A 114,639-nucleotide genomic window follows, 5' to 3' on the forward strand; every position below is an offset into this window, starting at 1 on the left:
CATTTTGGGATAGTCGATTTTCTGTACTTCGACCTTGCCGTTGCCGAGATACACGACACCACGATTGCCAGACATGCTTTCACCTCGCTGTTGTTTTTATGGAACTGCGTTGCCCTGTTAGGTGGGCAGCGCGTTTAAGTGCTCGGGTTACAGATGCTGTTTTTGCGTTGTTTTTGAGGGCCTCATCGGGGGCTTGCTCCCGATGGCGTCAGTCAAAGCACCACAGTTCTATTGGCGTTCAAAAACACCCGCCGCTCGATGTGATACCCCACCGCCCGCGCCAACGTGAGCCCTTCAATATCGCGCCCTTTGGCAATCAAATCCTCGGGATAGTGGCTGTGATCCACCACCTCCACACCCTGGGCGATGATCGGGCCTTCATCCAGATCGTTGTTGATGTAATGCGCCGTGGCGCCGACCAGTTTCACGCCCTTGTTGTACGCCTGGTGATAGGGCTTGGCGCCTTTGAAGCCCGGCAGCAACGAGTGGTGGATGTTGATCGCCTTGCCGTCCAGCTTGCGGCACAGTTCCGGCGACAGCACCTGCATGTAGCGCGCAAGAATCACCAACTCGGCGCCGGTGTCTTCCACCACTTGCCACACCTGGCGCTCCTGGGACGGCTTGTCGTTGGGGTCCAGCGGGAAATGGAAGTAGGGAATCTGGTGCCAGTCGGCCAAGGGTTTCAGATCGGGGTGGTTGGACACCACCGCGACCACGTCCATCGACAATTGGCCGATGCGCTGGCGATACAGCAGGTCATTCAGGCAGTGGTCCGCCTTGGAGACCATGATCACCACTTTGGGCCGGTAGTTCGGCGCCGTCAGCTCGAAGATCATGCCAAAGGCTTCGCCGCGCGTGGCCAGGCCGTCGCGAAAGGCTTGCTCGTCAAAACCGTCCGGCTGGCGGAATTCCACACGGATGAAAAACCGGCCCGAGAGGCGGTCATCGAACGAGTGGTGCTCGGTGACGTAGCAGCCCTGCTCGAACAGGTAGCGGGTGACCGCGTCCACCGTGCCGAGCACGCTGGGGCAGTCGGCGGTCAAAATCCATGTATCGGGTGCGCGGCTCATTACGGTTGACTCCTTGATCGTTCCCACGCTCTGCGTGGGAATGCCGCCATGGACGCTCTGCGTCCGCTCTTGGGACGCGGAGCGTCCCGGGATGCGTTCCCACGCGGAGCGTGGGAACGATCAGGCTTGAACGCTCAGGCCAAACTCGGCCGAGGCGTCCTGCAGCCACAACCACCAGTAATCCGAGAAGCTGCGACGGATCAGCAGTTCCCAGGTGTCTTCTGCGGTATGACGGATCACCAGTTGCGACTTGGCGAACACCGTGCCCACCGCCTTGCCCACCGGGAAATTGTTGGGGTGCACGTCGTAGCTGGTGGACTTCATCAGCACATCGCGCACGTTCGGACCGCTGAGTTCAAGAATTTGCTGGCCGCCGCTGACGTTGACGATCTGGATATGCAGGTCGCCCAACGCCGCGCGCAGGTTTTGTTCGGCAGCGAACTCTTCGCCGCCTGGTACGATCAACAGCCATTCGTCCGGGCCGAGCCATTGCAGGCTGGTTTCACCGTTGACGATGACCTGCAGGGCGCCAGGCAGTTCGATGCCCAGGGCCTTGTGCACGCCGCTGGCGAATGCGGCATCGTGGCCGTCGCCGCGGAGGGTCAGGTGGCCCAGAAGTTTCTTTTCACGCACGGTCACGCCGGCATTCTTGCGGCCCTTGCCGACCAGGCTGGCGAGGTCGGCATGGTGCAGCGACGACTCGGCCTTGGCACCGGTGGTGGGGCGTTGTTGGTATACGTTGGCTGCTGTCATAAAGCACCTTGTCTTAAATTGATCGTTCCCACGCTCTGCGTGGGAATGCCGCCCGGGGATGCATTCCCACGCGGAGCGTGGGAACGATCAGGTATCAGATGTTCTGCCGCTCACCTTTCGGATCAAAGAACACCGAAGACACAATCTCCGCCTCGATCACGCTGCCATCGGCCTGGGGCGAAAACACCCGTTCGCCGATGCGCTTCAAGCCGCCCTTCACCACGCCCATGGCAAACGAATAGCCCAGGGAGTTGTGCGCATAGCTTGAGGTGACGTGGCCGACCATCTTCATCGGGATCGTCTGCTTCGGATCGAACACCAACTGCGCGCCTTCCGGCAGCCATACCGTCGGGTCAATCGGTTTGAGCCCGACAAGCTGCTTGCGCTCTTCACGCACGCAGTCTTCGCGGTTCATCCCGCGCCAGCCGATCCACGAGAACGGTTTGGTACGGCCTACGCACCAGCCCATGTTCAGGTCGTCCGGGGTCATCGAGCCGTCGGTGTCCTGGCCGACGATGATGAAGCCCTTCTCGGCGCGCAGTACGTGCATGGTTTCGGTGCCGTACGGCGTCAGGTTGTACTTTTTGCCGGCCTCGACGATCTGTTCCAGCACGCCCATGGCGTAGTCGGCCTGCACGTTGACTTCATACGACAGCTCGCCGGTAAACGAGATACGGAACACCCGCGCCGGTACGCCGCCCACCAGGCCTTCTTTCCAGGTCATGAACGGGAAGCCGTCCTTGTCCAGGTCGATGTCGGTGACTTCACTCAGCAGTTTGCGGCTATTGGGGCCAGACAGGGTCATGGTCGCCCAATGGTCGGTGACCGAGGTGAAGTACACCTTGAGGTCCGGCCATTCGGTCTGTTGGTAGATTTCCAGCCACTGCAGAACACGCGCGGCGCCGCCGGTGGTGGTGGTCATCAGGAAGTGGTTGTCGGCCAGACAGGCGGTGACGCCGTCGTCGAAGACCATGCCATCTTCCTTGCACATCAGGCCGTAGCGCGCCTTGCCCACGTCGAGCTTGGTCCAGGCGTTGCTGTAGATACGGTTGAGGAACTCACGGGCATCCGGGCCCTGGATATCGATCTTGCCGAGGGTGGACGCATCCAGCAGGCCGACGCTGTCGCGCACGGCCAGGCATTCGCGCTTGACCGCAGCGTGCAGGTCTTCGCCGTTGCGCGGGAAATACCACGGGCGTTTCCACTGGCCTACGTCTTCAAATTCGGCGCCGTTCTTCACGTGCCAGGCTTGCAGCGCGGTGTAGCGCACCGGTTCGAAGATGTGCCCACAGTGACGGCCCGCTATCGCACCGAATGTCACGGGTGTGTAGTTGGGACGGAACATGGTGGTGCCCATCTGCGGGATGGTCACGTTCAGCGAGCGGGCGGCAATGGCCAGGCCGTTGACGTTACCCAGCTTGCCCTGGTCGGTACCGAAGCCCAGCGCGGTGTAGCGCTTGACGTGCTCGACCGATTCGAAACCTTCGCGGGTAGCCAGTTCGATGGCGGCGGCGGTCACGTCGTTCTGCAGGTCGACGAATTGCTTCGGCGCCCGTGCGGTAACTTTTTCGTGCGGTACCTGGAACAGCGCCAGGGTCGGCTCTTCCAGACGGCTCAAGGCTTTAGGCAACACGCCTTCAACCGGGGCGAACCCGGCTTCGCTGGCCGCACGTACGCCGCCTTCGAACCCATCGGCCAGGGAATCGCCCAGGCCGTAGACGCCGTTGATACCGCCGACGCACACGCGTTTCTGCGGCGCTTCGCCCGGCACGAAACCGAGGATGTCTTCACGCCAGGTCGGCTTGCCGCCCAGGTGCGAGGCCAAGTGGACCACCGGGCTGTAGCCGCCGGAGCTGGCCACCAGGTCGCAGTCCAGCCACTCGCCGGGGCTGGTGACCTTGTGTGCTTTCACATCGATCGCAGCCACTCGGGCAGCGCTCACGCGCTTGGTGCCACGCGCTTCGACTACGGCGCTGCCGGTGAGGATACGAATGCCCTTGGCGCGGGCTTCTTCAACCAGCGCGCCGCGTGGGTTGTGGCGTACATCGGCCACCGCGACCACTTGCAGGCCCGCATCGAGCCAGTCCAGTGCAACGCGGTAGGCGTGGTCGTTGTTGGTCGACAGCACCAGCTTTTTGCCCGGTGCCACGCCGTAGCGGCGCACGTAAGTAGAGACGGCTCCGGCGAGCATGTTGCCCGGCACGTCGTTGTTGCCGTACACCAGCGGACGCTCGCACGCACCGGTGGCCAGCACCACGCGCTTGGCACGCACGCGGTGGATACGCTGGCGCACCACGCCAATCGGCGCGCGGTCGCCAAGGTGGTCGGTGAGGCGCTCGTGAATGGTCAGGAAGTTATGGTCGTGGTAGCCGTTGACGGTGGCGCGGGGCAGCAGCACCACGTCCGGCAGGGCTTTCAACTCGGCAATCACGCTGGCAACCCATTCGGTCGCCGGCTTGCCGTCAAGGCTCTCGCGCGAATCCAGCAGCGAACCACCGAACTCTTCCTGCTCATCGGCAATGATCACCCGCGCACCGCTGCGCGCAGCCGCCAGTGCAGCGGCGAGGCCAGCCGGGCCCGCGCCGACCACCAGCACATCGCAGTGACGGTTGAAGTTGTCGTAGGTGTCCGGATCGTTTTCGGTCGGCGAACGGCCAAGGCCGGCCGCCTTGCGGATGTACTTCTCGTAGGTCATCCAGAACGATTGCGGGTACATGAAGGTTTTGTAGTAGAAACCCGGCGGCATCAGCTTGCCGCCGACCTTGCCGAGGATGCCCATCATGTCGTTGTTCACGCTCGGCCAGCCGTTGGTGCTGGTGGCAACCAAACCCTGGTACAGCGCTTGTTGCGTGGCGCGCACGTTGGGAATCTGGGTGGCTTCGGTGGCGCCGATCTGCAGCACCGCGTTCGGCTCTTCGGCGCCGGCGGCGAAGATGCCGCGAGGGCGCGAGTACTTGAAGCTGCGGCCGATGATGTCGACGCCGTTGGCCAGCAGTGCAGCGGCCAGGGTGTCGCCTTCAAAGCCCTTGTAGCTCTGCCCGTTGAAGGTAAAGGTGAGGACTTTGTTACGGTCGATCCGACCACCGTTGGACAGGCGATTGATCTGGCTCATACCTTCTCTCCAGCGGCCTTGGCGGTGAATTGCGGCTTCTCGCCGATCTTGTAGGTTTCAAGAATTTCGTAAGTCAGGGTGTCGCGCGTTGCGTTGAAGTACTGGCGGCAACCGGCGGCGTGAATCCACAGTTCGTGGTGCAGGCCACGGGGGTTGTCGCGAAAGAACATGTAGTCGCCCCACTCGGCGTCGGTGCAGGCATTCGGGTCCAGCGGGCGCGGGATGTGCGCTTGGCCGGACGCGTGGAATTCCTCTTCGGAGCGCAGTTCGCCACAGTGAGGACAGAAGATATGCAACATAGGAAATTTCTCCTGTTAGTGGGCGACGGCCGCAGCGCCGTGTTCGTCGATCAGCGCACCGTTGTGGAAACGGTCGATGGAGAAAGGAGCGGCCAACGGGTGCATTTCACCCTTGGCCAGGCTCGCGGCAAACACGTTGCCTGAGCCCGGCGTAGCCTTGAAGCCACCGGTACCCCACCCGCAGTTGAAGAACATGTTCGGCACCGGGGTCTTGGAGATGATCGGGCAGGCGTCCGGCGTGGTGTCGACGATGCCGCCCCACTGGCGGTTCATGCGCACCCTGGACAATACCGGGAACATCTCGACGATGGCCTGGATGGTGTGTTCGATCACCGGGTACGAACCACGCTGGCCGTAGCCGTTGTAGCCGTCGATACCGGCGCCGATCACCAGGTCGCCCTTGTCGGACTGGCTGATGTAGCCGTGCACGGCGTTGGACATGATCACGCTGTCGATAATCGGCTTGATCGGCTCCGACACCAACGCTTGCAGCGGGTGGGATTCGATCGGCAAACGGAACCCGGCGAGTGACGCCATGTGCCCGGAGTTACCGGCCGTGACCACACCGACGCGCTTGGCGCCGATAAAGCCCTTGTTGGTTTCCACGCCGATGCACACGCCGTTTTCCTTGCGAAAGCCGATCACCTCGGTCTGCTGGATCAAATCCACACCGAGAGCGTCAGCGGCGCGGGCGAAACCCCAGGCCACGGCATCGTGGCGGGCCACGCCGCCGCGCCGTTGCACGGTGGCGCCGAGGACCGGGTAACGGGTGTTTTTCGAGCAGTCGAGGTACGGGATCTCGTCCGCTACCTGTTTGGCGTTGAGCAGTTCGCCGTCCACGCCGTTGAGGCGGTTGGCGCTGACGCGACGCTCGGAATCGCGGATGTCCTGCAGGGTGTGGCACAGGTTGTAGACACCGCGCTGGGAGAACATCACGTTGTAGTTCAGGTCCTGGGACAAACCTTCCCAGAGTTTCATCGCGTGTTCATACAGGTGCGCCGACTCATCCCACAGGTAGTTGGAACGCACGATGGTGGTGTTGCGCGCCGTGTTGCCGCCGCCCAGCCAGCCTTTCTCGACCACGGCCACGTTGGTGATGCCGTGCTCTTTGGCCAGGTAGTAAGCGGTCGCCAGACCATGCCCGCCGCCGCCGACGATCACCACGTCGTAGACCTTTTTCGGGGTCGGCGTGCGCCACATCTTCTGCCAGTTTTCGTGATGGCTGAGGGAGTGCTTGAAGAGGCCGAAGCCAGAGTAGCGTTGCATAGTCATTACTCCAAAACCGCGCTCAGCGATAAACCGGGAAATCAGCGCACAGGGCAGACACGTGCTTGGCCACGTTGGCCTCGACATCGGCGTCGCCGAGGTTGTCGAGGATGTCGCAGATCCAGCCGGCCAGTTCGATGCACTGCGGCACTTTGAAGCCACGGGTGGTCACCGCCGGGGTGCCGATGCGCAGGCCCGAGGTCACGAACGGCGACTGCGGGTCATTCGGCACAGCGTTCTTGTTGACGGTGATGTGGGCGCGGCCGAGGGCCGCGTCCGCGTCTTTGCCGGTGAGGCCCTGACGGATCAGGCTGACCAGGAACAAGTGGTTGTCGGTGCCACCGGAGACCACATCGTAGCCGCGCTTGATGAACACTTCGGCCATGGCCTGGGCGTTGTCGATCACCTGTTGCTGATACGCCTTGAAGCCTGGCTCTGCTGCTTCCTTGAAGCACACCGCCTTGCCGGCGATCACATGCATCAGCGGGCCGCCCTGGGCGCCGGGGAAGACAGCCGCGTTGAGTTTCTTTTCGATGGCTTCGTTGGCCTTGGCCAGGATCAGGCCACCGCGTGGACCGCGCAGGGTCTTGTGAGTAGTGGTGGTGACCACGTCCGCGTAGGGCAGCGGGTTCGGGTACAGACCGGCGGCCACCAGGCCGGCGACGTGGGCCATGTCGACGAACAGCAGCGCGCCCACCTTGTCGGCGATCGCACGGAAGCGAGGGAAATCCAGGGTCTTGGAGTAGGCAGAGAAACCAGCCACGACCATTTTCGGCTGGTGCTCCACGGCCAGGCGCTCGACTTCGTCGTAGTCGATCAGCCCGGTATCGGTGTTGATGCCGTACTGCACCGCGTTGTACAGCTTGCCCGAGGACGACACTTTGGCGCCGTGGGTCAGGTGACCGCCGTGGGCCAGGCTCATGCCGAGAATGGTGTCGCCGGCATTGATCAGCGCCAGGTACACCGCACTGTTGGCGGACGAACCTGAGTGCGGCTGCACGTTGGCGTAATCGGCGCCGAACAGCTGCTTGGCGCGCTCGATGGCCAGGGCCTCGACCTTGTCCACATGCTCGCAGCCACCGTAGTAGCGCTTGCCCGGGTAGCCTTCGGCGTATTTGTTGGTGAGGCCGCTGCCTTGAGCTTCCATCACACGCTTGCTGGTGTAGTTCTCCGACGCGATCAGCTCGATATGATCTTCCTGACGCTGCTCCTCGGCATTCATCGCCGCCAGCAGTGCGTCGTCATATCCCTGGATCTGGTCTTGTTTGCTGAACATCGCGTCTCTCCCAGCCTTTCGTATTGTTGAGGCCCGTGCAGGGCCCTTTGATGCGATGGTAGGGCTGGCGCGTGCAGGTCAAATGCCTGCGCACGCCACGCAAAGGTGCGTTTACGACATTGCTCAAACAACACAGAAATAAATGTGGGAGGGGGCTTGCTCCCGATAGCGGTGCATCAGTTTGCACATAGGCTGGCTGACACACCGCAATCGGGGGCAAGTCGAATCGTCGCACCGCCCCTCCCACAAGGGTTAAGCGATGATCTGGCGGATGAGTAGCAGCAGGAGGAAATGCGCGGGGTACAGAGCGTACGCCCAGCGACGCATGGCTGGCGGGGAGGCGCTTTTGGCATGTCGCAACAAGACCAATCCGGCCAATGGCGCGATCAGGCACGCGGCCAACCCGATCAGCGCAACGATCGAGCCGCTGTTGAGCAAAATCTGCCATTGGTTGGCGGCTACGCAAACCAAACCCGGTAACACGCTGAAATACCATGGCCGGCTGAATACCAGCAGCATCGCCAGTGGCAGCAATACACCAAAAAAACCGAACATCAGTTGCGTGGAAAAGACAGCGCCTGCTGCGAGCGCCAGCAGCGCCAATCCTCGATCAACAAGGGCTTTGTGCTGCCATCCCCTGGCAACCAGCACGCCCAGTGCCAGGGTCGGCAGCACATTCAACGTATCGGCATCCTCGATGAACAGCCGGTAGGGCACTTCGCTGATCACACTGAACAACAGCAGCCAGCCCAGGTAGCGCCACTGGCCGCTCATCGGCGCATTGCGCGCGCGATGCAGGTTCGCCGCGATCGCCAGGCAAAACCACGGGAACGCCAGGCGCCCCGGCACGTACAGCACATCCAGGCTCAACCCCACATAGCGCAGGTGGTCCAGCACCATGCTCAGCAGTGCCAGCCACTTGAGCAGATCCAAAGCGCCATCGCGGATACGTCCGACAGGAATCGTTTCAGTACCGTGCATAATTCCCCAACGACTTTGCATTTACAGTGCGTGCGCCCCCCTCCCAATCTTGGTTAAAGTGCGCACCAACATCGACCACAGGAATGGGCCATGACCGACAAGAGCCAACAATTCGCCAGCGACAACTATTCCGGCATCTGCCCGGAAGCCTGGGCCGCCATGGAACAAGCCAACCAGGGCCATCAACGCGCTTACGGTGATGATGAGTGGACCCACCGCGCCGCCGACGGTTTCCGCAATCTGTTCGAAACCGACTGCGAAGTGTTCTTCGCCTTCAACGGTACCGCCGCCAACTCCCTGGCGCTGTCTTCGCTGTGCCAGAGCTACCATAGCGTGATTTGCTCGGAAACCGCCCACGTCGAGACCGACGAATGCGGCGCGCCGGAGTTTTTCTCCAACGGCTCCAAGCTGCTCACCGCCCGCACCGAAAACGGCAAGCTGACCCCGGAATCGATCCGCGAAATCGCCCTCAAGCGCCAGGATATCCACTACCCGAAACCGCGCGTCGTCACGCTGACCCAGGCCACCGAGGTCGGCAGCGTCTACACCCCAGAGGAAATCCGCGCCATCAGCGCCACCTGCAAGGAGCTGGGCCTGAACCTGCACATGGATGGCGCACGCTTCTCCAACGCCTGCGCCTTCCTCGGCTGCTCGCCGGCCGATCTGACCTGGAAGGCCGGTGTAGACGTGCTGTGCTTTGGCGGCACCAAGAACGGCATGGCGGTGGGTGAAGCCATCCTGTTCTTCAACCACAAGCTGGCCGAAGACTTCGACTACCGCTGCAAACAGGCCGGCCAACTGGCGTCGAAGATGCGCTTTTTGTCGGCACCGTGGGTGGGCCTGCTGGAAAACGACGCCTGGCTCAAGCATGCGCGCCACGCCAACCACTGCGCGCAACTGCTCAGCAGCCTGGTGGCGGATATTCCCGGCGTTGAGCTGATGTTCCCGGTGCAAGCCAACGGCGTGTTCCTGCAACTCTCGGAACCGGCCATCGCAGCGCTGACCGCCAAGGGCTGGCGTTTCTACACCTTTATCGGCAAAGGCGGCGCACGTTTCATGTGTGCGTGGGATACCGAGGAAGAGCGTGTAAGAGAATTGGCGGCCGATATCAGGGAAGTGATGAACGCTTGAAGTAGAAATCAGCCCAGTCCGTGCTGGCCGATTGCCGAGTCTGTTTTTTGATATTTCTGACAGCAGCGCAATGTGATTTCGTTGTCTAGCCTCTTGGAACCCGGAAGGAAACGCAGCGATACCTGCCACCTTTCGGGTCTATTACCTGCCGAATGATCGGCCGGAAATACCTATCCAATGGAGAGCTTAATCATGGAATATCAAAACAACATCAATACCCTGCAAAGCAACGGCACCGACAGCACCACCGTCATCGACTGGGACGAGTTCAGGAAGCACGCAAAAGTCGGCGATACCATCCGCGAGCCATCCAGAACGCTCAGGATCTATGACAAAGTCTACGAAATGACAGCCTCAGGCCAACACTTCGTCATCCACATCTACGCCCAGTAACCCTCCCCACTGATCGTTCCCACGCTCTGCGTGGGAATGCCTCCTCCCCTGGACGCTCCGCGTCCCACCCCAACTCAAGGATGAGCACGTGGGTAGAAGCCGCTACGTCATCACCGAGCCCGAAAAGCCGCACTTTCTAACCTGTACGGTCATGGAGTGGCTGCCACTCTTCACCCGCAGTTACTTGGTGGACCATCTTTTAGATTGCTGGCGATATCAACAAAGTAACCATGCGTTAAACCTGTTTGGCTACGTCGTGCTGGAAAACCACCTGCACTTCGTTGCCCAAGCGCCCGACTTGGGAAAATGCGTCAGCCAATTCAAATCCTTCACTGCCCGCACCATCATCGACGACCTGCAGAGCAAAGGTGCGGAGCGCGTGTTACAGCGCCTGCGTTTCAGCAAACGTGCGCACAAGGCAGATCGTGTTTATCAACTCTGGCAGGAAGGCTCCCATGCAGAACTGGTCTACAGCGAGGCCGTCATGCGTCAGAAGCTTGATTACATCCATCACAACCCCGTGAAACGAGGCTATGTGGACCGCGCAGAACACTGGCGGTACTCCAGCGCTCGCAACTATGCAGGGATGGAAGGGCTGATCAACATCCAGCCTTGGTTCTAAAGAGAGGCGGGACGCGGAGCGTCCCAGGAGGCGTTCCCACGCAGAGCGTGGGAACGATCAGCGTGGTCAAGATCGATCGTTCCCACGCTCTGCGTGGGAATGCCTCCCCTGGACGCTGCGCGTCACCAGCGCTCGGGTCAGAACTCGATGCGCACATCGCCCTTCGGCACACTGCAGCATGACAGGATGTAACCCTCGGCTTCGTCCTCTTCGGTAATCCCGCCGTTGTGCTCCATCTCCACCTCGCCGCCCAGCTTCATTACCTTGCATGTGCCGCAGATACCCATGCCGCACGCTTTCGGGATCAACAGGCCAAGCTTGGCCGCCGCCGCATGCACGGTTTCGCCCGGCGCCACGCGGATGCTCTTGCCGGACGCAATGAATTCCACCTGATGCAGGTCCGCCAGGTCGACTTCAGGGGCATCAGCGGCTTGTTCGGCCTGCTCCACCGCGTCGGCCCGTGCTTCCGGCGGCGTCGCGCCGAAGGATTCTTCGTGATAGCGCGTCATGTCGAAACCGGCGGCTTCCAGCAGGCGTTTTACCGCGCTCATGTACGGCGTCGGGCCGCAGCAGAACACTTCGCGCTCGAGGAAGTCCGGCACCATCAGTTCCAGCATCTTGTGGTTCAGATAGCCGCGGTACCCGGCCCAGGGTTCTCCAAGCCCGTGCTTCTCACAAATCAGGTGCAGGCTGAAGTTGTCGATCCGCGACGCCATGTGTTCCAGCTCGCGGTGGTAGATGATGTCTTTGGGTGAACGGGCGCTGTGCACGAAGACCATGTCGACATTGGCGTTGGTGTCGTAAAACCAGCGCGCCATAGACATCACCGGGGTGATACCGACGCCGCCGCTCAGGTACAACACTTTCGGATTGGTGTAGTCGATCGCGTTGAACAGCCCCACCGGCCCGTGCACCGCCAGCTCCTGTCCTTCATGCAGCGTGTCGTGCAGCCAGTTGGAAACTTTGCCGCCCGGTACGCGCTTGATGGTCACCGAAAAGCTGTAGGGCACCGAGGGCGAACTGGAAATGGTGTAGGAGCGCATGATCGGCTGGCCTTCGATTTCCAGCTCCAGGGTGACGAACTGCCCGGGCTTGAAAAAGAACAGGATCGGTTGATCGGCCATAAAGCAGAAGGTGCGCACGTCCCAGGTTTCCTGGATGACTTTGACGCAACGGACGATGTGCCGACCATTGGCCCAGGTCTGGGTGGTTACCGGATTCAGGAAGCTGTTGGACATACTGTTCTCCACCGCCGAGGCTCGGCCTTATGGTGGCGATTCTGCGTAACGCGAGAATCCGCCATTTACCTATCTGCGACATTCACATACTTACCGCGACCAGCCCCCAACGACAGGGGGTTGCGCGTCGGGATCAGATTGGGCCATGTCGCCCATGGATAAGGTTCGACGCAACGCCGGGCCCACACTCGCTCCCAACGAAAGACACTTTCTTTACGCCTTGCACAGCACCAACCGTAGCCACTATTCGCCGGCCACACAGAATGGCCATGAGGACATACACGATGGACGTCACCGCAACCTTAAGCTTGGGCGATCCGCTGGAACCCGCACGCAAGGCCACCGCGCAGATGCTGCAAGAGCGCGAGCGCACCTTTTCGCTGCCACAGCCGTTTTACTCTGATGAGCGACTGTTCGATATCGACATGCAGGAGATCTTCCAGAAAGAGTGGTTGATTGCCGGCATGACCTGCGAAATCCCCACCAAGGGCAACTACCTGACCCTGCAAGTGGGCAAGAACCCGATCATCGTGATCCGTGGCGCCGACGGTGTGGTGCACGCCTTCCACAACGTATGCCGCCACCGTGGCTCGCGCTTGTGCACCAGCGAAAAGGGCAAGGTCGCCAAGCTCGTTTGCCACTACCACCAGTGGACCTACGAGCTGGACGGTCGCCTGTTGTTCGCCGGCACCGAGATGGGTGCTGACTTCGACATGAAGCAGTACGGCCTCAAACCGGTGAACGTGAAGACCGCCGGCGGCTACATTTTCATCAGCCTGGCGGAAAACCCACCGGCCATCGATGACTTCCTGTCGACCCTGAACCATTACATGGAACCGTACGACATGGAGAACACCAAGGTGGCGATCCAGACCACCTTGTTTGAAAAAGCCAACTGGAAGCTGGTGCTGGAAAACAACCGCGAGTGCTACCACTGCAACGCGTCGCACCCGGAACTGCTGAAAACCTTGCTGGAATGGGACGACGTCACCGACCCGCGCGCCGACCAGGCGTTCAAGGACCACGTCGCCGCTTCCGCCGCCGCCTGGGATGCCGAGAAGATTCCTTATGCCCACGCCAGTTTTGGCCTGCGCAACCGTATCGTGCGCATGCCACTGCTCAAGGGCACCGTGTCGATGACCCTGGACGGCAAGCAGGGCTGCGCAAAACTGATGGGCCGGATCAAGAACCCCGACCTGGGCTCGATGCGCATCCTGCACCTGCCCCACTCGTGGAACCACTGCATGGGCGATCACATCATCGTGTTCACTGTGTGGCCGATCAGTGCCCAGGAAACCATGGTCACCACCAAGTGGATCGTGCACAAGGACGCGGTGGAAGGCGTGGACTACGACGTGGAGCGCATGCGCCAAGTGTGGGATGCCACCAACGACCAGGACCGTCGCCTGGCCGAAGAGAACCAGCGCGGGATCAACTCCACCGCCTACCAGCCAGGCCCGTACTCCAAGACCTATGAGTTCGGCGTGGTGAATTTTGTCGATTGGTACAGCGAACGCATGCTGAACAACCTCGGTGCCGCGCCCGCGCCCTACCTCAAAGGCGTTGCCGCCCACGAATAACTGACACACCGTGGATCAAAATGTGGGAGGGGGCTTGCTCCCCGATAGCGGAGTATCAGCCAATGCATGTGCAAGCTGATCCATCCCTATCGGGAGCAAGCCCCCTCCCACACTTGTACCAGGCGCTGAACAATATTTGATCAACTCTCGCGCGGACCGCTAAAAGCCTGCCCTACAGCCTTCGCCCAACAACTTATCCACAAAGACACCCACAGCAATTGTGGGCAACTGTCTTTTTCTCTGGAAATAAATCAAGAAAATCCGTGACTTATTTATAGACAGGGGTTTTATCCCGCTTTGATCATTTTTTGATCTAAAGCCTGTAAGCCACGGTAATCAAGGGCTACAGAGGAACGCGAACACCTTATCCACAGAAGCACCAACAGACTTTGGGGGCAACTTTGCTCACGCTGTGGAAAACCACGCCAAACCTGCATATATCGGGGGGTTCAGCACTTTCAGGGCTGTAAAAACGACCTTTGATCAGATTTTGAGCAGATTGAGGATAGCCTTTGTTTATAAGGCCTGTAACCGACAGCGAACATCTTATCCACAGGCGGATCAACAGCGATTGTGGGTAAACCGCAGGTCCAATGTGGGAGGGGGCTTGCCCCCACCCACAGGGGTTCAGCGTACGACGCCTTCTTCTATGAGCAATTTGAGTATGGCTTGCGCGCCCTCTTCAGGGCTCACGCCCTTGAGCACCTGCCCACCGCCCCCGCTGGCCTTGGCCGTTGCTGCCTTCATACGGTCGGCGCCGCTCTTGGCCTTGATCACCTTGAGGCGCTTGGGCCGGGGCTTGGCCGGCTGCAGCAGCGCGTCTGTGAATAACTCGTCCTGTTCAATCTCGACTTCGTGGGCGGCAAGCTCGCCACGTTGCGCCGGGCCGTACGCACTCTGCCGAGGCTTGGGCGCGGCGTTATCCACAGTGGCGAGAAAAGGCAGGCGTACCTTCAAGCGCCGCCGCTGGCCACGGGGCAAGGCTTGCAGCACGTGGGCCACGCCGCTTTCGATGGACTCCACCTGGGCCAGGCCGACAATCAGCGGCCAACCCAATTGTTCGGCCAGCAGAAACGGCAGCATGCCCGACCCCTCGCCGGTTTCCGCCTGGCTGCCGGTGAGCACCACCTGGGCGCCAGCGTCGCGTAGATAGTCACTCAGCACCGGCAACGCATCGGCGCCCGCCGGCTGTTCCAGTACATGCAGTTGCGGCAGGCCCATGCCCAGGTAGCTGCGTAAGGTCGGCTCGCTGATGTCTCCCGCGTGCAGCACCTGCAACTTATCCCCAGCCATCTGCAGCCCTAGCTCGACCGCACGCGCATCTTGTTCGGCACGGCGCGGGCGTCCGGAAGTGGGGTGGGCGCCGACGGATACCAGGCTGATTACATTGGTTGTCATGGTCATATCCCTAGGCTGCATCGCGCTTGGCGCCGTTGCGGTAGGCCTCGACCGCAGCGATCAAGGCTTGCAGAATCGCGGCGCTTTCGCCGATCACCGACAGGTCGGCACGCTTGATCATGTCGCAACCCGGGTCGAGGTTGATCGCCACCACCTTGTCGCAGGCACCGATGCCTTGCAGGTGCTGGATCGCCCCGGAAATGCCCACGGCCACGTACACCCGTGCCGTGACCCAGGTGCCGCTGGCGCCGACCTGGCGATCACGCGCCATATAGCCATCGTCCACCGCAACCCGCGACGCGCCCTCGGTGGCGCCCAGGGCTGCGGCGGTCTGGTGGAACAGCGCCCAGTCCTTCACGCCGTTGCCGCCAGAAAAAATGAATTCCGCTTCGGCCATGGGAATCGCCGCCGGGTCTACCGCCACTGCGCCGAGGTCTTCGATACGTGGCAGGCTGCGCGCCAGGGTTGTGGATAACTCCACGGGCAAGACTTCATGGCGCGTCTCGCTGACCGGATCGGCACATTCGGCGGCCGCGAGGATCAGGCGCGGCAATGGCCGGGCCAGATCTTCCTGGCCCGCACCGGCGCGGCCGATGCACGCTTGGCCTTTGATCTGCCACACCCGCGTGGCCGGGCGCTCCTTGAGGCTGGCGGCAAAACGCCGACCCAGCTCGCCGCCGCCGCTGCGGCTGTCCGGCAGCAACCAGTGACGCGGGTTGAACTGGTTATCCACAGCCCGCAGGCCCTGGACGCGCTGCTCCGGTGAATAACCGTCGAACTCGTGACCGTCCAGCACCAGCAGGCGGTCTACACCCGCTGTAGCGAACGCGCTTTCCTTGTGTTCACCAAACACCACCGCCAGTACCGCGCCGTCACTGCCGGCCAGTTGCCGGGCCAGGCCGAGCAAATCGCGGTCGTGGCTGCTCAAGCGGCCACCGACCATATCCGGCACCACGTTGATGTAGAACGCCGGCATTGGCACCTGGTGCAGCGGCAACAGCACCTCGACCGCCGCCGTACGCTTGGCTGCACCGCCCTGCTGGGCGCCGCTGCGGTCGATACGCTTGATCCCGTTGGGGCCGATAAAACCAACACCATGCACGTTCTTGCGGATCACACCGTTGGGCCCCATCCAGCTCTGTTGCACGGGTTGCATCGCCGCGTGCAAAGGATGAAGACGGTTACGGGCGATCCATTCGGCACGGGGATCGCGGCGGATAATGTCGCTCATCAATGCACCTCCGCAGGTTCACGCTTGTTGGGCGCCTTGGCCGGTGCCGCATCTTCAAGCAAGGCGTCGGCCACCAATTCGGCAATGTCTTTGATCAACGGGCGCGGCTCGACCACACCCTCGAGCATCGCCGTGCACTGCGGGCAACCCACAGCTACCAGTTCGGCGCCGGTCTCGCGGATGTCGTCCATGCGCATGTCGGGTATGCGTTGCTTGCCGGGGATGTCGGTGATCGGCGCGCCGCCACCGCCGCCGCAGCAGCGTGAACGAAAGCCCGAGCGCTGCATCTCCTTGACCTCGATACCCAGGGCCCGCAGCACTTGGCGCGGCGCCTCGTATTCGCCGTTGTAGCGGCCCAGATAGCAGGGGTCGTGATAGGTCACGCTGGTGCCTTTGTGCTGGCCCAGGTTCAGCGCGCCCTCGCCGATCAGCTCGGCCATGAAGGTGCTGTGGTGCTGCACCAGATAGTTGCCGTTGAAGGCGCCGTACTCGTTTTTCAGCACATGAAAACTGTGCGGATCGCAGGTGACGATGCGTTTAAAGCTGTACTTGGCCAGGGTCTGGATATTGCGCGAAGCCAGCAACTGAAAGGTCGCTTCATCGCCCAGGCGCCGCGCCACGTCGCCGCTGTCGCGTTCTTCCAGGCCAAGCACAGCGAAGTCGACCTTGGCTGCCTTGAGCACTTTGACGAACGCGCGCAGGGTGCGTTGGTTGCGCATGTCGAAGGCACCGTCGCCGACCCAGAACAGCACCTCGCAGCTGCCTTTCTCGCTGAGCAGCGGCAGGTTCAAATCCGCCGCCCAGTTCAGCCGGCCGCCGGGTGCGAAGCCGCCAGGGTTGTCGGTGGCGATCAGGTTTTCCAGGACTTCGGCGCCTTTGTTCGGCGTAGCGCCCTTTTCCAGGGTGAGGTAGCGGCGCATGTCGACGATGGCGTCCACGTGCTCGATCATCATCGGGCACTCTTCCACGCAGGCGCGGCAGGTGGTGCAGGACCACAGGGTCTCGGCGTCCACCAGGCCGTTGACGATCGGCTGGTGCGGGTTGCCGCTGTGTTCGCCTATCGGTTTACCTGGATAGGGGCTGCCGGCGAATTTGGCATCGGTGCCGCCGGCCAGGCCGACCACCATGTCCTGGATGAGTTTTTTCGGGTTCAGCGGCTGGCCGGCGGCAAACGCTGGGCAGGCGGCTTCGCACTTGCCGCACTGCACGCAGGCGTCGAAACCGAGCAATTGGTTCCAGGTAAAATCCTTGGGTTTTTCCACGCCCAACGGCGCGGTCTTGTCACTGAGGTCCAGCGGTTTCAAACCGGTGGAACGGCCACCGCCGAAGCGCTCGGCGCGGCGGTGCCAGGCCAGGTGCAAGGCACCGGCGAAGGCGTGCTTCATCGGGCCGCCCCAGGTCATGCCGAAGAACATTTCAGACACGCCCCACAACACGCCCACGCTCAACAACGCGGCCAGCAGCCAGCCGCCGAAGTCAGCGGGCAAGATGCCGGCCACCGGCAAGGTCACCAGGAAAAAGCTGACCGAGAATGCCATCAGGCTTTTCGGCAAGCGCATCCACGGGCCCTTGGACAGACGCGCGGGGGGGTTGCGCCGACGCAGGTACATGAAGATGGCGCCGACAAACATCAAGGTCGAGGCCAAAAGCAGCGCGTAGCCGAGGATGCGGTTGTGCAGGCCGAAACCGTGCACAAGGATCGCCAGCAGCGCCGACAGCACAAAGCCCAGCGCAGTAGCGACGTGGGTATTGGCGATGTATTTGTCGCGGGCGACCACATGGTGCAGGTCGACCATGTAGCGCTTGGGCATGGCCAAAAGGCCACCGAGCAGGTCGACCTTGGAGGCGCGGCCACGGCGCCACATGTTCACCCGGCGCAGGGCGCCGAGGACGGCAAGGCCCAGGGCGGCAAACAAAAGAATAGGCAGCAAGGTGTTCAACATGGTGAAGCTCCCACAGACCACACAGGTCTACTGTGAAACTGGCCTTGAAATGTGGGAGGGGGCTTGCTCCCGATGGCGGAGTGTCAGTTGATATAGCTGTAGCTGACCCACCGCTATCGGGAGCAAGCCCCCTCCCACATTTGGACCGAGTCCACTTTGGCTCGGTGTCGGCTTAGAAATCCTTGCAGAGGCGCAGGGCGTCATAAATGGCAGCGTGGGTATTGCGCTGGGCCACACAGTCACCGATGCGGAACAACAAGTACCCCTCACCCGGTTCGCTCAGGCACGGCTGCGGCTTGATCGCGAACAGGGCTTCGACGTCAATCTGGCCCTTGTTGCGCGAACCTTCCTTGAGCCCGTAATAAATCGCCTCGTCCGGGCGCACGCCGTTCTCCACCACCACCTGGTCGACCACCCGCTCTTCCTTGGCCCCGGTGTATTCGTTCTCCAGCACCGCCACCAGCTTGTCGCCTTCGCGGTAGACCTTTTCCAGCATCATGTCGCCGGTCATGATCACTTCCTTGGGGTACATGCTGCGGTAGTAAGTCGGGAACGACGTACCGCCGATGGCCACGCCCGGCTTGATATCGTCGGTGACGATCTCGACCTGGCAGCCTTTGTCCGCAAGGAAATCCGCCACCGACATGCCGGTGAATTCGCAGATGGTGTCGTACACCAGCACGTTCTTGCCCGGTGCGACTTTGCCGTCGAGCACATCCCAACTGCTCACCACCAGGCCTTCGGCAGCACCCCAGTGTTCGTTCTGTTCAATGAACGGATGCCCACCGACGGCCAGCACCACCACGTCCGGGCGCATGTCGAGGATAGTTTCGGCATCAGCCGCCACGCCCAAGCGCAGATCGACTTTCAAACGTGCCAGCTCCAACTGGAACCAGCGGGTGATACCGGCAATCTGGTCACGCTGCGGCGCTTTCGATGCGGTGGTGATTTGCCCGCCGATAAATTCTTTCTTCTCCAGCAGGGTTACGTCGTGGCCACGTTCGGCGGCGACGCGCGCCGCTTCCATCCCCGCAGGGCCGGCACCGACCACCACGACTTTGCGTTTAGGCCCGGTGGACTTCTCGATAATGTGCGGCACGCCCATGTATTCACGGGAGGTCGCGGCGTTCTGGATGCACAGCACATCCAGGCCCTGGTACTGGCGGTCGATGCAATAGTTGGCGCCGACGCACTGTTTGATCTGGTCGATCTGGCCCATCTTGATCTTGGCGATCAGGTGCGGGTCGGCAATATGCGCGCGGGTCATGCCGACCATGTCCACATAGCCGCCTTCCAGAATGCGCGTGGCCTGGTTCGGGTCCTTGATGTTTTGCGCGTGCAGCACCGGGACCTTCACCACTTCCTTGATACCGGCCGCCAGGTGCAGGAACGGCTCCGGCGGGTAACTCATGTTCGGGATCACGTTGGCCAGGGTGTTGTGCGTATCGCACCCCGAGCCGACCACGCCGATGAAGTCGAGCATGCCGGTGTCGTCGTAATACTTGGCGATCTGCTTCATGTCCTCGTGGGACAGGCCGTCCGGGTGGAACTCGTCGCCGCACAAGCGCATGCCCACGCAGAAATCGTCACCGACTTCGGCGCGCACGGCCTTCAACACTTCCAGGCCGAACTTCATGCGGCCTTCGAAGGTACCGCCCCATTCATCGGTGCGCTTGTTGACCCGCGGGCTCCAGAACTGGTCGATCATGTGCTGGTGCACGGCGGACAATTCCACCCCATCCAGGCCACCGGCCTTGGCGCGCTTGGCGGCGCTGGCATAGTTGCCGATCACGCGCCAGATCTCTTCCGGCTCGATGGTCTTGCAGGTGGCACGGTGCACCGGCTCACGCACGCCGGACGGCGACATCAGGGTAGGCCAGTTGAAGCCGTCCCAACGCGAGCGACGGCCCATGTGGGTAATCTGGATCATGATCTTGGCGCCATGCTTGTGCATGGCGTCGGCCAGGTTCTGGAAGTGCGGGATGATGCGGTCGGTGGACAGGTTCACCGAACTCCACCATTCCTGCGGGCTGTCGATGGCCACCACCGAGGAGCCGCCGCAGATCGCCAGGCCGATACCGCCCTTGGCCTTCTCTTCGTAGTACTTCACATAGCGGTCGGTGGTCATGCCGCCGTCGGTGGCATACACCTCGGCGTGGGCGGTACTGAGCACGCGGTTGCGGATGGTCAGTTTGCCGATCTGGATCGGTTGGAACATTGCTTCGAAAGCCATGGCACGGTCCTCGGCTTACAACGGCTTGACGGTGAACAAACCATCATCGTGGCCCTCTTCGGAGCCTCCGTAGACTTGTTCGGCCACAGTGCGCAGGGTGCTGCCACGCGCTTGAAGGATCTGGTCCATCGCGCCGGCAAACCAGCCGGTGAACATGTAGTCCACTTTGCGCCCGACCTTGCCGTACACGTAGACGAAGGCCGAATGTTCCAACTTGACGCTGGCGGTGCCTTTATCGAGGTCGATGTCCTGGATCTTGAACAGGCCCCAGCCGCGTTGCGACAGGCGCTTCATGTAGTGCTCGAATACCGCGACGCCTTCCAGGCCGTGGCATTCGGCTTCCTTTTCACACCAGTGCCAGGCGGACTTGTAGCCGGCCTTGTAGAGGATCTCGGCGTAGGCGTCGGCACCCAGCACTTCTTCGATGCCCATGTGGTTGTTGACGAAGAAATGGCGCGGCACGTACAGCATCGGCAGGGCGTCGGAGGTCCAGACACCGGTTTCGCTGTCGACTTCGATTGGCAATTGCGGGGCGATCTTGGCCATGGAAACTTAACTCCAGAAAAATTCGTAGTGGTGTTGCCGGTGGGTGTCTGGCTTATTCGCCCCAGACGTCTTTCAAGACATTGACCCAGTTCTCGCCCATGATCTTGCGCACCACGCGTTCAGGATGGCCGCGCTTGAGCAGGGTTTCAGTGAGGTTGGGAAACTCGCCCACGGTGCGGATGCCCAGCGGGTTGATGATCTTGCCGAAGCTGGTCAGGCGGCGGGCGTAGCCTTTGTCATGGGTCAGCATTTCAAAGAAATCCTGGCCATGGCCCTGGGTGAAGTCGGTGCCGATGCCGATGGCGTCTTCGCCGACGATGTTCATGGTGTATTCGATGGCTTCGGCGTAATCGTCGATGGTCGAATCGATGCCCTTGGCCAGGAACGGCGCGAACATGGTCACGCCGACAAACCCGCCGTGGTCGGCGATGAACTTGAGTTCTTCATCGGATTTGTTGCGCGGGTGCTCCTTGAGGCCCGAGGGCAGGCAGTGGGAATAGCACACCGGCTTTTTCGATTCGAGGATGACTTCTTCGCTGGTCTTGGAACCGACGTGGGACAGGTCGCACATGATGCCGACGCGGTTCATCTCGGCGACAATCTCACGCCCGAAACCCGACAGGCCGCCGTCGCGCTCGTAGCAGCCGGTGCCCACCAGGTTCTGGGTGTTGTAGCACATCTGCACCACACCGACGCCGAGCTGCTTGAAGATCTCGACATAGCCGAGCTGGTCTTCAAATGCGTGGGCATTCTGGAAGCCGAAGATGATGCCGGTCTTGCCCTGCTCCTTGGCGCGACGGATATCGGCGGTGGTTTTCACCGGGATCACCAGGTCGCTGTTTTCGCGGATCAGGGTCTGGCTGGCGACGATGTTATTGATCGTGGCCTGGAAGCCTTCCCACACCGACACCGTGCAGTTGGCAGCCGTCAGGCCACCTTTGCGCATGTCTTCGAACAGGTCGCGGTTCCACTTGGCAATAATCAGACCGTCGATAACGATGCTGTCGGCGTGCAACTCGGCTGGGCTCATCAGGCGTCCCCTTATTGGCAATTCATGCGCCGAATCGTCTGCCGGCGCTTTGGGGCCAGCATATGCCCAGGGGCCGACGGAGCCGGGTGCAAAAACGACAGGGGAATTGCCGAAAGCGTCAATCCGCGACAAAGCCTGTGTAGACATGCCTGACTGGCGGCTGTTCTTTGTCTTACGCTTGAGCCAGAATTCCGCATCACCTGATATGAGACGGCGCAATGAAATCGATTTTCCTGGCTTTGGCACTCATCGCAACCGGCGTCCACGCCGCCGAAGACACCGACAGCACGCCGTGCGACGGCATCGAGAACGACCAGCAAACCCTGGAATGCGCCACCTACAACAAAACCACCGCCGAGCAATTGTTGAAAGACAACTATCAGGGCCTGCTGGAGCGCATGGGTTCCACCTACGGCAGCGACAAGACCAAGCTCGCCGACATTACCGCTCGTCTGAAGGATGCCCAGCAGAAGTGGGAAAAGCTGCGCGATGCCGATTGCGCGGTGGACACCTTCCCGGCGGCGACCGGGACCAAGGCGTATGCGATTGCGCTGAATGATTGCCTGGCGCGGATGAGTGACGAGCGGTCGGAGTTTTTGGAGTCGATTGGGCAGGAATAAGCGACAATCCTGCGACTTTCCTTTTGAACCAGGGCTTTTCATGACTCTCTGCGGTATCGAAATCAAAGGCAGCGAAGCCATCATCGCCGTCGCTTCCCTGAACAACCAGGCGCTGAACCACGTCGCCCTGGCCACCAAGAAAATCGCCCTCGAAGACGACGACGAAGCCGCCAACGTCAAAGCCTTCGCCGCCCAGGTGAAGGCGTTCGTGCAAGCAAATGCCATCACCCGTATCGCGATCAAGAAGCGCAGCAAGAAAGGCGAATTCGCCGGTGGCCCGACCACGTTCAAGATTGAAGGGGTGTTTCAGTTGCTGGAGGGGGTGGAGGTGACCTTGCTGTCGCCGCAGACCATTAACGCGCAGAACAAGAAGCACACCTTTGAACTGTCGGCGACGCTGAACAAGTATCAGCATGAGGCCTACAAAACAGCGTGTTCAGCCCTGCTGAAAAAATAAGCCACACCGAAATCTACTGTGGGAGGGGGCTTGCTCCCGATGGCGGTGTGTCAGTCACCTATGTGCTGCTGACCCACCGCTATCGGGGGCAAGCCCCCTCCCACATTTGGCCGCTTTTATACCTAATTATGGAAACGACTATAAATTATAGCCGCCACTATAATTGACTAAAAAACGGTCAAACCACCTCCCGTCGCCGATCCTCCCTCGGACACTTGGCAAACCTCGCCCGATAACTGCGAGTGAAATAAGACGGCGACTCAAACCCGCACGCAAGGCTCACTTCCAGCACGCTCATATCGCTCTGGCGCAGCAGTTGCCGGGCTTTTTCCAGGCGCAGGCCAAGGTAGAAGTTGCTTGGCGTGTCATTCAGGTGCAGGCGAAACAGCCGTTCCAGTTGGCGCCGGGTAACCTTGATCGCGTCGGCCAGGGCCAAGGTACTCAGGGGTGGTTCGGTGTGTTGCTCCATCTCGCCGATCACCTGCACCAGTTTTTTGTTGTTGATGCCGTAGCGGGTGGCGATCTGCATGCGCTGGTGGTCTTTGCGCGGGCGGATGCGGCCCAGCACAAACTGTTCGGACACCTGAATCGCCAGGTCCGGGCCGTGGGCCTGGGCGATCAGGTCGAGCATCAGGTCGATGGATGCGGTGCCGCCGGCACAGGTGATGCGACGGCGGTCGATCTCGAACAGTTCCTGGGTGACGCTCAGGTGCGGATACGATTCCTTGAACGCATCGATGGCTTCCCAGTGCAAGGTCAGGCGGTGGCCGTCGAGCAGGCCCGCTTCGGCCAGCACGCAGGCGCCGGTGTCGATGGCGCCGAGGGTCACGCCGTCGTGGTCGAGACGGCGCAGCCAGTGATCCAGCGTCGGCGTGGCAAACTGCAGCGGTTCGAAGCCGGCCACCACCAACAGCGTCGCACCCTTTTTCAGCGGTTCCAGTGCGGCGTCGGCATTGACCGACATGCCGTTGCTCGCCAGTACCGCACCGCCGTCGGCGCTCAGTATGTGCCAGCGGTACAAATCGCCACGAAAGCGGTTGGCCACACGCAACGGCTCAAGGGCGGAGATAAAGCCGATGGCCGAGAACCCCGGCATCAGCAAAAAATAAAAATCCTGGGACATGATGGCGCTCTCGTAGGACGACCAGCGTGGCACTGTGATACTCCCGTTCAAGGGCGGATTCAAGCGCGCAGGTCGCTGCAGTGCAAGAGCCGGTCGCCGCTGTGCGTTTCGGCGCTGCTCAAGGTACGTAACTTGGCTGCACGGCGCGCAAAGACGCCGGACCCCACAATAACGACCTGCCGAGGGATTCACCATGAACCGACTGATCAGCCGCAGCGTGCTTGCACTCAGCGTCAGCGCTATTTTGAGCACCCCCGTCATGGCAGCGGATGCCGCTTCCTGCCAGAACGTGCGCCTGGGCGTGGTGAACTGGACCGACGTGATCGCCACCAGCGCCATGACCCAAGTGCTGCTCGACGGCCTCGGCTACAAGACCAAACAAACCAGCGCGTCCCAGCAGATCATCTTTGCCGGCATTCGCGACCAGCGCCTGGATCTGTTCCTGGGCTACTGGAACCCGTTGATGACCCAGACCATCACGCCGTTCGTCGACGCCAAGCAAGTCAAAGTGCTCGACAAACCGAGCCTGGAAGACGCCCGCGCCACCCTCGCCGTGCCGACTTACCTGGCGGACAAGGGCCTGAAAACCTTTGCCGACATCGCCCGCTTCGAAAAAGAGTTGGGCGGCAAGATCTACGGCATCGAGCCGGGTTCGGGCGCCAATACCCAGATCAAGGCCATGATCGCCAAGAACCAGTTCGGCCTGGGCAAGTTCCAACTGGTCGAATCCAGCGAAGCCGCCATGCTCTCTGCAGTCGACCGCGCGGTACGACGCAAGGAGCCTGTGGTGTTCTTCGGCTGGGCGCCGCACCCGATGAACGTCAACGTGGCGATGACTTACCTCACCGGCAGCGACGACGCCCTGGGCCCGAATGAAGGCAGGGCAACCGTGTGGACCGTCACCTCACCGACCTATGCCGAGCAGTGCCCCAACGTACACAAGCTGCTGACCAACCTGACCTTCACCGCCGCCGATGAGAGCCGGATGATGCAGCCCTTGCTGGACCACAAGGACCCCATCGAGTCGGCCAAGCAGTGGCTCAAGGATCACCCGCAAGACCAGGCGCGCTGGCTGGAAGGTGTGACCACCTTCGATGGCAAGCCGGCTGCGGCCAACCTCCAACTGACCGTTAAATAACCTTTTCCAGACACCGCTTCGCAGCCCCGACCGGCTGCGAACGGCACCCCCACGCCTGTAAGGAACCGCCTCATGAACCACGACGTCATCATCACCTGCGCACTCACCGGTGCTGGCGACACGACCGCCAGAAGCCCGCACGTGCCGGTCACCCCAAAACAAATCGCGGCCGCCGCCGTGGAAGCCGCCAAGGCCGGCGCGACCGTGGTGCACTGCCATGTGCGTGACCCGCACACCGGCAAGTTCAGCCGCGACGTGGCGCTGTACCGCGAAGTGATGGAGCGCATCCGCGAGGCCGACATCGACATCATCGTCAATCTCACCGCCGGCATGGGCGGCGACCTGGAGATCGGCAGTGGCGAGCACCCCATGGAGTTCGGTCCCAACACCGACCTGGTCGGCCCACTGACGCGCCTGGCCCATGTCGAGCAATTGCTGCCGGAAATCTGCACCCTTGATTGCGGCACCCTGAACTTCGGCGATGGCGACACCATTTACGTGTCCACTCCGGCGCAATTGCGCGCCGGCGCCAAGCGTATCCAGGCGTTGGGCGTTAAAGCCGAGCTGGAGATTTTCGACACCGGCCACCTGTGGTTCGCCAAGCAGATGATCAAGGAAGGCCTGCTCGACAACCCGCTGTTTCAACTGTGCCTGGGCATCCCGTGGGGCGCGCCGGCCGACACCACCACCATGAAAGCCATGGTCGACAACTTGCCCGCCGACGCCGTGTGGGCCGGCTTCGGCATCGGCCGCATGCAGATGCCGATGGCGGCGCAGGCGGTGCTGCTGGGCGGCAATGTGCGGGTCGGCCTGGAAGACAACCTGTGGCTGGACAAAGGCGTGCTTGCCACCAATGGGCAGTTGGTGGAGCGCGCCGGTGAAATCCTCAGCCGCCTGGGGGCGCGGGTCATGACCCCGGCGGAAGGCCGCATCAAGATGGGCCTGGCCAAACGCGGCTAGTCCCTGCCAAAACCGAATCAAAAATGTGGGAGGGGGCTTGCTCCCGATAGCGGTGGATCAGCCTAAAGATGCATGACTGAAACACCGTCATCGGGAGCAAGCCCCCTCCCACAAGGGATCACCGAACGCTTTAGGAATGTGCCAATGAGCTTTATCACCGAAATCAAAACCTTCGCTGCCCTCGGCAGCGGCGTTATCGGCAGCGGCTGGGTGTCCCGCGCCCTCGCCCACGGCCTGGACGTCGTGGCCTGGGACCCGGCGCCCGGCGCCGAAGCGGCCCTGCGCAAACGTGTCGCCAACGCCTGGGGCGCCCTGGAGCAACAAGGCCTGGCGCCGGGAGCATCCCAGGCGCGCCTGCGCTTTGTTGCCACCATTGAGGAATGCGTAAGGGACGCCGACTTCATCCAGGAAAGCGCTCCGGAACGCCTGGAGCTGAAACTGGATTTGCACCGCAAGATCAGCGCCGCAGCCAAGCCGAATGCGTTGATCGGCTCGAGCACGTCCGGGCTATTGCCAAGTGAATTTTATGAGGGTTCGACCCACCCGGAGCGTTGCGTGGTTGGCCACCCGTTCAACCCGGTTTACCTGCTGCCGTTAGTGGAAGTGGTCGGCGGCAAGCACACCGCACCGGAGGCGATCCAGGCCGCGATCAAGGTCTATGAATCCCTCGGCATGCGCCCACTGCACGTGCGCAAGGAAGTGCCGGGGTTTATTGCTGACCGCCTGCTGGAAGCGCTGTGGCGCGAGGCGCTGCACCTGGTCAACGATGGCGTGGCGACCACCGGCGAAATCGACGACGCGATTCGCTTTGGCGCCGGGCTGCGCTGGTCGTTCATGGGCACCTTCCTCACCTACACCCTGGCCGGTGGCGATGCGGGCATGCGCCACTTCATGGCGCAGTTCGGCCCGGCATTGCAGTTGCCGTGGACCTATTTGCCGGCGCCGGAGCTCACTGACAAATTGATCGACGATGTGGTCGATGGCACCCGCGACCAGTTAGGCAAACACAGCATTGCGGCGCTGGAGCGCTATCGTGATGATTGCCTGCTGGCGGTATTGGAGGCAGTCAAAGTGACTAAAGCCAAACACGGCATGAGCTTCGCCGAATAACCCACATTCTTGACCGAGTCTGGATCCATGCCCGCATTGAAAACCTACACCACTCAAATCCTGCCTGAATGGGTCGACTACAACGGCCACCTGCGCGATGCGTTCTACCTGCTGATCTTCAGCTACGCCACCGACGCACTGATGGATGTACTGGGCCTGGACAGTGACAACCGCGAAGCCAGCGGACACTCGCTGTTCACTCTCGAGTTGCATCTGAACTACCTGCACGAAGTGAAGCTGGGTACCAAGGTGCAGGTGCGCACCCAACTGATCGCCCACGACGCCAAGCGCCTGCATCTCTATCACAGTCTGCACCCGGTGGACGATGACAAGGAACTGGCCGGCAACGAACAGATGCTGCTGCATGTCGACCTGGCAGGGCCGCATGCCACGCCGTTCACCGAGGCCGCGCTGGAAAGGCTGACGGCTATCAGCGCCGCACAGGCCGAGCTGCCAATGCCCGCCCTGCTTGGCCGTGTCATTGGCTTGCCGGCAAAAAAAGCCCCGAGCCAGCCGTGACTGGATCGGGGCAGAGTGCCTTGTGTGAGCCGTGCATCCGGAGGGTGACCAAACCATCAAGCTGCGTGCCTGGGACCAGTGTGCCGGTAAGTGCACCTGGCGCATGGCCCGAAAACGACACCCTCATAGCCATCTGAGGCATTCACGCATTCTGCCCTTGCCGACCGCCTGGGCGGCTACCAGAATCGAGGTCGAACCCCGCTCCCCTCACCAGGATAAACGTCATGATGCATGCGGATTTGATTGACCAGGATGACCTGCTGGGCCAACTGCGCTCGTTGGGTTTCGAAGTGTCCAGCGGTGCCAGCGCCGAGCAGGCTTGCGAGTGCGCGGTACGCGGTTTGAGCGAGGCACGGGCCAAGGCGCTCAAGGGTATGGTTGAGCAGATGTACAGCGGCAGCGCGACGATTCTGCCGGCGGTGCGTCAGGCGATCGATAAGCAGTTGTTGCCGGCCTTGGTGCAGTTCAAGCAGAACCGCGGCGCCTGACAGCCACCTTCCCTGTAGGAGCGAGCTTGCTCGCGAAGATCGTCAACGATGACGCGGGGCCCCAGTTACCCCGCGTCGCTCTTGCTTTTTTCGCGAGCAAGCTCGCTCCTACAGTTAGAGCCTTACACTCGCGAAAGTCGACTCATTCCTGGCCTGGCTCAACGCCGACATCGGCCCCGACAACGGTGACAACACCAGCGCCTGCGGAATCGGCAGCATCGCCACCTGCTGGGTGGTGTTGGAGCCTACACGCTCATCGCGCGGCGGAATGCCGAAGTATTCGCGGTAGCACTTGGAGAAGTGCGGGGTGGACACAAACCCGCACACCGACGCCACTTCGATGATCGACATCGGCGTTTGCTTGAGCAACTGCCGCGCACGGATCAGGCGCAACTTGAGGTAGTAGCGCGACGGCGAACAGTGCAGGTATTTCTGGAACAACCTTTCCAGCTGGCGACGCGACACGGCGACATAGACCGCCAGCTCGTCCAGGTCGATGGGCTCTTCCAGGTTGGCTTCCATCAGCGCCACGATTTCCTGCAGCTTCGGCTGGTTGGTGCCGAGCATGTGCTTGAGCGGCACACGCTGGTGATCCTGTTCGTTGCGGATGCGTTCGTACACGAACATCTCGGAGATGGCGGCCGACAGCTCACGGCCGTGGTCGCGGCTGATCAGGTGCAGCATCATGTCCAACGGCGCGGTGCCGCCGGAGCTGGTGAAACGGTTGCGATCGAGGGTGAACAGGCGTGTGCTCATGGCCACGCGGGGAAACGCTTCCTGCATCGACGCCAGGCATTCCCAATGCACGCTGCAATCGAAACCGTCGAGCAGGCCCGCGCAGGCCAGGGCCCAGCTGCCGGTGCAGACCGCACCGAGACGACGGGATTGACGCGCCTGGCTTTGCAGCCACGACACGTGTTCGCGGGTGACGGTGCGCTGGATGCCCACGCCACCGCACACGATCACCGTGTCCAGGGCCGGGGCCTTGTGCATGGCGGCATCGGGGGTGATCTGCAGGCCGTCACTGGCCCATACTTGGTTGCCGTCGACACTCAGGGTGGTCCAGCGATACAACTCGCGGCCGGACAGCTGGTTGGCCATGCGCAGAGGTTCCACGGCCGACGCCAGGGAAATCAGCGTGAAATTGTCCAGCAGCAAAAAGCCGATGGATTGAGGCGCACGGTTCTGGGGTTGAGCCCCTGAGTTGAACGACGTCATCGCGGTATCTCCTCACACAAAGCGGGTGATGGCCTCAGGCGAGGCTCTTGTTATTGCGCTCATCTCCTGAGAGGGAGAGAGGCTTTGAATTGATAGAGCAAATGCCATGCCTGAAATTGAATGGCCATTCAACAAATCCTGAAAACGACCTGTTGATGCGTCTATATAAGCCCGCCGATTAAACGCGGGATATGACGCACGAGGCCGAAGGCCAGAGGGCCGTGAGCAGATCGGTAGCACTTGTGGGAAGGCGCTTTGCGGGCGTAGGAGAAGTCTGTCACCCAACGCACGGGAGACGGGTGGTCGAGGGAGAAATCGTTCGCGAGCTACTTATCTATTTGCGACGCGCTAAAAGGTGGCGCTTTGGGCTCGGGTGTTCACTTTATGAGCAGTGCTGGCTGCACTGGCGCTATCGGGGGCAAGTCTCCACCCACCGTTGAAATGTATTCACAGGTCAAAATGTGGGAGGGAGCAACCCCTTCCCACATTGGTCTTGCGTGTTACTCGTGATATTGCGCCGACAGCTCGTGCACCGCGCGCAGGAACGCGCCGGCATGCTCCGGGTTCACTTCCGGGGTGATGCCATGACCCAGGTTGAACACGTGTCCGGTGCCTTTGCCGTAGCTGGCGAGGATGCGCCCGACTTCGGTGCGGATCGCTTCCGGCTTGGCATACAGCACGGTCGGGTCCATGTTGCCTTGCAGCGCGACCTGGTTACCAACGCGGCGGCGGGCTTCGCCGATATCGCAGGTCCAGTCCAGGCCCAGGGCATCGGCACCGGCGTCGGCGATGCTTTCCAGCCACAGGCCACCACCCTTGGTGAACAGGATGACCGGCACCTTGCGGCCTTCGTGTTCGCGGATCAGGCCGCTGACGATCTTGCGCATGTAGGCCAGGGAGAATTCCTGGTACGCCGCCGCCGACAGGTTGCCGCCCCAGGTATCGAAAATCTGCACCGCTTGCGCGCCGGCCATGATCTGGCCATTGAGGTACGAGGTGACCGACTGCGCCAGCTTGTCCAGCAGCAGGTGCATGGCGTGCGGGTTGTCGTAGAGCATGGCCTTGGTCTTGCGGAAGTCTTTCGACGAGCCGCCTTCGACCATGTAGGTGGCCAGGGTCCATGGGCTGCCGGAGAAACCGATCAGTGGCACGCGGCCGTTGAGCTCGCGGCGGATGGTGCTGACGGCATCCATCACGTAGCCGAGGTCTTTGTGCGGATCAGGGATCGGCAAGGCTTCGATATCAGCCAGGGTACTGACGACTTTCCTGAAACGCGGGCCTTCGCCGGTCTCGAAGTACAGGCCTTGGCCCATGGCGTCCGGGATGGTGAGGATATCGGAGAAGAGGATGGCCGCGTCCAGTTGCGGGTAGCGGTCCAGCGGCTGCATCGTGACTTCGCAGGCGAACGTAGGGTTCATGCACAGGCTCATGAAGTCGCCGGCATTGGCGCGACTGGCGCGGTATTCCGGCAGGTAGCGACCGGCTTGACGCATCATCCACACGGGCGTGACGTCTACGGGCTGCTTGAGCAGGGCACGAAGGAAACGGTCGTTCTTGAGGGCAGTCATGTCGGCATCCGCAAAAAAAGTGCGGGCATTTTCTCAGAGCGCGACGCAAAAGGCACGGAATGCGCCGTGCCTTTTGTCTATCGGGTTGATTTGCAGCAATATCTTGAACCTACGCAAATCAAATGTGGGAGGGGGCTTGCCCCCGATAGCGGTGGTTCAGTGGCAGATACTGAGACTGACACACCGCTATCGGGAGCAAGCCCCCTCCCACATTTTGATCCCATTTCAAGCGGGGATCAGGGTCAGACTTGCAGGTAGTCCAGGATGCCTTCGGCGGCATTGCGGCCTTCGAAGATCGCGGTTACCACCAGGTCAGAGCCGCGCACCATGTCGCCACCGGCGAAGATTTTCGGGTTGCTGGTCTGGTGCTTGTACTGGCCTTGCTCCGGGGCCACAACACGGCCCTGGCTGTCGGTCTGGATCTCGAACTGCTCGAACCACGGCGCCGGGCTTGGGCGGAAACCGAAGGCAATGACCACGGCGTCGGCCGGGATGATTTCTTCGGAACCCGGGATCGGCTCGGGGCTGCGACGGCCACGGGCGTCCGGTTCGCCGAGACGGGTCTCGACCACCTTCACGCCTTCGACGCGGTCTTCACCTACAATCGCGATCGGCTGGCGGTTGTAGAGGAATTTCACGCCTTCTTCCTTGGCGTTCTTCACCTCTTTGCGCGAACCGGGCATGTTGGCTTCGTCACGACGATACGCACAGGTCACCGACTTGGCGCCCTGGCGGATCGAGGTACGGTTGCAGTCCATCGCGGTGTCGCCACCGCCGAGCACCACGACCTTCTTGCCTTTCATGTCGACGAAATCTTCCGGCGACTTTTCAAAGCCCAGGTTGCGGTTGACGTTGGCGATCAGGAAGTCGAGCGCGTCGTACACGCCCGGCAGGTCTTCACCGGCAAAGCCGCCCTTCATGTAGGTGTAGGTGCCCATGCCCATGAATACCGCATCGTATTCGGCGAGCAGTTGCTCCATGGTGATGTCTTTGCCGATCTCGGTGTTCAGGCGGAACTCGATGCCCATGCCGGTGAACACTTCGCGACGGTTGCTCAGTACGGTCTTTTCCAGCTTGAACTCGGGGATGCCGAAGGTCAGCAGGCCGCCGATTTCCGGGTTCTTGTCGAACACCACCGGGGTCACGCCGCCACGCACCAGCACGTCGGCACAGCCCAGGCCGGCAGGGCCGGCGCCGATGATCGCGACGCGCTTGCCGGTCGGCTTGACCTTGGACATGTCCGGGCGCCAGCCCATGGCGAACGCGGTGTCGGTGATGTATTTCTCTACCGAACCGATGGTCACCGCACCGAAGCCGTCGTTGAGGGTGCAGGCACCCTCGCACAGACGGTCCTGCGGGCACACCCGGCCGCAGACTTCCGGCAGGGTGTTGGTCTGGTGCGACAGCTCGGCGGCGGCGAGGATGTTGCCCTCGGCCACCAGCTTGAGCCAGTTGGGAATGAAGTTGTGCACCGGGCACTTCCATTCGCAGTACGGGTTACCGCACCCCAGGCAGCGGTGGGCCTGGTCGGCCGAGTGCTGGGGTTTGAAGGGTTCGTAGATTTCCACGAACTCTTTCTTGCGTTGACGCAACAGTTTCTTCTTCGGATCTTTGCGCCCGACATCGATGAACTGGAAGTCGTTATTCAGACGTTCAGCCATGTTAAAACCTCATCAAACTGTTCAGGCGCATATCACTGCGGGTTGGCACGGATGCTGGAAAGCAACGATTTCAGGTTGGCAGCCTTGGGCTTGACCAGCCAGAAACGACGCAGGTAATCATCGAGGTTTTCGGCGAGGTTACGCCCCCATTCGCTGCCGGTTTCCTCGACGTACTCGTCCAGCACGTGCTGCAAGTGGTTACGGTAGGACTCCATGGCTTCGCCGCTGATCCGCTGGATCTCGACCAACTCGTGGTTGACCTTGTCGACGAAGGTGTTGTCCTGGTCGAGCACGTAGGCGAAACCGCCGGTCATGCCCGAACCGAAGTTGTAACCGGTCTTGCCCAGTACCGCGACAAAGCCCCCGGTCATGTACTCGCAGCAGTGATCGCCGGTGCCTTCCACCACGGTGTGGGCACCGGAGTTACGCACGGCGAAACGCTCACCGGCGGTACCGGCGGCAAACAGCTTGCCACCGGTGGCGCCGTACAAGCAGGTGTTGCCGATGATGGCACTGTCCTGCGACTTGTAGACGCTGCCGAGCGGCGGAACGATCACCAGCTTGCCACCGGTCATGCCCTTGCCCACATAGTCGTTGGCGTCGCCTTCCAGGTACATATGCAGGCCGCCGGCGTTCCACACGCCGAAGCTCTGGCCCGCAGTGCCCTTGAAGCGGAAGGTGATCGGCGCTTTCGCCATGCCCTGGTTGCCGTGCTTGCGCGCGATTTCGCCGGAAACACGAGCGCCGATTGAGCGGTCGCAGTTGCAGATATCCAGGGCAAATTCGCCACCGCTGGCATCGTTGATCGAGGAACCGGCCAAGTCGACCATCTTCTCGGCCAGCAGGCCCTTGTCGAACGGTGGGTTGCGGTCTACCTGGCAGAATTGTGGCTTGTCTGCCGGGATGTGATCGCTGCCCAACAGCGGCGTCAGGTCCAGGTGCTGTTGCTTGGCGGTCTGGCCTTCGAGGATATCCAGCAGATCGGTACGACCGATCAGCTCTTCCAGCGAGCGCACGCCCAGCTTGGCCAGCCACTCACGGGTCTCTTCGGCGACGTAGGTGAAGAAATTCACCACCATGTCGACGGTGCCGATGTAGTGATCCTTGCGCAGCTTCTCGTTCTGCGTCGCAACGCCGGTAGCGCAGTTGTTCAGGTGGCAGATGCGCAGGTATTTGCAGCCCAGGGCGATCATTGGCGCGGTGCCGAAGCCGAAGCTCTCGGCGCCGAGGATCGCGGCCTTGATCACGTCGAGGCCGGTTTTCAGGCCACCGTCGGTCTGTACCCGGACTTTGCCGCGCAGGTCGTTGCCGCGCAGGGTCTGGTGGGTTTCGGCCAGGCCGAGTTCCCATGGCGCACCGGCGTATTTGATCGAGGTCAGCGGCGATGCGCCGGTACCGCCGTCGTAGCCGGAGATGGTGATCAGGTCGGCATAGGCCTTGGCCACGCCAGCGGCGATGGTGCCCACGCCCGCTTCTGCTACCAGTTTCACCGAGACCAGCGCCTGCGGATTGACTTGTTTGAGGTCGAAAATCAGCTGCGACAAATCTTCAATCGAATAGATGTCGTGGTGCGGCGGCGGCGAAATCAGGGTCACGCCGGGTACCGCATAGCGCAATTTGGCGATCAGGCCGTTGACCTTGCCGCCGGGCAGTTGGCCGCCTTCACCGGGCTTGGCGCCCTGCGCAACTTTGATCTGCAGCACTTCGGCGTTGACCAGGTATTCCGGGGTCACCCCGAAACGGCCGGTGGCAACCTGCTTGATTTTCGAGCTTTTGATAGTGCCGTAACGCGCCGGGTCTTCACCGCCTTCGCCGGAGTTGGAACGCGCACCCAGGCGGTTCATGGCTTCGGCCAGGGCTTCGTGAGCCTCGGGCGACAAGGCGCCCAGGGAAATACCGGCGGAGTCGAAGCGCTTGAGGATCGATTCCAGCGGTTCGATTTCGCTGATGGCCAGCGGCGTGTCCAGGGTCTTGACCTTGAACAGGTCGCGGATCATCGACACCGGGCGGTTATCCACCAGGCTCGTGTACAGCTTGAACTTGGCGTAGTCGCCCTGCTGCACGGCGGCTTGCAGGGTGCTGACCACGTCCGGGTTATAAGCATGGTATTCGCCACCGTGCACAAACTTGAGCAGGCCGCCCTGCTGGATTGGCTTGCGCGCGCTCCAGGCTTCGGCCGCCAGGGCTTTCTGCTCGGCTTCGATGTCGACGAAACGCGCACCCTTGATGCGGCTCGGCACGCCACGAAAGCTCAGCTCGCAGACTTCTTCGGACAAGCCGATGGCTTCGAACAGTTGCGCGCCACGGTAGGAGGTGACGGTGGAGATGCCCATCTTCGACAGGATCTTCAGCAAGCCTTTGGTGATGCCCTTACGGTAGTTCTTGAACACTTCGTAGAGGTCGCCCAGCACCTCACCGGTACGAATCAGATCGCCGAGCACTTCGTACGCAAGGAACGGATACACAGCCGAGGCGCCGAAACCGATCAACACGGCGAAGTGATGGGGGTCGCGGGCAGTGGCGGTTTCCACAAGGATGTTGGAGTCGCAGCGCAGGCCCTTTTCAGTCAGGCGGTGGTGCACCGCGCCCGTTGCCAGGGCGGCATGGATCGGCAGCTTGCCTGGGGCGATATGACGGTCGGTCAACACAATCTGGGTACGACCGGCGCGCACGGCTTCTTCGGCCTGGTCGGCGACGTTGCGCACAGCGGCTTCAAGGCCGAGGCTCTCGTCGTAGTTCAGGTCAATGATCTGGCGGTCGAAGCCCGGCCGCTCCAGGGTCATCAAGGAGCGCCACTTGGCCGGGGAAACGACCGGCGAGCTGAGGATCACGCGGGACGCGTGCTCCGGCGATTCCTGGAAAATATTGCGCTCGGCACCCAGACACACTTCCAGGGACATCACGATGGCTTCGCGCAGCGGATCGATCGGTGGGTTGGTCACCTGGGCGAATTGCTGGCGGAAATAGTCGTACGGCGTGCGCACACGCTGGGACAGCACGGCCATCGGCGTGTCGTCGCCCATGGAGCCGACCGCCTCGTAGCCTTGCTCGCCGAGCGGACGCAGCACCTGGTCGCGCTCTTCGAACGTGACCTGGTACATCTTCATGTATTGCTTGAGCTGGTCGACGTCGTAGAAAGCCGAACCGTGGTCGTTGTCTTCCATGGTCGCCTGGATGCGCAGGGCGTTCTTGCGCAGCCATTGCTTGTACGGGTGACGGGACTTCAAACGGTTGTCGATGGCGTCGGTATCGAGGATCTGCCCGGTTTCGGTGTCCACGGCGAGGATCTGGCCAGGGCCTACGCGGCCTTTGGCGATCACATCTTCAGGCTTGTAGTCCCACACGCCGATTTCCGACGCCAGGGTGATAAAGCCGTTGGTGGTGGTGACCCAACGCGCCGGGCGCAGGCCGTTGCGGTCGAGCAGGCACACCGCGTAGCGACCATCGGTCATGACCACGCCGGCCGGGCCGTCCCACGGTTCCATGTGCATCGAGTTGTACTCATAGAACGCCCGCAGGTCGGGGTCCATGGTCTCGACGTTCTGCCACGCTGGCGGAATGATCATGCGCACGCCACGGAACAGGTCGATGCCGCCGGTGACCATCAGCTCGAGCATGTTGTCCATGCTGGAGGAGTCGGAACCCACGCGATTGACCAGCGGGCCGAGCTCTTCCAGGTCCATCAAATCATTGGCGAACTTGGTGCGACGGGCCACGGCCCAGTTGCGGTTGCCGGTAATAGTATTGATCTCGCCGTTGTGGGCGAGGAAGCGGAATGGCTGGGCCAGCGGCCATTTCGGCAGGGTGTTGGTGGAGAAGCGCTGGTGAAACACGCAGATTGCGGTTTGCAGGCGCTCATCGCTCAGGTCCGGATAAAAGGCGGTGAGGTCCGCCGGCATCATCAGGCCTTTATAAATGATGGTCTTGTGGGAAAAGCTGCAGATGTAGTGGTCGGTATCGGCGGCGTTGGCCACCGACGAACGACGGCGGGACGTGAACAGCTTGATCGCCATGTCCTGGTCGCTCAGGCCGTCGCCTGCGATGAACACTTGTTCGATCTGCGGCAGGCGCTCCAGGGCCAGGCGGCCGAGTACGCTGGTGTCGATCGGCACTTTGCGCCAGCCGACGAGTTGCAGGCCGGCAGCAACGATCTCGCGGTTCATGTTTTCGCGAGCGGCTTCGGCTTTGACCGGGTCCTGGTTGAAGAACACCATGCCCACGGCGTACTGCTTGGGCAGTTCGACGGCGAAGTGCTCTTTGGCGACCGCGCGCAGGAACTGGTCGGGCTTTTGAATCAGCAAGCCGCAACCGTCACCGGTCTTGCCGTCGGCGTTGATCCCACCGCGGTGGGTCATGCAGGTCAGGGCCTCGATGGCCGTTTGCAAAAGGGTATGACTGGGCTCGCCCTGCATGTGGGCTATCAGGCCGAAACCGCAGTTATCCTTGAATTCATCGGGTTGGTACAGACCTGCTTTCATAGACACTTTCTCACCAGGCTGCCTCTTATATCGAGGCAAATTTCTTTTCAATTCAACCGGTTACCTTCCACGCCGAACGTACGCCGGCTTAGCGGGGGCAAAAGGGAGGTCATTGTACACACCGTCACAGACGCTCACAAATTTAGCGACGAAATGTCGCAAATCTATGTCGCATTTATGAAAGGTTTAAAGCGATATGCTGTGCTAGTCAAAACTTTTTTAATTCTGACCGCTACGACTCAAAAGCTACCGTGACGCAGACACCACAAAGCGCGCGGCCTTCAGGGCTGCACGCTGTTGTAGTTTTTTGAGGTGCCGGGAGGGCGGCCTGGGTAAGGCCGCCGGATCTTCAGCGAGTTGTTGCCAGTTCTTGTTGAACGCTGGCAACAGTGCGAGGCCAAGGTTTACCAGCCTGAACCTTCGCTGGCAAGGCCTTGATGGCGGAATCGGCTGCGGCGCGGCTTGGGAAGCTGCCGTAGGTGATCACATACAGCGGCTTGCCGTTGAGCACTTTCTTGAAATAACGGTACTGGCCGCCCTGCTCTTTGACGAACGCCTGGGCGTTGGCCTCGGAGCTGGTGCCGAGTATCTGCACCACGAAGTTGCCGGTGGGCTGGCTGCTGTACCAGCTGCTGCCGGCAGCGCCGGCCTTGGCAACGGTGGCCGCCGGTTTTTCCGCAGGCTTGGCCGCTGGAGCAGGCGTTGGCGCGGGCTTGGTCACCGGCGCAGGCTTGGCTGTGGCAATCGTCGGCGCCGGGGTCGGCTTGGCAGCTGGCGCAACCGGTGCAACCGGCGTCGCTGGCGTACCGGCAGGCACGCCCGCAGGTGGCGCGGTGGTGGTCACGGTTGGCGGTGTCGCGCTGGAGCCTTCCACCGGCACGCCGTCGTCGCCTTCAGAGATGCCACCGGCTTCTTCGGCCAACGGGCCGCGCATCACAGGTTGGCCGACCATCGGCAGGTTGGTCGGCTGGCCGGAATTGGCGAATTCGACGTTCGGCGTGGGCTTGCCCAGTGGCAACTGCGCCTGTTCGGTTGGCGCGCCAGCGGTTGCCGGCGCCTTGCTGCGGCCCGGGATCAACCAGGCGGCGGCAACAGCGACCACGACAACGGCAGAAATAGCCAATACGTGCTTCTTAGGCATAGTGAACCCCATCTTTGGACGCTTGACCGCAGAGCGGCTGGCAATCATGGCTTCGATCATTGCATCGCGGGCAACCTGATTGATGTTGCCAGGCCAGCCATCGGAGCTTTCGTGAATATCAGAGATCTGCGCAGCGGAGAAAAGTTCGATACCCGCCCCCGCGCCCTCGAGGCGCTGAGCCAGGTATTCGCGGGTCTCTTCTTCTTCGTATGGCTGCAATTCGATGACATGGAACAGCTCTTGTTCACCGCTGATCTGCTCCAGATCGGCGATCAGCGACGACTCACCAAACAGGAACACATGGGGACGCCCTTCCGGGGTACCCGCCGCCAGCGCCAACAGGGCTTCCAGGGCAGATTCGTCGAGCTGCTCGGCGTCATCCACCAACAGATAGACTTCCTGGCCGGTCAGGCCCAGTTGCACCACCTGCTTGAGAATCGCATTCGGCTCAGGGTTGGCTACGTCCAACGCCTGCGCCACCTGGCGCAACACGCCGGCCGCGTCACCGGCACCACGGGCCGAGACGACGACGCTCTGCACCGATTGCTTGTTGGTGCTGGCAACCAGCGCCTGGCGCAGCAAGGTCTTGCCGCTGCCCAACGGCCCCGTCACCACCAGCAGCAACTGGCTGTAGCGCGCGAGATGGTGCAATTGCCCCAGTACCGGCTTGCGCTGGGCAGGGAAGAATTTGAAGCCAGGCACCCGAGGCGCGAAAGGGTCGTGGCTCAGGTGGTAGTGGCCGAGGAACGCCTCGTCGGCATGCAAACTAGTCATCGGGATCTTATTAACCTTTAAGCTGGGCCAGGGCGCGGTAATCCGCTCCCAGCGTGGCCTGTAAAATCTCTTTCGGATAATCGTCGGTCACCACCGCTTCGCCCATGTGGCGCAACAGCACCAGTCGCAGTCGACCGTCGATCACTTTCTTGTCTATCGCCATGTGTTCCAGGAAATCCGCCTCGGTCATTTCAGACGGCGGAATCACCGGCAAACCGGCGCGCTGGAACAGACGGATACCGCGATCACGCTCCTGGACGCTGATCCAGCCCAGGCGCTGCGACATCTCCAATGCCATCACGGTGCCAGCCGCTACGGCTTCCCCATGCAGCCACACACCATAGCCCATGTGCGTTTCGATCGCATGGCCGAAGGTGTGGCCCAGGTTCAGGGTAGCCCGTACACCGGACTCCCGTTCGTCGGCATTCACCACCAACGCCTTGGCCGCACAGGAGCGGGAAATCGCTTCGGTGAGTGCCACCTGGTCGAGGGCGCGCAAGGCATCCATGTGCTCTTCCAGCCAGGTCAGGAAGGGCTCGTCGCAGATCAGCCCGTACTTGATGACTTCCGCCAGGCCCGCCGACAGCTCGCGGGGTGGCAGGGTGTTGAGGGTCGCGGTGTCGATCAGCACGGCCTGCGGCTGATAGAACGCGCCGACCATGTTCTTGCCCAGCGGATGGTTGATACCGGTCTTGCCGCCCACCGACGAATCGACCTGGGACAGCAGCGTGGTCGGCACCTGGATAAAGTCCACGCCACGCTGGTAGCAGGCGGCCGCGAAGCCGGCCATGTCGCCGATCACACCGCCGCCCAGGGCGACCACGGTGGTACGGCGGTCATGCCGTGCGCTCAGCAGGCCATCGAAAATCAGTTGCAGGGTTTCCCAGTTCTTGTGGGCTTCGCCGTCGGGCAGGATCACCGAGATCACCGAGTACGCCGCCAGGCTGCGGCTCAGACGCTCAAGATACAGCGGCGCCACCGTTTCGTTGGAGATGATCGCCACTTGCCGACCGGCAATATGCGGTGCGAGCAGCTCGGGCTGGTCCAGCAGACCTTCGCCAATATGGATCGGGTAGCTGCGCTCGCCTAGATCGACCTTAAGTGTCTGCATGTGTCCCCGCGTTGAAGATATTTTGACGACCGGTAACGCCTGGATCAGACGCTGCCTGATGGCTCTACGCCACACCCCGCGAGGTCATGGCGCGCCGCCGAGAATAGCGCATTTGCGGCCAGGCTTTAACGGGGTGGTAGCCGTTGCAGGCGCTCAAGAATGTCGAGCACCACCATTCGCGGCGGCCGTTCATCGGTTTGCACCACCAGATCGGCGATTTCCCGATACAGCGGATCGCGCAGCGCCAGCAGGTCTCGCAGGGTTTTTTCCGGGTTGGCCGTGCGCAGCAACGGGCGATTGCGATCACGGGCGGTGCGGCCCACCTGCTGCTCCACCGAGGCATGCAGGTAAACCACGCGACCACCGGCGTGCAGGGCGCGGCGATTTTCATCGCGCATCACCGCGCCACCGCCGGTGGCCAATACCACGCCATCGCAGCCGCACAGTTCGGCAATCATTGCCTGCTCGCGGTCGCGAAAGCCCAGCTCGCCTTCCTTATCGAAGATCCATGGGATATTGGCACCCGTGCGCAATTCAATTTCCTTATCGGAATCTTTGAATGGCAGGCGCAGCTCTTTGGCCAGCAAACGGCCGATGGTGCTTTTTCCAGCCCCCATCGGCCCTACAAGAATCAAATTTCGCACAGAATCAACGACTCACAGCAATCGCCTGGTTATTCATGATACGCGGAGTCAGGAATACCAGCAGCTCGGATTTTTTCTCCGCCCGCACATCGCGCCGGAAAAGGCGGCCAAGATACGGCACATCGCCTAAAAATGGCACTTTATCTACCACTTTGCTTTGGGTATTGGAGAAAACCCCGCCGATGACAATGGTCTCGCCATCCTTGACCAGGACCTTGGCATTGACCTCGTTTTTCTTGATCGGCGGAACGTCGTTGAGTTTGTTCAGATAGTCGGGCTCGTCCTTGGTGACCTTGACCACCATGATCACATGATCGTCGGGGGTGATTTGCGGCGTGACCTCCAACGACAGCGAGGCTTCCTTGAACGACACCGAGGTTGCGCCCTGGGACGTGGATTCCTGGTAGGGGATCTCGGTGCCCTTGAGGATGCGCGCGGTTTCCTTGTCCGAGGTGACCACCTTGGGCTGTGAGACGATTTCGCCGTTGCCGGACTTTTCCATGGCGGTCAGCTCAAGGTCCAGCAGCAGGTTGTCGGTGATAAAGGCCAGTCCCAGGCCCGAGGTGCCGGTCAGCGAACCCAGGTCCACGAAGGGTGAGCTGGGCGGGTTCTCTGGTGGCTGCGCGCCGTCCGCCTGGGGCTTGGGGATACCGCCGGCGCTCCAATTGCCGCGATTGAGCCGCCCACCCCAGCGTGCGCCCAGGCCTTTGTCGTAATCGACATTGGCCTCGACGATGCGCGCCTCGATCATCACTTGGCGCACCGGCACGTCCAACTGCGCCACGATCCGCCGCAGTTCTTCCAGCCGCTCTCCAGTCTGGTAGGCGATGATATTGTTGGTGCGGTCGTCGACCGCCACCGAGCCGCGCTCGTCGGTCGCGCCTTCAAAGCCGGTCACTGACTGGAACAGCTTGGCCAGGTCCGCTGCCTTGGCATAATTGACCTGCAGCAGCTCCCGGCGTAACGGTGCCAGCTCAGCCATCTGCTTGCGCGCCTCCAGCGTCAGCAGTTCGCGAGCGGCCAATTCGTCAGCCGGCGCCACCAGCAATACGCCGGCCTTCACCCGTTTGTCCAACCCCTTGGCTTGCAGCACCAGGTCCAGCGCCTGGTCCCAGGGCACCTCCTTGAGCCGCAGGGTGATCGAACCTTGTACCTCGTCACCGGCCACCAGGTTAAGGCCTGCAACATCGGCGATTTGCTGCAGCGCTGCGCGCAAATCGATGTTCTGGAAATTGAGATTCAGCTTGTCGCCGGTGTAGCCGACCGAAGATGCGCTTTCGGGCGGCGGCAATTGGATCAGGTCGAGGCGATTGGGTACAGCAGCGGCCTTCGGCGCCGTGAACGCTATCCATAGCGCCACACCGAAGCACGAGAAAATCCTTTTCATGGTTTGATTCCGTTATGAGTTGACGTTCAGTACCAGGGTTCGCGGGCGCTCCAGCCAGAGGCCCTGTTCATCGGGAAAGCGCTCGATCAGCTCGACATGACTGTCCTGGATGGACATGACCTGACCATGATCGGGCCCGAGGTAGTCACCGACCGCCAGCCGGTGCACTGTCGGTCCGGCACGCAATAGCGCGTAGGTCCGTCCACCGCCCGACAGCGTACCGACCATGGCGAACTGCTCGATTGCGATGCCCTCGAGCGGCCCGCGAGGCCGAGTGAGGTCTGGAGCAAGGGCCGCTCGCCCAGGCGTGTGCTCCGCTTGCAAGGCGGGGCGTTGAAACGGGTCGCGCAGGGATGATGAGTCATAAACAAAGCGCGGAGCCGGGACGACCGCCTGGGCGCTGCCGCCTGGGGACGCACTTCGATAAGCCTTGGCCAGCAGGTCAAGACGTAACAATGCCCCTTCAGGCCGCACCGCCACGTCATGCACCGTGACGATGCGCTGCAATCCGCCCAGGGCGCTGACGAACGCGGCCAAGTCGTGATAGGCCCCGGTAGCGGCAATCTTCAAGGGCTGCTCGACATGGAACGGCAGCGACGCCTCATCCAGTACCGCGACGCCCTCGATCCAGACGCCTTTGGCAACCGCCAGCCGGGCGATGTCTTCCAGCAAGCCCGGCACTGCGGACTCACCGGGCAACTGCCCCTGAAGGCCCGCGACAGTCTCTTCCATCCCCCTGACTTGTTCGGTGTACGCCTCAAGCTCGGCGGCCAAGCCGGTTTTTTCTTCGAGCTGCGCTTGCAGCGCCTGTTCCCGCGCCTCGAGGCCGTGCAGTCGCTCCCGCGAGGCCCCCAGGTAAACCCCCTCTCCAAGCAACAGCACCAGACCGGCCAGCGCACAGCCAAGCAGGGCCTTCCCAGGCCAGGGCCATTTTGCAGCGTTGTAGGAGAGCGCGGAAAAATCGAGCCTGGGCAGGCTCATGGTTGCGCCTCGATGGTTTCCCCCTGACGCACCATCAGCTGAAACTCGTGATCGCCGCGCTCGCCCTCTGCGCGCACCCGCTCGAGCCGCGCGGAGTGGCCGCCCTGTGACGCCTCCAACCGACGCATCAACTGGGCGATATCCTGATTGCTGTCGGCACTGCCACGGATGCTGATCGTATCGCCACTCGCGACCACTTCATGCAGATGAACGCCATCGGGCATTGCACGAGCCAACTGATCGAACAGCCGAGCACCGGAAGAGCGCGCATCGTGCAGGTCCTGCACGACCTTCATGCGCTGCGCCAATTGCTGGCTTCGCTCCTGCAGGTCGTCGATGGTCTTGATGCGTGAGTCCTGCACGGCGACATCCCCGTTCAGGCGCACATTGCGGGTGACCTGCCGGTCTATCGCCCGGTCTATCACCTGATCAGCCAACCACACCGCCGCGAGCGCCAGGCAGGCAAATACCAGCAACAGTGCCAGGAAATATTTGCGGCGCCGCTCCGCCAGTGCTCGGCGCCAGGGCAAAAGATTGATTCGTGTCATCCAGCGAAACTCCTCAGGGCTAACCCGCAAGCCACTCCCATCCCCTGGGCATCGACGGCCCATTGTGCGCCATCGACTCGATGACCCGGCGTGAAGCTGGCAAAATCCTGACGGCAAGCGCGCTCCAATGCAAACGCTTCGACATCCACTACCTGTGTCACCAGCCCGGCCAGGGCCAGGGCCGCCTCGCGGGCCTCGACCTGCTCACGCAGGCACGCCACCAGCAACACCTCGACCCGCCCCGCCTCCTGGGGCGACGGCCCGCGCACCTGAAAATCGATGGCGACCTCGTCCAGAGGATAAGGAATGTACTGGTCGGCCTCCATCTGTATCTGCCAGGCCATCTCTTCGTCGCCCAGGTCCGTGTCCATTTCGATCACCCGCGTAATGACCGAAGGGCCCGCCACCGCGACGGCCGCGTGCCTGGTGCCACTGTGCAAGCGGGATAATGCCTGGTGCAGCGCCCGCCCTACGCCGTTGAGGTCAAGCAATGTGCCATCGACCACCGCATGTGCAGGCAATACCTGCGTGACATACCCCTGAATGCTGAAACCCTGCGCCGAACGGCCCAGCTCGACCAGCTTGATACCCTGGTCATTGATGTCGACGCCGAGGACGACGTCGAGTTTTCGCCTGAAAAATCCCTTTCCCATAAAACTCCCTAAAGCTTTGCCTGTCTTACCGCCTGATTGCCGCCGGGCAGCGTGCATTCGGTCGACTTGTTTGAGCCGCGCGAATGACGCCCGAAGGCGAAAATGCTTTAATGCCCAGCGTTTTTTCCCGCTTTTTATCTGCTGCCCGGGTCGATCCATTGTTTGCCATGCATGCCCCGACGCGTAACTCTTTCATTTCTCTGGAAATCCAAAAGCCTTGATTCGTCTGCTGAAGTTTTTCGGGTACTCCATTGTCGCGATCGTCTGCGGGCTGCTGCTCGTACTCAGCGGGGCCTACCTCTACCTTAGTCCGGGTTTGCCGTCCGTAGAGGCTCTCAGAAGTATCCAGTTGCAGATTCCTTTGCGGGTCTACAGCAGCGATGAAAAACTGATCGCGGAGTTCGGCGAAATGCGCCGCACCCCGATCCGTTTCGCCGACATTCCACCCAATTTCATCAGCGCGTTGCTGTCGGCTGAAGACGATAATTTCGCCAACCACTACGGCGTCGACCCCAGTAGCCTGGTACGCGCAGCCACGCAGTTGGTAAAAAGCGGACACATTCAATCGGGGGGCAGCACCATCACCATGCAGGTGGCGAAGAACTTCTTCCTCACCAGCGAGCGCAGTTTTTCGCGCAAGGCCACCGAGATCCTGCTGGCGCTGCAGATCGAACGTCAGCTGACCAAGGATGAAATTCTCGAGCTGTACGTCAACAAGATTTACCTGGGCAACCGCGCCTACGGCATCGAGGCGGCTTCCCAGGTGTACTACGGCAAGTCGATTCGTGATGCCAGCCTGGCGCAGATGGCGATGATTGCCGGCCTGCCCAAGGCGCCGTCGCGCTTCAACCCCTTGGCCAACCCGGCGCGCAGCAAGGAGCGGCGCGACTGGATCCTGGGGCGCATGTACAAGCTCGGCAAGATCGACCAGGCCGCCTACGAAAGCGCGGTGGCCGAACCGTTGAACGCCAGCTATCACGTGCCGACGCCGGAAGTGAATGCGCCGTATATCGCCGAAATGGCGCGTGCCGAGATGGTCGGCCGGTATGGCAGCGAGGCCTACACCGAAGGTTTCCGTGTCACTACCACCGTTCCAAGCAACTTGCAGGAAATTGCCAACCATTCGCTGCACGAAGGCCTGATCACCTATGACCAGCGCCACGGCTACCGCGGCCCTGAATCGCGCCTGCCGGGCAAGACCCTGAGCGCCTGGACCACCGAACTGGGCAAACAGCGCTCCATCAGTGGCCTGGAGCCGGCCATCGTCACCCAGGTGAAGAAAGACGGCGTGCAAGTGCTGACCCGCACCGGCGAAGCGCATGTGGCGTGGGACAGCATGAAATGGGCGCGCCCGTTCCTGAATACCAACAGCATGGGCCCGATGCCCAAGCAGCCGTCCGACGTGGCGCAGGTGGGTGATTTGATCCGCGTGCAGCGCCAGGCGGATGACAGCCTTAAATTCAGCCAGGTCCCGGTCGCCCAAGGCGCCCTGGTGTCACTTGACCCGCAAAACGGTGCGATCCGCTCCCTGGTCGGCGGCTTCGCCTTCGAGCAGAGCAACTACAACCGCGCCACCCAGGCCAAGCGCCAGCCGGGCTCGAGCTTCAAGCCATTCGTCTACAGTGCCGCGCTGGATAACGGCTATACCGCCGCCAGCCTGGTCAACGACGCGCCGATCGTGTTTGTCGATGAGTACCTGGACAAAGTCTGGCGCCCAAAGAACGACACCAACACCTTCCTCGGCCCGATCCGCATTCGCGAGGCGTTGTACAAGTCGCGCAACCTGGTGTCGATCCGCCTGCTGCAGGCAATGGGCGTGGGCAAGACCATCGACTACATGACCCGATTTGGCTTCGCCAAGTCTGACCTGCCGCCGAACCTGTCCCTGGCCCTGGGTACCGCCACTCTCACGCCGATGGAAATCGCCACTGGCTGGAGCACTTTTGCCAACGGCGGTTACAAAATCTCGCCGTACCTGATCGACAAGATCGAAAGCCGCAATGGCGACACTCTGTTCACTGCCAACCCGCCACGGGTGCCCGGCGATGTGGTCAATGGTGTGGCGGCGACCGATGGTCTTGCCGCACCGAGCAACGGCGGCATCACCATCGAGCCGACCCCAGGCGCGACGCCTGCCGCAAACACCCCCGCGCCGGCCGAGCCGCAAGCACCGGCAGTGGCTGAGCGCATCGTGGACGGCCGCACCACCTATATCCTCAACAGCATCCTGCAAGACGTGATCAAGAAGGGTACCGGCCGGCGCGCATTGGCCCTCGGCCGCGCGGACATCGCCGGCAAGACCGGTACCACCAACGAATCCAAGGATGCCTGGTTCTCCGGCTACAACGGCGACTATGTGACCACCGTATGGACCGGTTACGACCAGCCGGAAAGCCTGGGCCGTCGCGAATTCGGCGGTACAGTCGCGCTACCGATCTGGATGAGTTACATGGGCGCGGCACTGAAAGACAAGCCACTGCACACCCAGCCGGAACCGGAAGGCATCCTCAGCCTGCGCATCGACCCGGTAAGCGGCCGCGCAGCCTCGCCGAGCACGCCGAACGCCTACTTCGAACTGTTCAAGAGCGAAGACACGCCACCGTCGGTCAACGAACTGGGCAACGGGGTTGCACCGGGCAGCCCGCTGCCGGCAGATGAAGGTGCGCCGATCGATCTGTTCTGATGACGTTCGTTCCCACGCTCCGCGTGGGAACGCCGCTTTGGACGCTCTGCGTCCAGGGTGCGCGCACGGCTTTGTGGTCAAGCACATGTGACGCGGAGCGTCACGGGGTGCATTCCCACGCGGAGCGTGGGAACGATCAGCCACAAAAAAGCCCCGACTCGCGAGAGCCGGGGCTTTTTTGTTGGTGCGCTACAACGGCTTAGCCGTTGAACACATCATCCACGCTTTTGAGCGGGTAGTTCTTCGGATACGGCAGGGTTGCTACACCGGTCTCGATGGCAGCCTTGGCCACGGCATCGGAGATCAGGGTGATCAGGCGCTTATCCATTGGTTTGGGAATGATGTACTCACGCCCGAATTCCAGCTTGGCGCCACCGTAGGCGTCGCATACATCCTGCGGCACCGGCAGCTTGGCCAGTTCACGCAGGGCGTTGGCGGCCGCTACCTTCATCTCTTCGTTGATGCGCTTGGCGCGAACGTCCAGGGCACCACGGAAGATGAACGGGAAGCCCAACACGTTGTTGACCTGGTTCGGGTAGTCCGAACGGCCGGTGGCCATGATCACGTCGCTGCGGGTGGCGTGCGCCAGTTCCGGGGAGATTTCCGGGTCCGGGTTGGAGCAGGCGAACACGATCGGGTTCGGCGCCATCGACTTCAGGCCTTCGGCGCTCAGCAGGTTCGGGCCGGACAGGCCGACGAACACGTCGGCACCGTCGAGGGCATCCGCCAGGGTGCGCTTGGAGGACGGGTGGGCGAACATTGCCTTGTACTGGTTCAGGTCGGTACGCTCGGACTGGATCACGCCCTTGCTGTCGACCATGTAGATGTTTTCCAGCTTGGCGCCCATGCTGATGATCAGCTTCATGCAGGAAATGGCCGCAGCACCGGCGCCCAGGCAGACGATTTTCGCCTCGCTCAGGGTTTTGCCGGCGATTTCCAGGGCATTGATCATGCCGGCCGCAGTAACGATCGCGGTGCCGTGCTGGTCATCGTGGAATACCGGGATGTCGCACTGTTCGATCAGGGCCTTTTCGATCTCGAAGCACTCGGGTGCCTTGATGTCTTCCAGGTTGATGCCACCGAAGGTGATGGAAATGCGCTTGACGGTGTCGATGAAGGCCTGCGGGCTTTCAGAGTCGACTTCGATGTCGAAAACGTCAATGCCGGCAAAGCGCTTGAACAGCACGCCCTTACCTTCCATGACCGGCTTGGAAGCCAGTGGGCCGAGGTTACCCAGGCCCAGGATCGCGGTGCCATCAGAAATCACTGCAACCAGGTTGCCCTTGCCGGTGTACTTGTACGCCAGCTCGGGGTCGCGGGCGATTTCACGTACGGGCTCGGCAACGCCAGGGCTGTAGGCCAGCGACAGGTCGCGGGCGGTGGCAGTGGCTTTGGTGAGCTCTACACTCAGCTTTCCTGGACGAGGATTGGCATGATATTCGAGAGCGGCAGTTTTCAAATCAGACATATCGGCATTCCGCTTTTACTGTTGGTCGACGGACCGCCGAGGATACGCGTGTCGTAAAGCCCCTACAAGACTGGTCGGTCACAGGTGTCAAGGCCCCGCGATGGCGTACTTTAGTCTAAAGCCACGGGATACAAGGGCTTGACTGTTCACAATCGACTTAAAAAATGTCTACAATTTTTATCATTGCGTCAATTTGAGCATGCTGGGGTCGGTGATCGGCAGCAGCCAACGTGCCTGGTCATTTTTGTGCCCACCCCGCCGAGAGCGATCCTGCACCCAGCCACGCGCCTCGATTGTCTTGCCTTGCAGACCACCGAGCATGGCAGTGTCGAATTGATGGGCCAGATCGGGCGCAACGCGTAATACCAGTGAACCCTGCAATTCGATCCAGATTCCGCCGCGATTGCGTTCGATCTTGCTGACCCGGCCACTGACCAGAGCGAAGCCGGACTGCTTGAGCCGGGCCGCCCCTTGCACTGGCGATTGCCGCCACAAGCCCAGCCCTGCCTGCCGCGCCGTGTGCTCGGCCGCCTGCTGACAGGCAACGAGGTCGACGTTGGGCGCGACACCCACCTGAAAACCCAGGCCCTCGGCCAGTAATTGGGCTTCCAGGTTCTTGCCGTCGGCGCTGTAAAGGTGCGCCAGGGTTCGCCCATAGCGATCCTTGGCCTCGCGACCCGGCACCAGGCCGACTCGTCCTCCACTGGCGCTCACCAAGGCTTGCAAGCGCTGGCGGGCGGCGATGGCAAAGGGCTCGTCAGCGCGGCCCTTCTTGCCGGTTTCCGGGGCGTTGAGGCCGATCATCCGCACGCTGCGGCCATCCTTGAGGCGCACGGTGTCGCCGTCCACCACGCGCTGTACTTCTACACGCGCCACGGAGGCCGGCGCCGGGCAAAACACCTGGGCCTGGGCCGCGCCGAACCAAATCCCAGGCACAAAAAAGGCGCCCACAAGGGACGCCTTTTTCAACAGCTGGCAAAAGCCCATAAGGCCTTTGAGCCTTACTCTGCTGGAGTAGCAGCAGGCTTCTTGCCGAAAGCACCAAAGCGATCTGCGAAGCGCTGTACACGGCCGCCGGTGTCCAGAGTTTTCTGCTTACCGGTGTAGAACGGGTGGCACTCGTTGCATACGTCAGTACCCAGTGGCTTGCACAGGTTCGAACGAGTCTCGAACTTGTTGCCGCAGCTGCAGGTGACTTCGATGGTTTCGTACGCTGGATGGATATCGGCTTTCATGGCACTTCCTCGGGCTAGCGTGCCGCCACTCGACACTATTGTCGAATACCGCACGTAATTAGGCCGCGAATTCTAACAGACCTTTTCAATCGCGCAAGCGGCGGTGACTGCCGAGCACGCCCTTTCATCAGAAAATCCCGGCGCCTGCGCAAGTCTCTCCTTCCTGCAGCAGAGACGGGACACCTCCACCGTCGGTCTGCTAGGCTCCCGCCCCTGCGCCACCGCCTGCCTTTATAGATGAGACTTCTCGCGTGCCCGACGCCATTTTGCGCCTAGCCCTTCCCTCGCCCCTGCGCCGCCTGTTCGATTATCGGGCCCCGGCCGGCGTGCCGCGTGCGCAGCTGGAGCCAGGCATGCGCGTGCGCGTGCCGTTCGGGCGCAGGGAGATGATCGGCATCCTGGTGGAAGTCGCCGACCACAGCGAAGTGCCCGCCGAAAAACTCAAGCCGGCCGTCGCCATCCTCGACGCCACACCGCCGCTGCCGCCCGCGCTGTTCAAGTTGTGCCTGTGGACCGCACAGTATTACCAGCACAGCCTGGGCGATACCTTGAGCTGGGCGCTGCCGGTGCTGCTGCGCCAGGGCGAACTGGCCGAAGCGCGCCAGGAGCGATTCTGGTCGATGACGCCCGGCGCCCGCCTGGATGACCCGCGCATCGCCCGCGCCCCGCGCCAGCGTGAAGCCCTGGCCACCCTGGCCCAGCACCCGCATGGCGTCGCCCATCAGCTCTTGAGCAAGCTGATGCTGAGCAAAGACAGCCTCGACCTGTTGCTCGCCAAAGGCCTGGTGCAGGTGGAAATCCGCAAGCATGCCCCCGACCCGCGCCACGAACACTGGCTGGCGCAACCGGAGCTGCCGCTGAACCCCGAACAACGCGCCGCCTATGAAGCGATCCGCGCCGGGTTCGACAGCTTCCACGCGTTCCTGCTGGCCGGCGTTACCGGCAGCGGCAAGACCGAAGTCTATTTGCAGTTGATCCGCGAAACCCTGCAAGCCGGTAAACAGGCGCTGGTGCTGATCCCCGAGATCAACCTCGGCCCGCAAACCCTGGCGCGTTTCGAACAGCGTTTCAACGCCCGCATCGCCCTGGTGCACTCGGCGGTCAACGACCGTGAGCGCCTGGAGTCGTGGCTGGCGGCGCGGGACGGCGAAGCCGACATCATCATCGGCACCCGCTCGGCGCTGTTTACCCCGATGAAAAATCCGGGGCTGATCATCATCGATGAAGAACACGACGGTTCCTATAAACAGCAGGAAGGCCTGCGTTACCACGCCCGCGACCTGGCGCTGGTACGCGCACGCCAGGAAGACATCCCGATTGTGCTCGGCTCGGCCACGCCTTCCCTGGAAAGCCTGCATAACGCCTACACCGGCCGGTATGGCCTGCTACGCCTGAATGAGCGCGCAGGTGGCGCCAAGCAACCGCGTTTCCTGCGCCTGGATGTAAAAAGCCGTCCGCTGGACAGCGGTATTTCCGGCCCGATGCAGCAAGCCATCGGCCAGACCCTCGCCGCCGGCCAGCAAGTGTTGGTGTTCCTCAATCGCCGTGGCTTTGCGCCGACGCTGTTGTGCCATGACTGTGGCTGGATGTCCGAATGCGAACGCTGCGATGCACGCATGACCGTGCACCAGCGCTACGGTGAACTGCGCTGCCATCACTGCGGCCATGTCGAGCCGGTGCCGCGCCACTGCCCGCAATGCGGCAAGGTCGACCTGCGCCCGGTCGGCGCGGGCACCGAGCGCGCCGAAGAGCGCCTGGGCATTCTGTTCCCGGATTACCCGGTGCTGCGGGTGGACCGCGACAGCACCTCGCGCAAAGACGCGATGAACCAATTGTTCGCCACCATCCAGAAAGGCCAGCCGTGCATTCTGGTTGGCACGCAAATGCTCGCCAAAGGGCATCACTTCCCACGGGTGACCCTGGTGTCGATCCTGGATGCCGACGGTGGTTTATTCTCCGGCGACTTCCGCGCCAGCGAGCGCATGGCGCAGTTGATCGTGCAGGTCGCCGGCCGCGCCGGGCGCGCCGAAGAACCGGGCCGGGTGATTATCCAGACACACCTGGCCGACCACCCGCTGCTGATTCAACTGACCGAGCAAGGTTACTTTGCCTTCGCCGAGCAGGCATTGAGCGAACGCCGCGCAGCCGGGCTACCGCCGTTTTCGCACCTGGCATTGCTGCGCGCCGAGGCGCATAAACCGGGCCAGGCCGAAGGCTTTCTCGACGAAGCCTGCAGCGCCGCCGAACGTTTGCTCGCCGAACTGGGTCTGAGCGGCATCGAACTGCTCGGCCCGGTGCCGGCACCGATGGAGCGCCGCGCCGGGCGCTATCGGGCGCAGTTACTCTTGCAGGCAACGTCCCGTGCACCGCTGCATCGGCTATTAAGTAGCTGGTTGCTTGCCCTGGAGCAAATGCCCAGCGGCCGGCAAGTGCGATGGTCGCTGGATGTAGACCCGGTAGATTTGTATTAAGCCGTCCCCTGTAGGAGCGCGCTTGCTCGCGAAAAACGTTAACGATAACGCGGTATCCTGATTTCACGCAGCGCCCTCGGTTTTTTCGCGAGCGAGCTCGCTCCTACAGGGGCACAACGCCCTTAAACAGCTCCACAGGTCTGGAACGGTTGGCAAGCCCGCCCTCGCCACGGATAATGCCCAGTTTTTCCACCTGCGCATCGCGCGCCGCCGCTTGCGGTCGAAAGAGAACACCATGAAAGACACCATTCGCCAGCTGATCCAGCAAGCCCTCACCCAACTCGTCAACGAAGGTGTGTTGCCTGAAGGCCTGTCGCCGGCGATCCAAGTGGAGAACACTCGCGACAAGACCCACGGCGACTTCGCCAGCAACATCGCGATGATGCTGTCCAAACCCGCGGGCATGAAGCCGCGCGACCTGGCGGAAAAAATCATCGCGGCGCTGCCGGCCGACGCCAGTGTCACCAAGGCCGAAATCGCCGGCCCAGGCTTTATCAACTTCTTCCAGAACACCCAGGCCCTGGCGTCGCGCCTGGATGCCGCCCTGGCCGATGCCAGCATCGGCGCACGCAAAGCCGGCGCCAGCCAGCGCGTGGTCATCGACCTGTCGGCACCGAACCTGGCCAAGGAAATGCACGTTGGCCACCTGCGCTCGACCATCATTGGCGACGGCGTGGCGCGGGTACTGGAGTTTCTCGGCGACACCGTGATCCGCCAGAACCACGTAGGCGACTGGGGCACCCAGTTCGGCATGCTGATGGCGTACCTGCAGGAAAACCCGATCACCAGCAACGAACTGGCCGACCTGGAAAACTTCTACCGCGCCGCCAAGAAGCGCTTCGACGAATCCGCAGAGTTCGCCGACCGCGCGCGCAGCCTGGTGGTCAAGCTGCAAGCGGGCGACAAGGAATGCCTGGAACTGTGGGGTCGTTTCCGCGATATCTCGCTGTCCCACTGCCAGGAAATCTACGAACTGCTCAACGTCAAGCTGACCATGGCCGACGTGATGGGCGAAAGCGCCTACAACGATGACCTGATCAACGTGGTCAACGACCTCAAGGCCGCAGGCCTGCTGGTCGAGAGCAACGGCGCGCAGTGCGTGTTCCTTGAAGAATTCAAGACCGCCGAGGGCGAACCGCTGCCGGTGATCATCGTCAAGGCCGATGGCGGCTATCTCTATGCCACCACCGACCTGGCCGCCGTTCGCTACCGCAGCGGCGTGCTCAAGGCCGACCGCGCGCTGTATTTCGTCGACCAGCGTCAGGCCCTGCATTTCCAGCAGGTGTTCGAAGTGGCGCGCCGCGCCGGCTTCGTCACTCACCCGATGCACATGGAACACATGGGCTTCGGCACTATGAACGGCGCCGATGGCCGCCCGTTCAAGACCCGTGACGGCGGCACCGTGAAGCTGATCGACCTGCTGACCGAAGCCCAGGAACGCGCCTACAGCCTGGTGAAGGAAAAGAACCCTGAGCTGTCCGAGGCCGACCTGCGCAACATCGCCCGCGTGGTAGGCATTGGCGCGGTGAAATACGCCGACCTGTCCAAGCATCGCACCAGCGACTACAGCTTCAACTTCGACCTGATGCTCAACTTCGAAGGCAATACCGCACCGTACCTGCTGTACGCCTACACCCGCGTGGCCGGTGTGTTCCGCAAACTGGGCAAGGACTTCAGCGAAGTCCAAGGCCAGATCGTGCTGGACGCGCCCCAGGAGCAGGAACTGGCCGCCAAGCTCGCGCAGTTCGGCGAAGTGCTCAACAGCGTCGGCGAGAAAGGTACGCCGCATATCCTCTGCACCTACCTGTACGAAGTGGCCGGCCTGTTCTCCAGCTTCTACGAGAACTGCCCGATCCTCAGCGCCGACGATGAAGCCCAGAAGCACAGTCGCCTGCGCCTCGCCGCACTGGCTGGACGGACCCTCAAGCAAGGCCTGGAGCTGTTGGGCCTGGAAACTCTGGAGCGCATGTAAGTTGGCCGCCAAGAAAAAACCTGCACCCAAGCGCGGCGCCAGCCGCTACCAGGCCCCGGCCAAGCAGCCGATTCCGGGCTGGCTGTGGATGGCCATCGGCCTCACGGTCGGCGCATTCGTGGTATTTCTGATGAAGCTGGAGCCCGGCCAGGGCGATGACGTCAAGCGCGTCAAACAGGAGCAGCAGAAAGCCACGAAGATCGCCGAGGCCAACAAGACCGCGCCGAGCCCGACGGCACCAGTGAAGCCCAAGTACGACTTCTACACACTGCTGCCGGAATCGGAAGTGATCGTGCCGCCCGACGCCGTGCCGGAGAAAACCCTGCCGACGCCGCAAGTGCCGACCACGCCGGTGACGCCTGCGGAAGCGGCGAAAATCGACACGGCGCGCGCCCAGGCGGCATTGGCAGGTATCACCCCGCCGCCGGCACCTCCAGTGGCAGAGACCAAGGCCGCACCGGTGACCAAGTTCTTCCTGCAAGCGGGCTCATTCCCGAAACAGGCGGATGCCGATCGTGTGCGAGCGCAGATCATTCTGTTGGGTCAGGCGGTGACGGTGGAATCCGGCACGGTGAAGGACGCGACCTGGTATCGCGTGCTGGTAGGCCCGTTCAGCAACCGCGAGCAGTTGACCGTGGCGCAGAAACAATTGGCCGGCGCAGGGTTTAGCAACCTGTTGTTACAACAGCGCCAGAGCCGCTGATCATCCCTCATGATCGTTCCCACGCTCCGCGTGGGAATGCAGCCGTGACGCTCCGCGTCACAAGAGAAGACGCAGAGCGTCAATTGCGGCATTACCACGCAGAGCGTGGGAACGATCAGTCCACCACTCGTCCGCGCTGCCGTCCTACGGTTGAAATCCCCTCCACCACCCCCATATCAGTTTCCATCAGGGCATTTTCGCCCCGCTGCGTGGAGACTCTCCCCTTGACCACCATCGTTTCAGTACGTCGCCACGGCAAAGTCGTCATGGGCGGCGACGGCCAGGTTTCCCTGGGTAATACCGTGATGAAAGGCAACGCCAAGAAAGTGCGTCGCCTGTACCACGGCCAGGTGCTCGCCGGGTTCGCAGGCGCGACCGCCGACGCCTTCACCCTGTTCGAGCGTTTCGAAGGCCAGCTTGAAAAGCACCAGGGCCACCTGGTGCGTGCCGCCGTCGAACTCGCCAAGGAATGGCGCACCGACCGCTCCCTCAGCCGTCTTGAAGCCATGCTGGCGGTCGCCAACAAAGACGCGTCCTTGATCATCACCGGCAACGGCGATGTGGTTGAACCTGAACACGGCCTGATCGCCATGGGTTCGGGCGGCGGCTATGCACAAGCCGCGGCCAGCGCGCTGTTGAAAAAAACCGATCTGTCGGCCCGTGAAATCGTCGAGACCGCGCTGGGTATCGCCGCCGATATTTGCGTGTTCACCAACCACAATCAGACCATTGAGGAGCAGGACCTCGCCGAGTAAGCCGTAGGCTTATTCCCGCTTGAGGCCGCCAAACACTATGTCCATGACTCCCCGCGAAATCGTCCATGAACTCAATCGCCATATCATCGGCCAGGACGATGCCAAGCGCGCCGTTGCCATTGCGCTGCGTAACCGCTGGCGCCGGATGCAACTGCCCGAAGAGTTGCGCGTTGAAGTAACGCCAAAGAATATCCTGATGATCGGCCCGACCGGTGTTGGTAAAACCGAGATCGCCCGGCGTCTGGCCAAGTTGGCCAATGCGCCGTTCATCAAGGTCGAAGCCACCAAGTTCACCGAAGTGGGCTATGTGGGCCGCGACGTCGAATCGATCATTCGCGACCTGGCCGACGCCGCCTTGAAAATGCTGCGCGAGCAGGAAGTGACCAAGGTCAGCCACCGCGCCGAAGATGCCGCCGAAGAACGCATCCTCGATGCCTTGCTGCCACCGGCACGCATGGGTTTCAACGAAGACGCCGCGCCGTCGTCGGACTCCAACACCCGTCAGCTGTTTCGCAAGCGCCTGCGTGAAGGCCAGCTGGACGACAAGGAAATCGAGATCGAAGTGGCCGAGGTGTCCGGCGTCGATATTTCCGCGCCACCTGGCATGGAAGAAATGACCAGTCAGTTGCAGAACCTGTTCGCCAATATGGGCAAGGGCAAGAAGAAAAGCCGCAAGCTCAAGGTGAAGGAAGCGCTGAAACTGGTGCGCGACGAAGAAGCCGGGCGCCTGGTGAATGAAGAAGAACTCAAGGCCAAGGCCCTGGAAGCGGTCGAGCAACACGGCATTGTGTTTATCGATGAGATCGACAAAGTCGCCAAGCGCGGCAACTCCGGTGGTGTCGATGTGTCTCGCGAAGGCGTACAGCGCGACCTGTTGCCGCTGATCGAAGGCTGCACGGTGAACACCAAGCTGGGCATGGTCAAGACCGACCACATCCTGTTTATCGCCTCCGGTGCGTTCCACCTGAGCAAGCCAAGCGACCTGGTGCCGGAGCTGCAAGGTCGCCTGCCGATCCGCGTGGAACTCAAGGCGCTCACTCCGGGCGACTTCGAGCGCATCCTCAGCGAGCCGCATGCGTCGTTGACCGAGCAGTACCGTGAGCTGCTGAAAACCGAGGGCCTGGGGATCGAATTCCAGGCCGACGGTATCAAGCGCCTGGCGGAGATTGCCTGGCAGGTCAACGAGAAGACCGAGAATATCGGTGCCCGTCGTCTGCACACGCTGCTTGAGCGCCTGCTTGAAGAAGTGTCGTTCAGCGCCGGGGACATGGCAGGTTTGCAGAATGGCGTGGCGATCAAGATCGACGCGGATTACGTCAACAGCCACCTGGGCGAATTGGCGCAGAACGAAGACTTGTCGCGGTATATCCTGTAAGCCTCACACAGAACTGCTTTGCTTCAAATGTGGGAGGGGGCTTGCCCCCGATTGCAGTGGGTCAGCTACAGATAAGCTGACTGATCCACCGCTATCGGGAGCAAGCCCCCTCCCACATTGTTAAGCCGGTTTATTCAGGAGTACCTCATATGGCCAAGTTTCCTACTGCTGTAAACCTGCACAAAACCTCCAACACCCTCGGCCTCACCTACGGCCCCGACGAGGTTTACCAGTTACCCGCCGAATTCCTGCGCGTGCACTCACCCTCCGCCGAGGTCCAGGGCCACGGCAAGCCCATCCTGCAATTCGGCAAGCTCAACGTTAAGTTGATCAAGCTGGAACCGGCCGGCCAGTACGCACTGAAATTGACCTTCGACGACGGCCATGACAGCGGGCTGTTCACCTGGGACTACCTGTATCAACTGGCCGTGCGTCAGGACGCGCTGTGGGCGGATTACCTGGCCGAACTGAAAGCTGCCGGAAAAACCCGCGACCCGAGTCAGTCGGTCGTGCGCCTGATGCTCTAGCCCAGGCTTCTTGCTCTTTAGAGGGCATTTTCTAATTTCATCTGCTTGAATGCCCTGTCTGGCGGCCAACGATTGGCCCGCTTGCGAAAAAAATTAAACTCGGGTAACCAATGGAACTGGCAAGTTCCCTGCATTTGACGATGCGGTATCAACGGTCACCCGAGTCGCAGTACCAGGCTGGTGTCGTGTATCGAAATGGGTGCGCAGCAATCGCCGGTACTCGTCTTTCGGACAATGGAGCGTCGTAGATGAGTAACAAGAATAACGATGACTTGAAACGCCAGGCCTCGGAAAACACCCTGGGGTTGAACCCGATCATCGCGTTACGCAAAAAGGATCTATTGGCCTCGGCGAAGATGGTGCTGACCCAAGCCATCAAGCAACCGTTACACAGCGTCAAACATGTCGCCCATTTTGGGGTGGAGCTCAAGAACGTGATGTTCGGCAAATCGGCGCTGGTGCCGGAAAGCGACGACCGCCGCTTCCACGACCCGGCCTGGAGCCAGAACCCGCTCTACAAGCGCTACCTGCAGACTTACCTGGCGTGGCGCAAGGAACTGCACGACTGGATCGGCGACAGCAATCTGTCGGAACAGGACATCAGCCGTGGCCACTTCGTGATCAACCTGATGACCGAAGCCATGGCCCCCACCAACAGCGCAGCCAACCCGGCGGCGGTCAAACGCTTCTTTGAAACCGGTGGCAAAAGCCTGCTCGACGGCCTGTCCCACCTGGCAAAGGACATGGTGCACAACGGCGGCATGCCGAGCCAGGTCAACATGGGCGCCTTCGAAGTGGGCAAGACGCTCGGCATCACCGACGGCGCAGTGGTATTTCGCAATGATGTGCTGGAACTGATCCAGTACAAGCCGACCACCGAGCAGGTGCACGAACGCCCGCTGCTGGTGGTGCCGCCGCAGATCAACAAATTCTATGTATTCGACCTGAGCCCGGAGAAGAGCCTGGCGCGTTTCTGCCTGCGCAATGGGCAGCAGACCTTTATCGTCAGTTGGCGCAACCCGACCAAGGCCCAGCGCGAATGGGGCCTGTCGACCTATATCGAGGCGCTCAAGGAAGCGGTGGATGTGATCAGGGCGATTACCGGCAGCGAGGACGTGAACATGCTGGGCGCCTGCTCCGGCGGCATCACCTGCACCGCGCTGCTGGGCCACTACGCGGCGCTGGGCGAGAAGAAGGTCAACGCCCTGACCCTGCTGGTGAGTGTGCTGGACACCACGCTGGACACCCAGGTGGCGCTGTTCGTCGATGAACAGACGCTGGAAGCGGCAAAGCGCCATTCCTATCAGGCCGGCGTGCTTGAAGGCCGCGACATGGCCAAGGTATTCGCGTGGATGCGGCCCAACGACTTGATCTGGAACTACTGGGTCAACAATTACCTGCTCGGCAACGAGCCGCCGGTGTTCGACATTCTGTTCTGGAACAATGACACCACGCGCCTGCCGGCCGCCTTCCATGGCGACCTGATCGAGCTGTTCAAGAACAACCCGCTGGTGCGCGCCAACGCCCTGGAAGTGTGCGGTACGCCCATCGACCTCAAGCAAGTCACGGCCGATATCTATTCACTGGCCGGCACCAATGACCACATCACGCCCTGGCAGTCCTGCTACAAGTCGGCGCAATTGTTTGGCGGCAAGGTGGAGTTCGTGCTGTCCAGCAGCGGGCATATCCAGAGCATCCTCAACCCGCCGGGCAACCCCAAGTCGCGCTACCAGACCAGCGAGGGGTTGGCGGGTACAGCGTTGGAGTGGCAGGAAAACGCGACCAAGCATACTGATTCGTGGTGGCTGCACTGGCAGGTGTGGCAGGCGGAGCGGGCGGGCAAGTTGAAAAAAGCGCCTACGACATTAGGCAGTAAGACCTATGCTGCCGCCGAAGCGGCGCCAGGCACCTATGTACATGAGCGGTAGATTGGAATGAGATCCAAATGTGGGAGGGGGCTTGCTCCCGATAGAGATGGATCAGTGTCAGGTGTGCTGACTGACACACCGCCATCGGGAGCAAGCCCCCTCCCACATTTTGACCCCATTTCTCCTGTAATACTTCACAGGGCTTGAGCATGCCGCAACCGTTCATCTTCCGCACTATCGACCTGGATGGCCAAGCCATCCGCACGGCGGTACGACCGGGCAAGCCGCACTTGACGCCGCTGCTGATCTTCAACGGCATCGGCGCCAACCTGGAGTTGGTGTTTCCGTTCGTGCAGGCCCTGGACCCGGACCTGGAGGTGATCGCCTTCGACGTGCCGGGCGTGGGCGGTTCCTCCACGCCCAACCGGCCCTATCGCTTCCCCGGCTTGGCCAAGCTGACGGCGCGCATGCTCGATTACCTGGACTATGGCCAGGTGAACGCGGTGGGCGTGTCGTGGGGCGGAGCGCTGGCGCAGCAATTTGCCTATGACTACCCGGAACGTTGCAAAAAACTGATCCTGGCGGCCACGGCGGCGGGCGCGGTGATGGTGCCGGGCAAGCCGAAAGTGTTGTGGCTGATGGCCAGCCCCAGGCGTTATATCCAGCCGTCCCATGTGGTGCGTATTGCGCCGATGATTTATGGCGGCTCGTTTCGCCGCGACGCCAAGCTGGCCGCCGAACATGCCAGCAAAGTGCGCTCGGCCGGCAAGCTGGGCTACTACTGGCAACTGTTCGCCGGGCTGGGCTGGACCAGCATTCACTGGCTGCACAAGATCCGCCAGCCCACCCTGGTATTGGCCGGGGACGACGACCCGCTGATCCCGCTGATCAACATGCGCCTGCTCGCCTGGCGCATCCCCAATGCGCAGTTGCACATCATCGATGACGGCCATTTATTCCTGATCACCCGGGCGGAAGCCGTGGCGCCGATCATCATGAAGTTTCTCGAGGAGGAGCGCCTGCGCGCCGTGATACATCCGCGCCCGGCGGTGTGAAGGATCGCACCACCGCGCAACTTGCCAGGAACCGACTATGGTTCTGAATTGGCGTGCCTCTTGATGGCTTGACGAAGGAGTGTTGGCTCATGCGAGAAAGACCCGTGACGAACCCGGCGCCTACCCCCGCTGCGTTCATCAACGCGCAAAATGCGATCACCGGTTTGCGCGGCCAGGATCTGCTGTCGACCCTGCGCACCGTCGCGGCACATGGCCTGCGCAACCCGATGCACACCGCACGCCACGCCCTGGCCCTGGGCAGCCAACTGGGCCGGGTGTTGCTGGGTGAAACGGTGCATGAACCCAACCCCAACGACAACCGCTTCAGCGACCCCACCTGGAAGCTCAACCCCCTGTACCGGCGCAGCCTGCAGGCCTACTTGAGCTGGCAAAAACAGACGCGCAACTGGATTGATGACAGCGCCCTCAGCGCGGATGACCGCATTCGCGCGCAGTTCGCCCTCACCCTGCTCAACGATGCCGTCTCCCCGTCCAACACCCTGCTCAACCCGCTGGCGATCAAGGAACTGCTCAATTCCGGCGGCAACAGTGTGGTGCGCGGCGTGAGCCACTTGTTCGAAGACCTGCTGCACAACAACGGGCTGCCGCGCCAGGTCAGCAAGCATGCCTTCGAAGTGGGCAAGACTGTTGCCACCACCCCGGGTTCAGTGGTGTTTCGCAACGAACTGCTGGAGCTGATCCAGTACAAGCCCATGAGCGAAAAACAATACGCCAAGCCCTTGCTGGTGGTGCCGCCGCAAATCAACAAGTACTACATCTTCGACCTCAGCCCGGCCAACAGCTTCGTGCAATACGCCCTGAAAAACGGCCTGCAAACCTTCATGGTCAGTTGGCGTAACCCGGATGTGCGCCATCGCGAATGGGGCCTGTCCACCTACGTTGCCGCGCTGGAGGAAGCGCTCAACGTCTGCCGCGCGATCACCGGCGCGCGCGAGGTCAACCTGATGGGCGCCTGCGCGGGTGGCCTGACCATTGCGGCTCTGCAAGGCCACCTGCAAGCCAAGCGCCAGCTGCGGCGGGTCGCCAGCGCCAGTTATCTGGTGAGTTTGCTGGACAGTCAGATCGACAGCCCAGCCACGTTGTTCGCCGATGAGCAAACCCTTGAAGCCGCCAAGCGTCGCTCCTACCAGAAAGGCGTGCTGGACGGCCGCGACATGGCCAAGGTGTTCGCCTGGATGCGCCCCAATGACCTGATCTGGAACTATTGGGTCAACAACTACTTGCTGGGCAAAGAACCGCCGGCCTTCGACATCCTGTACTGGAACAACGACAACACGCGCCTGCCCGCTGCGTTGCATGGCGACCTGCTGGATTTCTTCAAGCACAACCCGCTGAGCCATCCAGGGGGCCTGGAGGTGTGCGGAACCCCGGTCGACCTGCAGAAGGTCACGGTAGACAGCTTCAGCGTGGCCGGCATCAACGATCACATCACGCCATGGGACGCCGTGTATCGCTCCACCCAACTGCTGGGCGGTGAGCGGCGTTTCGTGCTGTCCAACAGCGGGCATATCCAGAGCATCCTCAACCCGCCCGGCAACCCCAAGGCCAATTACGTCGAGAACCCCAAGCTGAGCAGCGACCCGCGCGCCTGGTACTACGACGCCCATCACGTCGAAGGCAGTTGGTGGCCGCAGTGGCTGGAGTGGGTCCAGCAACGTTCGGGCGTGCAACGCGAAACCCTCACTGCCCTGGGCAACCAGAATTACCCACCGATGGAAGCGGCGCCAGGCACCTACGTGCGCGTGCGCTGAGCTCAACGATCCCACTTAAGAAGGCTGGATGAAGACCCGCAACCGTATCCTTGAATGTGCCCTGCTGCTGTTCAATCGCAAGGGCGAGCCGAACGTGTCGACCATGGAAGTGGCCAATGAAATGGGGATCAGCCCCGGCAACCTTTATTACCACTTCCACGGCAAAGAGCCTTTGGTGCTTGGGTTGTTCGAGCGCTTTCAGGCTGAGCTGGCGCCCTTGCTCGATCCGCCCGCCGACGCGCAACTTGTGCCCGAGGATTACTGGTTGTTCCTGCACCTGATCGTGGAGCGCATGGCCCACTACCGGTTCCTGTTCCAGGACCTGTCGAACCTGGCCGGGCGTTTGCCGAAGCTGGCGAAAGGCATTCGTAGCCTGCTCACGGCGCTCAAGCGCACCCTGGCCTCCTTGCTGGCACGGTTGAAGGCGGCGGGGCAACTGGTCAGCAACACCCAGGCGCTGGGGCAACTGGTGGAGCAGATCACCCTGACCTTGCTGTTTTCCCTGGATTACCAACGGATTCTCGACCGTGATGGCGAGGTGCAGGTGGTGATTTACCAGATCATGATGCTGGTGGCCCCGCATCTGCTGCCGACGGCGCGGCAGGCGACCGAGCGATTTGCGCTCAAATACCTGGATAACACTGACTGAACAGATCGTTCCCACGCGGGAGCGTGGGATGATCGTTCCCACGCTCCGCGTGGGAATGCCTCTTGGGACGCTCCGCGTCCGCCAACCGCGCGCACAGGTGACGCAGAGCGTCACGGCCGCATTCCCACGCGGGAGCGTGGGAATGATCTTTAAAATGCAGCGCCATAAAAAATGCCCGACCTCTGCAGGCCGGGCATTTTTTGTGTCCTGGAAAAACTCAGGACTGACTGGATGGCGTCGGCGTCGACGTAGCAGTCGGGCCACAGCAGCAGGGGTCGGTGCGGACACTGAGTTGGCTGTGGAAGCGGTTGCCGCAGCAGGCTTGGCTGCCGCTGGTTTTTTCGCTACCGCTGGCTTCTTAGCAGCGGGTTTTGCCGCAGGCTTGGCGGCGGCAGGTTTGGCTGCGGCTTTTGCAGCTGCAGGCTTAGCGGCGGGTTTCGCGACGGCCTTGGCTGCGGGTTTGGCGGCAGCTTTGGCGGCTACGGGTTTTGCGGCTGGCTTGGCGACCGGCTTGGCAGCGGCAGTTTTCGCCGCAGGCTTGGCGGCCGATTTTGCAGCCGCTTTGGCTGGAGCCTTCACCGCAGGTTTGGCGGCAGCTTTAACCAAGGGCTTGGCCGCGGCTTTCGCAGCGGGTTTGGCCGCAGCGGTTTTAGCGGCAGGCTTGGCCACAGGGTTTGCAGCAGTTGCCTTCACGGGAGTCGCTTTCGCGCCGGTGAGTTTTTCGATTTGCTTGGTCAGGGTGTCGACCTTGCTGTGCAGCGTTTTCAGTTCAGCCTTGCTCGGCACGCCCAGTCGCGAAATAGCACTGTTGAGACGCTTGTCGAAGGTTTCTTCCAACTTGCTCCAGGTGTCGGAAATGCTCGACTTGGCAGAACCTGCGCTGGCCTTGGCCGCATCAACTTTTTTACCAACGGTGCTCTTGGTCAACTTCTCGGCTTTTTCACCGTCCTTGACCAGCGTCTCGAAGTATTTGCCACCGTCACTGCTAACCTTCGAGTACACGCCTAAACCAGCAAGCCAGATCTTTCGGGAATATTTTTCAACTTCCCCGACCCACGAGCTGCTTTCTTTCTGAGTAGTTTTTTTAACAGCCATCCCGATGTCTCCTTAGTGTTTACGCGCGACACGTTCGAGCAATGCCGTCAGCTCTTCGAGCTTAGCAGAGAGTGTCTCCACGTCATGTTTAGACGCAATGCCGATTCGATTCAAGGCACTTGCAACACGTGTGTCAAAAGCTTTTTCAACTTTATCCAGTTGCACTTCAACCCGGCGGCTGATGCTGGAGACGTTACTCGTTACTTGGTCAATCTGACTGTTGGCAGCATCAAGTTGTTCAACCACAACTTTTTTGCTTTTACTTTCAACATGTTGACCGCTCTTAACGAGCTCTTTGAAGTATTCGCCACCCTCGCTGCCGACCTTGGCGTAGGCACCAAGACCCGCCAGCCAGATCTTGCGGACATAGCCTTTGACCTCACTCAGGGCAGTGGTCTGACTGTCGATTTTTTTCTTCAAAATAACTTTGGCCATGGTGCACCTCACGCAAAATTGGGTGGAGGAACCGCCCGCAGGAGTTGAGGGCTTGGGCACAAAGTAAGGTGAAAAATTAGAATCGGCACCCTAAGCTTCATCACATCAGGCCAAGGCCTTATCCACGGCTTTTTCGATTTCGGTCTTGAGGGTACCGCTCATGGCCGACATCAACAGGCCCAGTTCCACCTCTATACGCAATGAATCATCGGCGACCAGAACGGTGCCTTTAACGCCTGACCGCTTGAGGTTCAAGGTATCGCCAGACCATGACGACTCCAGGCCATATTTATCCTTGAGTTTCTGCGCCAGCAGGTCGGCCTTGGCCCGGGCGCCTTCTTTACCCAGGGTATGCTCACGCTCAACGGTAATACGGGCCATTGCAATGACTCCTCTCTATAAGTGCCTGGAAACCTTCGATGCGGCAAAAGGTCTCGATAAGCACCTATCTTACCTTCAGCCTTGCCAAGACAAAGCAGGCCCTGGGGATTATCATGTCCCGCATTCTCTTTTGGTGACAGCGATATGACTGATCAGCGCAAAGGCAGCGATGCCGAACCCACCACTCACTTCGGCTTCAAGAACGTCCCGGAAAGCCAGAAAGCGGAAAAAGTCGCTGAGGTGTTCCACTCCGTAGCCGCCAAGTACGACTTGATGAACGACGTGCTCTCCGGCGGCATGCACCGCCTGTGGAAGCGTTTCACCATCGAACTGTCGGGCGTACGCACCGGCAATCGCGTGCTGGACATCGCCGGCGGTACGGGTGACCTGGCGGCCAAGTTTTCCAAGCTTGTGGGGCCGACCGGCCAGGTGGTATTGGCCGATATCAACGGCTCGATGCTCAAGGTTGGGCGTGACCGCCTGCTCGACAAGGGCGTGGCCGGCAATATCGAGTTCGTCCAGGCCGACGCCGAAAAGCTGCCGTTCCCCGACAACCACTTCGACTGCGTGACCATTGCCTTCGGCCTGCGCAACGTCACTCACAAGGAAGACGCGATCCGCTCGATGCTGCGCGTGCTCAAGCCGGGTGGCCGCCTGTTGGTGCTGGAGTTCTCCAAGCCGACCAACGCGCTGATGTCCAAGGTGTACGACACCTACTCGTTCGCCTTCATGCCGTTGATGGGCAAGCTGATCACCAATGACGCCGAGAGCTACCGCTACCTGGCCGAATCGATCCGCATGCACCCCGACCAGGAAACCCTGAAGTCGATGATGGTGGAAGCCGGTTTCGACCGCGTGACCTACCACAACATGACCTCGGGCATCGTCGCCCTGCACCGCGGTATCAAGCCCTGATGTTGCTCGCAGGTCTTCTGGCAAGCGTCGAACACGGCCTCAACCGTGTCTTGCGCCTGGACAGCACGGCCCTGGCGCGGCTTGCGCACCTGACCGGCAAAGTCATCGCCGTCGATTGCCGCAGCCCCGCCGTGCAGCTGTTTATCCTGCCCAGCGATGAAGGCCTGCTGCTCGCAACGCAATGGGCCGCCGAGGCCGACTGCACCCTGCGTGCGCCAGCCTCCAGCCTGTTGCACCTGGCGCTGAGCCGCAACAAGACCGCTATCCTGCACAGCCCCGAAGTGGCGCTGGAAGGTGACAGCGCGGTGCTGATGGACCTGGCCGCCGTGCTGCAAGACCTGGAGCTGGACTGGGAATACGAACTGTCACGCTGGATCGGCCCCGTCGCCACCCAGTTGATCAGCGGTCACCTGCGCAGCCGTTCGCGCTGGTACCAGCAAGGGTTTGCCAGCCTCAACCAGAACCTCGCCGAATACCTGAGCGAAGAATCGCGCACCCTGGTCGGGCAACGGGAAGCGCAAGCGCGCTTTCGTGAGCTCGACAAGGCCAAAATCGACCTGGAACGCCTCGAGGCCCGCTTCGAGCGCCTGAGCCGTTCCCTTGATCCAAGCGATAACGCATGAAGCTGCTCGCCGTCCGCCGTTTGTTTCGTATCCAGCGCGTCGTAATCCGCTACCGCCTCGATGACCTGCTGTTTGCCCTGCCCCTGCCATGGTTCCTGCTGGCGGTGCGCTATGTGCTGCCGTGGCGCTGGTTGCCGCGTAAAAAGCTGGAGTTGAGCCGAGGCGCATGCCTGCGCCTGGCATTGCAGGACCTGGGGCCGATCTTCATCAAGTTCGGGCAGATCCTATCGACGCGCCGCGACCTGTTGCCCGAAGACATCGCCGATGAATTGATGCTGCTGCAGGACCGCGTACCGCCGTTCGATTCGCAGGTGTCGATGAAGCTGATCGAAGAGCAGCTGGGCAAGAAGATCACCGAGGTGTTCAGCCGCTTCGATGTCGAGCCGCTGGCATCAGCCTCGGTCGCGCAGGTGCATGCCGCGCAGCTCAAGAGCGGCGAAGAAGTGGTGGTGAAGGTGATCCGCCCGGGCCTCAAGCCGATCATCGGCCAGGACCTGGCGTGGCTGTTCATTCTCGCCCGCGCCGCCGAGCGTTTTTCTGCCGATGCGCGCCTGCTGCATCCGGTGGATGTAGTAGCCGATTACGAAAAAACCATCTACGACGAACTTGACCTGCTGCGCGAGGCCGCCAACGCCAGCCAGCTGCGCCGCAATTTCGAAGGTTCGCAACTGCTGTACGTGCCGCAAGTGTATTGGGACTGGTGCCGTCCCAAAGTGCTGGTGATGGAGCGCATCTACGGTGTGCAGGTCACCGACCTCGCCACCCTGGCCGACCAGCGTACCGACATGAAGATGCTGGCCGAACGCGGCGTGGAGATTTTCTTCACCCAGGTGTTCCGCGACAGTTTCTTCCACGCCGACATGCACCCCGGCAATATCTTCGTCAGCACCGTCAACCCGTGGAGCCCGCAATACATAGCGATCGACTGCGGCATCGTCGGCAGTCTCACGCCGGAAGACCAGGACTACCTGGCGCGCAACCTGTTCGCCTTTTTCAAGCGTGACTACCGCCGCGTGGCGCAGTTGCACATCGACTCGGGCTGGGTGCCGGCGGAAACCAAGCTCAATGAATTCGAAGCGGCGATCCGCACCGTGTGCGAGCCAATCTTTGAAAAACCGTTAAAAGATATTTCCTTCGGTCAGGTGCTGATGCGTCTGTTCCAGACCGCGCGGCGCTTCAATATGGAAGTGCAGCCGCAGTTGGTGCTGCTGCAGAAAACCTTGCTCAACATCGAAGGGCTGGGCCGCCAGCTGTACCCGGACCTCGACCTGTGGAACACCGCGCAGCCGTTCCTGGAACGCTGGATGCGTGAGCGGATGAGCCCGAAAACCATGCTGGGCAACCTGCACAGCCAGATGGAACAGCTGCCGCACCTGGCCAACATGACCCGCGACTTGCTGGAGCGCATGTCCCAGCCGCACGCCAAGGATCCCGAGCCGCCATGGCGCAAGCGCAAGGACGACTGGTTCCTGCGCCTGCTCGGTGCCGCGCATCTGGTGGGTGGGGTCATGCTGGCGATTGGTGGCCCGTTGAATCAACTGGGCCAGTGGCCGGCCGGCATCATGGTGGCCGTGGGCGTTTATCTGATCGTGCGTCGATAACCCATCCGGTTATACACTGTCGCAAATTGCCGGAGCCGAACATGAAAGACTGGCTGGACGAGATCAAGTGGGACAGTGACGGCCTGGTGCCGGCCATTGCCCAGGACTACAAGACCGGGCGCGTGCTGATGATGGCCTGGATGAACCGCGAGGCCCTGAGCCTCACCGCCGCTGAGCAGCGCGCCATCTACTGGTCACGTTCGCGTGGCAAACTGTGGCGCAAGGGCGAAGAGTCCGGGCATGTGCAAACACTGCATGAGTTGCGCCTGGACTGCGATGCCGACGTGGTGATCCTCAAGGTCGAACAGGTCGGCGGCATCGCCTGCCATACCGGCCGTCACAGTTGCTTCTATCGCGTGCTCGAGAACGGCGAATGGAAGGTGGTGGAACCGGTACTCAAAGACCCGCACGCCATCTATTCGGCAGGACATTGAACATGAGCGATACCCTGAACCGTGTGGCCCAGGTGCTGGAAGAGCGCAAAGGCGCGGATGCCGACAGCTCCTACGTCGCCAGCCTGTATCACAAGGGTCTGAACAAGATCCTGGAAAAGCTCGGCGAAGAATCCGTCGAGACGATTATTGCCGCCAAGGATGCGCAGATCAGCGGCGATTGCAGCGATGTCATCTATGAGACCGCCGACTTGTGGTTCCATAGCCTGGTCATGCTCGCCCAACTGGGGCAGCATCCACAGGCCGTGCTGGATGAACTGGACCGTCGCTTCGGCCTGTCCGGGCACGCCGAGAAGGCCTCGCGCCCGTCCGCCTGAATAACTTTTATCGAGGATTTGCAGCATGGGTATTTTCGACTGGAAACACTGGATCGTCATTCTGGTGGTAGTGGTCCTGGTGTTCGGCACCAAGAAGCTGAAAAACCTCGGCACCGACGTGGGTGAGTCGATCAAGGGCTTTCGCAAGGCCATGAACGATGACGAAAAACCTGCCGACCCGGTGGTGAATCCGGTTCCGCCGGCCCAGCCTGTACACCCTCAGGCCGCCCAGCCGATCACCGAACGTCGTACCTTCGACGTGCAGGCTGAAAAAGTCGAAGAGCCGACCCGCAAAGACTCGTGAGCACTGACTAATGTTTGGTATCAGCTTCTCTGAACTGCTGCTCGTCGGCCTCGTGGCCCTGCTGGTATTGGGGCCGGAGCGCCTGCCCGGTGCAGCACGCACGGCCGGCCTGTGGATCGGGCGCCTGAAACGCAGTTTCAACGCGATCAAACAGGAAGTTGAGCGGGAAATCGGTGCCGACGAGATCCGCCGGCAGCTGCACAACGAACATATCCTGTCGTTGGAGCAGGAAACGCGCAAGATTCTGTCGCCCGTGCAGGAGCCCGCCAAACCTGCGGAACCTGTGGTTGAAAACAGCATCGCGCCAGCAGCCGCAACCGCCCCGACAGAGCCTGCGCCGACGCCCGTTGCGTCGCCCGCGCCCCATGACCCTACATTGCCGCCGCGAGCCCCATGAGCGCTGATAAACCGGAAAACGACCAGCACATGCCGCTGGTCTCGCACCTCACCGAGCTGCGTACCCGCCTGCTGCGTTGCGTAGCGGCCATCTTCATCATCTTTGCCGGGCTGTTCGCCTTTACCCAGCAGATCTATACCTTCGTCTCCACGCCACTGCGCCAGTATTTGCCGGCGGGCGCGACGATGATCGCCACCGACGTGTCGTCGCCGTTCCTGACGCCGTTGAAGCTGACCATGATGGTCTCGCTGTTCCTGGCGATCCCGGTGATCCTGCATCAGATCTGGGGCTTCATCGCGCCAGGGCTGTACAAGCATGAGAAACGCATCGCCGTGCCGTTGCTGGTGTCGAGCATCCTGCTGTTCTACACCGGCATGGCGTTCGCCTACTTCCTGGTGTTTCCGCTGATCTTCAAATTCTTCGCCGCCGCCACCCCGGCCGGCGTGGAGATGATGACCGACATCACCAGCTACCTCGACTTCGTGATGACGCTGTTCTTCGCCTTTGGCGTGGCCTTCGAAATCCCGGTGGCGGTGGTGTTGCTGGTGTGGATTGGCGTGGTCAATGTGAAGTACCTGAAGAAGATCCGCCCGTACGTGATCATCGGCTGCTTCGTGGTCGGCATGATCCTTACCCCGCCGGACATCTTCTCCCAGACCCTGCTGGCCGTGCCGATGTGGATGTTGTTCGAAATCGGCATCCTGTTCAGCGGCTTGATCAGCAAGCGTGGCGAACACCCGGATGATCAGGCTGCCGACGACGACCAGCCGCCAGCGACCCAGCCGTGAACCTGCTGCTGCTCGAAGAGGCCGATTTTATTGCGGCCGACCGGGTGATCCTGCGTGATCGGCGCCTGGTGCATATGCAGCAAGTGCATCGCGCAGAAGTGGGTGACAACCTGCGGGTCGGGCGTATTGGCGGGGCGATGGGCAATGCGCAGTTGCTGCGCCTGCAAGACAGCGAGGCCGAGCTGCAGGTCAGCTTCGACCAACCGCCGCCAAGCAAACTGCCGCTGACCCTGCTGCTGGCGCTGCCACGCCCGAAGATGCTGCGCCGGGTGCTGCAAACCGTTGCGGCCATGGGCGTGCCGAAGGTGGTGCTGGTCAACAGTTATCGGGTGGAAAAAAGCTTTTGGCAAACGCCGTTCCTCGAACCGCAGGCGGTCCGCGAGCAACTGATCCTGGGCCTGGAACAGGCGCGGGACACGGTACTGCCCGAGATCATTATCGAGAAACGTTTCAAGCCGTTCGTTGAAGACCGCCTGCCGGCCATGGCCGAGGGCACGCTTGGCCTGATCGGCCACCCCGGCGACTACCCGCCCTGCCCCCGAGGCTTGGAGGAACCGGTGACCTTGGCGATTGGGCCGGAAGGCGGCTGGATTCCCTATGAAGTCGAGCTGCTGACCAAGGCCGGCCTGCAACCGGTGCAGCTTGGCGCACGTATCCTGCGGGTGGAAACCGCCGTGACCGCCCTGCTTGCCCGGTTGTTCTAACCCAATAACCTATGCACAGCGCAGTCAAGCCAGCGCACACAAGGTATGTGCGCTAACCGTCAGATCGAGACAAAGAAGAAACTCGCGATCAACGCCATCCCCACGGCCCACACCAGCGAACGCAACAGCGCCCAGTCCGCCAGGTAGCAAATGATGTACAGCAGGCGGCTGGTGATGAACAGCACCGCCAGCACGTTGATCGTCACCAGCTCGGCCGTGCCGGCCAGGTGGGCGATGATCACCGCCGCCGCAAAGGCCGGGGTGACTTCAAAGCTGTTGAGTTGCGCATTGTGGGCACGCTTGGCAACGCCTTCGACCGTGTCCAGGAACGCGCGCGGGTCGTGGTTATGCCGTGGCCCGAACTTGCCGCCGCTGAACTTGGCCACACCGGTACACAGGTACGGCAGAAAGATTGCGATCAACACACACCAGAAAGCCACTGTCATCAGTCATTCCCTTTTTTGGTTTTATCAAGGCAGTCAGAGCGTCATCACTCACAGGCCGATCGGCGCCGACGTTCAAGCTATGAGCCATGATCGGCCGAAAGGTTCTTTCCTGTAAGGGCACCTGTTTATACTAAACAACGTCCCGACGCACGCTGTGCACCTACATTTCCCCGTCCCAAGGACCCCGGATGCTTGAACTTGTCGCCGCCTTCATTTGCCTCACCACCCTGCTCACCTATGTGAACTTTCGTTTTATCGGCCTGCCGCCGACCATCGGCGTAATGGTCACCGCGCTGCTGTTTTCGCTGATCCTGCAAGGCCTCAGTTTCATCGGCTACCCCGGCCTGGAAGAGCGCATCCAGCAACTGATCGGCCAGATCGACTTCGGCGATTTGCTGATGAACTGGATGCTCTCGTTCCTGCTGTTCGCCGGCGCGTTGCACGTCAACTTGAGCGACCTGCGCAGCTACCGCTGGCCCATCGGCCTGTTGGCGACCTTTGGCGTATTGATCGCTACCCTGGTGATCGGCAGCCTGGCGTACTACATCTTCGCCCTGTTCGGCTGGCACGTGAGTTTCCTGTATTGCCTGCTGTTCGGCGCGCTGATCTCGCCGACCGACCCGATTGCGGTACTGGGCGTGCTGCGTACCGCCAACGCCTCGAAACCACTGAAAACCACGATCGTCGGCGAATCGCTGTTCAACGACGGCACCGCAGTGGTGGTGTTCACCGTCCTGCTGGGCATCGCGCAGCTCGGTGAAACACCGACCGTCGGCGCCACGGCCATGCTGTTCGCCCATGAGGCGATTGGCGGTGTGGTGTTCGGTGGGCTGATCGGTTACCTCGTGTACCTGATGATCAAGAGCATCGAGCAGCACCAGATTGAAGTCATGCTGACCCTGGCGCTGGTGATCGGCGGCTCGGCGCTGGCCACTGAACTGCACGTCTCGGCACCGATTGCGATGGTGGTGGCCGGGCTGATCATCGGCAACCTGGGCCGCAAGCTGGCGATGAACGACATGACTCGGCGCTATCTGGATGGTTTCTGGGAGTTGCTCGACGACATGCTCAACGCCCTGCTGTTTGCATTGATCGGCATGGAACTGCTGCTGTTGCCGTTCAACTGGCTGCACGTATTGGCGGCCAGTTTGCTCGCTGTGGCGATCCTGCTGTCACGCCTGCTGACCGTAGCCCCGGCGATCCTCCTGCTGCGCCGCTGGCGCACGGTACCGCGCGGCACCATCCGCATCCTGACCTGGGGCGGTTTGCGCGGCGGCGTCTCGGTAGCACTGGCCCTGGCATTGCCGCTGGGCCCGGAACGCGACTTGTTGCTGAGCATCACCTATATCGTGGTGCTGTCGTCGATCTTGTTGCAAGGCTTGACCATTGGCCGGGTCGTAAAGCGCGTAGCCGAGTCGCAGTGAGCCCCTGAGCATTTACATTTCTACACCACAAGTTTGCCTACGGGCGCTCTGCACAGATGTTCAAGCAGGTGCCGCATCGCCAGTGGGCGGCGCGGCATCGAGCTGTGCATGACAACCAGATCCCGCGAATAGCGCGACGCGTCGTCGACCGGCAAGACACATAGGCCACGGCTCGACATCCCCGACCACTGCGGTACCAGTGATACACCCATGCCTTGGGCGACCAGCATGACGATGGTTTCCAAGGCATCCAGCTCACACAATACCTGCGGAGCAAAGGACTGTTCATCCAGAAAACGCTGGGCAATCTGCCCACCCCACGAACGGGCGTCATAGCGAATGAATGGCCGCTCGCGCAGCAATGCTTCGAAGGTCTGCGCGTCACACTCAGCGGGAGCAATCAGAATCAGGGGTTCGGCCCGCAGCAAGGTGGTCGCTAACGCCTTGGGCGGCTCAAACGGCGGTCTGACAAGAATCGCCGCGTCCAACTCGCGGGCAAGCAATCTCTCATAGAGGCTTCTGGAGTCACCCGGTGTGATCTTCAGCTTCAGCTCCGGTGCTGAAAGTGCCAGTCGCTCGATCGTTCTTGGCAAGACGCCGGTCAATGCCGTTGAAATAGCGCCGATCTTGATCTCTCCCGATAAGCCATCCTGACTCAGGTCCTCCTGCAACTCGCGCGCCTGCTCGATGACTGCCTGAATTTTTGGTAACAGCAGCAGGCACTGGTCCGACGGCCACGCGGCATGCGCCGTGCGCATAAGCAGCGTGCACCCCAGCGTCCGCTCAAGCGCCTTGACCCGTTGGCTGATCGCCGCTGCGGTACGGTTTTCGCGTCGCGCCGCCGCAGCAATGGAGCCGGTTTCAATGACTGCGACCAGGCTTCTCAGGAATCGAATATCCATAAATTTTCCTTTCGCTCAGACCAACGCGAACCCGTTTTACGCGGATGCGCAGCCTGTTTAATTTGAGGATCCCCCTACAGAGATTCCGCTCATGAACAGACCCTTCCACGCTGCATACCATGTTTATGACTTAAACAAGGCGCGCATTTTTTATCGAGATGTTTTGGGCTGCGCAGAAGGCCGCAGCAGCGAGACCTGGATCGACTTCGATTTTTTCGGCAACCAGCTTTCACTGCACCTGGGCACGCCCTTCCCCACGACGCGTACCGGCCTGGTGGGGGAGCATCATGTGCTGATGCCGCACCTCGGTGTGGTGTTACCGCTGGAGGAGTGGCTGGTGTTGGCCGAGCGTCTCACTCAAATGAGCATGCCCTTCGAGATCCCGCCGGTGGTTCGTTTCGCCGGCGAACCGGGCGAACAGCGCACGATGTTTTTTCTCGACCCCAGCGGCAATCCCATCGAAGTGAAAGGCTTCAAGGACTTCGCTGGACTGTTCGCTCAATAAACCCCTGACAACTACAACAATAAGGGTCACCTGCATGAACACCAAAAAACCAACCAGCCTCGTCACCCGGATTATGATCGGCCTGGCAGCCGGAATAATCGTCGGTATCCTTCTTAACCAGTTTCCCGAACATAAGTCCTGGTTCATTGACAACCTGCTGCAACCGGCAGGCGACCTGTTTATCAAGCTGATGAAGATGATCGTCGTGCCGCTGGTCTTCGCCTGCATGACGGTCGGCATTGCCGGCATGGGAAATCCCGCCGCCTTGGGACGTGTCGGCGTGAAGACCCTCGTTTATTTCTTCACGATCACCAGTATTGCAATCGTCTTCGGCCTGATTGTGGGTAATGTCGTCGCGCCCGGCTCGGGCGCGGAATTCGGCAGCACTTTGCCAACACCCGTAACAGGGCTGGCTGCCAACAGCACAACGCAGAATCTGGGCCAGACGCTATTGGCGATCGTGCCGGATAACATCGTGTTGGCCATGTCGCAGGGCAAGCTACTGTCGGTGCTGTTTTTCGCCATCCTGTTCGGCTGCGCCTTGTCTATGTTGCCTGAGCAGCGCAAGGCTCCTCTGATCAGTGTGATGCAGGGCGTCTCAGACACCATGTTCAAAGTCACCCATCTGGTAATGCACTACTCGCCGATAGGCATTTTCGGGCTGATAGCGGTCACCGTCGCCAGCTTTGGCCTCAGTGCCCTGCTGCCGTTGGCCAAGCTGATCGGCACGACTTATGTCGCAGTGCTGTTATTTGCCCTGTGCATATTGGGTGCAGTCGCTCGATTGGTGGGTGTCGGTTTTTTCCATTTGGTGCGAGAAATACGCAGTGAATTGCTGCTGGCCTATAGCAGTGCCGCCTCAGCGACGGTGATGCCTCAATTGATCGAGAAGATGGAGCGCTACGGCGCGCCACGCCCTATTACCAGCATGGTGATCCCGTTGGGCTACTCGTTCAACCTGGATGGCGCATCGCTGTTCGCTGCACTGGGCACGTTGTTCATCGCCCAAGCGTATGGCATCGACTTGAGCCTGGCCGATCAGGGGATGCTGATATTGATCATGGTGTTGACGTCGAAGGGCGCAGCGGGCGTGCCAGGCTTCATGTTTATCATCCTTACCGCGACGTTGACTGCAGCGGGACTTCCCGTAGAGGGCGTGGCGATCATTGCCGGCGTTTATCGCCTGATGGATATGCCAGTCACGGCATTGAATGTGCTGGGCAACGCGTTGGCGCCGCTGGTAATTGCTCGGTGGGAAGACCAATTGAAGGCACCTGACAGCACGCCTGCGGCCAATCTCGCCGACGTACCGGACCAAGGCCTGAAGGTTCCCGGAACGCCCCGCAAAGCTCGCATTTGAGCCTTGTGCGGGGCTGCATCATTGCTTTTCCTTGCTTTGAGGACGCTGCTCCGCTGCGCCGACGTGAGCCCCGGAAAGCACCTTGCCTTCGCTACGAATCTGCGCATGGCTGATCAGCGCAAAGATGAAGCTGCCACCGATGATATTGCCGGCCAGGGTCGGGCCGGCAAATATCAGCCAGAAGTCATGCCAGGACAGTTCGCCGGCAAACACCAGGTAGGACACTTCCGCCGAACCCACTACGATGTGGGTAAAGTCCCCCAGCGCCATGAGGTAGGTGATCACAATAATGATGAACATCTTGGCGCTTTCCATCGACGGGATCATCCACACCATGGTGGCGATCATCCAGCCGGAGACGATGCCCTTGGCGAACATCTGGCCGCTGTCATTCTCCATGACCTTGCGCCCGATTTCGAGGAAGGCCAGGTCGGTCTTTGCATCGAAGATCGGCAGGTGCAACATCACATAAGCCACCAGCAAGGTCCCGCACAGGTTGCCCACCAGCACCACCGTCCAGAGCCGCAACAGGCGCCCGGCATTGGCCAGGGTCGGTTTGCTCATCACCGGCAACACGGCAGTGAGGGTGTTTTCGGTAAACAGTTGCTGGCGCGCGAGGATCACCGCCAGGAACCCCGCGCAATAACCAAAGCTGGCGATGACCTTGAACGCTTCGCCGTCCGGCAAGCGCGAGTTGAGCAAGCCCATGGCCATCAGCGACAGCCCCATGGTCAACCCGGCAGCCAAGGCAGACCACCACAACGCCGCGACGTTGCGCTCCAGCTCCTGGTCGCCCTGGGTACGGATGATTTCATGCAGCACCGCGGCGCGGGGCGGCTGGTTCTTGTCTACGTCCTGCTGCTCTTCGTGGGACAGGTTGGGGGTTTTGCCTGCTTCGTCGGTGGCCATGATGTTCCGGTGTCCAAGGGGGGCGTGTAGCTACGACACGCCGCCACGGTGGCTGTTCAGTGGCCAGGCAACTAAAGCGCAATCCTCCAGGCCTTGACCCAACTCCATCGGATTCTTGAAGACAGTATTTACACCGCCACGCTGTTACTCGGAAAGACTGTCGCCCTCAAACTGATCCTTCACGTACTTGATTTCGGTGCGGCCGTGAGGCGCTGGCAGCCCGTCTTCACCGAGGTTGACGAAGACCATTTTCTCCACGGTCAGGATGCTTTTGCGCGTGATTTTGTTACGCACTTCACAGGTCAGGGTGATGGAGGTGCGGCCGAACTCGGTTGCGGTGATGCCCAGTTCGATGATGTCACCCTGGCGCGAGGCGCTGACGAAGTTGATTTCGGAGATGTACTTGGTCACCACGCGCTGGTTACCCAGTTGCACGATCGCATAGATCGCCGCTTCTTCGTCGATCCAGCGCAGCAGGCTGCCGCCGAACAGGGTGCCGTTGGGGTTGAGGTCTTCGGGTTTTACCCATTTGCGGGTGTGGAAGTTCATGGTCACTCCAAAGCGTGTTGCCCAATGATGGCCAATATCATGGCAGAGCCCGGGCCCAAGCTCTATGAGCCATTGCCTATCAACCCCATGAGCGATCTTCATGTCGCCGACAGAAAGGCTTGGGAAGTGCCGCGTACACGGCTATAATCGCCTCCGCTTCAAAACGGTCATCTTCAGTTGATACCGTTCTCCCGCCACCTGTCCGAGGGGCGCTGCAGCAGGTTCAACCTGTCAGGCTCGGATGGGGCGTTGTCTGGCCTGGCTCACCTGGCTTGATACTAAACGCACAACGGCGCCCATTCGCACACTACGAATGGAGGCTCTTCATGAGCGCTGTAATTACGCCTGCAGAATTCAACGACTACAAAGTCGCCGACATGTCCCTCGCCGCCTGGGGCCGTCGCGAAACCTTTATCGCCGAATCCGAAATGCCAGCCTTGATGGGCCTGCGTCGCAAGTACGCCGCTGAGCAGCCACTCAAGGGTGCGAAGATTCTCGGCTGCATCCACATGACCATCCAGACTGCCGTGCTGATCGAAACCCTGGTTGCCCTGGGTGCCGAAGTACGTTGGTCGTCCTGCAATATTTTCTCGACTCAAGACCAGGCCGCTGCCGCTATCGCCGCCGCCGGTATTCCGGTGTTCGCCTGGAAAGGCGAAACCGAGGCCGAGTACGAGTGGTGCCTGGAGCAAACCATCCTCAAGGATGGCGCGCCATGGGATGCCAACATGATCCTCGACGACGGCGGCGACCTGACCGAGCTGCTGCACAAGAAATACCCGCAGATCCTCGACCGCGTCCACGGCGTGACCGAAGAAACCACCACCGGCGTACACCGCCTGTTGGACATGCTGGCCAAGGGCGAGCTGAAAATTCCGGCCATCAACGTCAACGACTCGGTGACCAAGAGCAAGAACGACAACAAGTACGGCTGCCGTCACAGCCTCAACGACGCCATCAAGCGCGGCACCGACCACCTGCTGTCGGGCAAGCAAGCCCTGGTGATCGGTTACGGCGACGTGGGCAAGGGTTCGTCCCAGTCCCTGCGTCAGGAAGGCATGATCGTCAAGGTCTCCGAAGTTGACCCGATCTGCGCCATGCAAGCCTGCATGGACGGTTTCGAAGTGGTTTCGCCGTTCATCGACGGCATCAACGACGGCACCGAAGCGAGCATCGACAAGGCGCTGCTGGGCAAGATCGACCTGATCGTGACCACCACTGGTAACGTGAATGTCTGCGACGCGAACATGCTCAAGGCGCTGAAGAAACGCGCAGTGGTCTGCAACATCGGCCACTTCGATAACGAGATCGACACCGCTTTCATGCGCAAGAACTGGGCATGGGAAGAAGTGAAGCCACAGGTGCACAAGGTTCACCGTACCGGCTCGGGCGATTTCGACCCGCAGAACGACGACTACCTGATCCTGCTGGCCGAAGGCCGTCTGGTGAACCTGGGTAACGCGACCGGCCACCCAAGCCGCATCATGGACGGCTCGTTCGCCAACCAGGTACTGGCGCAGATCTTCCTGTTCCAACAGAAGTACGCCGACCTGTCGCCTGCCCAGAAAGCCGAGCGCCTGACCGTGGAAGTACTGCCGAAGAAACTCGACGAAGAAGTGGCCCTGGAAATGGTCCGCGGCTTCGGCGGCGTGGTGACCCAACTGACCAAGACCCAGGCCGACTACATCGGCGTGACCGTTGAAGGTCCGTTCAAGCCGCACGCTTACCGCTACTGATATGCCTGCTGCCTGCTCTCCCTGTGGGGGAGCGGGCTTTAATGTGGGAGGGGGCTTGCTCCCGATGGCGGTGGGTCAGTCGATATATTTACTCACTGACACTCCGCTATCGGGGGCAAGCCCCCTCCCACATTGACCGTGTACATCTCCCGGTTTTATGAGTTTCCAAGGGTATGACCATGTCCCAAGACCGTCGCTACAGCTTCGAGTTCTTCCCGACCAAGACCGATGCTGGGCATGAAAAACTGATGGCCACTGCCAAACAGTTGGCCAGCTACCAGCCCGACTTCTTTTCCTGCACCTACGGCGCCGGCGGTTCGACCCGTGACCGCACGATCAACACCGTGCTGCAGCTCGAAAGTGAAGTCAAAGTTCCTGCCGCTCCGCACTTGTCGTGCGTGGGCGATAGCAAAGCCGACCTGCGCGGCCTGCTGACCCAATACAAAGCCGCCGGCATCAAGCGCATCGTCGCCCTGCGTGGCGACCTGCCCTCCGGCATGGGCATGGCCAGCGGTGAGCTGCGCTACGCCAATGACCTGGTGAGCTTCATCCGCGAAGAAAGCGGCGATCACTTTCACATCGAAGTAGCCGCTTATCCGGAGATGCACCCCCAGGCGCGCAATTTCGAAGACGATCTCAAGAACTTCGTACGCAAGGCCAACGCTGGCGCCAATAGCGCGATCACCCAGTACTTCTTCAACGCCGACAGCTACTTCTACTTCGTCGAGCGTGTACGCGCCATGGGTGTGAACATCCCGATCGTGCCGGGCATCATGCCGATCACCAACTACAGCAAGCTGGCGCGCTTCTCCGACGCCTGCGGTGCCGAGATCCCACGCTGGGTGCGCAAGCAACTGGAAGCCTATGGCGACGACGTCAAAAGCATCCAGGCATTCGGCGAGCAGGTCATCACCGAGATGTGTGAGCAATTGTTGCAAGGTGGTGCGCCAGGGTTGCACTTCTATACCCTGAACCAGGCTGAACCCAGCCTTGCCATCTGGAACAACCTCAAGCTGCCACGCTAAGGCTTGCCCGGTTGTGCCAAGGCCCTCGTTCACGAGGGCCTTTGTCGCTTCACATTTGTCGTTTTAAGTGCTCAGGAACCCCGCAGTCCATGAATACAGTGCCTTCCTCTTCCCGTCCGCAGCTGGTCTACCTCGTCTTCGGCGCCGAGACCTACCACCAGGAAGCGGTATTCAGCATTGCCAGCGCATTGGCTTTCCTGCAGGACACCCCTGATGCGGCCGTGGATATCCAGGTCTTCAGCGACAACCCCGAACCCTATCGCCTGCTGCCGGTGCGTGTACGCCCGCTGGACGAGGCGACCCGCAAGCGCTGGAGTGAACCCCACGGTTATCACTTTCGCACCAAGCACGTTGTGCTGCGCCAGGTGTTGCAAGAGTCGCCGGTAGCGTTGCTGATCGACACCGACACGTTTTTCCACCGTTCCCCCCTGACGCTGTTCGAGCGTGTGCAGCCGGGCACCTTGCTGTGTAACGCCTTCTACACCAAGTACGGCGATAACCACGAAAGCATCCTCTACACCGCCCTGCGCCAGCGCCTGTTGGAGATGGGTGTGGCCGACGATGACATGATGACCCTCAACTCCGGCGTGATGGGCCTGACCCAGCAGGACGCGCATATCCTCGACCGTTCGATCGAGTTGATGGACGAACTGTTTCCCCATGCCCAGGGTGCCTACACACTGGAAGAGTTCTGCCTGTCCATCGCCGCCTACCGCACCGTCAACGTGCGCGAGTGCCCGGACCTGATCCACCATTACTGGAGCCGCAAGCAGCTGTTCCGGGCCAAGGTCAAGGCCTGGATCGCCAAGCACGCCGCTGCGCCCACCAGTGCGCTGGCCCTGGCCGACACACGTCAAGTGTCCGCCCACTTGCCGCGCCCGCCGCGTTTGCAGCGCACGCTGTACAAGCTGATTACCCTGTTGCTGCCCAAGCACCAGCAGCAGTTCATCCGTGAAATCCTCTACGGTTGCTATGAACACGAAAACGAGTTCGACCAGGCCTGCGGCCCCGTTTGGTGGGACAAGGCCCGACAGAACCAGGAAGAGCGCCAGCAACGCCCGATTGACGCGCACCAGCTCGAACGCTGGTTCGCCAACCCGGTGGTGCGCCTGATCCTCGGCGAGCGGCGTGCCGCGATCCACGCTCACCTGATGGACGCGCCAGTAAACTGAGACTCGGCGCCAACGCGCGTGCCAGAGCTTCTCTTTATCTTGGTAGCGTCGTAACCTCAGGGAATGCCCGTCATTTTCAAGTTGTTGATCGCTGCGCTTTTCACTTGCCTGAGCCTGGCCGCTTATGGCGAGAAACTGCGCATTGTCACCGAACCATGGGCGCCCTACGTCTACGACGACAACGGCAGCATGCGTGGCCTGGACTACGAAACCACGGTGATCGTGTTCCAGCGCCTCGGCGTGGATGTGCAATGGCAGTTCCTGCCTTGGAAACGTTGCCTGGCGATGCTCGACCAAGGCCACGCTGACGGCGCGCTGGATATTTTCCACAGCCACGAGCGCGACGCCTTGCTGCTCTACCCCAGCGAACCCTTGTCGACGGTCGAATTCGTGCTGTTCTACGCCAATGAGCGTCCGCACCCCGCCGAAACCCTCGACGATCTGCGCGGCCTGAGCGTGGGCATCTCTCCCGGTTACCTGTATGGCGAAGCCTTCGGCGCGTCCGCCACCTTTGCCCGTGAACCCGCCCCCAGCCATGAGGCCAACTTCGGCAAGCTGATGCTGGGGCGCATCGATATGGTGGTCACTGACCGTCGCGTGGGGCAGCACGTGATCAAGCAATTGGGCCTGGAAGACAAGGTCAGCCAGGCGCCGCTGGTGGTCAGCCGCCAGCAGCAGTTTCTCGCCGTACGCCGTGGCGCGGGCATGGATTTGCTGGTCCAGCGCTTTGCCGCTGAGCTCAGGCGCTTCAAGCAAGAGCCGGCCTACGCCGCCTTGAGCGCCAAATATGGCGGTATCCAGGCGCAAACGGCGCCCATCAGCGCCTCCGAATACACCGTTGAGCAGCAGGAAAGCAGCGCGCAGTGATTGCTCTGTTATACTCCGGCCTTTCCGCCAGGCTTACGCCCGGCCGCTGAGGTCTTGAAAAAGGCACCCAACCCCGCTACAGCGCAGCTTTGCAGCCCGCGCGAGCCGGTGGAGTGCCCGCCAGACGCAGCAGGACCGGACGGGATTACGCTCCCCTAAGCGCCATTCACGCCCGGCAAGATTATCCCTCTGGGCCAAGCCCTAACTAAAACAGGATTACTCATGTCCTTTGCTTCCCTCGGTCTCTCCGAGGCTTTAGTCCGCGCCATCGAGGCAGCGGGCTATACCGAGCCTACTCCGGTGCAACAGCGGGCCATTCCCGCCGTGTTGCAAGGTCGCGACCTGATGGTTGCGGCGCAGACAGGTACCGGTAAAACCGGTGGTTTCGCCCTCCCGATTCTGGAGCGGTTGTTCCCCAACGGTCACCCGGACAAATCCCAGCGTCACGGCCCGCGCCAACCGCGCGTACTGGTCCTGACCCCTACCCGCGAACTCGCCGCCCAGGTGCACGACAGCTTCAAGCTGTACGCCCGCGACCTGAAGTTCGTCAGCGCCTGTATCTTCGGCGGCGTCGGCATGAACCCCCAGGTTCAGGCCATGTCCCGTGGTGTTGACGTGCTGGTGGCCTGCCCGGGTCGTTTGCTCGACCTGTGCGGCCAAGGCAGCGTCGACTTGTCTCACGTGGAAATCCTCGTGCTGGACGAAGCCGACCGCATGCTCGACATGGGCTTTGTCCATGACGTGAAGAAGGTCCTCGCCCGCCTGCCGGCCAAACGTCAGAACCTGCTGTTCTCGGCAACGTTCTCCCAGGACATCACCGCCCTGGCCGGCAAGTTGCTGCACAACCCGGAACGCATCGAAGTCACGCCGCCCAACACCACGGTCGAGCGTATCGAGCAACGCGTGTTCCGCCTGGCCGCCAGCCACAAGCGCTCGCTGCTCGCGCACCTGATTACCCACGGTGCCTGGGAACAGGTGCTGGTGTTTACCCGCACCAAGCACGGCGCCAACCGCCTGGCCGAGTACTTGGACAAGCACGGCCTCACCGCCGTCGCCATCCACGGTAACAAGAGCCAGAACGCGCGCACCAAAGCCCTGGCCGACTTCAAGGCCGGCAGTGTGCGCATCCTGGTCGCCACCGATATCGCCGCGCGCGGCCTGGATATCGACCAGTTGCCCCATGTGGTCAACTTCGAGCTGCCGAACGTCGACGAAGACTACGTGCACCGTATCGGCCGTACCGGGCGTGCCGGTCGTTCGGGCGAGGCCATTTCCCTGGTCGCACCGGACGAAGAGAAGCTGCTGAAAAGCATCGAGCGCATGACCAAGCAGAAAATCGCCGACGGCGACCTGATGGGCTTCGATTCCAGCGCCGTGGAGGCCGAAAAGCCTGAAGCGCGCGAGCGTCCGGACGTGCGCAACCCCCGCAACCCACGCGGTCCGAAGGGCGATGGCCCGAACGGTGGCGGTGGCGGTGGTGGCCGTCGCGACAAGGGCAAGGACAAGGGCAAGGAAAAAACTGCGACCAGCAGCCGTGGCGAACGCCCGGCCCGCGAGCAGAAGCCCCGTGAAGGTACCCCGGCCCGCGAACAGCGCCAGCCGAGCCAGCCTCCACGCGCCGCATCCGACCGTGCCCCGGACGAATTCCTCGACGACGATGTGGATAACTTCGGTAACCGCGTTGACTACGTGCCACAAGCCAAGCCGGCCCAAGGTCGTGGCCGTCGCCCAGGTGCCCCGGCACAAGGCGCAGGCGCAGCCGCTCCACGGGGTGGTCAGCCACAGGGCGCGCGCCAGAACGGTCCGCGCAACAGCAGCGGCGGCACCACCGGCACCCCACCGGCCAAACGCAGCGGCCCGCGCAACGGCGCACCGCGTGACGGCCAGGCGCGCCGCGAAGACTCGCGCAGCAACAACCGCCGCCCAGCCCGTGACGAGCAGCCGCTGTCCGAGCCAGCCGTGCAAAACCCGCGCGGTGGCCCGGCACCGAAGATCATCCACAAGGAGTCGAAAGCGGATCGCTTCCCGACACCCGAGCAGTTGGATCAACTGCCTGGCCGTCCTCGTGGTGAAAAACCAGCGCTGCTGACCCGCAACCGCTAGTTTTAAAAAAAAAGCCCCGCTTCGAAAGATGCGGGGCTTTTTTTGCTTTAAAACTGTAGGAGCGAGCTTGCTCGCGAAGAACGTTAACGATAACGCGTGCATTCTGAATGCACGCGGCGCTTATGCGTTTTTCGCGAGCAAGCTCGCTCCTACATACGAAGCATTACTTCGCTTTCACACCTTCAAACGTGATGTAAAGCTGAACGTTGTCGGACTGTGGACCTACGTCCATGCCGTCCTTGTTGAACTCCTTGCGGCTGATGTTGGTAGTGCCTTCAAAGCCGGCACGGTAGCCGCCCCATGGGTCCTTACCTTCGCCGAGGAAAGTGGCCTTGACCAGGATAGGCTTGGTCACGCCGTGGAACGTCAGGTCCCCGGTCACATCGGCAGTCAGCTTGCCATCAGCATTTTTGCCGGTTGGCTTGACGCTGGTGGAGACGAACTTGGCGTCCGGGAATTTGCCCGACTCCAAGAAGTCCTTGGTATTGACGTGTTTGTCACGTTCGGCGTGATTGGAGAATACGCTGGCGGTACGCACGTTAACTTCGATCTTGGCGTCTTCAGGCTTGGCTGCGTCAAAGCTGAACTTTCCGTCCAAGTCCTTGAACGTACCGGTGATGTAGCTATAGCCCAGGTGGCTGATCTTGAAATCGACGAAGGCGTGCTGGCCTTCCTTGTCGATCACATAGTCAGCAGCCATCACCTGACCTGCAGACAGCAGGGCGGTACCGATAGCCAGAGCGGCGAGAGTCTTTTTCAACATGTTTTCTATTCCTTGTGAGTCGAGGTTGAACATCAGGCTTTGCGCCCCAGCATTCGCTTAAGGGTCACATCACGATCGATAAAGTGGTGTTTCAGCGCAGCCACGCCATGCAAGCCGGCGAAGACCACCAACACCCAGGCGAGGTACAGGTGCACCACGCCGGCGGTGTCTGCCTGGTCCGGTAGCCCGGAAACCACGGCAGGAATCTCAAACAGGCCAAACACCGGGATACCGACACCGTCTGCGGTGGAAATCAGGTAACCGGCAATCATCACGGCAAACAGCCCCACATACAGGAACGCGTGACCAAACGCGGCGCCGAGGCGGGTCAGCCGGCTGTAGCTGGCCAGCGGTGCGGGCGGCGGGCTGACCAGGCGCCAGACGATACGTACCAGCATGATGGCGAAGAGCGTGATGCCAATGCTCTTGTGCAGGTCCGGCGCGTCTTTGCGCCAGGCACTGTAGTAATCGAGACCGACCATCCACAGGCCCAGGGCGAACAATCCAAATACCACCAAGGCCACGCCCCAGTGCAAAACCATGCTGACCCAGCCATAGCGGGCCGATGAATTGCGTAACTGCATGAACTTAATCCCGTAAGAACTGTGCCCAAGACTAGCGCTTTACCTATCGAATTAAAGCGAAAAATTTCGCTTTGAAATATCGAGAAATGCGATCTGAAGGCTATGCATCATAAATTAACAAGGGATTAAGACTATTCCCAAGAAACGTGACAGACCGTCCTGCATTTACCGCGAATTTCCCACAATGGCTTGTGACCCACGCCACCATTGCATAGGCTTGCGCGATTGTTTCGCCCGCGCAGGTTGCGGGACCGCTTCGAGGAGATCACCGATGGGCTTGAACAACCAGTGGATGCAACGCGACCTCGCGGTGCTGTGGCATCCCTGCACCCAGATGAAAGACCACCAGCAACTGCCACTGGTCCCGATCAAGCGCGGTGAAGGCGTATGGCTGGAAGACTTCGAAGGCAAGCGCTACCTCGATGCCGTCAGTTCCTGGTGGGTCAACGTGTTCGGCCACGCCAACCCGCGCATCAACCAGCGCATCAAGGATCAGGTCGACCAGTTGGAACACGTGATCCTCGCCGGCTTCAGCCATCAGCCGGTGATCGAGCTGTCCGAGCGCCTGGTGGCGATGACCCCCGAAGGCCTGACGCGCTGCTTCTACGCCGATAACGGCTCATCGTGTATCGAAGTCGCGCTGAAAATGAGCTTTCACTACTGGCTCAACCGTGGTCTGCCGAACAAGAAGCGCTTCGTCACCCTGACCAACAGCTACCACGGTGAAACCATCGCGGCGATGTCGGTGGGCGACGTGCCGCTGTTTACCGAGACCTACAAGGCATTGTTGCTCGACACCCTCAAAGTGCCGAGCCCGGACTGCTACCTGCGCCCCGAGGGCGTGAGCTGGGAAGAGCATTCGCGCACGATGTTCCAGGCCATGGAACAGACCCTGGCCGAGCACCACGACAGCGTTGCCGCCGTGATCGTCGAACCGCTGATCCAGGGCGCCGGTGGCATGCGCATGTATCACCCGGTGTACCTCAAGCTGCTGCGCGAAGCCTGTGACCGTTATGGCGTGCACCTGATCCACGACGAAATCGCCGTGGGCTTTGGCCGCACCGGCAGCATGTTCGCCTGTGAACAGGCCGGCATCCGCCCGGACTTCCTGTGCCTGTCCAAGGCCCTGACCGGCGGCTACCTGCCGCTGGCCGCCGTGGTCACCACCGACGACGTGTACGACGCCTTCTACGACGACTACCCGACCCTGCGCGCCTTCCTGCACTCCCACAGCTACACCGGCAACCCGCTGGCCTGCGCGGCGGCCCTGGCCACCCTGGATATTTTCGAAGAAGACAACGTCATCGAAAACAACAAGGCCTTGGCCCAGCGCATGGCCACGGCCACGGCGCATCTGGTCGACCATCCGCATGTGTCTGAAGTGCGCCAGACCGGCATGGTCCTGGCCATCGAGATGGTGCAGGACAAAGCTACCAAGACCGCCTACCCCTGGCAGGAACGCCGTGGCCTGAAGGTGTTCGAGCACGCCCTGGAACGCGGCGCGCTGTTGCGACCGTTGGGCAGCGTGGTGTACTTCCTGCCGCCGTATGTGATTACCCCGGAGCAGATCGATTTCCTTGCCGAAGTCGCCAGTGAAGGCATCGATATCGCCACCAACAGCAAGGTCAGCGTTGCCGTGCCGAAGGATTTTCACCCAGGCTTTCGCGACCCAGGTTAACCATGATCGTTCCCACGCTCCGCGTGGGAATGCAGCCCTGGACGCTCCGCGTCCGCTCTGCACACCCTTTTCCAGAGAACACACATGAGACTGTCCCGCTTTTTCACCGACACCCCGCTGAGCCTCGGCGATCACGAATTGCCTGAAGCCCAGGCGCATTACATCAGCCGCGTGCTGCGCATGAGCGAAGGCGACGCCGTGCAACTGTTCGACGGCTCCGGCCAGGAGTTTCTCGGCAACTTGCTGGAAGTCGGTAAAAAACGCGTCAGCGTGCAACTCACGGAAAGCTTCAAAGGCCAGGCCGAATCGCCGCTGCATATCCACCTCGGCCAAGGTCTGTCCAGGGGCGAGCGCATGGACTGGGCGATCCAGAAAGCCACCGAACTGGGCGTCAGCGCCATCACCCCGATTTTCAGCGAGCGCTGCGAAGTGCGCCTCAAGGACGAACGCGCCGACAAGCGCCTGCTGCACTGGCGCCAGGTGGCGATCAGCGCGTGCGAGCAATGCGGGCGCTCGACGGTGCCGGTGATTCACCCGCCGCTGTTGCTGGCGGACTGGTTGAAGCAAACCGAGGCGGATTTGAAGCTGGTGCTGCACCCGGTGGCCGAGCCGATGGTCAGCCACGCCAAGCCTTCGAGCCTGGCCTTCCTGATCGGGCCTGAAGGTGGACTGACCGACAGCGAAGTCGACACAGCCCAAGGCGCCGGCTTCCACGCCGCCCGCCTCGGCCCTCGGGTGTTGCGCACCGAGACTGCACCGGTGGTCGCCTTGGCCGTCGCCCAACAACTCTGGGGCGACTTCTAACCCCCTTGGCAAACCCAATCAAAACTGTGGGAGGGGGCTTGCTCCCGATAGCGGTCGATCAGCCAGCACCTGTATCGACTGACACACCGCTATCGGGGGCAAGCCCCCTCCCACATTTGGATTGGGTTACCACTTTTTACTCAACCGGGTCGCTGACTGGCTTGGCGATAATCTGCTTTAACTCCGTAGTCATCGGGAACTCCAGATTCAAACCCTTCGGCGGAATCGGTTGTTCAAACCAGCGCTGGTAAATCCCGTTGATCTCCCCCGAGCGGTACAGGTCGCCCAGCGTCTCATTGACCACCGCAAGAAACTGCGGATCGTCCTTGCGCACCATGCAGCTGTAGATCTCCCGCGACTGCTCCTCGCCCACCACCACCCAGTTGTGCGGGTCCCGGGCCTTGGCGCGTTCGCCGTAGAGCAGCGCGTCATCCATGTAGAACGCTACCGCACGGCCGGTCTCGAGCATCTTGAACGCCTCACCATGGTCCTTGGCGCTGATGACAAACATATTGGCCTTGCGTTCGGCGTTGTAGCTTTTGAGGAATCGTTCGTTGGTGGTACCGGCGGTGGTGACCACGTTCTTGCCGTCAAGGTCGGCAAAGCCCTTGATGCCGCTGTCCTTCGCCGTCAGTAATTGCCCCTTCACGTAAATAAACCCGTAGGAAAATGCTACCTGCTTCTGCCGGTCAGCCGTCACCCCGGTAGAGCCGCATTCCAGGTCGACGGTGCCGTTCTGCACCAGCGGAATCCGGGTCTGTGAGGTCACCAGGGTGTACTTGACGTTGAGGTTGGCCACCCCGGTTTTCTGCTGGATACGCTCGACGATCTTGCTTGCCAGGTCCACTGAATAGCCCATGGGTTTGCCAGTGTTATCACCCACGTAGGAAAACGGCACCGACGCATCGCGGTATCCCAGGGTGATGGACTTGGTGTTGGCGATCTTGCCCAGGGTGCCCTCCAGCGGCGCTTGGGCCCCATGGGCCTGTGCGCCGAACAAAAGTCCCAGGGTGCAGCCGGTCAACAGGATTCTTTTCATTGTTATGCTCCGTTGGTCTTTGAATTATTTACGTACAGCAATCACGCTGATTTCCACCAGCACATTCGGCCGCGCCAGCTCCACTTGCAGGGTGGTGCGTGTAGGCGCCATCCCCGGCGACAGCCACGCGGACCACACCTCGTTCATCGGCGCAAAACCGCTGCCGATGTCCTTCAGGTAAATCGTCGCGTTCAGCAGGTGATCCTTGTCGCTGCCCGCCTCGGCCAACAGTGCATCGATTTTGGCCAGCACTTCGCGGGTTTGCGTCATCACGTCCTGCCCTTCGCCCGGCACCTGGCCCGAAAGGAACACCAAGTCCTTGAAAGTGACTGCGCCACTGAGACGCTCGTTGCTGCTGATTCGGTTGATGGTCATGGGGCATCCTCAAGCGGCGCGGGGCGTCAGGCCCTGCATGTCAATGGAAGGAACCTGTTGGTTGATCAGTTCAGCCAACAGTTGGGCGCTGCCGCTGGCCAAGGTAAAACCAAGGGCGCCGTGACCGAGGTTCAGCCACAGGTTGCGATAGACACTGGCACCAATCAGCGGTACCCCAGTCGGCGTGGCCGGGCGCATACCGGCCCATTCAACCGCGTGGGCGTAGTCGCCGGCATTGGGAAATGTCTCCAGGGCCTGGCGTTTCATCAAAGCCAGGCGCTTGGGCTCAAGACCCGCGTCGAAGCCGACAATGTCCACCATGGCCGCGACCCGCAGTTGCTCACCGATGCGCGCGTAGACGATCTTGCGATCGTAGTCCGTGATGCTCACATTCGGCGCCCGGTGCTGCGCGCCAATCGGCACGCTCAGGCTATAGCCCTTGAGCGGATACAGCGGCAGCGACAACCCCGGCAAGCCCAGTTCAGCGCTGCGATGCCCTGCCGCCAGCACCAGTTGCTCGACCGGCATCACCTCATCATCCAATTGGAGGGCGTGCACCACACCGTCGGTATGACGAATCCGGGTAACCTTGCGCCCCAACAAAAATGTGCAACGCCCCGATGCTTCCAGCCGCGCCGCCAATTGCTGGCAAAAGGCATGACAATCCGCTACTTCCTCGTTGGGCGTGTAGATCCCGCCGACAAAACCATCACCGGCCAGCGCCGGCTCCAGGTGCGCGCAATCGGTAGCGGACAACACCTGCTGTTGCAGGACATTGGTCACTTTACTGCGGGCATGTTCAAAGGTATTGGCGTTGCGAAACGTCACCAGCTTGCCATTGCGTCGCCAATCGAAGTCGTCCAGGCGGTCCTCCTCGCGCCATTGCTGCAAGGTGTCCTGGCTCAGGGATGCCAGGCGCAGCAAGTGAGCGGCATTGCGCTGGTTCACCGAACTACGACAGGCGCCGATAAAGGCGGCCATCCAGCGCCATTGCTGGGGATCGAGACGCGGGCGCAGCTTCAACGGCGAGTCACCGCGCAGTAACCAGCCAATCGCTTGCAGCGGCACCCCGGCGTCGGCCAGCGGCGCAACATAGCGGTAGGACAACTGCCCGCCATTGGCGTAACTGGTTTCACTGCCCAGGCTGTCGCGCGCCTCGATCAGCGTCACGCTATGGCCGGCACGCACCAACGCATAAGCGCTCGCCAGGCCGATAACCCCACCGCCAATAATGCAAACCTGCCTGGCCATCCCCGCCTCCCGCCGTTAATTGACAGCGCTCAGCGTAGAGCCAGGTGACAGGCCACCGACAATGAATAAAGATGGCTCACCTATAAACAAAGGTTATGGGACTCGCCATGCGCTTGCGTCATATCGAAATCTTCCAGGCCATCCGCCAGACCGGCTCTATCAGTGCCGCCGCGCAGTTGTTGCACGTCTCGCAACCGGCGGTGACCAAAGTGTTGCAGCACGCCGAACTGCAACTGGGCTTTGCGTTGTTCCTGCGGGTACGCGGCAAATTGCAGCCCACGCCGGAAGCCCTGGCGCTGGAAAGCGAAGTCGAAAAAGTCAGCGCAAGCCTGCAAGGTGTGCGGCGCCTGGCCAAGAGCTTGCGGCGCGAACCGGGGCAAAGCATCCGCATCGGTGCGATCCCGGCGTTGGCGCTGTCGCTGCTGCCGCCGTCAATCTTGGAATGGAAGCGTGATTACCCGGACATCGCCTGTGAGCTGTCCAGCGACCATAGCGGCGAGCTGGTGCAGAAGCTGTTGATGCGCGAGATCGATCTGGCGTTGACGCTCACGTTCTCCGGCCATCCGGGGCTCACCACCCAGGTGCTGGCCAACGGTGTACTGGTGGCGTTGGCGTCAAAAGGCTATTGGTCGGACGCTGAACGGCACATGCCCTTGCGGCTGGCCGAACTGGCCGGCGCGCCTTTGATTGGCCTGTCCAGCGCCGACCCGCTGGCGGCGAAGCTGGGCAGCTACCTGGAAAATGTCGACCCGCCGCCACGGGTGACGATCTCGGTGCAAACCTATTCCCTGGCCCGCGCGATGGTCGAATCCGGCGCCGGCCTCACCGTGATCGATCCGTTCACCGCGCTGGGTGCCTCAACGGCCACCACCCACATCCGCACGCTCACCCCGCCGCTGCCGATCACCCTCTACGCGCTGACCCGCGCCAACGAGCCACCGCCGCATATGCTGGCCAGGCTGCTGGAGATTTTTGGCAGTCGCGCCTGTGAGCTGCTGGAACGTCTCCAGTGACGCCGAAGATTCAATGTGGGAGGGGGCTTGCTCCCGATGACGGCAGGTCAGTCCCTACAAGTGCTGGCCACATTCAAAGCACGTAGCGCATGATCGCCACAAAATGCAGCAGGCTGCCGCCGATCACGAACAAATGCCAGATGCCATGGGAATGGCGCAGGCGATCCTCCAAAGCAAAAAAGATAATGCCGACGGTGTACAACACCCCGCCCGACGCCAGCCAGGTAAACCCTGCCGTACCCAGTGCGGCGAGCAGCGGCTTGACCGCCACCAGCACGATCCAGCCCATCACCGCATAGATCACGATCGACAGGATGCGTTTCTCCGAGCGTGGCTTGATCTCTTGCAGGATGCCGATCACCGCCAGCCCCCACACAATCCCGAACAGCGTCCAGCCCCACGGCCCGCGCAGCGTCACCAGGCAAAACGGGGTGTAGCTGCCGGCGATCAACAGGTAGATCGAAAAGTGATCGACCTTCTGCATGATCTCTTTTCGCCGCCCGCGCACGCTGTGGTACACCGTCGAGGCGCTGTACAGCACCATCAGCGTAAAGCCATAAATCGCCACACTGACAATTTTCCAGGGGCTGCCGTCCAGACTCGCCACCACCAACATCCACACGACGCCAATACACGCCGCGACGGCACCGAGCAAATGGCTCCAGGCGTTGAATCGTTCCCCGTGGTACATCTGCAACCGACCTCCCGTGACCAATAAGGGTTGGCTGGCAAGCCTCCAGCCTTCGCCATAAGAGTGCAAGCGCCTTATGACGTTCCGAGGACGCCGAGCGCATTTGCGGGCACAATCGAGAGCATTCGAACAAGAGCCACGGCCATGTTGATCGACGAAGAATTCACCCTCAAAAAGCTGGAAATCTTCCTGGCATTCATGCGCACCGGCAACCTGGCCCGCGCTGCCGCCGAGCTGCAAACCAGCAACGTCAGCGTGCACCGCGCCATTCATTCGCTGGAAAACGCCCTGCGCTGCCCGTTGTTCAAGCACGAAGGGCGCAATCTCACGCCGCTGGAAAGCGCCTATGTACTCGAAGAGCGCGCCCAGAAACTGGTGGCCGATGTGGTCGACAGCGTACGCCTGACCCGCGAAGCCGCCGGCTTTTCCGCCGAACGATTCAAGCTGGGTTCGCTGTATTCATTGACGGTCAAGACCGTGCCGCAACTGATCATGGGCCTGAAAATCAGGCGCAGCGAACTGAATATCGACCTGATCCTGGGCTCCAATTTCGACCTGCTCTACAAGCTCAAGAACATGGAAGTGGACGCGATCCTCATCGCCCTCGACGACCATGCGAACGACCCGGACTGCGCGCAGATTGCGCTGTTCAGCGACGACATCTTCCTCGCCACCCCGGCCGACTCGCCCTTCGACCGTGAACAGCAGATCGACCTGGCCGACGTGCGCGACGCAACCTTCATCACCCTCACCCAAGGCTTTGCCACCCACCAGGACGGCAACCGCGTGTTCAAGCAGGCCGGGTTCGAGCCGAAAGTGGCGATGCAGGTCAACGACATCTTTACGCTGCTGAGCATGGTCAGCTCGGGCGTGGGTTATGCGCTGCTGCCGGGCAGGATTGCAGCGGTGTATGAGAACCGCGTGAAGCTGATACCGCTGCAGCCCAGGTATCGGCTGCAGCAGCATATCGGCGTGGTGTTCTTGAAGGCCAAGGAGCGCGACCCGAACTTGCTGGCGCTGTTGGCGGAGTGCCGGATGTATGCCAATCGCCAGGTTTGAGATGATCGTTCCCACGCTCCGCGTGGGACACGCCTCCTGGGACGCTCCGCGTCCCGACTTCAAGAGCGGACGCGGAGCGTCCAGGGCTGCATTCCCACGCGGAGCGTGGGAACGATCACTCAGCCCACCAACCCCCGCACAATGAAATACAGCAGCGAAGGCCCGAGCAAACACCCAAGCCCGGTATGAAACGTCGCCGTCAGCGCGCCATACGGCACCAACCGCCGATCCGTCGCCGCCAGCCCCGCCGTCACTCCGCTCACGGTGCCGGCCAAGCCACCAAACACCATCGCCGAACGCGGATTATCCAGGCCCATCCAGCGCGCCGCCACCGGTGTGCCGACCATCACCAGAATCGCCTTGATCAACCCGGTGGCAATCGACAGCGCCATCACATCCGAGGTCGCGCCAATCGCCGCACCGGTCACCGGGCCGACAATGTAGGTCACCGCGCCCGCGCCAATGGTGGTCATGCTGATCGCATCGCGATAACCGAAAGCCCAGGCCATGCTCGCGCCGACGATGAAGGGCAGGATCGTGCCCAGCAGCAGCGCAATCACACCGATCATGCCGGCTTTGCGCGCCTCGGTGGCCTGCACTTCAAACGCCGTGGCAACGATGGCGAAATCGCGCAACATCGCGCCGCCCATCAGGCCGATACCAGAGAACAGGGCCAGGTCCGCCAGGCCCTTCTGCCCACCCGTGAGCGTGCCGCCGACCCAGGCCAGCACGAGGCCGATGACGATGGCAATCGCCGAGCCGTGGATGCGCCCGAACGTGAGGCGCTTGGACAGCACCACGGAAATCCACATCACCACGCCCACAAAGGCAAACGCAGTGATCAGGCCGTTATGCTCCAAGCCTTTCTCGATGAGGTCCCACATCTCAGCGACCTCCCGCAGGAACGATCAGCGGCTCTTCGGCGGGCAGAGGCTCGCCCCTGTGCGTGCGGCTGATCAAGGCGATGGTGCAACCACAGACCACCACCGAACCAATCGCCGCCAGCACCGCGACCGGGCCGCCGTGCAGGGCGGTCACGACGTTTTGTTGCGCCGCCATCGCCACCACCACGGGAATGTACATGGCGCCCCAGAAGCCCACGCCCATCTCGCACTCCTTGGTCATGCCGCCGCGCTTTTGCATCCACAACCGTGCGCAGATCAGCAGGATCATGGCGATGCCCACGCCGCCCACGTTGGATTTGACGCCCAGTAAAACGCCGAGCATGTCGCCCATGATCACGCCTGCAAGCGTGCAGATCGCCAGCAATGCCACACCGTAGATAATCATCGTTGTTGTCCTCAAAGTGCTCGATCGAAATTGTTGTTGTTGTGCTTCGAAAGCCTTGGGTAGTGCTTTATCGGTGGCGGCGCTCCTCCTCTTCCAGCAGGGCCTGCAAGGTGTCCAGGCGCGCGCCTTCGCAGGCGATCACCGTGCCTTGTTCGAACACGCGGCGTGACAGGCCGGTGAGCACGGCGCCGGGGGGCAGTTCGATTTGCAGGCGCACACCGCGCTCATAGGCGCTTTGCACGGTGCCGCGCCAGTCGACGACACGGCACATGTTGAAAGCCAGGTCGTCGCAAAGCTGTTCAGGGTTGTGGATCGGCCGCGCGCGGGTGCTGCTCAGGTAGGTGATGCGCGGCGTCTTGAGCGGAACGAAGGCCTGGGCAAGGACCTTGGCGGGCGCGTCCAGCAACGCACAGTGGGACGGTACGCTGACGGCCAGGCGCCGGGCGATGCCGTTGCCTTTGATGCGCGCCGCCACCTGTTTCATCGCCTCGTCGCTGCCGGCGATCACGGTCTGGTTATCGGCGTTGATATTGGCCAGGTACACCGGGGTTTCGGCGCGGTGGATCTCGGCAAGGATTTTTTCGACGGTGGATAACTCGGGGCCTATCAGCGCGGTCATGCCGTAGCCCTGTGGATAAGCCTGCTGCATCAACTCACCGCGCAGGCTGACCAGCCTGACGGCGTCGGCGAAATCCAGCGCGCCGGCGATGACAGCGGCGGGATAGGCGCCGATGGACAAGCCCGCCACGTAATCCGGGGTGCGCTCCAACAGACGGGCGTGGGCGGTGCCGGCGATCAACAGGCACAGTTGCACGGCGCGGGTACTGGCCAGGGCTTGCTCCGAATCGAGCAGGCGTACGTCTTCGCCCAGCACATCGCTGGCTTCTTCCAGCACCGCTTCGGGCAGCGACTGGAGCATGCCTGGTCGCTGGGCACCCTGCCCCGGAAACACCAGCAGGCTGCTCATGCCACGGCCTGCCAGGGGTCGAGCACCAGGTGTGCGCCGCTGGCGGTTTTCAGCAGCACGCGAGGTGAACCGCTGGCCCATTCGCGCAAGGCGACGGCGCCGAACGGGGTTTGCAGTTGCAGGTCGACGGCGCACTCTGCCCTGTCCAGCATTGCCAGGAGGTCTTCAGCGTCATTGCGGGCCAAAGGTTCGGGCGTGCGCAGGAGCAAATCCAGGTCACTCTGGGCATGCAGCGCTTCAATCCCGCTGGCCAACTCGAAACCCGCGCTGCCTGTGACGCCCCACGTCTGCTGCGCCAGCACCGGCCGCAGTTGGTCGAGCGCACGCAACGCCGGTAAATCCCTCGGCGAAATCACCCCGCGCAACGCTTCCGGTGTCACCCGCCGCTGCACCGCCGCCAGCGGCATCCACCCGGCAAAACGTTGCTCGCGCGAACGCCCGCGCACGCCGACCGCCACATAACCCGCTTCGGCGATGGCGCGGCGCACCACCACCGGGTGGCCGGCACCGAGCGTCTCCCGCACCCAGGCCGGTGCGTCGGCGGGCACATGTGCCGGGGTCATGCCCCAGAGCAAGTCGTGGGCGTTCACCATTGCTCCCGCAGCAGTTGGCGAACGTGGCTGGAGGCTGCGCGATTAGTCGCGCCGAGGCGTCCGCTCAAATCGGTGCTGCCGACATCCTTGATCGCATTCATCAGGCAATCGCTGACTCGCGCCACATCGTCCGCCGTGGGCTGTTCAATCTGGCTGACCGACAAGGTTTCCCAGAGCAAGCCGAGGCTGGCATAGCTGTCGATGTCGTAGGCCATGGGCGGTACGCTGGCGGCCAGGGCTTCCAGCTCTTCGACGCTGCGCAGAGTCACCCGCGCCGCCGAAGCCTTGCCCATGGCGTGCACCATCACGCCGGGGTCACGCAGGGCGATCAGTCGGTTGGCCTGGTAACCGTGGGCCAGGAACGCACCGGACATGGCCTTGCCCACCAGCAGCGCAATCACCGGATGCCCGGCGAGACGGGCACGCGCGTAGCTGTCGGCAGCAGCGGCCAGGGCCTGATGGATGCCGAGCGCTTCTTCGCGACGGCCATAGGCTTGGCTAGGCACATCGACGATGGCGATGATGGGGCGCTTGTCGCCCCTCGCGACGGCCTCATCGACGGCCTTGGCCAGGCCCCAGCCTTCGAGCAGGCCGACTTCGCCATTGCGAGCCCGGGGGAAGCGGTTTTGCGCGTCCGTGACCACGGCGACAAAGCGCACCTTTTGCTCACCCAAGACCGCGTCGGCAACCCGGAGCGACGCCGGCAAACCTGCTACAGGCGCAGCGCCGGCGCTCAATGCGTTGAACCACTGCAAGCCTCTCATGAGCGTTCTCCTTGATACAGCTCGCGCACCGTCGCTGGGTCGATTTGCGGTACGGCGTCCAATTCGGCCAAGCGTGTGAGGTAATAATCGGCCTGGCGACTGCGTTGTTGCGCGGGCAAGCCTTGCTGCAACAACGCACTGACCGTCTGCTGGATCTGCGCCACATCATCGGCCACGTAACGGTCGGCCAGGCCGCTGTTGAAACGCTGTTCGCCGCCGGTGAGGCTCCAGATAAAGGGCCGGTCGCGCGAATCGTATTCTTCCAGCCCGGCTTCCTGTTCGATCACTTGCGGACCATTGAGGCCCAAGCGCGCTTCACGGGTGAGGACGAGGTAGCTGCACAGCCCGGCCGCGATGGACATGCCACCGAAACACCCCACGCTGCCCGCCACCACCCCGACCACTGGCTGGTACTGGCGCAGGTCGACAATCGCCGCGTGTATGTCGGCAATCGCGGCCAGGCCCAAGTTCGCTTCCTGCAGCCGCACACCCCCGGTTTCCAATAGCAGCACGGCGCGCGTCGGGATGCCGTTGCGGTTGTCTTCAGCCGCCAGTTCCAGGGCGCCGGCGATTTTTGCGCCGCCCACTTCACCGAGGCTGCCACCCTGGAAGTTGCCTTCAATGGCTGCAATCACCACAGGCAAACCGCCGATGCTGCCCTTGGCGATCACCACGCCGTCATCGGCCTGGGGCACCACACCTTGGCGGCTGAGCCAGGGCGACATGACGCGCTGGAAGGGGTCGATCAGTTCGCGAAAGGTGCCGGCATCCAACAAGGCCTTGGCCCGCTGCCGCGCACCCAGTTCGACAAAGCTGTGTTTGGCGAGCAAGTCAGTCATGGCCGATCTCCTCGAAGCCTTGCTCCAGGCGCAAGCGCACCACGCCGGGGGTGGCGCCGAAATCGTGGATATCAATGTTCAGGGCCGGTGGTGTCTGCTCCTGGAAGATGCGTTCGAACAGGTGCTGCCAGCGTTGTTCGGCGCCATTCACCGAGGTCTGTACCTGGATGGTCAACGTGCCGGCAGTGCCCGGTTCCAGCAGCGCCTCAAGGTCGCCGGAGCCGACGCACCCCACCAGCGCGCGGCCTTTTGCTGGCTGCCCGGCGGGGAATTCAAAGGATAAGGTTTCCATCACAACGCTCCGTCGAGGCGGTCGATAAACAGGCAGGCGGCCAACAGGTCGGCAGCGCCGCCGGGAGAGGCATTCAGGGCCAGCAGTTGTTGGTCCAGCGCGTGCAGTTGGCGGCGACCGGCAAGGGTCGCGCTGCCGCCGGCGTCGAGCACGGCCTGGGCGCCGCGCTGCATGGCCTGCAGGCCTTCCAGGCCGGCGCGGTAGAGCACGCAGGTGTCGGCCAGGTCGGTCATGATCGCGAGCAAGGCGTCCAGGCGCGCGTTCTGTTCACCGGCGTGTTGCTGGCGGCTTTTGTGCAATTGCGGCAGGCCGCGTTGCAGCACTGACGGGAAGCCCAGTTGCGCTTCTTCACGGGCGCCGCGTGCGCCGTAGCGCTGGGCGACCAGCGCGCCGTGGCTCAGGGGTTGCGGGGCGTAGCGGTCGTTGAGCAGGGCCAGCCTGGCGGCGGTCAGCGGTATGGCGCGGGGTTGCAGCGCTGCCGCCGCAGTCAGCAGGCCGAGGGCCCAGATCGCGCCGCGATGGGTATTCACGCCGCCCGTGGTAGCGAGCATCGCCTGCTCACCCTCGCGACCGATTCGCCCGAGGGCTTCACGCAGGGGCAAACCGACTTCACCGAACTCAAGCGCAGCCTCGGCCATTTCCTTGAACATCGGCCACAGCGACAGCGCCGACGCGTGCATCAGCCCCAGGTGCAAATCACTGTGGGCGCCGTTGCCGCGACGGTCCACCAGGGCCGGTTTAGGCGACAGGTCGGCTTCATCGATCAGCGCATCGACAGCCATATCCGCCAGGCGATCGGCCAGGCTCACTTCATGCAGTTTGAGCGCGCGCATTTACCAGCTCCTGAATTTGGCGGGCGGGTTGTACAGGCCACCGGACCACTCCACCAAGTCGGCCACGCTCTTGGCGGCCAGCAGTTCACGGGTGGCGTCGGTGCGGCGGATACCCAAGTCTTCGGGCAAGGCAATCAAGCCTTCACGGCGCATGCGCGCGGTGTCCTTGGGGTTATGGCGCAGGCCGATGGCGGTCACCCCGGCGACGGCGGCGATCATCGCCTGGCGTTCTTCCAGGGACCGGGCCTTGTAGAGGTAGGCGATGCCTTCTTCGGTGAGCAGGTGGGTGACGTCGTCGCCGTAGATCATGATCGGCGCCAGGGACATGCCGCTTTTGCGCGCCACTTCCACCGCATCGAGGGTCTCGACGAAGGTGGGCTTGCCGCCTTCCTGGAAGGTCTCGACCATTTGCACCACGAGCTTTCTGCCGCGCTCGAGCAGTGCGACCGGCGCATCGTCGTGGCGCATATCCAGCCAGGCCGGCGTGCCATGGCGGCGGCCGCGTGGGTCGTGGCCCATGTTCGGCGCGCCGCCAAAACCAGCGAGGCGGCCACGGGTCACAGTGCTGGAATGGCCGTCGCCGTCGACTTGCAGGGTGGCGCCGATAAACAGGTCCACCGCGTATTGGCCAGCCAATTGGCAGAACATGCGGTTGGAGCGCATCGAGCCGTCGCGGCCGGTGAAGAACACATCCGGGCGGGCGGCGATGTAGTTTTCCATACCCAGTTCGGTGCCGAAGCAATGCACGCTTTGCACCCAGCCGCTTTCAATCGCGGGGATCAGCGTAGGGTGCGGGTTGAGGGTCCAGTTGCGGCAGATCTTGCCTTTGAGGCCGAGGGATTCGCCGTAGGTGGGCAGGATCAATTCAATGGCGGCGGTGTTGAAACCGATGCCATGGTTGAGCGACTGCACATTGTGTTTTTCGTAGATGCCACGGATCGCCATCATCGCCATCAGCACATGCACCGGCTTGATATGGCGGGGGTCGCGGGTGAACAGCGGCTCGATGTAGAACGGCTTGTCAGCCACCACCACAAAGTCCACCCAGCTTGCCGGGATGTCGACGCGGGGCAAGTCGGTGACGTCGTCCACCAACTGGTTGACCTGCACGATAACGATGCCATCGCTGAACGCGGCCGGCTCGATCAGCGCCGGCGTGTCTTCGGTGCTGGCGCCGGTGTAGATGTTGCCGGCACGGTCGGCCATGAAACCGGCGGAGAGCACCACGTTGGGGATCAGGTCCACCACCAGCCGTGCGTAGAGTTCGATGTAGGTATGGATCGCACCGATTTCCAGCAGGCCGTCTTCGAGCAACTGGCTGATGCGCAGGGATTGGGTGCCGGCAAAGGAAAAGTCGAGCTTGCGCGCGATGCCCTTTTCAAACAGGTCCAGGTGCTCGGAGCGCCCGACGCTGGGCATGATCATGTGCAAATCGTGGAGCTTGGCCGGGTCAGCCTTGGCCAGGGAGCGCGAGAGGAAATCGGCCTGTTTCTGGTTGTTGCCCTCCAGCACCACGCGGTCGCCGGGGAGGATCAATGCCTCAAGCGCCTCGACGATCCGGTCACTGGGCAACACTGCCCCGTCTGCAAACGGTTTAACCAGCCCGAGCCGCCGCTGCTTCTCGTCGCGCCGCCGCGTCCAGCGCGAGTCGGGGTTTATTGTGGTTGTCATGGTCGCTCCACGGGGTTTGCTGTCGTGGGCTGTACCTTAGGAGTGATCCAGGGGGGCATCAATCAAGCTCAGCAGCAAACCGTTACGCCTGGAGTAACGAAGATCAACATGTGGGAGGGGGCAAGCCCCCTCCCACATTTGCTAGCTGGTGTCTATTAGATAACGGCCCCAAAAAGGGAACGATCGGTCCCTGTTTGGGACCTTTGCGCAGAAGGGCTGACCTGCTCCAGCGCTTGATCCACCAACAACTGCCCCAGCTCGGCCATTTGCTGGATCCCGAGCATGATTGCGCGCTGGGAGGTGTCCAGGTCGAATGCCAGGTTGCAGGTGAGTGCGTTCAGGGAGGACAGGGTTTCGCTGGCGTTGACCAGCAGGGTTTCGGTGTCTTGGTGAGGGGTTACGGTGAAGAGGGGTGGATTGGGGGTAGGTTTGATCATGATGAAACTCCTAAACAGTAAGTAAGGAGCGCCACTATTCGCTTGCACGCGAATGAGGGTGGCGACCGTGCGCAGGTGTGCAAGACCGGGCCTGTTTAGGACACCCAGCAGGTCCGAAGACCTCCTGCGCGCAGCCGCCATAAAGCAGCGAGCACAAAAAACGCCCGTTGGTTGGCAGGGCGTTTGTACGCCTAAACAGTTTCGTCGGACTTGCACGTCCGTGTCACCGTTTTTTGCGATGACGGGACGAAGACTAGGCGCGCGGGCTGCATGGGACAAGTTCATGCACGGCCCAAAATCTTGCGGGAAAAATCCGAAGTCCCGCCTATCTGATCGTTCCCACGCTCCGCGTGGGAATGCCGCCGGGGACGCTCCGCGTCCCGCCAGCCCGCGCAACACTAAAGCCCTTCGCAAGGGTGACGCGAAGCGTCACGGGATGCATTCCCACGCAGAGCGTGGGGACGATCACCGACAGTTGCTGAGACTGGCACCGCCATCGGGGGCAAGCCCCCTCCCACATTTGCTCAGCGGTGTCTGTGCGAGGCAGGGTCTGTTCAGGGCGCCCGGCAACCGCCATAAATCCCGAATTCGTTGGTGCTACAACTTCATGTCTATATTCACCGCGCCCAGACCTTCAAGCGAATAGCTGTTGTATTCATAAACCTGCCCACTAACCGAAAGATGAAGCACGCCTTCATGTTCGGCCACTTGGACGTCAGGCTCTCTGGTCTTCAGAAATGGACGTTTCGCCACCAACGCTGTCAGTATTTCCTCATCAGTGGTCATGGCGGCATTGACGTAATACCGATAGGAATACCCCACAGTCGCGCCCCCTCGCCCATCGCGCACCCCGTAGATCGAACCGCCGTTCTTCAAGGAGTACTTGAGCACCACCTGATCCAGCTCCGGCGCTCCGGGGCTCGTCAACCAGCCCGCCCCCAGGTACCCGAGACACACGACCAACAACACATTGCACGCACCTTGTACGGCCCATTTAATACCCTTGAGCTTTGGCATATTCGATGCCCTCCTTGATCCAGTGCTGGTCGCTATGGTCATCACCATAAGGCGCATCCCCCCACCAGTCGCCGAACTCTGCCCGAGACGTACCCGCTGCTTTTTGCGCTGCACCGGCGGCCCGCAACAGTACGCCTTCCGGTATCCCTAACACTGTCCCGGTAACGCCGTAGTTGAAGTTACCGAATGCCTCGTAGTCGCGACTTTTCTGTTTGTAATCCCAGGGGCCGCGCCCTCTGACCTGTGAGTAAAACCATGAGTAGCTGAACGCCGAGCCGGGCTTCAAATGCAGTCTGCGGTTGTTGGCCAAGGCGATATTGTCTTGCAGCGAAACGCCCGGAGGCATGGGAGGGACAGCCATTTGCGAATCCTTGCTGATGGGGTGGAACGCTAAAAACTAGCACTCAAAAATCAGCAAATATTCGTAGGCGATACGTATAGAAATTTCAGACGTTATATAAATCCCAACCCTACGTTGTAGCAGGGTGAGCATCGTACGCAGCCAGTGATCGAGCGGTTTGCGCGGATTGATTGAGGTCTGCAGACGAGCACAATCAGTGTGGGAGGGGGCTTGCTCCCGATAGCGGTGGTTCAGTGACAGTTGCTGAGACTGGCATACCGCCATCGGGGGCAAGCCCTAATGCCAGTCAGTTAAGGCGACACCGAACCTGTGGCGAGGGAGCTTGCTCCCGCTGGACTGCGCAGCAGTCCCATTGTTTGGGGCCGCTTCGCGCCCCAGCGGGAGCAAGCTCCCTCGCCACAAGTTAGTTCTCGCTCCTGCTACCTCTTAACTGACTGGCATTAGGGCAAGCCCCCTCCCACATTGGATCTGCGTAGGGCTCAGGCCAGTCCGGACTCGGCCAATAACGCTTCAAGCCCCATCAAGTCCGGCACCTTCGCCACATGTTCGCCCACCTGTACCGCTGCCAGCTCCAGCGGGCACAGCGGGACGTCCACGTAGCTCAGTTCGCTGTCGAGCTTGTACGAGCGCGGGATTCCCTGGATCACCAGCGCAATGAATTTCAAGGTCGGCCGCCCACCCAGCGCATTCAACACGACGATGCGTGAACGCTCGCCGGTCATGCTGGCTTCGCCGCACACGGCTTCGAAGCTGATCAAGGGGATTTGCCGATCGCGCCAGGTCACCTGGCGCAGGTACCACGGCGGTGCATCGCTGGCCGGTTCGCCGCGTTGGAAGTCGATCAATTCGGCTACCGCAACGTTGGGCACTATCAGGTGACGGTCAGCCAGCGGCAGCAACAGCCCGGTGAGTTGGCTTGCGCGATGGTCAAGCATGGGACTTGCTCCAATAAGCGATGCTTTCCAGCAGCACCGACTCCTGGTACGGCTTGCCGAGGTAGTCGTTGACGCCGATGGCCATGGCGCGGTCGCGGTGTTTCTGGCCGGTGCGCGAGGTGATCATGATGATCGGCAGGCGCATCAGGCGTGGATCGTTGCGCACTTGAATCGCCACTTCAAAGCCGTCCATGCGCGGCATTTCGATGTCGAGCAGCATCAGGTCCGGGGTGTGTTCCTCGAGCACGGCGAGGGCGTCGATGCCGTCCTTGGCGGTCAGCACGTTCATGCCATTGCGCTCCAGCAGGCGGCTGGTGACCTTGCGCACGGTGACCGAGTCGTCCACCACCAGCACCAACAGCGGGCGCTTTTTCAGCGGGTCGTTGAGGATCAGCGGCGCATCCACCGACTGCGCCGGCAACGCCGGTTGCCGCGCGCGGATATGCGCCAGCAGGTCGATGATCAACACCACCCGGCCATCGCCCAGGATCGTCGCCCCGGACAAGCCCTGCACGCCGGCAAATTGCGGCCCCAGGCCCTTGACCACAATCTCGCGGGTGCCGGCCATGGCATCCACATGTACCGCCACGTGCCGCTCATTGCACTGCATCAGCAACACCGGCACCGGCTGGTACTGGCCGAGCAGTTTGGGGCGGCTGACGGTGTGCAGCAGGTCGCCGAGGTAGAACAGTTCGTAGCCTTGGCCGGCATATTCATAGCGCGGCGGATCTTGCTGGTAGTGCCCCGCCAATTCATGGGGCGGCACGCGCACCAGGCCGTCGATGGTATTGAGCGGGATCGCATACTGATCGTCCGCGCACTGCACCATCAGCGCACGGTTGACCGACACGGTAAACGGCAGGCGAATCCTGAAGTGCACACCCACGCCCGGGATCGAGTCGATCACCATCGAACCGCCAAGCTGGCGCACTTCTTCGTGCACCACGTCCATGCCCACACCGCGTCCGGAAATCTGGGTGATTTTTTCGGCGGTGGAAAACCCCGGTTGCAGGATGAACTGCAGCACGTCGCGGTCGCTGATCTCTTGATTGGGGTCGAGCAGGCCGCGTTTGATCGCCTTGCGGCGCACAGCTTCGAGGGGCACACCGGCGCCGTCGTCGCGCATGTCGAAGACGATGTCGCCGCCTTCGTGGGTCAGGTCCAGGGTGATGCGCCCCTTCTCCGGCTTGCCGGCCTGCAGGCGCACCTCGCGAGACTCCAGGCCATGGTCGACGGCGTTGCGCAGCATGTGTTCCAGCGGCGCCGCCATGCGTTCCAGGACGTTGCGGTCCATTTCGCCCTCGGCATTGCCGACCACGAACTCGACGTCCTTGCCCAGCTCGCCGGCGACCTGGCGCACGATGCGCTTGAGGCGCGGCAGCATGCGTTCGAACGGCACCATGCGCGTGCGCATCAGGCCTTCCTGCAACTGGGTGTTGATACGCGCCTGTTGCTGCAACAGGTCATGGGCGTCCTGGTTGCGGCGCTCGAGGGTTTCCTTGAGGTCGAGCAAATCCGAGGCCGATTCGGACAACGCGCGGGCCAATTGCTGTAATTGCGAATGGCGATCCATTTCCAGCGGGTCGAATTCTTCGTAGCCCAGGCGTTCGGCCTCGGCCTGCTGGCGGCTAAAAAGCCGGCTCTGGGTTTCGGTGTCGAGGCGGCGCAGTTGGTCGCGCATGCGCTCGATGGTGGTTTCCACTTCCGTGAGCGCAGTGCGTGCGTCGTTGACTTGTTGCTCGATACGGCCGCGGAAGATCGACGTTTCGCCGGCCAGGTTGACCAGGTCGTCGAGCAGTTCGGCGGATATCTTCACCATGTCGGCGGCCGGATCAACCGCCGCTTCCGCCTTACCCACCGGCAATGCCACCGGCACTACCGGCTCATCGCTGGGGTGCACCAGGCTTCTGATGCGCTCGATCAGCTTGTCCACCGAGCCCACCGGCAAGCCGTCCGCCACCGCATCGATCATCTGCGCCAGCCGGTCGTGGCAACCTTGCAACAGCGCGAACAGTTCGGGCGACGGCGCGAGCAGCCCTGCGGACAGCCCCTCGTAGAGAAACTCCAGCTCGTGGGCCAGGTCGCCAATCGGGCCGATCTCGACCATGCGCGCGCCGCCCTTGAGGGTGTGCAGGTCACGCAGCAGGGTTTCCACTTCCTGGCGGTTGCCGGGTTCGGCTTGCCAGCGCAACAACGCGCTGCCGGAGCTGTCGAGAATATCGGCAGCTTCCTCGAGGAAAATATCCAGCAGTTCGGGGTCGGCACCCGGGGCTTCCGGTGATGCAACCGGGGCCGCCGAAAGGCTGCTGTGGCGCAGTTCGCGCAACCTCGCGACCAGCTCGGCGCTGTCGCTCAGGGGCTGGTGCTGATGCAATTCCTCCAACTGCAAGGCCAGGCGTTCGTGGCTAGCCATCAGCAGCTGGGACAGCTCGGTCGAGTAGCTGTAGCGGCGGTCTACCAGCCCCTCGTAGACACATTCCAGCTCCTGGGCCAAGTCGCCCACCGGGCCGATTTCGGCCATGCGCGCACCGCCCTTGAGGGTGTGCAGGTCTCGCTGTAACGAGGACAACGGCGCCAGGCCATCGGGCTCCAGCAACCAGCGCTTGAGGGACTGCCCGGCGCTGTCGAGGATATCCACCGCCTCTTCAAGGAAAATGTCGACGATCTCATCGTCCATCGCCGTGTGCCGGCTCAGCTCCTCGGTCGCGGCACCCAGCTCGGCGACACTCAGGCCACGGCTGCCGTCACGTTTGATCAGGCCGGTGGCGGAGGGATCGAGGGCGTCATCCAGCAACGCTCGCAGGGCCTGTACCCGTGCCGGCGCCGGGCTGATTTCCTGCCCGGCCGCCAGTTGGTCGAGCATATTGATCAGCGCTTCATGGGCCTGCTCGGCCTCCTGGAAGAACCGCTCGCTGACCGCCAGGCTGCTTTCTTCCACCGCGCCATACAGGTCGAGCAAGGCTTCGCACAATTGATCGATAGGGTGCAGGTCGGCGATGTGCGCGCCCTCGCCCAGGGTGGTCAGTTCGTCCAGCAGCGCGGTCAGTTCCTGGCGCTCGCCGGGGTGTTGCTGCCAGCGGCGCAGCAGGCTTTCGGCGTCGAGCAGGATGTCCATGCCCTGGGCCAGGAAGTTGCTGATCAACTGCGGGTCGCGCTTGACGCGCAGGCCGGTGCCGGGGGCGTTGAGCAGGTTTTCAAGCTGTTGGTCCAACAGGCCTTGGGTGCGCGTGATCAAGTCCGCGGCGCCCTTGATCGGCGCCAGGGGATCGCCGTTCAGATCACGCAATCCCTTTTGCAACAGGCCCTCGGCTTCCAGCAACAACTCGATTTCGTCCAAGTCCAGCGGCACACGGTGCGCCTTGTATTCGCGGGTCAGGTGGTCGAGCGGACGTACCAGTTCGGCAATCGGCAACACGCCGGCCATGTAGGCGCTGCCCTTGAGGGTATGCAGGGCGCGTTGCAATTCATCACTGACCTGCAGCGGCAGGTGTTCGGCGGCCTGTTGCAGGAACTGGTCGAGGCTGTCCAGATGGCTCTGGGCTTCATTGCGGAAGATCTCCAGCAACATCGGATCGTGGGGCTCGGCAACCGGTACCTGGGCGCCGCTGGCCAACCCGTGGGCGCGGGCAGCGAGGGCGTCGACCTCATCGCGCTGGCGCTGGTCGTCGGTGGCGAAGTCGGCGATCAACTCCGGCAGCAGCGCCACCGCGTCATCCAGCACCTGCTGCACTTCAGGGCCCATGGCCACGTTGCGCTCAAGCACGCGGTTGAGCAGGTTTTCCACAGCCCAGGCCAGTTCCGCCATCACCAGGGCGCGGACCATACGGCCGCTGCCTTTCAGGGTGTGGAAGGCACGGCGCATTTCGCCCTGAGCGGTTTTTTCCGTGCTGTCGGGCAGGTAACGGTACAGCACGTCGAGGACTTCATCGGCTTCCTCGAGGAAGACTTCGCGCAACTCATCGTCAATCGGCGCTTCGTCGGGTGGGGGCGGCTGCAAGCTCCCCGGGCGCTGCAGGGCCGGAGGGTTGAGGCGCGAGGTGGGACTGGCCAGCGCATCGAATTGGGACTGGCTTGGCGCGCTATCGCCGGACAGGGCACCGTCGGGGGCAACCAGTGCCTGGCGCCAGGGTTTTTCCACCGGCAGGTAGCCCAGCGCGCTCAGGCCCTGGGTGGCCAGTTCCAGCACCTTTTCCCCAGCGGCGTCGGGGTCCTGGAGCATGCGTTCCAGGTAGTACTCCAGGCTGCTGATCACCTCGGCGAAATGCGCCAACGGCGCTTGGCCGGGCGCGGTATCGTTGACCATCAACTGCTCATCGACGTAATCGGTACAGCCGCGCATCAAGCTTGCCGCGCGAGGCAGTGGAATCATCGCCAGGGCGCCGCGCACCTGGCTCAGCAGTTCCGGCAGGGATTCCAGGCGTTGGCGGTCCCAATCGGCCTCGATGCAATCGATCACCAATTCTTTGGCCTGGCGCAGGCACTGGCAGGATTCGCGGATCACCAATTGGTGGATCTGGGTCAGGTCGGTGGTCGGCAGACGGCTCTCTTCGCGGCTCTCCGGCTCCACCGTGCCGACCATCCCGGCCAACGTGGCTTCGACGTAGAGCAACGCTCCGGCAACGTCCATCAGTACGGCGTCACTGGGTTCGCGCTGGCCCTGCACCAGGCTCAATACCACGGCGAGTTGGTCGATGATCACTTTGCGCGGCTGGCCGAAACCGAGCACCGCCAGGGTGTCGGCGATCTGGCGCAGCGGTGCCAGCAGCGGGTCAAGGTCCTGGGTGTGCTGGCGGTCGCTGCGCACGAACAGATCGAGGCGTTCCTTGACCCGCACCAGTTCTTCGCACAAGGCGCCGAGCACCGAGCCCATGGCGTTGCGGTCCGGCCCGGCCAGGCGCGCCCGCTCGGCATCCACCACGGCACTGTCGGGCAAGGCCTCGTCCAGGCCGTAGCGCTCCTTCAAACTTTGCATGCGCGGCGTCGGCCGGGTGACTTTGGCGACGTAGAACAGCAGGCTCTTGAGCAACTCATCCGGCGCCGGCTGGTTGATCCCGACAATGCCCTGGGCCAGCAGGCGCTTGAGTTGCTTGCCGCTGGCCTTGAGCAGGCTGCGCAGTGCCGGGCTGTTGGCGATCACCCCGGTGAGCATGCCTTCGACCAACGCCGAGGTGACCTGCCACAACGGCAACAGCGGCGCGCCCTGGCACAAAGCTTCGAGGCGCGCGAACACCCGCGCCATGTCTTCCAGGTTGCTCGGGCCGTGGTCCTGGCGCAGCAACCCGGCCAGGGCTTGCTGCAGCAGTGCGTGCCATTGGCGCAGTTGTTGGTGAATGTCCGGCGGTGCGCGTTGAGCCAGCGCCTCATCGGGCAGCGGTGCGATCGTCAGCAGCTGCGGGCTGAACAGGCTGGTCTCCGACAGCAGGCTTTCACCGCGGGCGCTGCGCAAATCGTTGAGCAGCGGCAACACCACCAGCGGCAGGTCGCGACGGGCGCTGTGCACGCGGTCCAGGTACAGCGGCAGTTGGCCGAGGGCCTGTTGCAGCAGGCGGATGCTTTCGTCGCGCTGGCTGACCTGCCCGGCCTGCAGCGCGAGTGCCAGGGCTTCGATCTCTTCAGCCAGCAGAGCCGCGCCGTAGAACTCGACCATTTGCAGCGCGCCGTGCACCTGGTGGATACCGGCCAGGCACGCATCAATGCCGTCGCCGGTTTCAACATAAGCGTCCAGCGCCGAACGGGCCTGTTTCAGGGTTTCGGCAATGTCGCCCTTGACCCATTCGAGGGCCACGTAGTCGTGCCGATCAACCATAACTGCTCCGCTTAGAATTCATGAGTTGCTGGTGTTCTTGAAACCAATGGAGATCACCTGTGGGAGGGGGCTTGCTCCCGATAGCGGTGGTTCAGCTGATGGATCAAGTGACTGATGCACCGCCATCGGGAGCAAGCCCCCTCCCACATTTGGATCGCATTTCAGTCATCTGCCTGCTTGGCTGCCGGCAAGGTAAAACCTGACACCGACCTGCGCAACTGACTGGCCATCTTCGCCAGGTTACCAATACTTTCGGCGGTCGCCGTGGAACCGGACGACGTCTGCGTGGTGATCTGCTGAATCACATTCATGGTCAGGGAAATCTGCCCCGCCGACGAGGTCTGCTGCTGCGCCGCGTTCGAGATGCTCTGGATCAGCGCCGCCAGGGTTTTCGAGACGCCTTCGATCTCTTCCAGCGCCACCCCGGCGTCCTGGGCCAGCCGTGCGCCGCGCACCACTTCGGTGGTGGTCTGTTCCATGGAAATCACGGCTTCATTGGTGTCGGCCTGGATCGCCCGCACCAGGGTTTCGATCTGCCGGGTGGCGGCTGATGAGCGCTCGGCCAGCCGTTGCACTTCATCGGCCACCACCGCAAAACCGCGCCCGGCATCCCCGGCCATGCTCGCCTGGATCGCGGCGTTCAGGGCGAGGATGTTGGTCTGGTCGGCGATGTCGTCAATCAGGCTGACGATGTCGCCGATCTCCTGGGACGATTCCCCCAGGCGCTTGATGCGCTTGGCGGTGTCCTGGATCTGTTCGCGGATGTTGTCCATGCCGTGGATGGTGTTGTGCACCACCTCGTTGCCCTTGTTGGCGATCTCTACCGAACGCTCCGCCACCGCTGAGGACTCGGCGGCGTTGGCTGACACCTGGTCGATGGACTGGGCCATCTGGTTGATCGCGGTGGAGGCTTCGGCGATCTGCTGGGCCTGATGCTCCGAGGCCTGGGCCAGGTGCATGGCGGTGGCCTGGGTCTCCTGCACCGCGCCGGCGACTTGCCCGGCGGTGAGGTTGATGGTCGCCACCAGGTCGCGCAGCTGATCCACCGAATAGTTGATCGAATCGGCAATGGTGCCGGTGAAGTCTTCGGTGACCGAGGCCGTGACGGTCAGGTCGCCGTCAGCCAAGTCTTCGATTTCGTCCAGCAGACGCATGATCGCGTTCTGATTGCGCTCATTTTTCTCGGCGGTTTCATGCAGTTGGCGGTTGGTCTCGCGCACCATCACCAGGCCGATCAGGATGATCGACGCCAGCGCCAGCAGCCCCAGCCCATAGCCACCCAGGGTATCCAGGCTGCGCCCGCCGGCCAGGTTCTCAAAACCGGTGGCCAGGTGCGAGGCTTCATCGAGCAGGGTTTGCGACAGGTTGAAAATATTGCCCGCCGAAGCGCGTACCTGAAACAGCTGCGGCGAGGTTTCGAGAATTTCATCGACGGAACCCGAGACGAATTCGAACAGTTCGGCGATTTCCCCCAACCGGGCGCGGGCATCAGGGTCTTCGACCTGGGTGATGCGCAGGCCGGGGTTGCCGTTGAGCATGCCATTGAGCACCACGCCAAAACGATTGGCGTCGCGACCGAAGGCATCGGCGGCCTGCCCAGCGGTTTCGTCGCCGGCGAGCACGGTGTTGACCGCGCCCAGGATGCGCTCCGCCAGCAATGACTGGCGCTGGGCCAATGCCACCTGGCTCGCAGGGGCGCCGCGCTGGAGCAATATGTCGACGACTTTTTCCGACTCTATCTGCAACTGCGGCACGGTCTCGGCGAGGGTGGCGGCCACCTGGTGCAATGACAGCACGGTCTGTTCGCTGGCGAGAATGGCATCGGTATTTTTCAGCAGGGCTTCCCAGTCGGTCTGCACCGCACGCATTTCAGCGCGTACGGCGCTGGGTGCGGCCGGCAGGCCGGTTTGCGGGTCGCCTTTTTTCAAGTAGCCCCAGCGCTGGGCAAAGTCGTTGCGCGCCTCGCCCAGCAATTTGAACGCGGCCGCCTTGCCGGCGGCGGCTTCGGTGGCGTTCTTGGCAATGCGCTGGGACAGCACCCGCAGTTCGCCCGCGTGGCCGATGTACTGTTTGTCGTAGGTGGACTGGGTGTTGAGGTACGCGAAGTTGGCGAACAACAGCATGATGAACACGATCAGGGCGATAAACAGCACGATGATCTGCGAGCGGCTGCGCGAGGCGGCCTGGGGTTTGGGCGGGATGACGGTGCTCATGCGGCAACATCCATGAAGCCTGGAGCCTGGGCCAGGGCGAAGGGGCTGAAGACCTGCCACTGCGGGTCGCCATCGAATTGGCCCTGGATAAACGGCGCGCCAGCGGCGGTACTTGCCTGCCAGGCGTCCAGTGCAAAATGTTGCATGCCCACCACCTCGTCCACCAGCAACCCGACAAACAGCTCGTTGAATTCAACCACCAGCACCCGCCGTTGCTTGCGCGCCTTGGACAGTGCCTGGCCGAGGAACCCGCCCAGGTCCATCACCGGCAGCAAGCGCCCGCGCAGGTTGGCCACGCCCTTGACCCAGGGCTTGACGCCAGGCATCAGGGTGCAGCGCGGCTCATGCAACACCTCGGCGACTTCGCCCATGGGCGCCACAAACCATTGCTGACCCAGGCGAAAGCCAATCCCGCTCCAGCGTTGCAGGCGGGTTTCCTGGGACGGCAGGTCGGCGGCCAGCAGACGGCAGCGGCGGTCGATGTCCAGCAGCAGCTCAAAGGCGGTTTGCGACTCGGTCATGATGGCGTGCCGTCAGCCGGCCAGCACCTTGTTCAGCGTGGCGATCAGGGTTTCTTCATCGACCGGCTTGGTCAGGTAGTCCTTGGCGCCCTGGCGAGTGCCCCACACCTTGTCGGTTTCCTGGTCTTTAGTGGTGATGATGATCACCGGGATGTGCTCGGTTTCTTTGTCTTTGGTCAGTTGGCGCGTGGCCTGGAACCCGTTGAGGCCCGGCATCACGATGTCCATCAATACCGCGTCAGGTTTTTCCTGGCGGGCAAGCGCCACACCATCGCCGCCATTGGCGGCCTTGAGAACCTCGTGACCATGCTTTTCCAGCATGCCGGTCAGTTTGTACATTTCGGTCGGCGAATCGTCGACGATCAGAACACGTGCCATGGTTTTCCCCACTACATTGGTCGGCGCCGGCCCCTTTGAGGCGGCGTCAGTGTGCTTGTTCTACTGCGGCGAAGGCAGGCACATAGGCCTTGATCGCACCCAGCAGTTCTTCCTTGCTGAAAGGCTTGGTCAAAAACTGATCGACACCCACGATACGCCCCTTGGCCTTGTCGAACAGGCCGTCCTTGGAGGACAGCATGATCACCGGGATCGACTTGAACGCCGGGTTGTTCTTCACCAGCGCGCAGGTCTGATAGCCATCCAGGCGCGGCATCATGATGTCGACAAAGATAATGTGCGGGTGATGGTCCACGATTCGGGCCAGGGCATCGAAACCGTCGATGGCCGTGATGACCTCGCACCCCATGTTCTTCAACAGCGTCTCGGCGGTGCGGCGGATCGTTTTCGAATCGTCGATCACCATCACTCTCAAGGCGTTGGAATGCTGTTCCATAGTTGCTCTACCATCGCCACAGCGAATCGGTTTTCGGTGTGTGCTGCCTGATCTCTCACAGAATGAGCGCCACAAGCCTTGGAATTCAAGGGCTGCTGCGCCGTGGCAGTCTTTTTAGCACAGTCTCCGGGCGCAATCTATCGAGGCGCCCGCCTGGTGGTTTTTCCTTGACCCACAACAGCCGCAGCGCCACTCTGACGCCACTTTTATGCGCCCTAATTTGCTAGAGGAAATCCCCCATGAGCGTTCGCGTCGGCATTGTCATGGACCCTATCGCCAGCATTTCCTATAAAAAGGACAGCTCGCTGGCCATGCTCCTGGCCGCCCAGGCCCGCGGCTGGAGCCTGTTCTATATGGAACAGCGCGACCTTTACCAGGGCGACGGCGAGGCCCGTGCGCGGATGCGCCCGTTGCAGGTATTCGCCAACCCCGAGAAGTGGTTCGAACTGCAGGATGAAGTCGACAGCCCCCTGAGCGACCTGGACGTGATCCTGATGCGCAAGGACCCGCCGTTCGACATGGAATTCGTTTATTCCACCTACCTGCTGGAGCAGGCCGAACGTGCCGGCGTGTTGATCGTCAACAAGCCGCAAAGCCTGCGCGACTGCAATGAAAAACTGTTCGCCACGCTGTTCCCGCAGTGCACACCGCCGACCGTGGTCAGCCGCCGCGCCGACGTGCTGCGTGAGTTCGCCGCCAAGCACGGTGATGTGATCCTCAAGCCGCTGGACGGCATGGGCGGCACCTCGATCTTCCGTCACCGCGCGGGCGACCCGAACCTCTCGGTGATCCTGGAAACCCTGACCGCGCTGGGCACCCAGCAGATCATGGGCCAGGCCTACCTGCCAGCGATCAAGGACGGCGACAAACGCATCCTGATGATCGACGGCGAGCCGGTGGATTATTGCCTGGCGCGCATCCCGGCGGCCGGCGAGACCCGAGGCAACCTAGCGGCCGGTGGCCGTGGTGAAGCGCGGCCGCTGTCGGACAAGGACCGCTGGATCGCCGCTCAAGTCGGCCCGACCCTTCGCGAAAAAGGTCTGCTGTTCGTAGGACTTGACGTAATTGGCGAAAACCTCACCGAGATCAACGTCACCAGCCCGACCTGTATTCGCGAGATTGATAACGCATTTGGCACGAACATCGGCGAAATGCTGATGGCGGCCATTGAGCGCAAGCTACAAGCCAAGTGACATAGAACAGCCGGACATAAACCAACATTGCGTTATCATGCGCCACCTGTGAAACGCGCGATGTTGGTTTTCTTGTCATGACGCTCCCGTCCGAACTGCCCCCCGAACTCTCCCACAGCGGCGTGCGCCCGGCTGATCGGCTCGGATTTACCCTGTTCCTGGCAGCGCTGATTCACCTCGCACTGATCCTCGGCCTGGGCTTCACCATGGTCGAGCCCAAGCAGATCACCAAAACCCTGGAAATCACGCTGGCCACCTTCAAGAGCGATAAAAAACCCGAGAAGGCCGATTTTCTCGCCCAGGAGAACCAGCAAGGCAGCGGCACGCTCGACAAGAAAGCCGTGCCCAAGACCACCGAAGTGGCGCCGTTCCAGGACAACAAGGTCAACAAAGTCACCCCACCGCCGGCTCCCAAGCCTGAAGTCAAACAGGCCACGCCCAAGGCTGCCGTGACCACGGTTGCGCCCAAACCGCAAAAAGCCCCGACCCAGCGCGAAAAGACCAAGACCGAGCCCAAACCCGAGCCCGTCAAGCCTGCGCCAACGTTCGACAGCTCGACCCTGTCCGACGAGATTTCCAGCCTGGAAGCCGAAC

General features: G+C 61.7%; 104 protein-coding genes, 4 pseudogenes and 1 riboswitch (2 of these 109 running past the window's edge). Of the genes and pseudogenes, 46 read left to right on the plus strand and 62 right to left on the minus strand.

Annotation, left to right across the window (positions count from 1 at the left end; genetic code table 11):
• The 8 genes from fdhA to C4J88_RS24955 form a co-directional block, all read right to left on the minus strand.
• Nucleotides 1-75 carry the 5' portion of a formaldehyde dehydrogenase, glutathione-independent gene (gene fdhA / locus C4J88_RS24920; RefSeq protein WP_065885453.1) on the minus strand. The gene continues 1,125 nt to the left of window position 1, outside the view, so only the first 75 of its 1,200 coding nucleotides appear in the window; it begins with the start codon at nt 73-75; the stop codon falls past the left edge of the window.
• 137 nt (nt 76-212) lie between these two features.
• Nucleotides 213-1,070: a formyltetrahydrofolate deformylase gene (gene purU / locus C4J88_RS24925; RefSeq protein ID WP_124364704.1), complete on the minus strand. Its 858-nt coding sequence runs from the start codon at nt 1,068-1,070 to the stop codon at nt 213-215.
• 120 nt (nt 1,071-1,190) lie between these two features.
• On the minus strand, nt 1,191-1,823 hold the full coding sequence (locus C4J88_RS24930; RefSeq protein ID WP_124408366.1) for a sarcosine oxidase subunit gamma: 633 nt from the start codon (nt 1,821-1,823) through the stop codon (nt 1,191-1,193).
• Nucleotides 1,824-1,917: 94 nt separating this feature from the next.
• Nucleotides 1,918-4,935: a sarcosine oxidase subunit alpha gene (locus C4J88_RS24935; RefSeq protein ID WP_124408367.1), complete on the minus strand. Its 3,018-nt coding sequence runs from the start codon at nt 4,933-4,935 to the stop codon at nt 1,918-1,920.
• Nucleotides 4,932-5,234, minus strand: coding sequence for a sarcosine oxidase subunit delta (locus C4J88_RS24940; RefSeq protein ID WP_122487201.1), 303 nt, complete (start codon nt 5,232-5,234; stop codon nt 4,932-4,934). The genes C4J88_RS24935 and C4J88_RS24940 overlap by 4 nt, the downstream gene beginning before the upstream one ends.
• 15 nt (nt 5,235-5,249) lie before the next feature.
• Complete coding sequence (locus C4J88_RS24945; protein ID WP_010207084.1) at nt 5,250-6,500, minus strand: sarcosine oxidase subunit beta; 1,251 nt, start codon at nt 6,498-6,500, stop codon at nt 5,250-5,252.
• A 22-nt stretch (nt 6,501-6,522) separates the two neighbouring features.
• On the minus strand, nt 6,523-7,776 hold the full coding sequence (gene glyA, locus C4J88_RS24950) for a serine hydroxymethyltransferase (protein ID WP_124368610.1): 1,254 nt from the start codon (nt 7,774-7,776) through the stop codon (nt 6,523-6,525).
• A 252-nt stretch (nt 7,777-8,028) separates the two neighbouring features.
• Nucleotides 8,029-8,757 (minus strand): TraX family protein, encoded by a 729-nt coding sequence (locus tag C4J88_RS24955; protein ID WP_124408368.1) that lies wholly within the window; start codon nt 8,755-8,757, stop codon nt 8,029-8,031.
• Between the two features lie 90 nt (nt 8,758-8,847).
• On the opposite strand from C4J88_RS24955, the gene C4J88_RS24960 reads away from it, so the two are divergent.
• From C4J88_RS24960 to C4J88_RS24970, 3 genes are all read left to right on the plus strand, one after another.
• Nucleotides 8,848-9,888 carry a low specificity L-threonine aldolase gene (locus tag C4J88_RS24960; protein WP_057723604.1) on the plus strand — a complete coding sequence of 347 codons (1,041 nt, stop codon included), beginning with the start codon at nt 8,848-8,850 and terminating at the stop codon, nt 9,886-9,888.
• Between the two features lie 192 nt (nt 9,889-10,080).
• Nucleotides 10,081-10,281, plus strand: a complete 201-nt coding sequence (locus tag C4J88_RS24965) for a hypothetical protein (RefSeq protein WP_124368612.1) — start codon at nt 10,081-10,083, stop codon at nt 10,279-10,281.
• Between the two features lie 88 nt (nt 10,282-10,369).
• Nucleotides 10,370-10,903 (plus strand): transposase, encoded by a 534-nt coding sequence (locus C4J88_RS24970; RefSeq protein ID WP_124408369.1) that lies wholly within the window; start codon nt 10,370-10,372, stop codon nt 10,901-10,903.
• Between the two features lie 137 nt (nt 10,904-11,040).
• On the opposite strand, the gene gbcB is transcribed toward C4J88_RS24970, so the two are convergent.
• The gene (gbcB, locus tag C4J88_RS24975) at nt 11,041-12,141 is read right to left on the minus strand and encodes a glycine-betaine demethylase subunit GbcB (RefSeq protein ID WP_124364713.1); all 1,101 of its coding nucleotides are present in this window, start codon (nt 12,139-12,141) and stop codon (nt 11,041-11,043) included.
• Between the two features lie 284 nt (nt 12,142-12,425).
• Between gbcB and gbcA the strand changes: the two genes are divergently transcribed.
• Nucleotides 12,426-13,721: a glycine-betaine demethylase subunit GbcA gene (gene gbcA, locus C4J88_RS24980; protein WP_124368614.1), complete on the plus strand. Its 1,296-nt coding sequence runs from the start codon at nt 12,426-12,428 to the stop codon at nt 13,719-13,721.
• A 627-nt stretch (nt 13,722-14,348) separates the two neighbouring features.
• Here the strand turns inward: gbcA and C4J88_RS24985 are convergent.
• From C4J88_RS24985 to C4J88_RS25010, 6 genes are all read right to left on the minus strand, one after another.
• Nucleotides 14,349-15,119, minus strand: coding sequence for an electron transfer flavoprotein subunit beta (locus C4J88_RS24985; protein ID WP_124408370.1), 771 nt, complete (start codon nt 15,117-15,119; stop codon nt 14,349-14,351).
• A gap of 10 nt (nt 15,120-15,129) precedes the next feature.
• Nucleotides 15,130-16,350: an electron transfer flavoprotein subunit alpha/FixB family protein gene (locus tag C4J88_RS24990; protein WP_124408371.1), complete on the minus strand. Its 1,221-nt coding sequence runs from the start codon at nt 16,348-16,350 to the stop codon at nt 15,130-15,132.
• Nucleotides 16,350-18,293 carry a dimethylglycine demethylation protein DgcB gene (dgcB, locus tag C4J88_RS24995; RefSeq protein WP_124408372.1) on the minus strand — a complete coding sequence of 648 codons (1,944 nt, stop codon included), beginning with the start codon at nt 18,291-18,293 and terminating at the stop codon, nt 16,350-16,352. The genes C4J88_RS24990 and dgcB overlap by 1 nt, the downstream gene beginning before the upstream one ends.
• 172 nt (nt 18,294-18,465) lie before the next feature.
• Nucleotides 18,466-20,526 carry a dimethylglycine demethylation protein DgcA gene (gene dgcA, locus C4J88_RS25000; protein ID WP_124408373.1) on the minus strand — a complete coding sequence of 687 codons (2,061 nt, stop codon included), beginning with the start codon at nt 20,524-20,526 and terminating at the stop codon, nt 18,466-18,468.
• Between the two features lie 15 nt (nt 20,527-20,541).
• Nucleotides 20,542-21,072 carry a DUF5943 domain-containing protein gene (locus C4J88_RS25005; protein WP_124368619.1) on the minus strand — a complete coding sequence of 177 codons (531 nt, stop codon included), beginning with the start codon at nt 21,070-21,072 and terminating at the stop codon, nt 20,542-20,544.
• 52 nt (nt 21,073-21,124) lie between these two features.
• Entirely contained in the window at nt 21,125-22,102 is a 978-nt protein-coding gene (locus tag C4J88_RS25010; protein WP_005792153.1) for a dipeptidase, read from the minus strand.
• A 218-nt stretch (nt 22,103-22,320) separates the two neighbouring features.
• Between C4J88_RS25010 and C4J88_RS25015 the strand changes: the two genes are divergently transcribed.
• Together C4J88_RS25015 and C4J88_RS25020 are read left to right on the plus strand one after the other, a co-directional pair.
• Nucleotides 22,321-22,722: a lysozyme inhibitor LprI family protein gene (locus tag C4J88_RS25015; protein WP_124364720.1), complete on the plus strand. Its 402-nt coding sequence runs from the start codon at nt 22,321-22,323 to the stop codon at nt 22,720-22,722.
• Nucleotides 22,723-22,762: 40 nt separating this feature from the next.
• A complete protein-coding gene (locus C4J88_RS25020) occupies nt 22,763-23,179 on the plus strand; it encodes a DUF3010 family protein (RefSeq protein WP_124408374.1) in 417 nt (138 codons plus the stop codon).
• A gap of 178 nt (nt 23,180-23,357) precedes the next feature.
• Here C4J88_RS25020 and C4J88_RS25025 read toward each other — a convergent pair whose 3' ends face one another.
• On the minus strand, nt 23,358-24,302 hold the full coding sequence (locus tag C4J88_RS25025) for a GlxA family transcriptional regulator (RefSeq protein WP_164487734.1): 945 nt from the start codon (nt 24,300-24,302) through the stop codon (nt 23,358-23,360).
• A gap of 193 nt (nt 24,303-24,495) precedes the next feature.
• Here C4J88_RS25025 and C4J88_RS25030 point away from each other — a divergent pair, with 193 nt between their 5' ends.
• The 6 genes and pseudogenes from C4J88_RS25030 to C4J88_RS27895 all read left to right on the plus strand — a co-directional run.
• Nucleotides 24,496-25,440, plus strand: coding sequence for a choline ABC transporter substrate-binding protein (locus C4J88_RS25030; protein WP_124405496.1), 945 nt, complete (start codon nt 24,496-24,498; stop codon nt 25,438-25,440).
• A gap of 72 nt (nt 25,441-25,512) precedes the next feature.
• Nucleotides 25,513-26,400, plus strand: a complete 888-nt coding sequence (locus C4J88_RS25035; protein WP_124372105.1) for a 3-keto-5-aminohexanoate cleavage protein — start codon at nt 25,513-25,515, stop codon at nt 26,398-26,400.
• A 144-nt stretch (nt 26,401-26,544) separates the two neighbouring features.
• Nucleotides 26,545-27,510 (plus strand): L-carnitine dehydrogenase, encoded by a 966-nt coding sequence (locus C4J88_RS25040; protein ID WP_124408376.1) that lies wholly within the window; start codon nt 26,545-26,547, stop codon nt 27,508-27,510.
• Nucleotides 27,511-27,537: 27 nt separating this feature from the next.
• On the plus strand, nt 27,538-28,029 hold the full coding sequence (locus tag C4J88_RS25045) for a thioesterase family protein (protein ID WP_124408377.1): 492 nt from the start codon (nt 27,538-27,540) through the stop codon (nt 28,027-28,029).
• A gap of 224 nt (nt 28,030-28,253) precedes the next feature.
• Complete coding sequence (locus C4J88_RS25050; RefSeq protein WP_124368626.1) at nt 28,254-28,517, plus strand: hypothetical protein; 264 nt, start codon at nt 28,254-28,256, stop codon at nt 28,515-28,517.
• A pseudogene (locus C4J88_RS27895) lies at nt 28,514-28,633 on the plus strand (outer membrane lipoprotein carrier protein LolA); the annotation flags it as partial. The gene C4J88_RS25050 and the pseudogene C4J88_RS27895, both read left to right, overlap by 4 nt.
• Here C4J88_RS27895 and C4J88_RS25060 read toward each other — a convergent pair.
• From C4J88_RS25060 to pilM, 11 genes and pseudogenes are all read right to left on the minus strand, one after another.
• Nucleotides 28,632-29,735: a GlxA family transcriptional regulator gene (locus tag C4J88_RS25060; protein ID WP_124364728.1), complete on the minus strand. Its 1,104-nt coding sequence runs from the start codon at nt 29,733-29,735 to the stop codon at nt 28,632-28,634. The pseudogene C4J88_RS27895 and the gene C4J88_RS25060 sit on opposite strands and share 2 nt — an antisense overlap.
• A gap of 500 nt (nt 29,736-30,235) precedes the next feature.
• Nucleotides 30,236-31,303 (minus strand): uroporphyrinogen decarboxylase, encoded by a 1,068-nt coding sequence (gene hemE / locus C4J88_RS25065; protein ID WP_124368627.1) that lies wholly within the window; start codon nt 31,301-31,303, stop codon nt 30,236-30,238.
• 242 nt (nt 31,304-31,545) lie between these two features.
• The gene (locus C4J88_RS25070) at nt 31,546-32,964 is read right to left on the minus strand and encodes an FAD-dependent oxidoreductase (RefSeq protein ID WP_003171228.1); all 1,419 of its coding nucleotides are present in this window, start codon (nt 32,962-32,964) and stop codon (nt 31,546-31,548) included.
• Nucleotides 32,965-32,996: 32 nt separating this feature from the next.
• Nucleotides 32,997-37,442, minus strand: a complete 4,446-nt coding sequence (gene gltB, locus C4J88_RS25075) for a glutamate synthase large subunit (protein WP_124405500.1) — start codon at nt 37,440-37,442, stop codon at nt 32,997-32,999.
• 349 nt (nt 37,443-37,791) lie between these two features.
• Entirely contained in the window at nt 37,792-39,357 is a 1,566-nt protein-coding gene (locus C4J88_RS25085) for an SPOR domain-containing protein (RefSeq protein ID WP_124408378.1), read from the minus strand.
• Between the two features lie 10 nt (nt 39,358-39,367).
• Nucleotides 39,368-40,468 carry a 3-dehydroquinate synthase gene (aroB, locus tag C4J88_RS25090; RefSeq protein ID WP_124368632.1) on the minus strand — a complete coding sequence of 367 codons (1,101 nt, stop codon included), beginning with the start codon at nt 40,466-40,468 and terminating at the stop codon, nt 39,368-39,370.
• 125 nt (nt 40,469-40,593) lie between these two features.
• Nucleotides 40,594-41,112: a shikimate kinase AroK gene (gene aroK / locus C4J88_RS25095; protein WP_124368633.1), complete on the minus strand. Its 519-nt coding sequence runs from the start codon at nt 41,110-41,112 to the stop codon at nt 40,594-40,596.
• Nucleotides 41,113-41,116: 4 nt separating this feature from the next.
• Nucleotides 41,117-42,370: pseudogene (locus C4J88_RS25100) on the minus strand (type IV pilus secretin PilQ); the annotation flags it as partial.
• Nucleotides 42,371-42,511: 141 nt separating this feature from the next.
• Entirely contained in the window at nt 42,512-43,480 is a 969-nt protein-coding gene (locus C4J88_RS25105) for a pilus assembly protein PilP (RefSeq protein WP_124408379.1), read from the minus strand.
• Nucleotides 43,477-44,028 (minus strand): PilN domain-containing protein, encoded by a 552-nt coding sequence (locus C4J88_RS25110; protein WP_124408380.1) that lies wholly within the window; start codon nt 44,026-44,028, stop codon nt 43,477-43,479. The genes C4J88_RS25105 and C4J88_RS25110 overlap by 4 nt, the downstream gene beginning before the upstream one ends.
• Complete coding sequence (gene pilM / locus C4J88_RS25115; RefSeq protein WP_164487735.1) at nt 44,025-44,681, minus strand: type IV pilus assembly protein PilM; 657 nt, start codon at nt 44,679-44,681, stop codon at nt 44,025-44,027. Before pilM ends, C4J88_RS25110 begins: the two co-directional genes overlap by 4 nt.
• A 220-nt stretch (nt 44,682-44,901) precedes the next feature.
• Here pilM and C4J88_RS25120 point away from each other — a divergent pair, with 220 nt between their 5' ends.
• Complete coding sequence (locus C4J88_RS25120; protein WP_372238029.1) at nt 44,902-47,364, plus strand: penicillin-binding protein 1A; 2,463 nt, start codon at nt 44,902-44,904, stop codon at nt 47,362-47,364.
• Between the two features lie 199 nt (nt 47,365-47,563).
• On the opposite strand, the gene C4J88_RS25125 is transcribed toward C4J88_RS25120, so the two are convergent.
• From C4J88_RS25125 to rpmE, 3 genes are all read right to left on the minus strand, one after another.
• On the minus strand, nt 47,564-48,832 hold the full coding sequence (locus tag C4J88_RS25125; RefSeq protein WP_124364741.1) for a malic enzyme-like NAD(P)-binding protein: 1,269 nt from the start codon (nt 48,830-48,832) through the stop codon (nt 47,564-47,566).
• 180 nt (nt 48,833-49,012) lie between these two features.
• A complete protein-coding gene (locus tag C4J88_RS25130; protein WP_124408383.1) occupies nt 49,013-49,819 on the minus strand; it encodes a thermonuclease family protein in 807 nt (268 codons plus the stop codon).
• A gap of 14 nt (nt 49,820-49,833) precedes the next feature.
• A complete protein-coding gene (gene rpmE / locus C4J88_RS25135; RefSeq protein ID WP_005784030.1) occupies nt 49,834-50,067 on the minus strand; it encodes a 50S ribosomal protein L31 in 234 nt (77 codons plus the stop codon).
• Between the two features lie 251 nt (nt 50,068-50,318).
• On the opposite strand from rpmE, the gene C4J88_RS25140 reads away from it, so the two are divergent.
• The 10 genes from C4J88_RS25140 (at nt 50,319) to C4J88_RS25185 (ending at nt 63,214) form a co-directional block, all read left to right on the plus strand.
• A complete protein-coding gene (locus tag C4J88_RS25140) occupies nt 50,319-52,538 on the plus strand; it encodes a primosomal protein N' (protein WP_124408384.1) in 2,220 nt (739 codons plus the stop codon).
• Between the two features lie 235 nt (nt 52,539-52,773).
• Nucleotides 52,774-54,510 (plus strand): arginine--tRNA ligase, encoded by a 1,737-nt coding sequence (gene argS / locus C4J88_RS25145; protein ID WP_124408385.1) that lies wholly within the window; start codon nt 52,774-52,776, stop codon nt 54,508-54,510.
• A 1-nt stretch (nt 54,511) separates the two neighbouring features.
• Complete coding sequence (locus C4J88_RS25150) at nt 54,512-55,213, plus strand: SPOR domain-containing protein (RefSeq protein WP_124368642.1); 702 nt, start codon at nt 54,512-54,514, stop codon at nt 55,211-55,213.
• A gap of 224 nt (nt 55,214-55,437) precedes the next feature.
• Nucleotides 55,438-55,968: an ATP-dependent protease subunit HslV gene (hslV, locus tag C4J88_RS25155; RefSeq protein WP_124368643.1), complete on the plus strand. Its 531-nt coding sequence runs from the start codon at nt 55,438-55,440 to the stop codon at nt 55,966-55,968.
• Between the two features lie 37 nt (nt 55,969-56,005).
• Nucleotides 56,006-57,343 (plus strand): ATP-dependent protease ATPase subunit HslU, encoded by a 1,338-nt coding sequence (gene hslU, locus C4J88_RS25160; RefSeq protein WP_124364746.1) that lies wholly within the window; start codon nt 56,006-56,008, stop codon nt 57,341-57,343.
• 149 nt (nt 57,344-57,492) lie between these two features.
• Complete coding sequence (locus tag C4J88_RS25165; protein ID WP_124368644.1) at nt 57,493-57,870, plus strand: gamma-butyrobetaine hydroxylase-like domain-containing protein; 378 nt, start codon at nt 57,493-57,495, stop codon at nt 57,868-57,870.
• A gap of 248 nt (nt 57,871-58,118) precedes the next feature.
• Nucleotides 58,119-59,798, plus strand: a complete 1,680-nt coding sequence (gene phaC, locus C4J88_RS25170; RefSeq protein ID WP_124408386.1) for a class II poly(R)-hydroxyalkanoic acid synthase — start codon at nt 58,119-58,121, stop codon at nt 59,796-59,798.
• Between the two features lie 149 nt (nt 59,799-59,947).
• Entirely contained in the window at nt 59,948-60,793 is an 846-nt protein-coding gene (gene phaZ, locus C4J88_RS25175; protein WP_124368646.1) for a poly(3-hydroxyalkanoate) depolymerase, read from the plus strand.
• 89 nt (nt 60,794-60,882) lie between these two features.
• Nucleotides 60,883-62,565 carry a class II poly(R)-hydroxyalkanoic acid synthase gene (phaC, locus tag C4J88_RS25180; protein ID WP_124408387.1) on the plus strand — a complete coding sequence of 561 codons (1,683 nt, stop codon included), beginning with the start codon at nt 60,883-60,885 and terminating at the stop codon, nt 62,563-62,565.
• Between the two features lie 28 nt (nt 62,566-62,593).
• Nucleotides 62,594-63,214, plus strand: coding sequence for a TetR/AcrR family transcriptional regulator (locus tag C4J88_RS25185; RefSeq protein WP_124408388.1), 621 nt, complete (start codon nt 62,594-62,596; stop codon nt 63,212-63,214).
• A gap of 217 nt (nt 63,215-63,431) precedes the next feature.
• Here C4J88_RS25185 and C4J88_RS25190 read toward each other — a convergent pair.
• The 3 genes and pseudogenes from C4J88_RS25190 to C4J88_RS25200 form a co-directional block, all read right to left on the minus strand.
• Nucleotides 63,432-64,309, minus strand: a pseudogene (locus C4J88_RS25190) (phasin family protein).
• Nucleotides 64,310-64,321: 12 nt separating this feature from the next.
• Nucleotides 64,322-64,744 carry a phasin family protein gene (locus C4J88_RS25195; RefSeq protein WP_124368650.1) on the minus strand — a complete coding sequence of 141 codons (423 nt, stop codon included), beginning with the start codon at nt 64,742-64,744 and terminating at the stop codon, nt 64,322-64,324.
• Between the two features lie 105 nt (nt 64,745-64,849).
• The gene (locus tag C4J88_RS25200; RefSeq protein WP_124408389.1) at nt 64,850-65,125 is read right to left on the minus strand and encodes a polyhydroxyalkanoic acid system family protein; all 276 of its coding nucleotides are present in this window, start codon (nt 65,123-65,125) and stop codon (nt 64,850-64,852) included.
• Between the two features lie 144 nt (nt 65,126-65,269).
• On the opposite strand from C4J88_RS25200, the gene ubiE reads away from it, so the two are divergent.
• Genes ubiE through C4J88_RS25245 form a run of 9 tightly spaced genes read left to right on the plus strand, consistent with a single transcriptional unit; the run spans nt 65,270 to nt 71,226 of the window.
• Nucleotides 65,270-66,040 carry a bifunctional demethylmenaquinone methyltransferase/2-methoxy-6-polyprenyl-1,4-benzoquinol methylase UbiE gene (gene ubiE, locus C4J88_RS25205; RefSeq protein WP_003171186.1) on the plus strand — a complete coding sequence of 257 codons (771 nt, stop codon included), beginning with the start codon at nt 65,270-65,272 and terminating at the stop codon, nt 66,038-66,040.
• Entirely contained in the window at nt 66,040-66,663 is a 624-nt protein-coding gene (locus tag C4J88_RS25210) for an SCP2 domain-containing protein (RefSeq protein ID WP_124372128.1), read from the plus strand. Before ubiE ends, C4J88_RS25210 begins: the two co-directional genes overlap by 1 nt.
• A complete protein-coding gene (ubiB, locus tag C4J88_RS25215; protein ID WP_124364756.1) occupies nt 66,660-68,264 on the plus strand; it encodes a ubiquinone biosynthesis regulatory protein kinase UbiB in 1,605 nt (534 codons plus the stop codon). The genes C4J88_RS25210 and ubiB overlap by 4 nt, the downstream gene beginning before the upstream one ends.
• Nucleotides 68,265-68,305: 41 nt before the next feature.
• Nucleotides 68,306-68,698 (plus strand): phosphoribosyl-AMP cyclohydrolase, encoded by a 393-nt coding sequence (gene hisI / locus C4J88_RS25220; RefSeq protein WP_124372129.1) that lies wholly within the window; start codon nt 68,306-68,308, stop codon nt 68,696-68,698.
• 2 nt (nt 68,699-68,700) lie between these two features.
• Complete coding sequence (locus C4J88_RS25225; protein WP_124364757.1) at nt 68,701-69,033, plus strand: phosphoribosyl-ATP diphosphatase; 333 nt, start codon at nt 68,701-68,703, stop codon at nt 69,031-69,033.
• Between the two features lie 25 nt (nt 69,034-69,058).
• A complete protein-coding gene (locus C4J88_RS25230) occupies nt 69,059-69,337 on the plus strand; it encodes a twin-arginine translocase TatA/TatE family subunit (protein ID WP_124364758.1) in 279 nt (92 codons plus the stop codon).
• A gap of 10 nt (nt 69,338-69,347) precedes the next feature.
• Entirely contained in the window at nt 69,348-69,734 is a 387-nt protein-coding gene (gene tatB / locus C4J88_RS25235) for a Sec-independent protein translocase protein TatB (RefSeq protein WP_124408390.1), read from the plus strand.
• Nucleotides 69,731-70,522, plus strand: a complete 792-nt coding sequence (gene tatC, locus C4J88_RS25240; protein WP_124364760.1) for a twin-arginine translocase subunit TatC — start codon at nt 69,731-69,733, stop codon at nt 70,520-70,522. The genes tatB and tatC overlap by 4 nt, the downstream gene beginning before the upstream one ends.
• Entirely contained in the window at nt 70,519-71,226 is a 708-nt protein-coding gene (locus C4J88_RS25245) for a 16S rRNA (uracil(1498)-N(3))-methyltransferase (protein WP_124364761.1), read from the plus strand. Before tatC ends, C4J88_RS25245 begins: the two co-directional genes overlap by 4 nt.
• A gap of 59 nt (nt 71,227-71,285) precedes the next feature.
• On the opposite strand, the gene C4J88_RS25250 is transcribed toward C4J88_RS25245, so the two are convergent.
• The gene (locus C4J88_RS25250) at nt 71,286-71,672 is read right to left on the minus strand and encodes an MAPEG family protein (RefSeq protein ID WP_124364762.1); all 387 of its coding nucleotides are present in this window, start codon (nt 71,670-71,672) and stop codon (nt 71,286-71,288) included.
• Between the two features lie 188 nt (nt 71,673-71,860).
• Between C4J88_RS25250 and C4J88_RS25255 the strand changes: the two genes are divergently transcribed.
• Nucleotides 71,861-73,096, plus strand: coding sequence for a sodium:proton antiporter (locus C4J88_RS25255; RefSeq protein WP_124408391.1), 1,236 nt, complete (start codon nt 71,861-71,863; stop codon nt 73,094-73,096).
• A 20-nt stretch (nt 73,097-73,116) separates the two neighbouring features.
• Here C4J88_RS25255 and C4J88_RS25260 read toward each other — a convergent pair whose 3' ends face one another.
• A complete protein-coding gene (locus C4J88_RS25260) occupies nt 73,117-73,998 on the minus strand; it encodes a LysR family transcriptional regulator (protein WP_124372133.1) in 882 nt (293 codons plus the stop codon).
• Between the two features lie 91 nt (nt 73,999-74,089).
• Between C4J88_RS25260 and C4J88_RS25265 the strand changes: the two genes are divergently transcribed.
• Complete coding sequence (locus C4J88_RS25265) at nt 74,090-74,503, plus strand: VOC family protein (protein WP_124408392.1); 414 nt, start codon at nt 74,090-74,092, stop codon at nt 74,501-74,503.
• 34 nt (nt 74,504-74,537) lie between these two features.
• Complete coding sequence (locus C4J88_RS25270) at nt 74,538-75,863, plus strand: cation:dicarboxylate symporter family transporter (protein ID WP_256657829.1); 1,326 nt, start codon at nt 74,538-74,540, stop codon at nt 75,861-75,863.
• 18 nt (nt 75,864-75,881) lie between these two features.
• On the opposite strand, the gene C4J88_RS25275 is transcribed toward C4J88_RS25270, so the two are convergent.
• Complete coding sequence (locus tag C4J88_RS25275) at nt 75,882-76,772, minus strand: formate/nitrite transporter family protein (RefSeq protein ID WP_124408393.1); 891 nt, start codon at nt 76,770-76,772, stop codon at nt 75,882-75,884.
• 144 nt (nt 76,773-76,916) lie between these two features.
• Complete coding sequence (locus C4J88_RS25280) at nt 76,917-77,321, minus strand: acyl-CoA thioesterase (protein WP_124408394.1); 405 nt, start codon at nt 77,319-77,321, stop codon at nt 76,917-76,919.
• A gap of 198 nt (nt 77,322-77,519) precedes the next feature.
• Nucleotides 77,520-77,626: riboswitch (S-adenosyl-L-homocysteine riboswitch) on the plus strand.
• A 21-nt stretch (nt 77,627-77,647) separates the two neighbouring features.
• On the opposite strand from C4J88_RS25280, the gene ahcY reads away from it, so the two are divergent.
• The 5 genes from ahcY (at nt 77,648) to C4J88_RS25305 (ending at nt 84,224) form a co-directional block, all read left to right on the plus strand.
• Nucleotides 77,648-79,057, plus strand: a complete 1,410-nt coding sequence (ahcY, locus tag C4J88_RS25285; protein ID WP_124364768.1) for an adenosylhomocysteinase — start codon at nt 77,648-77,650, stop codon at nt 79,055-79,057.
• Between the two features lie 179 nt (nt 79,058-79,236).
• A complete protein-coding gene (gene metF, locus C4J88_RS25290) occupies nt 79,237-80,082 on the plus strand; it encodes a methylenetetrahydrofolate reductase [NAD(P)H] (protein WP_124368658.1) in 846 nt (281 codons plus the stop codon).
• An 89-nt stretch (nt 80,083-80,171) separates the two neighbouring features.
• Nucleotides 80,172-81,254 carry a hypothetical protein gene (locus C4J88_RS25295; RefSeq protein ID WP_124408395.1) on the plus strand — a complete coding sequence of 361 codons (1,083 nt, stop codon included), beginning with the start codon at nt 80,172-80,174 and terminating at the stop codon, nt 81,252-81,254.
• A gap of 63 nt (nt 81,255-81,317) precedes the next feature.
• Nucleotides 81,318-82,121 carry an ABC transporter substrate-binding protein gene (locus C4J88_RS25300; RefSeq protein ID WP_124368660.1) on the plus strand — a complete coding sequence of 268 codons (804 nt, stop codon included), beginning with the start codon at nt 81,318-81,320 and terminating at the stop codon, nt 82,119-82,121.
• A gap of 222 nt (nt 82,122-82,343) precedes the next feature.
• Complete coding sequence (locus C4J88_RS25305) at nt 82,344-84,224, plus strand: DEAD/DEAH box helicase (protein WP_124408396.1); 1,881 nt, start codon at nt 82,344-82,346, stop codon at nt 84,222-84,224.
• A gap of 163 nt (nt 84,225-84,387) precedes the next feature.
• On the opposite strand, the gene C4J88_RS25310 is transcribed toward C4J88_RS25305, so the two are convergent.
• Nucleotides 84,388-84,987, minus strand: coding sequence for a YceI family protein (locus tag C4J88_RS25310; RefSeq protein ID WP_124408397.1), 600 nt, complete (start codon nt 84,985-84,987; stop codon nt 84,388-84,390).
• A 32-nt stretch (nt 84,988-85,019) separates the two neighbouring features.
• Complete coding sequence (locus C4J88_RS25315; protein WP_124368663.1) at nt 85,020-85,571, minus strand: cytochrome b; 552 nt, start codon at nt 85,569-85,571, stop codon at nt 85,020-85,022.
• 271 nt (nt 85,572-85,842) lie between these two features.
• Here C4J88_RS25315 and C4J88_RS25320 point away from each other — a divergent pair, with 271 nt between their 5' ends.
• Nucleotides 85,843-87,249 (plus strand): adenosylmethionine--8-amino-7-oxononanoate transaminase, encoded by a 1,407-nt coding sequence (locus tag C4J88_RS25320; protein WP_124364775.1) that lies wholly within the window; start codon nt 85,843-85,845, stop codon nt 87,247-87,249.
• 84 nt (nt 87,250-87,333) lie between these two features.
• On the plus strand, nt 87,334-88,053 hold the full coding sequence (locus C4J88_RS25325) for a 16S rRNA (uracil(1498)-N(3))-methyltransferase (RefSeq protein ID WP_124408398.1): 720 nt from the start codon (nt 87,334-87,336) through the stop codon (nt 88,051-88,053).
• 136 nt (nt 88,054-88,189) lie between these two features.
• On the opposite strand, the gene C4J88_RS25330 is transcribed toward C4J88_RS25325, so the two are convergent.
• The 3 genes from C4J88_RS25330 to C4J88_RS25340 are packed head-to-tail and all read right to left on the minus strand — an operon-like array spanning nt 88,190 to nt 90,718.
• Complete coding sequence (locus C4J88_RS25330; RefSeq protein WP_124372141.1) at nt 88,190-89,092, minus strand: transporter substrate-binding domain-containing protein; 903 nt, start codon at nt 89,090-89,092, stop codon at nt 88,190-88,192.
• Between the two features lie 24 nt (nt 89,093-89,116).
• Nucleotides 89,117-89,467: a RidA family protein gene (locus C4J88_RS25335; RefSeq protein ID WP_124372142.1), complete on the minus strand. Its 351-nt coding sequence runs from the start codon at nt 89,465-89,467 to the stop codon at nt 89,117-89,119.
• Between the two features lie 9 nt (nt 89,468-89,476).
• Complete coding sequence (locus tag C4J88_RS25340) at nt 89,477-90,718, minus strand: D-amino acid dehydrogenase (protein ID WP_124408399.1); 1,242 nt, start codon at nt 90,716-90,718, stop codon at nt 89,477-89,479.
• A gap of 107 nt (nt 90,719-90,825) precedes the next feature.
• Between C4J88_RS25340 and C4J88_RS25345 the strand changes: the two genes are divergently transcribed.
• Complete coding sequence (locus C4J88_RS25345) at nt 90,826-91,731, plus strand: LysR family transcriptional regulator (protein ID WP_124408400.1); 906 nt, start codon at nt 90,826-90,828, stop codon at nt 91,729-91,731.
• Between the two features lie 73 nt (nt 91,732-91,804).
• Here C4J88_RS25345 and C4J88_RS25350 read toward each other — a convergent pair whose 3' ends face one another.
• Entirely contained in the window at nt 91,805-92,422 is a 618-nt protein-coding gene (locus tag C4J88_RS25350; protein WP_124408401.1) for a hemolysin III family protein, read from the minus strand.
• Nucleotides 92,423-92,566: 144 nt separating this feature from the next.
• Here C4J88_RS25350 and C4J88_RS25355 point away from each other — a divergent pair, with 144 nt between their 5' ends.
• Complete coding sequence (locus C4J88_RS25355; RefSeq protein WP_124368669.1) at nt 92,567-93,481, plus strand: LysR substrate-binding domain-containing protein; 915 nt, start codon at nt 92,567-92,569, stop codon at nt 93,479-93,481.
• 119 nt (nt 93,482-93,600) lie between these two features.
• Here C4J88_RS25355 and madM read toward each other — a convergent pair whose 3' ends face one another.
• The 19 genes and pseudogenes from madM to pilG all read right to left on the minus strand — a co-directional run bounded on the left by madM (nt 93,601) and on the right by pilG (nt 112,852).
• Entirely contained in the window at nt 93,601-94,365 is a 765-nt protein-coding gene (gene madM / locus C4J88_RS25365; protein ID WP_046069909.1) for a malonate transporter subunit MadM, read from the minus strand.
• Between the two features lies 1 nt (nt 94,366).
• A complete protein-coding gene (madL, locus tag C4J88_RS25370; RefSeq protein WP_124364782.1) occupies nt 94,367-94,771 on the minus strand; it encodes a malonate transporter subunit MadL in 405 nt (134 codons plus the stop codon).
• A 67-nt stretch (nt 94,772-94,838) separates the two neighbouring features.
• A complete protein-coding gene (gene mdcH / locus C4J88_RS25375) occupies nt 94,839-95,738 on the minus strand; it encodes a malonate decarboxylase subunit epsilon (RefSeq protein WP_124408402.1) in 900 nt (299 codons plus the stop codon).
• Complete coding sequence (locus C4J88_RS25380) at nt 95,735-96,331, minus strand: malonate decarboxylase holo-ACP synthase (protein ID WP_124408403.1); 597 nt, start codon at nt 96,329-96,331, stop codon at nt 95,735-95,737. Before C4J88_RS25380 ends, mdcH begins: the two co-directional genes overlap by 4 nt.
• Nucleotides 96,325-97,095 (minus strand): biotin-independent malonate decarboxylase subunit gamma, encoded by a 771-nt coding sequence (gene mdcE, locus C4J88_RS25385; protein WP_124408404.1) that lies wholly within the window; start codon nt 97,093-97,095, stop codon nt 96,325-96,327. The genes C4J88_RS25380 and mdcE overlap by 7 nt, the downstream gene beginning before the upstream one ends.
• Entirely contained in the window at nt 97,092-97,934 is an 843-nt protein-coding gene (locus tag C4J88_RS25390) for a biotin-independent malonate decarboxylase subunit beta (protein WP_124408405.1), read from the minus strand. The genes mdcE and C4J88_RS25390 overlap by 4 nt, the downstream gene beginning before the upstream one ends.
• Nucleotides 97,927-98,226 (minus strand): malonate decarboxylase subunit delta, encoded by a 300-nt coding sequence (locus C4J88_RS25395; RefSeq protein ID WP_124408406.1) that lies wholly within the window; start codon nt 98,224-98,226, stop codon nt 97,927-97,929. Before C4J88_RS25395 ends, C4J88_RS25390 begins: the two co-directional genes overlap by 8 nt.
• Entirely contained in the window at nt 98,226-99,059 is an 834-nt protein-coding gene (locus C4J88_RS25400; RefSeq protein ID WP_124408407.1) for a triphosphoribosyl-dephospho-CoA synthase, read from the minus strand. Before C4J88_RS25400 ends, C4J88_RS25395 begins: the two co-directional genes overlap by 1 nt.
• Nucleotides 99,060-100,730, minus strand: coding sequence for a malonate decarboxylase subunit alpha (mdcA, locus tag C4J88_RS25405; RefSeq protein ID WP_124408408.1), 1,671 nt, complete (start codon nt 100,728-100,730; stop codon nt 99,060-99,062).
• 155 nt (nt 100,731-100,885) lie between these two features.
• Complete coding sequence (locus tag C4J88_RS25410; protein WP_124408409.1) at nt 100,886-101,167, minus strand: DUF6124 family protein; 282 nt, start codon at nt 101,165-101,167, stop codon at nt 100,886-100,888.
• Between the two features lie 597 nt (nt 101,168-101,764).
• Nucleotides 101,765-102,184 (minus strand): hypothetical protein, encoded by a 420-nt coding sequence (locus C4J88_RS25415; RefSeq protein WP_124408410.1) that lies wholly within the window; start codon nt 102,182-102,184, stop codon nt 101,765-101,767.
• Entirely contained in the window at nt 102,162-102,545 is a 384-nt protein-coding gene (locus C4J88_RS25420) for a polymorphic toxin type 44 domain-containing protein (RefSeq protein ID WP_124408411.1), read from the minus strand. The genes C4J88_RS25415 and C4J88_RS25420 overlap by 23 nt, the downstream gene beginning before the upstream one ends.
• 306 nt (nt 102,546-102,851) lie before the next feature.
• Nucleotides 102,852-102,947, minus strand: a pseudogene (locus C4J88_RS28200) (N-acetyltransferase); the annotation flags it as partial.
• 77 nt (nt 102,948-103,024) lie between these two features.
• Nucleotides 103,025-103,480, minus strand: coding sequence for a chemotaxis protein CheW (locus C4J88_RS25425; RefSeq protein WP_124364792.1), 456 nt, complete (start codon nt 103,478-103,480; stop codon nt 103,025-103,027).
• Entirely contained in the window at nt 103,473-109,286 is a 5,814-nt protein-coding gene (locus C4J88_RS25430; protein WP_124408412.1) for an Hpt domain-containing protein, read from the minus strand. Before C4J88_RS25430 ends, C4J88_RS25425 begins: the two co-directional genes overlap by 8 nt.
• A 161-nt stretch (nt 109,287-109,447) precedes the next feature.
• On the minus strand, nt 109,448-111,499 hold the full coding sequence (locus C4J88_RS25435) for a methyl-accepting chemotaxis protein (RefSeq protein ID WP_124408413.1): 2,052 nt from the start codon (nt 111,497-111,499) through the stop codon (nt 109,448-109,450).
• Nucleotides 111,496-112,020, minus strand: coding sequence for a chemotaxis protein CheW (locus C4J88_RS25440; RefSeq protein WP_124408414.1), 525 nt, complete (start codon nt 112,018-112,020; stop codon nt 111,496-111,498). Before C4J88_RS25440 ends, C4J88_RS25435 begins: the two co-directional genes overlap by 4 nt.
• Before the next feature lie 12 nt (nt 112,021-112,032).
• Nucleotides 112,033-112,398 carry a twitching motility response regulator PilH gene (gene pilH, locus C4J88_RS25445; protein WP_034116227.1) on the minus strand — a complete coding sequence of 122 codons (366 nt, stop codon included), beginning with the start codon at nt 112,396-112,398 and terminating at the stop codon, nt 112,033-112,035.
• A gap of 46 nt (nt 112,399-112,444) precedes the next feature.
• The gene (gene pilG / locus C4J88_RS25450) at nt 112,445-112,852 is read right to left on the minus strand and encodes a twitching motility response regulator PilG (RefSeq protein WP_124364796.1); all 408 of its coding nucleotides are present in this window, start codon (nt 112,850-112,852) and stop codon (nt 112,445-112,447) included.
• 239 nt (nt 112,853-113,091) lie between these two features.
• Here pilG and gshB point away from each other — a divergent pair, with 239 nt between their 5' ends.
• The gene (gshB, locus tag C4J88_RS25455; protein ID WP_124368684.1) at nt 113,092-114,045 is read left to right on the plus strand and encodes a glutathione synthase; all 954 of its coding nucleotides are present in this window, start codon (nt 113,092-113,094) and stop codon (nt 114,043-114,045) included.
• A 77-nt stretch (nt 114,046-114,122) separates the two neighbouring features.
• Nucleotides 114,123-114,639, plus strand: partial view of an energy transducer TonB gene (locus C4J88_RS25460; RefSeq protein ID WP_124405543.1) — the 5' portion only. 389 nt of this gene lie beyond the right edge of the window; the window shows 517 of its 906 coding nt (coding positions 1-517); the start codon lies at nt 114,123-114,125; its stop codon lies beyond the right edge, outside the window.

The sequence above is a fragment of the Pseudomonas sp. R4-39-08 genome (assembly GCF_003852275.1).
In the GTDB taxonomy this organism is placed as follows: Bacteria; Pseudomonadota; Gammaproteobacteria; order Pseudomonadales; family Pseudomonadaceae; genus Aquipseudomonas.

Bases quoted from the DNA above. Each gene is read 5' to 3' on its own strand.
- C4J88_RS25210 (WP_124372128.1), top strand. From the start codon at position 66,040: ATGTTGCTCGCAGGTCTTCTGGCAAGCGTCGAACACGGCCTCAACCGT.
- C4J88_RS24955 (WP_124408368.1), bottom strand. From the start codon at position 8,757: ATGCACGGTACTGAAACGATTCCTGTCGGACGTATCCGCGATGGCGCT.
- pilH (WP_034116227.1), bottom strand. From the start codon at position 112,398: ATGGCACGTGTTCTGATCGTCGACGATTCGCCGACCGAAATGTACAAA.
- madL (WP_124364782.1), bottom strand. From the start codon at position 94,771: ATGATTATCTACGGTGTGGCATTGCTGGCGATCTGCACGCTTGCAGGC.
- metF (WP_124368658.1), top strand. From the start codon at position 79,237: ATGTCCCAAGACCGTCGCTACAGCTTCGAGTTCTTCCCGACCAAGACC.
- C4J88_RS25105 (WP_124408379.1), bottom strand. From the start codon at position 43,480: ATGAGCCTGCCCAGGCTCGATTTTTCCGCGCTCTCCTACAACGCTGCA.
- mdcH (WP_124408402.1), bottom strand. From the start codon at position 95,738: ATGAGCAGCCTGCTGGTGTTTCCGGGGCAGGGTGCCCAGCGACCAGGC.
- rpmE (WP_005784030.1), bottom strand. From the start codon at position 50,067: ATGAAAGCCGATATCCATCCAGCGTACGAAACCATCGAAGTCACCTGC.
- tatC (WP_124364760.1), top strand. From the start codon at position 69,731: ATGAGCGCTGATAAACCGGAAAACGACCAGCACATGCCGCTGGTCTCG.
- C4J88_RS25380 (WP_124408403.1), bottom strand. From the start codon at position 96,331: ATGGTGAACGCCCACGACTTGCTCTGGGGCATGACCCCGGCACATGTG.
- C4J88_RS25040 (WP_124408376.1), top strand. From the start codon at position 26,545: ATGAGCTTTATCACCGAAATCAAAACCTTCGCTGCCCTCGGCAGCGGC.
- C4J88_RS24930 (WP_124408366.1), bottom strand. From the start codon at position 1,823: ATGACAGCAGCCAACGTATACCAACAACGCCCCACCACCGGTGCCAAG.
- C4J88_RS25025 (WP_164487734.1), bottom strand. From the start codon at position 24,302: ATGTCCCAGGATTTTTATTTTTTGCTGATGCCGGGGTTCTCGGCCATC.
- C4J88_RS24985 (WP_124408370.1), bottom strand. From the start codon at position 15,119: ATGACAACCAATGTAATCAGCCTGGTATCCGTCGGCGCCCACCCCACT.
- glyA (WP_124368610.1), bottom strand. From the start codon at position 7,776: ATGTTCAGCAAACAAGACCAGATCCAGGGATATGACGACGCACTGCTG.
- hslU (WP_124364746.1), top strand. From the start codon at position 56,006: ATGTCCATGACTCCCCGCGAAATCGTCCATGAACTCAATCGCCATATC.
- C4J88_RS25085 (WP_124408378.1), bottom strand. From the start codon at position 39,357: ATGACTAGTTTGCATGCCGACGAGGCGTTCCTCGGCCACTACCACCTG.
- C4J88_RS25045 (WP_124408377.1), top strand. From the start codon at position 27,538: ATGCCCGCATTGAAAACCTACACCACTCAAATCCTGCCTGAATGGGTC.
- C4J88_RS25070 (WP_003171228.1), bottom strand. From the start codon at position 32,964: ATGGCTGAACGTCTGAATAACGACTTCCAGTTCATCGATGTCGGGCGC.
- C4J88_RS25340 (WP_124408399.1), bottom strand. From the start codon at position 90,718: ATGGCCAGGCAGGTTTGCATTATTGGCGGTGGGGTTATCGGCCTGGCG.
- C4J88_RS25420 (WP_124408411.1), bottom strand. From the start codon at position 102,545: ATGGCTGTCCCTCCCATGCCTCCGGGCGTTTCGCTGCAAGACAATATC.
- hisI (WP_124372129.1), top strand. From the start codon at position 68,306: ATGAAAGACTGGCTGGACGAGATCAAGTGGGACAGTGACGGCCTGGTG.
- C4J88_RS25315 (WP_124368663.1), bottom strand. From the start codon at position 85,571: ATGCAGTTACGCAATTCATCGGCCCGCTATGGCTGGGTCAGCATGGTT.
- C4J88_RS25005 (WP_124368619.1), bottom strand. From the start codon at position 21,072: ATGGCCAAGATCGCCCCGCAATTGCCAATCGAAGTCGACAGCGAAACC.
- C4J88_RS25395 (WP_124408406.1), bottom strand. From the start codon at position 98,226: ATGGAAACCTTATCCTTTGAATTCCCCGCCGGGCAGCCAGCAAAAGGC.
- pilM (WP_164487735.1), bottom strand. From the start codon at position 44,681: ATGGGAAAGGGATTTTTCAGGCGAAAACTCGACGTCGTCCTCGGCGTC.
- C4J88_RS24990 (WP_124408371.1), bottom strand. From the start codon at position 16,350: ATGAGCGACATTATCCGCCGCGATCCCCGTGCCGAATGGATCGCCCGT.
- C4J88_RS25020 (WP_124408374.1), top strand. From the start codon at position 22,763: ATGACTCTCTGCGGTATCGAAATCAAAGGCAGCGAAGCCATCATCGCC.
- C4J88_RS25430 (WP_124408412.1), bottom strand. From the start codon at position 109,286: ATGGTTGATCGGCACGACTACGTGGCCCTCGAATGGGTCAAGGGCGAC.
- C4J88_RS25320 (WP_124364775.1), top strand. From the start codon at position 85,843: ATGGGCTTGAACAACCAGTGGATGCAACGCGACCTCGCGGTGCTGTGG.
- pilG (WP_124364796.1), bottom strand. From the start codon at position 112,852: ATGGAACAGCATTCCAACGCCTTGAGAGTGATGGTGATCGACGATTCG.
- C4J88_RS25165 (WP_124368644.1), top strand. From the start codon at position 57,493: ATGGCCAAGTTTCCTACTGCTGTAAACCTGCACAAAACCTCCAACACC.
- purU (WP_124364704.1), bottom strand. From the start codon at position 1,070: ATGAGCCGCGCACCCGATACATGGATTTTGACCGCCGACTGCCCCAGC.
- gltB (WP_124405500.1), bottom strand. From the start codon at position 37,442: ATGAAAGCAGGTCTGTACCAACCCGATGAATTCAAGGATAACTGCGGT.
- C4J88_RS25050 (WP_124368626.1), top strand. From the start codon at position 28,254: ATGATGCATGCGGATTTGATTGACCAGGATGACCTGCTGGGCCAACTG.
- C4J88_RS25225 (WP_124364757.1), top strand. From the start codon at position 68,701: ATGAGCGATACCCTGAACCGTGTGGCCCAGGTGCTGGAAGAGCGCAAA.
- C4J88_RS25300 (WP_124368660.1), top strand. From the start codon at position 81,318: ATGCCCGTCATTTTCAAGTTGTTGATCGCTGCGCTTTTCACTTGCCTG.
- phaC (WP_124408387.1), top strand. From the start codon at position 60,883: ATGCGAGAAAGACCCGTGACGAACCCGGCGCCTACCCCCGCTGCGTTC.
- argS (WP_124408385.1), top strand. From the start codon at position 52,774: ATGAAAGACACCATTCGCCAGCTGATCCAGCAAGCCCTCACCCAACTC.
- mdcE (WP_124408404.1), bottom strand. From the start codon at position 97,095: ATGAGAGGCTTGCAGTGGTTCAACGCATTGAGCGCCGGCGCTGCGCCT.
- C4J88_RS25390 (WP_124408405.1), bottom strand. From the start codon at position 97,934: ATGACTGACTTGCTCGCCAAACACAGCTTTGTCGAACTGGGTGCGCGG.
- C4J88_RS25110 (WP_124408380.1), bottom strand. From the start codon at position 44,028: ATGACACGAATCAATCTTTTGCCCTGGCGCCGAGCACTGGCGGAGCGG.
- C4J88_RS25305 (WP_124408396.1), top strand. From the start codon at position 82,344: ATGTCCTTTGCTTCCCTCGGTCTCTCCGAGGCTTTAGTCCGCGCCATC.
- C4J88_RS25355 (WP_124368669.1), top strand. From the start codon at position 92,567: ATGTTGATCGACGAAGAATTCACCCTCAAAAAGCTGGAAATCTTCCTG.
- C4J88_RS25195 (WP_124368650.1), bottom strand. From the start codon at position 64,744: ATGGCCAAAGTTATTTTGAAGAAAAAAATCGACAGTCAGACCACTGCC.
- C4J88_RS24940 (WP_122487201.1), bottom strand. From the start codon at position 5,234: ATGTTGCATATCTTCTGTCCTCACTGTGGCGAACTGCGCTCCGAAGAG.
- gshB (WP_124368684.1), top strand. From the start codon at position 113,092: ATGAGCGTTCGCGTCGGCATTGTCATGGACCCTATCGCCAGCATTTCC.
- C4J88_RS24960 (WP_057723604.1), top strand. From the start codon at position 8,848: ATGACCGACAAGAGCCAACAATTCGCCAGCGACAACTATTCCGGCATC.
- C4J88_RS25030 (WP_124405496.1), top strand. From the start codon at position 24,496: ATGAACCGACTGATCAGCCGCAGCGTGCTTGCACTCAGCGTCAGCGCT.
- C4J88_RS25410 (WP_124408409.1), bottom strand. From the start codon at position 101,167: ATGATCAAACCTACCCCCAATCCACCCCTCTTCACCGTAACCCCTCAC.
- phaC (WP_124408386.1), top strand. From the start codon at position 58,119: ATGAGTAACAAGAATAACGATGACTTGAAACGCCAGGCCTCGGAAAAC.
- C4J88_RS24935 (WP_124408367.1), bottom strand. From the start codon at position 4,935: ATGAGCCAGATCAATCGCCTGTCCAACGGTGGTCGGATCGACCGTAAC.
- C4J88_RS25280 (WP_124408394.1), bottom strand. From the start codon at position 77,321: ATGAACTTCCACACCCGCAAATGGGTAAAACCCGAAGACCTCAACCCC.
- phaZ (WP_124368646.1), top strand. From the start codon at position 59,948: ATGCCGCAACCGTTCATCTTCCGCACTATCGACCTGGATGGCCAAGCC.
- C4J88_RS25260 (WP_124372133.1), bottom strand. From the start codon at position 73,998: ATGGATATTCGATTCCTGAGAAGCCTGGTCGCAGTCATTGAAACCGGC.
- C4J88_RS25400 (WP_124408407.1), bottom strand. From the start codon at position 99,059: ATGCGCGCGCTCAAACTGCATGAAGTGAGCCTGGCCGATCGCCTGGCG.
- C4J88_RS25275 (WP_124408393.1), bottom strand. From the start codon at position 76,772: ATGGCCACCGACGAAGCAGGCAAAACCCCCAACCTGTCCCACGAAGAG.
- C4J88_RS25440 (WP_124408414.1), bottom strand. From the start codon at position 112,020: ATGACCGAGTCGCAAACCGCCTTTGAGCTGCTGCTGGACATCGACCGC.
- C4J88_RS25295 (WP_124408395.1), top strand. From the start codon at position 80,172: ATGAATACAGTGCCTTCCTCTTCCCGTCCGCAGCTGGTCTACCTCGTC.
- C4J88_RS25330 (WP_124372141.1), bottom strand. From the start codon at position 89,092: ATGAAAAGAATCCTGTTGACCGGCTGCACCCTGGGACTTTTGTTCGGC.
- C4J88_RS25230 (WP_124364758.1), top strand. From the start codon at position 69,059: ATGGGTATTTTCGACTGGAAACACTGGATCGTCATTCTGGTGGTAGTG.
- aroB (WP_124368632.1), bottom strand. From the start codon at position 40,468: ATGCAGACACTTAAGGTCGATCTAGGCGAGCGCAGCTACCCGATCCAT.
- C4J88_RS25310 (WP_124408397.1), bottom strand. From the start codon at position 84,987: ATGTTGAAAAAGACTCTCGCCGCTCTGGCTATCGGTACCGCCCTGCTG.
- C4J88_RS25035 (WP_124372105.1), top strand. From the start codon at position 25,513: ATGAACCACGACGTCATCATCACCTGCGCACTCACCGGTGCTGGCGAC.
- C4J88_RS24945 (WP_010207084.1), bottom strand. From the start codon at position 6,500: ATGCAACGCTACTCTGGCTTCGGCCTCTTCAAGCACTCCCTCAGCCAT.
- C4J88_RS25345 (WP_124408400.1), top strand. From the start codon at position 90,826: ATGCGCTTGCGTCATATCGAAATCTTCCAGGCCATCCGCCAGACCGGC.
- C4J88_RS25250 (WP_124364762.1), bottom strand. From the start codon at position 71,672: ATGACAGTGGCTTTCTGGTGTGTGTTGATCGCAATCTTTCTGCCGTAC.
- ahcY (WP_124364768.1), top strand. From the start codon at position 77,648: ATGAGCGCTGTAATTACGCCTGCAGAATTCAACGACTACAAAGTCGCC.
- C4J88_RS25270 (WP_256657829.1), top strand. From the start codon at position 74,538: ATGAACACCAAAAAACCAACCAGCCTCGTCACCCGGATTATGATCGGC.
- C4J88_RS25415 (WP_124408410.1), bottom strand. From the start codon at position 102,184: ATGCCAAAGCTCAAGGGTATTAAATGGGCCGTACAAGGTGCGTGCAAT.
- C4J88_RS25130 (WP_124408383.1), bottom strand. From the start codon at position 49,819: ATGGGCTTTTGCCAGCTGTTGAAAAAGGCGTCCCTTGTGGGCGCCTTT.
- ubiB (WP_124364756.1), top strand. From the start codon at position 66,660: ATGAAGCTGCTCGCCGTCCGCCGTTTGTTTCGTATCCAGCGCGTCGTA.
- C4J88_RS25185 (WP_124408388.1), top strand. From the start codon at position 62,594: ATGAAGACCCGCAACCGTATCCTTGAATGTGCCCTGCTGCTGTTCAAT.
- mdcA (WP_124408408.1), bottom strand. From the start codon at position 100,730: ATGACAACCACAATAAACCCCGACTCGCGCTGGACGCGGCGGCGCGAC.
- C4J88_RS25255 (WP_124408391.1), top strand. From the start codon at position 71,861: ATGCTTGAACTTGTCGCCGCCTTCATTTGCCTCACCACCCTGCTCACC.
- C4J88_RS25060 (WP_124364728.1), bottom strand. From the start codon at position 29,735: ATGACGTCGTTCAACTCAGGGGCTCAACCCCAGAACCGTGCGCCTCAA.
- dgcA (WP_124408373.1), bottom strand. From the start codon at position 20,526: ATGGCTTTCGAAGCAATGTTCCAACCGATCCAGATCGGCAAACTGACC.
- C4J88_RS24965 (WP_124368612.1), top strand. From the start codon at position 10,081: ATGGAATATCAAAACAACATCAATACCCTGCAAAGCAACGGCACCGAC.
- C4J88_RS25015 (WP_124364720.1), top strand. From the start codon at position 22,321: ATGAAATCGATTTTCCTGGCTTTGGCACTCATCGCAACCGGCGTCCAC.
- C4J88_RS25335 (WP_124372142.1), bottom strand. From the start codon at position 89,467: ATGACCATCAACCGAATCAGCAGCAACGAGCGTCTCAGTGGCGCAGTC.
- dgcB (WP_124408372.1), bottom strand. From the start codon at position 18,293: ATGTTGAACACCTTGCTGCCTATTCTTTTGTTTGCCGCCCTGGGCCTT.
- C4J88_RS25010 (WP_005792153.1), bottom strand. From the start codon at position 22,102: ATGAGCCCAGCCGAGTTGCACGCCGACAGCATCGTTATCGACGGTCTG.
- gbcB (WP_124364713.1), bottom strand. From the start codon at position 12,141: ATGTCCAACAGCTTCCTGAATCCGGTAACCACCCAGACCTGGGCCAAT.
- hemE (WP_124368627.1), bottom strand. From the start codon at position 31,303: ATGACTGCCCTCAAGAACGACCGTTTCCTTCGTGCCCTGCTCAAGCAG.
- C4J88_RS25325 (WP_124408398.1), top strand. From the start codon at position 87,334: ATGAGACTGTCCCGCTTTTTCACCGACACCCCGCTGAGCCTCGGCGAT.
- C4J88_RS25425 (WP_124364792.1), bottom strand. From the start codon at position 103,480: ATGCTTGACCATCGCGCAAGCCAACTCACCGGGCTGTTGCTGCCGCTG.
- C4J88_RS25125 (WP_124364741.1), bottom strand. From the start codon at position 48,832: ATGTCTGATTTGAAAACTGCCGCTCTCGAATATCATGCCAATCCTCGT.
- C4J88_RS25265 (WP_124408392.1), top strand. From the start codon at position 74,090: ATGAACAGACCCTTCCACGCTGCATACCATGTTTATGACTTAAACAAG.
- C4J88_RS25435 (WP_124408413.1), bottom strand. From the start codon at position 111,499: ATGAGCACCGTCATCCCGCCCAAACCCCAGGCCGCCTCGCGCAGCCGC.
- tatB (WP_124408390.1), top strand. From the start codon at position 69,348: ATGTTTGGTATCAGCTTCTCTGAACTGCTGCTCGTCGGCCTCGTGGCC.
- C4J88_RS25200 (WP_124408389.1), bottom strand. From the start codon at position 65,125: ATGGCCCGTATTACCGTTGAGCGTGAGCATACCCTGGGTAAAGAAGGC.
- C4J88_RS25350 (WP_124408401.1), bottom strand. From the start codon at position 92,422: ATGTACCACGGGGAACGATTCAACGCCTGGAGCCATTTGCTCGGTGCC.
- madM (WP_046069909.1), bottom strand. From the start codon at position 94,365: ATGTGGGACCTCATCGAGAAAGGCTTGGAGCATAACGGCCTGATCACT.
- ubiE (WP_003171186.1), top strand. From the start codon at position 65,270: ATGACTGATCAGCGCAAAGGCAGCGATGCCGAACCCACCACTCACTTC.
- gbcA (WP_124368614.1), top strand. From the start codon at position 12,426: ATGGACGTCACCGCAACCTTAAGCTTGGGCGATCCGCTGGAACCCGCA.